Source organism: Morganella sp. B601 (assembly GCF_051172335.1).
Classification (GTDB): Bacteria; Pseudomonadota; Gammaproteobacteria; order Enterobacterales; family Enterobacteriaceae; genus Morganella; species Morganella morganii.
On the sequence record NZ_JBPIZE010000002.1, the window covers coordinates 56,308 to 171,650 of the forward strand.

Annotated in this window: 113 protein-coding genes, 1 tRNA gene, 2 pseudogenes and 1 riboswitch (2 of these 117 only partly in view); of the genes and pseudogenes, 62 read left to right on the top strand and 54 right to left on the bottom strand. The window is 50.7% G+C overall.

Annotated elements, in window-relative coordinates; all coding sequences use genetic code 11:
* The 4 genes and pseudogenes from guaB to ACSBQN_RS04945 form a co-directional block, all read left to right on the top strand.
* Positions 1-697, top strand: the 3' end of a protein-coding gene (guaB, locus tag ACSBQN_RS04930) for an IMP dehydrogenase (protein ID WP_004237403.1). The gene continues 770 nt to the left of window position 1, outside the view; the window shows 697 of its 1,467 coding nt (coding positions 771-1,467); its start codon lies off the left edge, out of view; its stop codon occupies positions 695-697.
* Positions 698-756: 59 nt separating this feature from the next.
* Positions 757-2,334: a glutamine-hydrolyzing GMP synthase gene (guaA, locus tag ACSBQN_RS04935; RefSeq protein ID WP_004237402.1), complete on the top strand. Its 1,578-nt coding sequence runs from the start codon at positions 757-759 to the stop codon at positions 2,332-2,334.
* 307 nt (positions 2,335-2,641) lie between these two features.
* Positions 2,642-2,941 (top strand): annotated as a pseudogene (locus ACSBQN_RS04940) (Arm DNA-binding domain-containing protein); the annotation flags it as partial.
* Positions 2,942-2,990: 49 nt separating this feature from the next.
* A pseudogene (locus ACSBQN_RS04945) lies at positions 2,991-4,135 on the top strand (IS3 family transposase); the annotation flags it as partial.
* Here ACSBQN_RS04945 and ACSBQN_RS04950 read toward each other — a convergent pair.
* Positions 4,117-4,986, bottom strand: a complete 870-nt coding sequence (locus ACSBQN_RS04950; RefSeq protein ID WP_227989173.1) for a SpvB/TcaC N-terminal domain-containing protein — start codon at positions 4,984-4,986, stop codon at positions 4,117-4,119. The pseudogene ACSBQN_RS04945 and the gene ACSBQN_RS04950 overlap by 19 nt on opposite strands.
* 835 nt (positions 4,987-5,821) lie before the next feature.
* On the opposite strand from ACSBQN_RS04950, the gene ACSBQN_RS04955 reads away from it, so the two are divergent.
* The 3 genes from ACSBQN_RS04955 to ACSBQN_RS04965 all read left to right on the top strand — a co-directional run bounded on the left by ACSBQN_RS04955 (position 5,822) and on the right by ACSBQN_RS04965 (position 10,111).
* A complete protein-coding gene (locus ACSBQN_RS04955) occupies positions 5,822-6,466 on the top strand; it encodes a hydrolase (protein WP_024472903.1) in 645 nt (214 codons plus the stop codon).
* 108 nt (positions 6,467-6,574) lie between these two features.
* The gene (locus ACSBQN_RS04960) at positions 6,575-8,443 is read left to right on the top strand and encodes an amidohydrolase (RefSeq protein WP_024472904.1); all 1,869 of its coding nucleotides are present in this window, start codon (positions 6,575-6,577) and stop codon (positions 8,441-8,443) included.
* A gap of 72 nt (positions 8,444-8,515) precedes the next feature.
* Positions 8,516-10,111: an MFS transporter gene (locus tag ACSBQN_RS04965; RefSeq protein WP_024472905.1), complete on the top strand. Its 1,596-nt coding sequence runs from the start codon at positions 8,516-8,518 to the stop codon at positions 10,109-10,111.
* A gap of 253 nt (positions 10,112-10,364) precedes the next feature.
* Here the strand turns inward: ACSBQN_RS04965 and ACSBQN_RS04970 are convergent, their stop codons facing one another.
* The 5 genes from ACSBQN_RS04970 to ACSBQN_RS04990 all read right to left on the bottom strand — a co-directional run bounded on the left by ACSBQN_RS04970 (position 10,365) and on the right by ACSBQN_RS04990 (position 13,779).
* Positions 10,365-10,907: a hypothetical protein gene (locus ACSBQN_RS04970; protein ID WP_024472906.1), complete on the bottom strand. Its 543-nt coding sequence runs from the start codon at positions 10,905-10,907 to the stop codon at positions 10,365-10,367.
* Positions 10,908-11,908: 1,001 nt separating this feature from the next.
* On the bottom strand, positions 11,909-11,992 hold the full coding sequence (locus ACSBQN_RS04975; protein WP_193376673.1) for a hypothetical protein: 84 nt from the start codon (positions 11,990-11,992) through the stop codon (positions 11,909-11,911).
* A gap of 405 nt (positions 11,993-12,397) precedes the next feature.
* Complete coding sequence (locus tag ACSBQN_RS04980; protein ID WP_024472908.1) at positions 12,398-12,661, bottom strand: hypothetical protein; 264 nt, start codon at positions 12,659-12,661, stop codon at positions 12,398-12,400.
* Between the two features lie 181 nt (positions 12,662-12,842).
* Complete coding sequence (locus ACSBQN_RS04985; RefSeq protein WP_024472909.1) at positions 12,843-13,565, bottom strand: vWA domain-containing protein; 723 nt, start codon at positions 13,563-13,565, stop codon at positions 12,843-12,845.
* Between the two features lie 73 nt (positions 13,566-13,638).
* Complete coding sequence (locus tag ACSBQN_RS04990; protein ID WP_158001765.1) at positions 13,639-13,779, bottom strand: hypothetical protein; 141 nt, start codon at positions 13,777-13,779, stop codon at positions 13,639-13,641.
* Positions 13,780-13,861: 82 nt separating this feature from the next.
* Here ACSBQN_RS04990 and rlmA point away from each other — a divergent pair, with 82 nt between their 5' ends.
* Positions 13,862-14,677: a 23S rRNA (guanine(745)-N(1))-methyltransferase gene (rlmA, locus tag ACSBQN_RS04995; protein ID WP_024472910.1), complete on the top strand. Its 816-nt coding sequence runs from the start codon at positions 13,862-13,864 to the stop codon at positions 14,675-14,677.
* A 51-nt stretch (positions 14,678-14,728) separates the two neighbouring features.
* On the opposite strand, the gene mntP is transcribed toward rlmA, so the two are convergent.
* From mntP to pabB, 8 genes are all read right to left on the bottom strand, one after another.
* A complete protein-coding gene (gene mntP, locus ACSBQN_RS05000) occupies positions 14,729-15,298 on the bottom strand; it encodes a manganese efflux pump MntP (protein WP_024472911.1) in 570 nt (189 codons plus the stop codon).
* Positions 15,299-15,304: 6 nt separating this feature from the next.
* Positions 15,305-15,502: riboswitch (yybP-ykoY riboswitch) on the bottom strand.
* 157 nt (positions 15,503-15,659) lie between these two features.
* Entirely contained in the window at positions 15,660-16,118 is a 459-nt protein-coding gene (locus ACSBQN_RS05005) for a DUF986 family protein (RefSeq protein ID WP_004237387.1), read from the bottom strand.
* 107 nt (positions 16,119-16,225) lie between these two features.
* On the bottom strand, positions 16,226-17,083 hold the full coding sequence (locus tag ACSBQN_RS05010; protein WP_004237386.1) for a PTS mannose transporter subunit IID: 858 nt from the start codon (positions 17,081-17,083) through the stop codon (positions 16,226-16,228).
* 13 nt (positions 17,084-17,096) lie between these two features.
* Positions 17,097-17,894 (bottom strand): PTS mannose/fructose/sorbose transporter subunit IIC, encoded by a 798-nt coding sequence (locus tag ACSBQN_RS05015; protein WP_004237385.1) that lies wholly within the window; start codon positions 17,892-17,894, stop codon positions 17,097-17,099.
* A 63-nt stretch (positions 17,895-17,957) separates the two neighbouring features.
* Positions 17,958-18,941 (bottom strand): PTS mannose transporter subunit IIAB, encoded by a 984-nt coding sequence (gene manX, locus ACSBQN_RS05020; RefSeq protein WP_024472912.1) that lies wholly within the window; start codon positions 18,939-18,941, stop codon positions 17,958-17,960.
* A 482-nt stretch (positions 18,942-19,423) separates the two neighbouring features.
* Complete coding sequence (locus tag ACSBQN_RS05025) at positions 19,424-20,788, bottom strand: L-serine ammonia-lyase (RefSeq protein WP_015422671.1); 1,365 nt, start codon at positions 20,786-20,788, stop codon at positions 19,424-19,426.
* Between the two features lie 190 nt (positions 20,789-20,978).
* The gene (locus tag ACSBQN_RS05030; RefSeq protein WP_024472914.1) at positions 20,979-21,545 is read right to left on the bottom strand and encodes a CoA pyrophosphatase; all 567 of its coding nucleotides are present in this window, start codon (positions 21,543-21,545) and stop codon (positions 20,979-20,981) included.
* Positions 21,542-22,921: an aminodeoxychorismate synthase component 1 gene (gene pabB / locus ACSBQN_RS05035; RefSeq protein WP_354632807.1), complete on the bottom strand. Its 1,380-nt coding sequence runs from the start codon at positions 22,919-22,921 to the stop codon at positions 21,542-21,544. Before pabB ends, ACSBQN_RS05030 begins: the two co-directional genes overlap by 4 nt.
* 124 nt (positions 22,922-23,045) lie before the next feature.
* Here pabB and ACSBQN_RS05040 point away from each other — a divergent pair, with 124 nt between their 5' ends.
* Together ACSBQN_RS05040 and yebF are read left to right on the top strand one after the other, a co-directional pair.
* Positions 23,046-23,240 (top strand): YoaH family protein, encoded by a 195-nt coding sequence (locus ACSBQN_RS05040; RefSeq protein WP_024472916.1) that lies wholly within the window; start codon positions 23,046-23,048, stop codon positions 23,238-23,240.
* A gap of 140 nt (positions 23,241-23,380) precedes the next feature.
* Positions 23,381-23,764, top strand: coding sequence for a protein YebF (gene yebF / locus ACSBQN_RS05045; RefSeq protein WP_024472917.1), 384 nt, complete (start codon positions 23,381-23,383; stop codon positions 23,762-23,764).
* Positions 23,765-23,818: 54 nt separating this feature from the next.
* Here the strand turns inward: yebF and ACSBQN_RS05050 are convergent, their stop codons facing one another.
* Positions 23,819-24,052, bottom strand: a complete 234-nt coding sequence (locus tag ACSBQN_RS05050; protein WP_004239531.1) for a DNA polymerase III subunit theta — start codon at positions 24,050-24,052, stop codon at positions 23,819-23,821.
* A 236-nt stretch (positions 24,053-24,288) separates the two neighbouring features.
* Between ACSBQN_RS05050 and ftnA the strand changes: the two genes are divergently transcribed.
* The 9 genes from ftnA to ACSBQN_RS05095 all read left to right on the top strand — a co-directional run bounded on the left by ftnA (position 24,289) and on the right by ACSBQN_RS05095 (position 31,680).
* Positions 24,289-24,795 (top strand): non-heme ferritin, encoded by a 507-nt coding sequence (ftnA, locus tag ACSBQN_RS05055; protein WP_024472918.1) that lies wholly within the window; start codon positions 24,289-24,291, stop codon positions 24,793-24,795.
* A 191-nt stretch (positions 24,796-24,986) separates the two neighbouring features.
* On the top strand, positions 24,987-25,370 hold the full coding sequence (copC, locus tag ACSBQN_RS05060; RefSeq protein WP_004237375.1) for a copper homeostasis periplasmic binding protein CopC: 384 nt from the start codon (positions 24,987-24,989) through the stop codon (positions 25,368-25,370).
* A 7-nt stretch (positions 25,371-25,377) separates the two neighbouring features.
* Positions 25,378-26,277: a copper homeostasis membrane protein CopD gene (gene copD / locus ACSBQN_RS05065; protein WP_205501305.1), complete on the top strand. Its 900-nt coding sequence runs from the start codon at positions 25,378-25,380 to the stop codon at positions 26,275-26,277.
* 30 nt (positions 26,278-26,307) lie between these two features.
* Complete coding sequence (locus ACSBQN_RS05070) at positions 26,308-26,646, top strand: YebY family protein (protein ID WP_004237373.1); 339 nt, start codon at positions 26,308-26,310, stop codon at positions 26,644-26,646.
* A 378-nt stretch (positions 26,647-27,024) separates the two neighbouring features.
* Positions 27,025-27,522 carry a GAF domain-containing protein gene (locus ACSBQN_RS05075; RefSeq protein ID WP_004239524.1) on the top strand — a complete coding sequence of 166 codons (498 nt, stop codon included), beginning with the start codon at positions 27,025-27,027 and terminating at the stop codon, positions 27,520-27,522.
* 95 nt (positions 27,523-27,617) lie between these two features.
* Positions 27,618-28,310, top strand: a complete 693-nt coding sequence (proQ, locus tag ACSBQN_RS05080) for an RNA chaperone ProQ (protein WP_024472921.1) — start codon at positions 27,618-27,620, stop codon at positions 28,308-28,310.
* 18 nt (positions 28,311-28,328) lie between these two features.
* Positions 28,329-30,374, top strand: a complete 2,046-nt coding sequence (gene prc, locus ACSBQN_RS05085) for a carboxy terminal-processing peptidase (RefSeq protein ID WP_036407800.1) — start codon at positions 28,329-28,331, stop codon at positions 30,372-30,374.
* Positions 30,375-30,817: 443 nt separating this feature from the next.
* Positions 30,818-31,333, top strand: a complete 516-nt coding sequence (locus ACSBQN_RS05090; RefSeq protein ID WP_214167913.1) for a methylated-DNA--[protein]-cysteine S-methyltransferase — start codon at positions 30,818-30,820, stop codon at positions 31,331-31,333.
* Positions 31,330-31,680, top strand: coding sequence for a DUF488 domain-containing protein (locus ACSBQN_RS05095; RefSeq protein WP_024472924.1), 351 nt, complete (start codon positions 31,330-31,332; stop codon positions 31,678-31,680). Before ACSBQN_RS05090 ends, ACSBQN_RS05095 begins: the two co-directional genes overlap by 4 nt.
* A gap of 200 nt (positions 31,681-31,880) precedes the next feature.
* Here the strand turns inward: ACSBQN_RS05095 and hemB are convergent, their stop codons facing one another.
* A complete protein-coding gene (gene hemB, locus ACSBQN_RS05100) occupies positions 31,881-32,855 on the bottom strand; it encodes a porphobilinogen synthase (RefSeq protein WP_036407803.1) in 975 nt (324 codons plus the stop codon).
* Between the two features lie 734 nt (positions 32,856-33,589).
* Between hemB and ACSBQN_RS05105 the strand changes: the two genes are divergently transcribed.
* Together ACSBQN_RS05105 and ACSBQN_RS05110 are read left to right on the top strand one after the other, a co-directional pair.
* Positions 33,590-36,280 carry a DUF2339 domain-containing protein gene (locus tag ACSBQN_RS05105; RefSeq protein ID WP_214167914.1) on the top strand — a complete coding sequence of 897 codons (2,691 nt, stop codon included), beginning with the start codon at positions 33,590-33,592 and terminating at the stop codon, positions 36,278-36,280.
* Complete coding sequence (locus tag ACSBQN_RS05110; protein ID WP_354632805.1) at positions 36,280-37,731, top strand: DUF3999 domain-containing protein; 1,452 nt, start codon at positions 36,280-36,282, stop codon at positions 37,729-37,731. The genes ACSBQN_RS05105 and ACSBQN_RS05110 overlap by 1 nt, the downstream gene beginning before the upstream one ends.
* A gap of 170 nt (positions 37,732-37,901) precedes the next feature.
* Here ACSBQN_RS05110 and ACSBQN_RS05115 read toward each other — a convergent pair whose 3' ends face one another.
* Positions 37,902-38,123 (bottom strand): DUF2594 family protein, encoded by a 222-nt coding sequence (locus ACSBQN_RS05115; RefSeq protein ID WP_004237362.1) that lies wholly within the window; start codon positions 38,121-38,123, stop codon positions 37,902-37,904.
* A gap of 154 nt (positions 38,124-38,277) precedes the next feature.
* On the opposite strand from ACSBQN_RS05115, the gene ACSBQN_RS05120 reads away from it, so the two are divergent.
* The 3 genes from ACSBQN_RS05120 to ACSBQN_RS05130 all read left to right on the top strand — a co-directional run bounded on the left by ACSBQN_RS05120 (position 38,278) and on the right by ACSBQN_RS05130 (position 40,244).
* Complete coding sequence (locus ACSBQN_RS05120; protein WP_024472929.1) at positions 38,278-39,141, top strand: NAD(P)H-hydrate dehydratase; 864 nt, start codon at positions 38,278-38,280, stop codon at positions 39,139-39,141.
* 78 nt (positions 39,142-39,219) lie between these two features.
* Positions 39,220-39,648, top strand: a complete 429-nt coding sequence (locus ACSBQN_RS05125) for a universal stress protein (protein WP_004239509.1) — start codon at positions 39,220-39,222, stop codon at positions 39,646-39,648.
* Positions 39,649-39,806: 158 nt separating this feature from the next.
* Positions 39,807-40,244: a universal stress protein gene (locus tag ACSBQN_RS05130; protein ID WP_024472930.1), complete on the top strand. Its 438-nt coding sequence runs from the start codon at positions 39,807-39,809 to the stop codon at positions 40,242-40,244.
* 64 nt (positions 40,245-40,308) lie between these two features.
* On the opposite strand, the gene ACSBQN_RS05135 is transcribed toward ACSBQN_RS05130, so the two are convergent.
* A complete protein-coding gene (locus tag ACSBQN_RS05135) occupies positions 40,309-40,602 on the bottom strand; it encodes a DUF5339 domain-containing protein (protein ID WP_004237358.1) in 294 nt (97 codons plus the stop codon).
* Between the two features lie 255 nt (positions 40,603-40,857).
* On the opposite strand from ACSBQN_RS05135, the gene ACSBQN_RS05140 reads away from it, so the two are divergent.
* Positions 40,858-41,268, top strand: coding sequence for a hypothetical protein (locus ACSBQN_RS05140; protein WP_024472931.1), 411 nt, complete (start codon positions 40,858-40,860; stop codon positions 41,266-41,268).
* A gap of 26 nt (positions 41,269-41,294) precedes the next feature.
* On the opposite strand, the gene ACSBQN_RS05145 is transcribed toward ACSBQN_RS05140, so the two are convergent.
* Positions 41,295-42,017, bottom strand: a complete 723-nt coding sequence (locus ACSBQN_RS05145) for a TetR/AcrR family transcriptional regulator (protein WP_250211515.1) — start codon at positions 42,015-42,017, stop codon at positions 41,295-41,297.
* A gap of 121 nt (positions 42,018-42,138) precedes the next feature.
* Between ACSBQN_RS05145 and ACSBQN_RS05150 the strand changes: the two genes are divergently transcribed.
* Both ACSBQN_RS05150 and ACSBQN_RS05155 read left to right on the top strand, forming a co-directional pair.
* The gene (locus tag ACSBQN_RS05150) at positions 42,139-42,927 is read left to right on the top strand and encodes a threonine/serine ThrE exporter family protein (protein WP_024472933.1); all 789 of its coding nucleotides are present in this window, start codon (positions 42,139-42,141) and stop codon (positions 42,925-42,927) included.
* Positions 42,927-43,400: a threonine/serine exporter gene (locus ACSBQN_RS05155; RefSeq protein ID WP_024472934.1), complete on the top strand. Its 474-nt coding sequence runs from the start codon at positions 42,927-42,929 to the stop codon at positions 43,398-43,400. Before ACSBQN_RS05150 ends, ACSBQN_RS05155 begins: the two co-directional genes overlap by 1 nt.
* Here the strand turns inward: ACSBQN_RS05155 and ACSBQN_RS05160 are convergent.
* Complete coding sequence (locus ACSBQN_RS05160; RefSeq protein WP_172973050.1) at positions 43,397-43,570, bottom strand: hypothetical protein; 174 nt, start codon at positions 43,568-43,570, stop codon at positions 43,397-43,399. The genes ACSBQN_RS05155 and ACSBQN_RS05160 overlap by 4 nt on opposite strands.
* 179 nt (positions 43,571-43,749) lie before the next feature.
* On the opposite strand from ACSBQN_RS05160, the gene ACSBQN_RS05165 reads away from it, so the two are divergent.
* Positions 43,750-44,748, top strand: coding sequence for an endonuclease (locus ACSBQN_RS05165; RefSeq protein WP_152696389.1), 999 nt, complete (start codon positions 43,750-43,752; stop codon positions 44,746-44,748).
* A gap of 310 nt (positions 44,749-45,058) precedes the next feature.
* Positions 45,059-45,844, top strand: a complete 786-nt coding sequence (gene phoH, locus ACSBQN_RS05170) for a phosphate starvation-inducible protein PhoH (RefSeq protein ID WP_024472936.1) — start codon at positions 45,059-45,061, stop codon at positions 45,842-45,844.
* A 44-nt stretch (positions 45,845-45,888) separates the two neighbouring features.
* Here phoH and ACSBQN_RS05175 read toward each other — a convergent pair whose 3' ends face one another.
* The 4 genes from ACSBQN_RS05175 to ACSBQN_RS05190 form a co-directional block, all read right to left on the bottom strand.
* Entirely contained in the window at positions 45,889-46,713 is an 825-nt protein-coding gene (locus tag ACSBQN_RS05175) for a siderophore-interacting protein (RefSeq protein ID WP_024472937.1), read from the bottom strand.
* Positions 46,714-46,912: 199 nt separating this feature from the next.
* Positions 46,913-47,068, bottom strand: a complete 156-nt coding sequence (locus ACSBQN_RS05180) for a DUF2474 domain-containing protein (RefSeq protein ID WP_072015089.1) — start codon at positions 47,066-47,068, stop codon at positions 46,913-46,915.
* Positions 47,049-48,056 carry a cytochrome d ubiquinol oxidase subunit II gene (gene cydB / locus ACSBQN_RS05185; protein WP_354632804.1) on the bottom strand — a complete coding sequence of 336 codons (1,008 nt, stop codon included), beginning with the start codon at positions 48,054-48,056 and terminating at the stop codon, positions 47,049-47,051. Before cydB ends, ACSBQN_RS05180 begins: the two co-directional genes overlap by 20 nt.
* Positions 48,046-49,386 (bottom strand): cytochrome ubiquinol oxidase subunit I, encoded by a 1,341-nt coding sequence (locus ACSBQN_RS05190; protein WP_004239494.1) that lies wholly within the window; start codon positions 49,384-49,386, stop codon positions 48,046-48,048. The genes cydB and ACSBQN_RS05190 overlap by 11 nt, the downstream gene beginning before the upstream one ends.
* 138 nt (positions 49,387-49,524) lie before the next feature.
* Here ACSBQN_RS05190 and ACSBQN_RS05195 point away from each other — a divergent pair, with 138 nt between their 5' ends.
* The gene (locus ACSBQN_RS05195) at positions 49,525-50,946 is read left to right on the top strand and encodes a PLP-dependent aminotransferase family protein (RefSeq protein WP_201893151.1); all 1,422 of its coding nucleotides are present in this window, start codon (positions 49,525-49,527) and stop codon (positions 50,944-50,946) included.
* Between the two features lie 79 nt (positions 50,947-51,025).
* Here the strand turns inward: ACSBQN_RS05195 and ACSBQN_RS05200 are convergent, their stop codons facing one another.
* Positions 51,026-51,634 carry a LysE family translocator gene (locus ACSBQN_RS05200; protein ID WP_004237344.1) on the bottom strand — a complete coding sequence of 203 codons (609 nt, stop codon included), beginning with the start codon at positions 51,632-51,634 and terminating at the stop codon, positions 51,026-51,028.
* Positions 51,635-51,828: 194 nt separating this feature from the next.
* Between ACSBQN_RS05200 and ACSBQN_RS05205 the strand changes: the two genes are divergently transcribed.
* Positions 51,829-52,293 (top strand): Lrp/AsnC family transcriptional regulator, encoded by a 465-nt coding sequence (locus tag ACSBQN_RS05205; RefSeq protein WP_004237343.1) that lies wholly within the window; start codon positions 51,829-51,831, stop codon positions 52,291-52,293.
* A 151-nt stretch (positions 52,294-52,444) separates the two neighbouring features.
* On the opposite strand, the gene ACSBQN_RS05210 is transcribed toward ACSBQN_RS05205, so the two are convergent.
* The 8 genes from ACSBQN_RS05210 to yedE all read right to left on the bottom strand — a co-directional run bounded on the left by ACSBQN_RS05210 (position 52,445) and on the right by yedE (position 62,073).
* Positions 52,445-54,079, bottom strand: coding sequence for an FGGY-family carbohydrate kinase (locus ACSBQN_RS05210; RefSeq protein ID WP_036407830.1), 1,635 nt, complete (start codon positions 54,077-54,079; stop codon positions 52,445-52,447).
* A gap of 11 nt (positions 54,080-54,090) precedes the next feature.
* Positions 54,091-55,038: an ABC transporter permease gene (locus ACSBQN_RS05215; protein ID WP_197708807.1), complete on the bottom strand. Its 948-nt coding sequence runs from the start codon at positions 55,036-55,038 to the stop codon at positions 54,091-54,093.
* Positions 55,038-56,033, bottom strand: coding sequence for an ABC transporter permease (locus ACSBQN_RS05220; protein ID WP_024472941.1), 996 nt, complete (start codon positions 56,031-56,033; stop codon positions 55,038-55,040). The genes ACSBQN_RS05215 and ACSBQN_RS05220 overlap by 1 nt, the downstream gene beginning before the upstream one ends.
* Positions 56,026-57,519: a sugar ABC transporter ATP-binding protein gene (locus ACSBQN_RS05225; RefSeq protein ID WP_036407931.1), complete on the bottom strand. Its 1,494-nt coding sequence runs from the start codon at positions 57,517-57,519 to the stop codon at positions 56,026-56,028. Before ACSBQN_RS05225 ends, ACSBQN_RS05220 begins: the two co-directional genes overlap by 8 nt.
* Positions 57,520-57,579: 60 nt before the next feature.
* Positions 57,580-58,554 (bottom strand): substrate-binding domain-containing protein, encoded by a 975-nt coding sequence (locus ACSBQN_RS05230; RefSeq protein ID WP_062771709.1) that lies wholly within the window; start codon positions 58,552-58,554, stop codon positions 57,580-57,582.
* 559 nt (positions 58,555-59,113) lie between these two features.
* Entirely contained in the window at positions 59,114-60,580 is a 1,467-nt protein-coding gene (locus ACSBQN_RS05235; protein ID WP_024472944.1) for a TrkH family potassium uptake protein, read from the bottom strand.
* Positions 60,581-60,749: 169 nt separating this feature from the next.
* Complete coding sequence (locus ACSBQN_RS05240; RefSeq protein ID WP_036407835.1) at positions 60,750-61,004, bottom strand: hypothetical protein; 255 nt, start codon at positions 61,002-61,004, stop codon at positions 60,750-60,752.
* Positions 60,994-62,073 (bottom strand): YedE family putative selenium transporter, encoded by a 1,080-nt coding sequence (yedE, locus tag ACSBQN_RS05245; RefSeq protein ID WP_024472946.1) that lies wholly within the window; start codon positions 62,071-62,073, stop codon positions 60,994-60,996. The genes ACSBQN_RS05240 and yedE overlap by 11 nt, the downstream gene beginning before the upstream one ends.
* A 226-nt stretch (positions 62,074-62,299) precedes the next feature.
* Here yedE and ACSBQN_RS05250 point away from each other — a divergent pair, with 226 nt between their 5' ends.
* A complete protein-coding gene (locus ACSBQN_RS05250; protein WP_354632802.1) occupies positions 62,300-63,163 on the top strand; it encodes a hypothetical protein in 864 nt (287 codons plus the stop codon).
* A 52-nt stretch (positions 63,164-63,215) separates the two neighbouring features.
* Positions 63,216-63,773 carry a hypothetical protein gene (locus ACSBQN_RS05255; protein ID WP_214177124.1) on the top strand — a complete coding sequence of 186 codons (558 nt, stop codon included), beginning with the start codon at positions 63,216-63,218 and terminating at the stop codon, positions 63,771-63,773.
* An 82-nt stretch (positions 63,774-63,855) separates the two neighbouring features.
* Here the strand turns inward: ACSBQN_RS05255 and ychF are convergent, their stop codons facing one another.
* Together ychF and pth are read right to left on the bottom strand one after the other, a co-directional pair.
* On the bottom strand, positions 63,856-64,947 hold the full coding sequence (ychF, locus tag ACSBQN_RS05260) for a redox-regulated ATPase YchF (RefSeq protein WP_024472949.1): 1,092 nt from the start codon (positions 64,945-64,947) through the stop codon (positions 63,856-63,858).
* Positions 64,948-65,053: 106 nt separating this feature from the next.
* Positions 65,054-65,644 carry an aminoacyl-tRNA hydrolase gene (gene pth, locus ACSBQN_RS05265; RefSeq protein ID WP_004239475.1) on the bottom strand — a complete coding sequence of 197 codons (591 nt, stop codon included), beginning with the start codon at positions 65,642-65,644 and terminating at the stop codon, positions 65,054-65,056.
* 303 nt (positions 65,645-65,947) lie between these two features.
* On the opposite strand from pth, the gene ACSBQN_RS05270 reads away from it, so the two are divergent.
* The gene (locus tag ACSBQN_RS05270; protein ID WP_004237330.1) at positions 65,948-66,217 is read left to right on the top strand and encodes a stress-induced protein YchH; all 270 of its coding nucleotides are present in this window, start codon (positions 65,948-65,950) and stop codon (positions 66,215-66,217) included.
* Positions 66,218-66,314: 97 nt separating this feature from the next.
* Here ACSBQN_RS05270 and prs read toward each other — a convergent pair whose 3' ends face one another.
* The 3 genes from prs to lolB form a co-directional block, all read right to left on the bottom strand.
* Positions 66,315-67,262, bottom strand: coding sequence for a ribose-phosphate diphosphokinase (gene prs / locus ACSBQN_RS05275; RefSeq protein ID WP_004239474.1), 948 nt, complete (start codon positions 67,260-67,262; stop codon positions 66,315-66,317).
* 76 nt (positions 67,263-67,338) lie between these two features.
* The gene (gene ispE, locus ACSBQN_RS05280) at positions 67,339-68,214 is read right to left on the bottom strand and encodes a 4-(cytidine 5'-diphospho)-2-C-methyl-D-erythritol kinase (RefSeq protein ID WP_036407841.1); all 876 of its coding nucleotides are present in this window, start codon (positions 68,212-68,214) and stop codon (positions 67,339-67,341) included.
* The gene (lolB, locus tag ACSBQN_RS05285; RefSeq protein ID WP_024472951.1) at positions 68,199-68,828 is read right to left on the bottom strand and encodes a lipoprotein insertase outer membrane protein LolB; all 630 of its coding nucleotides are present in this window, start codon (positions 68,826-68,828) and stop codon (positions 68,199-68,201) included. The genes ispE and lolB overlap by 16 nt, the downstream gene beginning before the upstream one ends.
* Positions 68,829-69,108: 280 nt before the next feature.
* Between lolB and hemA the strand changes: the two genes are divergently transcribed.
* The 6 genes from hemA (at position 69,109) to ACSBQN_RS05315 (ending at position 74,956) form a co-directional block, all read left to right on the top strand.
* Positions 69,109-70,371, top strand: coding sequence for a glutamyl-tRNA reductase (gene hemA / locus ACSBQN_RS05290; protein WP_036414691.1), 1,263 nt, complete (start codon positions 69,109-69,111; stop codon positions 70,369-70,371).
* A gap of 36 nt (positions 70,372-70,407) precedes the next feature.
* Entirely contained in the window at positions 70,408-71,490 is a 1,083-nt protein-coding gene (gene prfA, locus ACSBQN_RS05295) for a peptide chain release factor 1 (protein ID WP_004237324.1), read from the top strand.
* Positions 71,490-72,326 (top strand): peptide chain release factor N(5)-glutamine methyltransferase, encoded by an 837-nt coding sequence (gene prmC, locus ACSBQN_RS05300; RefSeq protein WP_214167919.1) that lies wholly within the window; start codon positions 71,490-71,492, stop codon positions 72,324-72,326. The genes prfA and prmC overlap by 1 nt, the downstream gene beginning before the upstream one ends.
* Positions 72,323-73,129: an invasion regulator SirB1 gene (gene sirB1, locus ACSBQN_RS05305; RefSeq protein WP_024472954.1), complete on the top strand. Its 807-nt coding sequence runs from the start codon at positions 72,323-72,325 to the stop codon at positions 73,127-73,129. Before prmC ends, sirB1 begins: the two co-directional genes overlap by 4 nt.
* A gap of 66 nt (positions 73,130-73,195) precedes the next feature.
* A complete protein-coding gene (gene kdsA, locus ACSBQN_RS05310; RefSeq protein WP_004237321.1) occupies positions 73,196-74,047 on the top strand; it encodes a 3-deoxy-8-phosphooctulonate synthase in 852 nt (283 codons plus the stop codon).
* A gap of 6 nt (positions 74,048-74,053) precedes the next feature.
* Complete coding sequence (locus ACSBQN_RS05315; RefSeq protein ID WP_015422677.1) at positions 74,054-74,956, top strand: TIGR01212 family radical SAM protein; 903 nt, start codon at positions 74,054-74,056, stop codon at positions 74,954-74,956.
* Between the two features lie 7 nt (positions 74,957-74,963).
* On the opposite strand, the gene ACSBQN_RS05320 is transcribed toward ACSBQN_RS05315, so the two are convergent.
* The 3 genes from ACSBQN_RS05320 to ACSBQN_RS05330 all read right to left on the bottom strand — a co-directional run bounded on the left by ACSBQN_RS05320 (position 74,964) and on the right by ACSBQN_RS05330 (position 77,574).
* The gene (locus tag ACSBQN_RS05320) at positions 74,964-75,413 is read right to left on the bottom strand and encodes a methyltransferase family protein (RefSeq protein WP_214167921.1); all 450 of its coding nucleotides are present in this window, start codon (positions 75,411-75,413) and stop codon (positions 74,964-74,966) included.
* Positions 75,414-75,494: 81 nt separating this feature from the next.
* A complete protein-coding gene (gene dauA, locus ACSBQN_RS05325; RefSeq protein WP_036407848.1) occupies positions 75,495-77,216 on the bottom strand; it encodes a C4-dicarboxylic acid transporter DauA in 1,722 nt (573 codons plus the stop codon).
* A 268-nt stretch (positions 77,217-77,484) separates the two neighbouring features.
* Positions 77,485-77,574 (bottom strand) — tRNA-Ser (locus ACSBQN_RS05330).
* A gap of 336 nt (positions 77,575-77,910) precedes the next feature.
* On the opposite strand from ACSBQN_RS05330, the gene ghrA reads away from it, so the two are divergent.
* Positions 77,911-78,852: a glyoxylate/hydroxypyruvate reductase GhrA gene (gene ghrA / locus ACSBQN_RS05335; protein WP_004239466.1), complete on the top strand. Its 942-nt coding sequence runs from the start codon at positions 77,911-77,913 to the stop codon at positions 78,850-78,852.
* A gap of 63 nt (positions 78,853-78,915) precedes the next feature.
* Positions 78,916-79,476 (top strand): TorD/DmsD family molecular chaperone, encoded by a 561-nt coding sequence (locus ACSBQN_RS05340; protein WP_036407851.1) that lies wholly within the window; start codon positions 78,916-78,918, stop codon positions 79,474-79,476.
* A 63-nt stretch (positions 79,477-79,539) separates the two neighbouring features.
* On the opposite strand, the gene ACSBQN_RS05345 is transcribed toward ACSBQN_RS05340, so the two are convergent.
* The 3 genes from ACSBQN_RS05345 to mdtH form a co-directional block, all read right to left on the bottom strand.
* The gene (locus ACSBQN_RS05345; RefSeq protein ID WP_036407855.1) at positions 79,540-80,853 is read right to left on the bottom strand and encodes a CitMHS family transporter; all 1,314 of its coding nucleotides are present in this window, start codon (positions 80,851-80,853) and stop codon (positions 79,540-79,542) included.
* 370 nt (positions 80,854-81,223) lie between these two features.
* Entirely contained in the window at positions 81,224-81,781 is a 558-nt protein-coding gene (locus ACSBQN_RS05350; protein WP_024472962.1) for a lipoprotein, read from the bottom strand.
* Positions 81,782-81,845: 64 nt separating this feature from the next.
* On the bottom strand, positions 81,846-83,045 hold the full coding sequence (gene mdtH, locus ACSBQN_RS05355) for a multidrug efflux MFS transporter MdtH (protein WP_024472963.1): 1,200 nt from the start codon (positions 83,043-83,045) through the stop codon (positions 81,846-81,848).
* A gap of 167 nt (positions 83,046-83,212) precedes the next feature.
* Between mdtH and rimJ the strand changes: the two genes are divergently transcribed.
* Together rimJ and murJ are read left to right on the top strand one after the other, a co-directional pair.
* On the top strand, positions 83,213-83,797 hold the full coding sequence (gene rimJ, locus ACSBQN_RS05360; RefSeq protein ID WP_004239462.1) for a ribosomal protein S5-alanine N-acetyltransferase: 585 nt from the start codon (positions 83,213-83,215) through the stop codon (positions 83,795-83,797).
* 74 nt (positions 83,798-83,871) lie between these two features.
* A complete protein-coding gene (gene murJ, locus ACSBQN_RS05365; RefSeq protein ID WP_024472964.1) occupies positions 83,872-85,407 on the top strand; it encodes a murein biosynthesis integral membrane protein MurJ in 1,536 nt (511 codons plus the stop codon).
* A 127-nt stretch (positions 85,408-85,534) separates the two neighbouring features.
* Here the strand turns inward: murJ and ACSBQN_RS05370 are convergent, their stop codons facing one another.
* Complete coding sequence (locus ACSBQN_RS05370; RefSeq protein ID WP_214167923.1) at positions 85,535-86,239, bottom strand: hypothetical protein; 705 nt, start codon at positions 86,237-86,239, stop codon at positions 85,535-85,537.
* Positions 86,240-86,404: 165 nt separating this feature from the next.
* Here ACSBQN_RS05370 and ACSBQN_RS05375 point away from each other — a divergent pair, with 165 nt between their 5' ends.
* A complete protein-coding gene (locus tag ACSBQN_RS05375) occupies positions 86,405-87,280 on the top strand; it encodes a leucine-rich repeat domain-containing protein (protein WP_214167924.1) in 876 nt (291 codons plus the stop codon).
* Between the two features lie 73 nt (positions 87,281-87,353).
* Here ACSBQN_RS05375 and argS read toward each other — a convergent pair whose 3' ends face one another.
* Positions 87,354-89,084 carry an arginine--tRNA ligase gene (argS, locus tag ACSBQN_RS05380; RefSeq protein ID WP_024472967.1) on the bottom strand — a complete coding sequence of 577 codons (1,731 nt, stop codon included), beginning with the start codon at positions 89,082-89,084 and terminating at the stop codon, positions 87,354-87,356.
* Positions 89,085-89,252: 168 nt separating this feature from the next.
* Here argS and ACSBQN_RS05385 point away from each other — a divergent pair, with 168 nt between their 5' ends.
* Together ACSBQN_RS05385 and cutC are read left to right on the top strand one after the other, a co-directional pair.
* The gene (locus ACSBQN_RS05385) at positions 89,253-89,807 is read left to right on the top strand and encodes a VOC family protein (protein WP_024472968.1); all 555 of its coding nucleotides are present in this window, start codon (positions 89,253-89,255) and stop codon (positions 89,805-89,807) included.
* Positions 89,808-89,968: 161 nt separating this feature from the next.
* A complete protein-coding gene (gene cutC / locus ACSBQN_RS05390) occupies positions 89,969-90,721 on the top strand; it encodes a copper homeostasis protein CutC (RefSeq protein ID WP_024472969.1) in 753 nt (250 codons plus the stop codon).
* A gap of 56 nt (positions 90,722-90,777) precedes the next feature.
* On the opposite strand, the gene ACSBQN_RS05395 is transcribed toward cutC, so the two are convergent.
* From ACSBQN_RS05395 to ACSBQN_RS05410, 4 genes are all read right to left on the bottom strand, one after another.
* Positions 90,778-92,964, bottom strand: coding sequence for a glycoside hydrolase (locus tag ACSBQN_RS05395; protein ID WP_434991630.1), 2,187 nt, complete (start codon positions 92,962-92,964; stop codon positions 90,778-90,780).
* 126 nt (positions 92,965-93,090) lie between these two features.
* Positions 93,091-94,065: a tRNA 5-methoxyuridine(34)/uridine 5-oxyacetic acid(34) synthase CmoB gene (cmoB, locus tag ACSBQN_RS05400; RefSeq protein WP_004239455.1), complete on the bottom strand. Its 975-nt coding sequence runs from the start codon at positions 94,063-94,065 to the stop codon at positions 93,091-93,093.
* Positions 94,058-94,822 (bottom strand): carboxy-S-adenosyl-L-methionine synthase CmoA, encoded by a 765-nt coding sequence (cmoA, locus tag ACSBQN_RS05405; RefSeq protein WP_214167926.1) that lies wholly within the window; start codon positions 94,820-94,822, stop codon positions 94,058-94,060. Before cmoA ends, cmoB begins: the two co-directional genes overlap by 8 nt.
* A gap of 84 nt (positions 94,823-94,906) precedes the next feature.
* On the bottom strand, positions 94,907-95,305 hold the full coding sequence (locus ACSBQN_RS05410) for an MAPEG family protein (RefSeq protein ID WP_004239452.1): 399 nt from the start codon (positions 95,303-95,305) through the stop codon (positions 94,907-94,909).
* A 257-nt stretch (positions 95,306-95,562) separates the two neighbouring features.
* Here ACSBQN_RS05410 and aspS point away from each other — a divergent pair, with 257 nt between their 5' ends.
* From aspS to ACSBQN_RS05445, 7 genes are all read left to right on the top strand, one after another.
* The gene (gene aspS, locus ACSBQN_RS05415) at positions 95,563-97,332 is read left to right on the top strand and encodes an aspartate--tRNA ligase (protein ID WP_015422679.1); all 1,770 of its coding nucleotides are present in this window, start codon (positions 95,563-95,565) and stop codon (positions 97,330-97,332) included.
* A gap of 5 nt (positions 97,333-97,337) precedes the next feature.
* The gene (gene nudB, locus ACSBQN_RS05420; RefSeq protein ID WP_004237296.1) at positions 97,338-97,790 is read left to right on the top strand and encodes a dihydroneopterin triphosphate diphosphatase; all 453 of its coding nucleotides are present in this window, start codon (positions 97,338-97,340) and stop codon (positions 97,788-97,790) included.
* Between the two features lie 51 nt (positions 97,791-97,841).
* The gene (locus ACSBQN_RS05425) at positions 97,842-98,585 is read left to right on the top strand and encodes a YebC/PmpR family DNA-binding transcriptional regulator (RefSeq protein ID WP_004237295.1); all 744 of its coding nucleotides are present in this window, start codon (positions 97,842-97,844) and stop codon (positions 98,583-98,585) included.
* 89 nt (positions 98,586-98,674) lie between these two features.
* Positions 98,675-99,199, top strand: a complete 525-nt coding sequence (gene ruvC, locus ACSBQN_RS05430; RefSeq protein WP_004237294.1) for a crossover junction endodeoxyribonuclease RuvC — start codon at positions 98,675-98,677, stop codon at positions 99,197-99,199.
* Between the two features lie 99 nt (positions 99,200-99,298).
* Positions 99,299-99,913, top strand: a complete 615-nt coding sequence (gene ruvA, locus ACSBQN_RS05435) for a Holliday junction branch migration protein RuvA (RefSeq protein ID WP_024472972.1) — start codon at positions 99,299-99,301, stop codon at positions 99,911-99,913.
* A gap of 37 nt (positions 99,914-99,950) precedes the next feature.
* On the top strand, positions 99,951-100,961 hold the full coding sequence (gene ruvB, locus ACSBQN_RS05440) for a Holliday junction branch migration DNA helicase RuvB (protein ID WP_004237292.1): 1,011 nt from the start codon (positions 99,951-99,953) through the stop codon (positions 100,959-100,961).
* A gap of 199 nt (positions 100,962-101,160) precedes the next feature.
* On the top strand, positions 101,161-101,913 hold the full coding sequence (locus tag ACSBQN_RS05445) for a glutamine amidotransferase-related protein (RefSeq protein WP_004239447.1): 753 nt from the start codon (positions 101,161-101,163) through the stop codon (positions 101,911-101,913).
* Positions 101,914-101,974: 61 nt separating this feature from the next.
* Here ACSBQN_RS05445 and znuB read toward each other — a convergent pair whose 3' ends face one another.
* On the bottom strand, positions 101,975-102,760 hold the full coding sequence (znuB, locus tag ACSBQN_RS05450; protein WP_004237290.1) for a zinc ABC transporter permease subunit ZnuB: 786 nt from the start codon (positions 102,758-102,760) through the stop codon (positions 101,975-101,977).
* Positions 102,753-103,562: a zinc ABC transporter ATP-binding protein ZnuC gene (gene znuC, locus ACSBQN_RS05455; protein WP_024472973.1), complete on the bottom strand. Its 810-nt coding sequence runs from the start codon at positions 103,560-103,562 to the stop codon at positions 102,753-102,755. Before znuC ends, znuB begins: the two co-directional genes overlap by 8 nt.
* Before the next feature lie 76 nt (positions 103,563-103,638).
* On the opposite strand from znuC, the gene znuA reads away from it, so the two are divergent.
* The 3 genes from znuA to lpxM all read left to right on the top strand — a co-directional run bounded on the left by znuA (position 103,639) and on the right by lpxM (position 107,090).
* Positions 103,639-104,553, top strand: coding sequence for a zinc ABC transporter substrate-binding protein ZnuA (gene znuA / locus ACSBQN_RS05460; protein ID WP_024472974.1), 915 nt, complete (start codon positions 103,639-103,641; stop codon positions 104,551-104,553).
* A 22-nt stretch (positions 104,554-104,575) separates the two neighbouring features.
* Complete coding sequence (gene mepM / locus ACSBQN_RS05465) at positions 104,576-105,952, top strand: murein DD-endopeptidase MepM (protein ID WP_214177240.1); 1,377 nt, start codon at positions 104,576-104,578, stop codon at positions 105,950-105,952.
* Between the two features lie 157 nt (positions 105,953-106,109).
* Positions 106,110-107,090, top strand: coding sequence for a lauroyl-Kdo(2)-lipid IV(A) myristoyltransferase (gene lpxM, locus ACSBQN_RS05470; protein WP_024472976.1), 981 nt, complete (start codon positions 106,110-106,112; stop codon positions 107,088-107,090).
* Positions 107,091-107,152: 62 nt separating this feature from the next.
* Here lpxM and pyk read toward each other — a convergent pair whose 3' ends face one another.
* Together pyk and ACSBQN_RS05480 are read right to left on the bottom strand one after the other, a co-directional pair.
* A complete protein-coding gene (gene pyk, locus ACSBQN_RS05475; protein ID WP_004239443.1) occupies positions 107,153-108,595 on the bottom strand; it encodes a pyruvate kinase in 1,443 nt (480 codons plus the stop codon).
* A gap of 252 nt (positions 108,596-108,847) precedes the next feature.
* Positions 108,848-109,696 (bottom strand): MurR/RpiR family transcriptional regulator, encoded by an 849-nt coding sequence (locus ACSBQN_RS05480; RefSeq protein WP_004237479.1) that lies wholly within the window; start codon positions 109,694-109,696, stop codon positions 108,848-108,850.
* A 330-nt stretch (positions 109,697-110,026) separates the two neighbouring features.
* On the opposite strand from ACSBQN_RS05480, the gene zwf reads away from it, so the two are divergent.
* The 5 genes from zwf to ACSBQN_RS05505 form a co-directional block, all read left to right on the top strand.
* Positions 110,027-111,502 carry a glucose-6-phosphate dehydrogenase gene (gene zwf / locus ACSBQN_RS05485; RefSeq protein WP_004237480.1) on the top strand — a complete coding sequence of 492 codons (1,476 nt, stop codon included), beginning with the start codon at positions 110,027-110,029 and terminating at the stop codon, positions 111,500-111,502.
* A 508-nt stretch (positions 111,503-112,010) separates the two neighbouring features.
* On the top strand, positions 112,011-112,400 hold the full coding sequence (gene mdtJ / locus ACSBQN_RS05490) for a multidrug/spermidine efflux SMR transporter subunit MdtJ (protein ID WP_004237482.1): 390 nt from the start codon (positions 112,011-112,013) through the stop codon (positions 112,398-112,400).
* 1 nt (position 112,401) lies between these two features.
* Positions 112,402-112,734 (top strand): multidrug/spermidine efflux SMR transporter subunit MdtI, encoded by a 333-nt coding sequence (gene mdtI, locus ACSBQN_RS05495; protein WP_004237484.1) that lies wholly within the window; start codon positions 112,402-112,404, stop codon positions 112,732-112,734.
* A 329-nt stretch (positions 112,735-113,063) separates the two neighbouring features.
* A complete protein-coding gene (locus ACSBQN_RS05500; protein ID WP_024472978.1) occupies positions 113,064-114,263 on the top strand; it encodes a PfkB family carbohydrate kinase in 1,200 nt (399 codons plus the stop codon).
* Positions 114,264-114,318: 55 nt separating this feature from the next.
* Positions 114,319-115,343, top strand: the 5' portion of a protein-coding gene (locus ACSBQN_RS05505; protein ID WP_024472979.1) for a NupC/NupG family nucleoside CNT transporter. 169 nt of this gene lie beyond the right edge of the window; only the first 1,025 of its 1,194 coding nucleotides appear in the window; the start codon lies at positions 114,319-114,321; its stop codon lies off the right edge, out of view.

Here is a 115,343-nt window from a genome sequence, read left to right on the forward strand (position 1 = left end):
GTTACAGCGCATCCGTGAAACCCGTGAAAAATACCCTGATCTCGAAATCATCGGCGGTAACGTCGCCACAGCCGAAGGTGCGAAAGCTCTGGCGGCAGCCGGTGTCAGCGCAGTAAAAGTGGGTATCGGCCCCGGTTCTATCTGTACCACCCGTATCGTAACCGGCGTGGGTGTACCACAGTTAACCGCTATTTCTGATGCTGTTGAGGCACTGGAAGGCACCGGCATTCCGGTGATCGCTGATGGCGGTATCCGTTTCTCCGGTGATATCGCGAAAGCGCTGGCAGCCGGTGCGGCATGTGTGATGGTCGGTTCGATGTTCGCCGGTACTGAGGAATCTCCGGGTGAAGTGGAACTCTATCAGGGTCGTGCTTACAAATCTTACCGTGGTATGGGTTCGCTCGGTGCGATGTCCAAAGGTTCTTCTGACCGTTACTTCCAGACCGATAACGCCGCTGACAAACTGGTGCCGGAAGGTATCGAAGGCCGTGTGGCTTACAAAGGTGTGCTGAAAACCATCGTTCATCAGCAAATGGGCGGCCTGCGCTCTTGCATGGGACTGACCGGTTGTGCAACTATTCATGAACTGAATACTAAAGCAGAGTTTGTCCGTATCAGTGGTGCCGGGATTCAGGAAAGTCACGTTCATGATGTGACTATCACCAAAGAAGCACCAAACTACCGTTCAGGTCTCTGATTCATGCGGCGGTCTGCGGACCGCCAGCCTATAATTGTTTGCTCTTGGAACATACATTAATGACAACGAATATTCATCAGCACCGCATTCTTATCCTCGACTTTGGATCGCAGTACACTCAGCTGATCGCGCGCCGTATCCGTGAAATCGGCGTTTATTGTGAACTGTGGGCATGGGATGTCACTGAAGAACAGATCCGTAATTTCAATCCGAACGGTATTATTCTCTCCGGCGGCCCGGAAAGCACCACTGAACACAACAGCCCGCGCGCACCTGAATATGTCTTCAGCGCCGGTGTGCCTGTCCTCGGCATCTGCTACGGCATGCAGACCATGTCTATGCAGCTCGGCGGCGCAGTGGAAACCTCTGACGAACGCGAGTTTGGTTATGCACAGGTTGAAATCCGCGAGACCTGCGAACTGTTCCGCGGTATTCAGGATATGCTGGATGACAACGGCAAGCCGCTGCTGGATGTGTGGATGAGTCACGGTGATAAAGTCACTGCTATCCCGTCTGATTTCGTGACTGTCGCCAGCACCGAAACCTGTCCGTTTGCGATCATGGCAAACGACGAAAAACGTTTCTACGGCGTGCAGTTCCACCCGGAAGTGACCCATACTCACCAGGGCCAGGAAATCCTCAAACGTTTCGTGCTGGATATCTGCCAGTGTGAAGCGCTGTGGACCCCGGAAGCCATTATCGAAGACACCGTTATCCGTCTGCGCGAGCAGATTGGTGATGACCATGTCATCCTGGCACTCTCCGGCGGCGTGGATTCATCCGTGACTGCCATGCTGTTAAACCGCGCTATCGGCAAGCGCCTGACCTGTGTATTCGTGGATAACGGCTTACTGCGCCTGAACGAAGCAGAGCAGGTTATGGAGATGTTTGCGGGCAAATTTGACCTCAATATCATCCACGCCAAAGCGGAAGACCGTTTCCTGAATGCCCTGAAAGGCATTGCGGATCCGGAAGCCAAACGTAAAGCTATCGGCCATACATTCATTGAAATTTTTGATGAAGAAGCATCAAAACAGAAGCAGGTCAAATGGCTGGCACAGGGCACCATCTATCCGGATGTGATTGAATCTGCTGCATCTGAAACCGGTAAAGCTCATGTGATCAAATCTCACCATAACGTCGGCGGCCTGCCGGAAGATATGGAACTGGGTCTGGTTGAGCCGCTGCGCGAACTGTTTAAAGACGAAGTCCGCCGTATCGGTCTGCAGCTGGGTCTGCCGTACGATATGCTGTACCGCCATCCGTTCCCGGGCCCTGGTCTGGGTGTCCGCGTACTGGGTGAAGTGAAAAAAGAGTACTGCGACATCCTGCGCCGTGCTGATGCTATCTTTATCGAAGAGCTGCACAAAGCGGATCTGTACCACAAAGTCAGCCAGGCATTCACTGTCTTCCTGCCGGTACGTTCTGTCGGTGTCATGGGCGACGGCCGTAAATACGACTGGGTTGTCTCACTGCGCGCAGTCGAAACCATCGACTTTATGACTGCTCACTGGGCACATCTGCCATACGACCTGTTAGGCCGCGTCTCCAACCGCATCATCAATGAAGTCGACGGCATTTCCCGTGTCGTGTACGACGTCAGCGGCAAGCCACCGGCGACGATTGAGTGGGAATGATTTCGCGTCTGGCAACAGCCTGCACGTAAAAGCAGTAAAGTACCTCTAAGCCCGCGTAACTGCGGGCTTTTTTGTTTTTGTGTCTGGCACTTTCCGGCAGCTGTTAGCAACGGGAAGCACGGTTTTTTCAATGGAATTTTTGATGGTACTCTCTGGTTTTGAATTCAGGTTTGAAAAAGTACCATGTAATAAATTTCGGTTGAGTTATGGTATTTGTTTTTTATAACTTAATTAAAAACAGAGAGTTAAACAACTTTTCTGGATTTTTTACAACATGGTATTTTTTGATAAAGGAAAACAATAAACCATGTTGACTGACACCAGGCTGCGTCACCTTAAGCCGAAGGAGGAACTCTATAAAGTTAATGACCGTGATGGTCTGTATGTTGCGGTCACTCCGGCTGGAACGATCTCATTTCGTTATAACTATTCAATAAACGGAAGACAGGAGACCGTTACTTTTGGCCGCTATGGTGTGGGAGGGATCACGCTTGCAGAAGCGCGTGAACGGCTCAATGAAGCCAAAAAAATGGTTGCCGGTGGAAGATCGCCAGCGAGGGAAAAAGCCAGAGATAAAGCGCGTATCAAAGATGTGAATCGCCACGGGTTTAACAGACACCTCAGAGTCATTTAAGATGACTTAAAGAGAGGTGCCCATGAGCGGTAAACGTTATCCCGAAGAGTTTAAAATTGAAGCAGTCAAGCAGGTTATTGATCGCGGTCATTCTGTTTCCAGCGTTGCAACACGTCTCGATATCACCACCCACAGCCTTTACGCCTGGATAAAGAAGTACGGTCCGGACTCATCCACTAATAAAGAGCAGTCAGATGCTCAGACCGAGATCCGCCGGCTCCAGAAGGAGCTGAAGCGGGTTACTGACGAACGTGACATATTAAAAAAAGCCGCGGCGTACTTCGCAAAGCTGTCCGACTGAGATACGCCTTTATTCGTGACAATTCCCGTTGCTGGCCTGTTCGTCTGCTCTGCAGGGGGCTGGATGTACATCCCAGTGGCTTTTACGCCTGGTTTAAGCAACCGTATTCTCAGCGCCACCAGGTAGATCTGAGACTGACGGGACAGATCAAACAGTTCTGGCTGGAGTCCGGTTGCGTTTATGGTTATCGCAAGATCCATCTGGACTTGCGGGATAGCGGGCAACAGTGCGGAGTGAACAGAGTCTGGCGACTGATGAATCGTGTCGGGATAAAGGCTCAGGTCGGGTACCGGAGCCCGCGGGCACACAAAGGCGAGGTCAGTATCGTATCGCCCAACAGGCTCCAGCGACAGTTCAATCCGGATGCTCCGGATGAGCGTTGGGTAACGGACATAACTTACATCAGGACCCACGAAGGCTGGCTGTATCTTGCCGTGGTTGTTGATCTGTTCTCACGCAAAATTATCGGCTGGTCAATGCAATCCCGGATGATAAAGGACATTGTCTTGAATGCGCTTCTGATGGCCATATGGTGACGTAATCCTCTAAAACAGGTGCTGGTTCATTCAGATCAGGGCAGTCAGTACACAAGCCATGAGTGGCAGTCGTTCCTGAAATCACACGGCCTGGAGGGCAGCATGAGCCGTCGCGGTAACTGTCACGATAATGCGGTTGCAGAAAGCTTTTTCCAGTTGCTGAAACGCGAACGGATAAAGAAAAAGATCTACGGAACGCGGGAAGAAGCCCGCAGCGATATTTTTGATTACATCGAAATGTTTTATAACAGTAAGCGTCGGCATGGTTCGAGCAATCAGATGTCACCGACAGAATATGAAAACCAGTATTATCAACGGCTCAGAAGTGTCTGGATTATCCGTGGCGATTCAATCAGAATTTGGCGGCATAGTCGCCGGGTACGAAGATCGGAACCATAACTATAGTCAGAGAAGCAGTCCCGGCGACAAGGCCATTGCGCAGAAGCGGTAAATCCGGGAACGTCAGTGACGGTGGTGCTGCGTGTTCCATAGTCAAAGATGAGAATAAACAGCCAACCAGCGTTAAGTGCATCTTGCCCGTTTAAACAGGGAAACGTGCGTCCGGCCTTCAGATTACCGTAATAGACTTCGCTTAAGTAACGCTGAGCAGTCGCGTTTGTGTGCGCACTTTTTTCTTCAAAACTGCAATTATCGTCGTTTTCCGATTGCCATAAATACCAAATTTGTTCGCCGGTTGCAGATACAGACGCATTAAGTAACCATTGTGCTGTATGAGTATTATCGGCAGAGGCTTCTGCCCGTGCTTGTGATTCATAGCCCAGCAAATGGGCCTGGCCATCAGGGCTGTAACATACCCAAAAATCATTTGCATTTTCACCCTCTTCAGGTTGCCAATATTCAAAACGGCTAAAATCATGTTCTACTCTGGAACGGTAAGTCGTTACATTGAAAGTAGTATTCAGAGTTGTTTCTAACAGAGTCTCCCTGGATTCAACAACAAGATTAGCTTTGTCATCTGATAAAGGTACTAACACCTCACCATCAGGCGCAACAAACTCATCCGCAGGTCCATAGGTTGGAACCCCAATATGAGTGCGGCGGCTAATCGAAGGTAGTCCAATAAACCAGCCGATACCAAAAGGCCCGTTGCCTGCCTGATTACTGTAATTGAGGCTAATAGAAGGAGAATAGCCTCTTCCTGCTGTAATCGGCAGAGGCAATGAGAGTGTCGCTGCGCCATCAGGCCCGACAGCGCCTATCTTCCCCCCAATGTTGGTGATAGCACCACCACCTTTTGGTAGTGAGGGGGGTCTAATCGTATATTTTTGGAATACTGCATAATTCTGACTCCTTAACGAGTCGGTTAAAAGCCGGCTCTTATCCGGCTGATACCCGCCGATTCATGCTACAGGCAGGGAGCCGCTTCTCTGTGAATCGCCACAGGTAAAATCTGCACGATCGAAACCTGATTATTATATTAGCCTTCGTAGCCGTCCGGTTGTTGAGGTGATTGTGCGCGGATTACCCATTTGGGCACAGATATTTCTGATGCCGGAATCAGCCGGTTTTAAAATACTGACAATCTGCGACCCGGTAAAACGTGCCTTCTTCATCATGATTTCTGCTGTTTTCAGAGCAGAAAATCTAATTATAGTTGTTCCATTTTAGGGGAAGCGGACAAAGCCAGCCCGCAGAGCTATTGATGTTTCATTTTCAATCGAAAACATAAATGGAAAAACGGAAGCGGTAAGTAGTGTAAAAAGAAGACAGTATTAATACCGAAGGAATAAGGCGGGCAGGGGTTATTTGCTGTTTTTGGTTAAATCAATATGAATATATTGTTTCGGTTTAACAAATATGTTGCTATCTGTTTTGCAAATATCAGCATAAAAAAATAACGTAATCAACAGATAACAAATGTCGTTCATTTTTTTTGACTTCTAAAGTCAAATTTGGCCTCTGGTCATTATCCGGTGCCGGCCTATTATGTTTCCTGTCAGTGAGCAAGATTAATATTTATTTTTATCAATTTAACCAATTGAACAGGAACACATTATGTCTAAATTAGAACTGTTAAATCCGCAAAATTCTGCCGTTATTCTTATTGATCATCAGCCGCAAATGGCCTTTGGTGTGGCAAATATTGACCGCCAGCAACTGAAAAATAATACTGTTGGCCTGGCAAAAGCAGCAAAAATTTTCAATGTGCCGACAATTTATACCTCCGTTGAAACAGAAAGTTTCAGCGGATATATCTGGCCTGAATTACTCGCCGTCCACCCTGAATCAAAACCTATCGAACGTACCTCCATGAACTCATGGGAAGACCCGAAATTTGTCGAAGCCGTTAAAGCCACCGGACGTAAAAAATTAGTGATGGCGGCATTATGGACAGAAGTCTGCCTGAATTTCCCGACCTTAATGGCGATTGAAGCAGGCTATGAAGTTTATATTGTGACTGATGCATCCGGCGGTACGTCAGTTGATGCACATGAACGTTCCATTGACCGTATGGTGCAGGCCGGGGCGATTCCTGTGACCTGGCAGCAGGTATTGCTGGAGTACCAGCGCGACTGGTCCCGCAAAGAAACCTATGATGCAGTGATGGGGCTGGTTCAGGAGCACAGCGGTGCTTACGGTATGGGTGTCGATTACGCCTATACTATGGTTCATAAAGCACCTCAGCGCGTTATTAAGTAACAGCGTAATAACCGGAGAGGTCACTCTCCGGTTATTTTTTCCTATACCGCTTGCCGCAACAGTATTTTGATAAGCAGTGAGTTCCTCATAAACAGGAAACACATCATCATGAATAAACGCTTCGCATCAAAAATATTTATCAACGGTGATATTCATACACTCGATCGTGAAAATCCCGTTGCTCAGGCCGTTGCTGTCCGTGACGGCAAATTTATTGCTGTCGGAACCAACGATGAAGTTATGCAGTTCCGGAATGAAGAAACAGAGATTATTGATCTTAAAGGGCAGGTAATTATTCCCGGCCTGAATGACTCGCACCTTCATCTTATCCGCGGCGGACTGAATTATAACCTCGAATTGCGCTGGGAAGGGGTGCCGTCATTATCGGATGCCCTGGCGATGTTAAAAGCACAGGCTGATGTGACGCCGGTGCCGCAGTGGGTCCGCGTTGTGGGTGGCTGGAGTGAATTTCAGTTTGCCGAAAGACGGATGCCGACATTAGACGAAATTAATGCGGTTTCACCTGATACCCCGGTTTTTGTGCTGCATCTTTATGACAGTGCGCTGCTGAATAAAGCGGCACTGCGTGTGATCGGTTATACCAGAGATACCCCGAACCCGCCGGGCGGTGAAATTCAGCGGGATGAGCACGGTAATCCGACCGGGATGCTGATTGCAAAACCCAATGCCATGCTGCTGTATTCCGCGCTGGCGAAAGGCCCGAAGCTGCCGCTGGATTATCAGGTTAACTCCACCCGTCAGTTTATGCGCGAACTTAACCGTCTCGGGGTAACCAGTGCGATTGATGCCGGGGGCGGATTCCAGAACTATCCGGAAGATTATGAGGTGATCGCGGAGCTGGCAAAACAGAATCAGCTGACTATCCGTATCGCCTATAACTTATTTACCCAGCGCCCGAAACAGGAGCTGGAGGACTTCCGCGAATGGACATCGATGGTGTCGCCGGGAGAGGGAACCGATTTTTTCCGTCACAATGGTGCGGGGGAGATGCTGGTATTCTCTGCGGCTGATTTTGAGGATTTCCTGCAACCGAGACCGGATCTGCCGGACAATATGGATGCAGAGCTGGAAGCGGTGATCCGCCACCTGGTTGAGCACCGCTGGCCGTTCCGTCTGCATGCCACTTATGATCAATCCATCAGCCGTATGCTGGATGTGTTTGAAAAAGTAAATAAAGAGATCCCGTTTAACGGCCTGCACTGGTTTTTCGATCATGCGGAAACCATCAGTGAACGAAATATTGAACGGGTAAAAGCGCTGGGCGGCGGATTGGCAATTCAGCATCGTATGGCATTCCAGGGTGAATACTTTGCGGACCGCTATGGTCATGAAGCGGTGAAACACACACCGCCGGTGGCAAAAATGCTGAACACAGAGGTGCCGGTCGGTCTGGGAACGGATGCGACGCGCGTGGCCAGTTATAACCCGTGGACAGCGCTTTACTGGCTGGTGTCGGGCCGGACAGTCGGCGGCATGAAGATGTATGACGACAATAACCGGTTAGACAGAGATACCGCATTGGCGTTATGGACTATCGGCAGCTCCTGGTTCTCTGATGAACAGGGTAAAAAAGGGCAGATTAAATCAGGACAGTTTGCGGATTTTATTGCCTTATCTGACGATTATTTCCGTGTACCGGAAGCGGAAATTAAAGCGATTGAATCCCTGCTGACGGTGGTAAACGGCGAGGTTGTTTACGGCAACGGTATTTTCGGGCCGCTGGCACCGCCGTCAATTCCGGTATTACCTGACTGGTCACCGGTTATTAAAGTGCCCGGACACTACTCTTATTTACAGCAGGAAAATAAAGCCGCGATCCTGAATCAGTTACATCAGTGCTGCGGTTCGTGTCATGTTCACGGACACCAGCATGATATCGCCCGTAAATCGTCTGTGCCGGTTGCGGATGATAATGCCTTCTGGGGCGCGCTGGGCTGTTCCTGTTTTGCATTTTAATTATCGCTGTACATGTTAATACTGTGGCTGGTGGTAAAACACCGGCCATATTAAACCGGAGATCATATTCACATGACTAATCCGCAATCATCAGCCTGGTCGCCGCTGCGTAACCGTATATTTTTTGTGTTATGGATGGCGACATTATTTTCTAACATCGGAACATGGATGAATGATGTCGGTGCGGGATGGCTGATGACAAATCTGAGTCCTGATCCTGTCATGATTGCCACCATTCAGGCGATGACCACACTGCCGGTCTTTTTATTGGCCTTACCGGCCGGGGCGATTGCCGATATTTTCGATAAGCGCAAGCTGCTTATTTTTGTCAATATCATGATGTTCTTTGCCGCTGCATTACTGGCTGTTCTGGTTTATTTCAATGTGGTCAGTATCGGCTGGTTATTGTTAATTACCTTTATTCTCGGATCCGGGGCGGCTTTTTTAGGCCCGGCATGGCAGGCGATTGTCCCGGGAATTGTGGCACCGCATGAATTAAAAGCGGGGATCGCACTGAACAGTATGGGGATTAATATCAGCCGCGCCATCGGCCCGGCACTGGCCGGTGTGCTGATTTCGCAGGTGGGGCTTTATCTTCCTTTTATGCTTAATACACTCAGCTTTATTGCCATTATTGTGGCGGTATGGTGGTGGAAAGGGGAGAAACACAAAGAAAATACCTTACCGGCGGAATCCGTTGTCGCCGCGATGATTTCCGGGCTGCGCTATGCCCGTTATAGTCCGGCATTGATTAAAACTATTATCAGAGCCGCCGCCTTCTTTGTGTTCGCCAGTGCGTACTGGGCGATGCTGCCGCTGGTTGCCAGAGTATCGCTTCGGGGGGATGCAACGTTATACGGGATTTTAACCACCAGTATCGGTATCGGGGCGGTTGCCGGGGCATTCAGTTTATCTGCGCTGCGGGCCCGGTTCAGTACCGGAATATTAGTGACCGCCGGGACCGCCGGAACGGTTATTGTGCTGGTGATTTTTGCCGTGAACACATCAAAATATCTGGCAATCGCCGGCAGTATTATCGCCGGGTTCAGCTGGCTGATCACGCTGTCCACACTGATGGTGTCAGCGCAGACAGCACTGCCGGACTGGGTCAGAGCAAGAGGGCTGGCGCTGTATCTGACAGTATTCTCAGGGTCAATGGCGCTGGGGTCATTAATCTGGGGACAGATTGCCTCACACACATCAATAACAATCGCGCTGCTTGCGGCGGCGGCCGGTATTCTTGTTGTCTGGTTATGTGTGCTGAAAGTGAAAATTGACCACGACAACATCAACTTATCACCATCTGAACATCTGACAATGCCGGAGGAATTACCGTTTTATTCTGAGGAAGATAAAAAACCGGTGATGGTGTGTATTCAGTATAAAGTGGATGCGGAACATCAGGCGCAGTTTTTTGCGCTGATGGAACAATTAAAACGGATCCGGTTACGGGATGGCGGTTATTCCAGAGGGCTGTTTTCAGTTCCCGGCACACAGGATGAATTTATGGAGACATTTATGGTGTCATCCCCGGCAGAACATCACCGTCAGCATAAACGGGCAACCGCGGATGATCGCAGGATTGACAGTCAGTTAAATGCCATTATCCGGAGCAAAACGGTTGTGCATTATCTCTCATATTCTGCGGATACGGAAAAACAGAAATAAAACAGGTTGTACAGATAATAAAAATCCGGCAATAAATGATTATTGCCGGATGATTTTAATTAATTGAAACAGTGGTTACCAGTGGTATGAATAGCTGAGACCAACCTGTAAACCATCATTACGGTAATCCGTAGTGTGATAACCAATATCGCCGCGGAGAGTGGAGTTCTCCGTGATAAAGTAATTCACACCGGCACGGGCATAGGGTTTTACACTCTGGCTATAGCACCGGATGTGCCCGCATTACCTTCTCTCAGTGTGCCCAGTGAAACCATGCCTTTATCACCGGAGCCTGACCGCTGCCGCTGATAAATCGGCCGACAATTACACTGCCGTCATAATTAACGCCGTTTGCGGTGGATGTTGCGGTTTCTGACGGATCTAATAATGTAATACTGTCCTGTCCGCTAAAGCGGAAAGCTTTTTCGTCAGCAATGCCGATAACGGTCTTGCCGTCACCGGAAATACCCAGGGAAGCGACACTGGCAAATGCCTGCTGCTCAGGGATATTACCGTCCGCTGAAAGGCCTGAGATATAAATACTGTTATTTCCGGCTGTATATTTGCTCAGATCAGCTGCATTACCATCAATAATAATAAAAGGGCGGTAATTATCATTTGAGATTTCATAAGTTCCGGCAATTACTTTACCATCAGCAGACATGGCGGATGACTGACCAATATCTTTTATCTTTGAGACTTCGTAATCCATTGCGGAAAATGATGGTGTGCTTTGTGAAGTCAGTAATAATGCCAATAATGTTTTATTAAAGTGCTTTTTATGTGCGTAAGCCATAGTGATATTTATTCTTTTCAGGTAATACGATGATGTGACTTATTGCGGTGTCAGCAATAAACCCGGTGCGTGTCAGGCACGCGTGTATCGTTACGGATGACAGTATGAGAATTTTGGGTTAAACCAATTTGAGGCGTGATTTATTGGGTTTCCGATCTTAAGGCAAATGAAAATTGCGCTCAGACACATTTTTTTAGTAAAAAAAACAGATAAACTGCTTTTTGGGAGGTTGAAAGGAGGTTTTTGGATTATAAATCTTATTATTTAAAATAAGATAGAATTATAATAAATAATCGTTGTGTTTATGTCAGATCTGCTTTGTGAAAAGTATCGTATTGCAAGGACAAAAATTGATTAATAACAGTATGATACTAAATTTATTGCGTTGCGTTATACTTTCAGTGATAAAGCATTATCAACTGATTGGCAGCATCCGATGAATTGTTTCAGTTCGGTTGCGGAAATGTGTTTTTTCCCCGGAGAAAAACAATACGGACAGAAAATGTGTCAGATCGGAATACAGGGCACTGTTTTGTTTACAGAGTGAGTGATACCGATGGTCATCAAAAAAAGAGTCCGGTAACAGTATATTTATTGACTAAATGAACAAGTAATATCATCATATCGTGATGGGTTTCACATAACTAAAAATAAAATGAGTAAAATGATGGATCTTGAACGAGATGGGTAACAAACACGGACTGGTATTTCTTGAGCAGACAGTGAAGGGGATATTCAGGGTATTACTCTCAGCGGTTGTAATTGTATTTTTATTTTCGGTTATTCTCTTTTCTGTGCTTTGAACAGCCCCGGTTCAGTGTTTGGTTTCAGACTGATTTTGAGAGTTTAACGCTGTTTATTTTATGTAATGCCGGTATTTTTAATGTTATATTTTTCTGCATTATCACTTTCCGGGAAATAAGTCTGCTGGTACAGGCTCTTCCGGTACGAAATAATGAAAAGGCCGCCTGTCAGGCGGCCTGCGTTATTTTATCTGTATATTACCATTCCAGATTCATACCGGCACCGTACATGACATCACCACCGTTTGATGTTGAGGTCGCCAGGCTTGCTTTAACAGCCACATTTTCATTGAAACGGTAGCCGCTGACATTGCAAAGCCGCGCTGCATCTTGTCATTCAGCTCATCATAACGCAGCTCCAGTTTATCAATACGGGCTGAGTTGTGTGTTGCCAGATTATACGTATTATTATTGGCTTTCTGCGCTGTGGTATTGACGGTATAAGCTGTATTACGGGCATCAATCGCATTGGTATTTGCTGTTACCGCTGTTTTTTGTGCTTCAGTGGCTTTACCGTCTGCGGCATCTGCCGCTTTTTTGGCATCCGTTGCTTTTGTATCAGCGGCTTTGGCGGTGTTTTCTGCCACAGTGGCGGTATTATTGACCACATTCAGCCGGGCAATATTCGCTGCATCGGTATCTTCTGAGCCACCGGCCACATTGGTGATCCGGCGGTAAGTATCTTTTTCACCTCATTCCGTCAGAAACCGCTTTGCTGCCGAGGGCAACAGAGCCTTCACCTTTGGCAACCGCAGAGTTACCGATGATAATTGTGTTATTAGCCTCGTTACTGATAAATCCCGAACCTAATTTAACACCGGCAGATTGTTCAATTTTACCGGTGGCAAAATCAGGCATTGAGGTTGTGACATAATCACTTTCATCAATACCCGGCGCAGCAACAGAAATAAACGGAATTAATGCTAATAAAAGACAAGATTTTTTAAACATAATTACGCCTCGTGATTGTTATTAGCATTAATATAGTCAAATTGGCGTATTTATCCGGCTGAACTTCAGTCATTTGATGTTCATGGTAAGCAGAGTTGCGGGGAAAAAATAACGGCGGGATGAGAAAATAAAACAGTACGGCGGACCGTACTGTTTTGGTAAATAAATAAGGGGTATTATGTTATTTTTTACTGCGTTCGTTGTTATCTTTTTCGACTTCAGATTTCCATTCGGAAGTAATTGGTTTTGATTGCTGTTTTACTTCAACTGCTTTATTTACGGCGTCATACGCTTTGCCGTAACCGGCTTTATCCTGCACATAACCGGTGGCATTATCGCTTTTAATTCCTATATTTCCGGCTTCTGCGATAGCATCAATATTGGCACCGAGGAAAATAAAGTCCCACTTATCTTCTTTTTCCGCAGAATTAATCATTGATTTAATCTTATCACGACTATATTCATGGCTGCTGTTTTCTGCACCGTCAGTAATAATGACAAATAACACATTATTGTTTTTGGTAATTTTGCGGTTTTCGCGGATTTTATCAATAGTAATACCAACAGCGTCCAGTAACGCGGTATTACCACCGGCAGAGTAATCATCCGGGGTCAGGTTTTTGACTTTGCTGATAGGCTCGCGGTTATGCAGCGTACTGTTTTCGTGGTTGAATAAAACGGTAGTGACGTAAATATTGCCTTCTTTTTTACGGTATTTGGCAAGAACGGAGTTATAACCGCCGATGGTGTCCTGTTCAAAACCGGACATGGAGCCGCTTTTGTCCAGAACAAAAACCAGATCCAAATCTGCCGGTGCCGCAGGTTTGGTTTCGGCTGCCGCAAACAGCGAGGCGGAAAATAACAGCAGGAGTGGTGCAATAAAGGTGCGGGAGAGTCTGAACATAGATATTCCTTATACTATTTCTGACAGGTTTACACGACGGATAATGATGTATTCTGAGGTGAACAAAAAATATTCACAGCAGATTTATCTGATTAGCGGTCACGCTGTCTCTTCCGTCCGCTGCAAAATAGCTGTGAGGTGCATTAACCCTGACAAGCAGGCTGTGCCATTGCTGATAATCATCAATTTTATCCTGCCACCAGTAGGTTTTCATGGTATGGTTTCGCCTCAGATTTTCCGTCACCGGCACAGGCCGTTGCCGGTTGCTCCCTTACATTATTTCACAGTGAATGATTATGTCTTACCAATGTCCGCTTTGCCAGCACCCGCTGACGCACCGCTCCGGCAGTTACAGCTGCGAAAACCACCATCAGTTTGATCTCGCGAAAGAGGGGTATATCAATCTCCTGCCTGTCCAGTTCAAACGCTCGAAAGAACCGGGTGACAGTAAAGAGATGATGCAGGCGCGCCGGGCATTTCTGGATAATCACCATTACCGCCCGATGCGGGATCAGGTAATCGCGGCATTTGAGCAGTATTTACCGGCACAGGCGGAGCAGGTACTGGATATCGGCTGCGGTGAGGGGTACTACACCGGCGCACTGGCGGAAAGCCTTGCGGTACGGCAGGTGACGGTGTACGGGCTGGATGTGGCGAAGGTTGCTGTCCGCTACGGCGCAAAACGCTATCCGCAGGTCAGCTTCAGTGTGGCATCCAGCCAGCGGCTGCCGTTTGAGGATAACAGTCTGGATGGAGTGCTGCGGATCTATGCGCCGTGTAATCCGGATGAGTTAACCCGTGTGGTGAAACCGGGCGGCATTGTGATTACCGTGACCCCGGGGCCGCGTCATCTGTATCAGCTGAAATCCCTTATTTATGATGAAGTTCATCTGCACCCGCTGAAGGAAGAGCATTTCCCGGGATTCGGTCCGGCACAAGAGCAGCAGGTGGCTTACCCGATGCTGCTGAATGGCGCGGATGCGCTCGCACTGCTTTCGATGACCCCGTTTGCCTGGAAAGCGACAGAGGCTGTGAAACATCAGCTGGCAGCAGAAACCGCCTTTTCCTGCGAAACGGATTTTCTGATCCGGATATACCGCCGGGAAGCCTGATTCAGAAACAAAAAGACCCGCCGGAGCGGGTCATCAGAAGTGATTAAGCGATTAACCAATATGTTCATACAGAATGGTAAATCCGATCAGGATCAGTACAATCCCGCCGACAATTTCTGCCCGCTTGCCCAGCATCGGGCCGATATAACGCCCGAGGATCATCCCGGTGGTAGCCATAATCATGGTCATCAGCCCGATAGTCATCGCGGTATGGACAATATTGACTTCCAGAAACGCAAGGCCGACACCAATTGCCATCGCATCCAGGCTCGTGGCAACGGCGGTGGTGGCAAGGTGTAATGCGCTGTGGCGCTGTGGCTTTTCATGACGGGCGCAGCAGTCATCACCGGCGGTGACGCTGTTGTAAATCATGCGGGCGCCGAGGATAAACAGCAGTGCGAAGGCAATCCAGTGATCCCATTCCATCACGTAGCGGCTGGCGTAAATACCGATAGCCCAGCCGATCAGCGGCGTCAGGGCTTCAATCACACCAAAGATAAATCCGGTGCGCAGTGCTTCACGCAAAGGTGGTTTGTGCAGGGTAGCGCCTTTGCAGACAGCAACGGCGAAGGCATCCATAGACAGGGCCAGGGCAAGGACGAGGGTGGCGTAAAAACTCATAAACTCAGTCTCGGTCGGGTAGCTTATCCATATACACACAATCCAACCCCGACCTCCGGTGAACTGCGTGTCTATGGTCTTGCCAACCGAAACGGCATCCGCACCATGCTGATATAATATCACGCAAGTATGTTGACACGGATTTTCTGTTATTTCCCTGAGAGGTTAATAACAGAACAGGCTACTCCCCAATGACGTGACCGGAAAGATATCACAGAAAATAAAAAAGGCAAGAATATATATTTTAGTTTTAAAAGATGCTAATGAGAATGATTTTCATTACGTCGTATTTTAATAAGATAATAAAGACTAATATCATCATTAGTCTTTATTTCCGTAGGGGGATAAAAAGAAGGGGTTATTATTTATTATTAATCATAAAATTATAAATTTTTTGTAAATCATCAAGATGCGTGACTTTTATGTAAATTTTACGATTTTCCAAACCCACAAGAAGAATGCCGTCTTCTGATAAATTCATTGTTTTTATTCTGTCATATTTAATATATGCATTGGCGTAAAAAAATCCGTCCTGCTTAAAATATAACTTCGGTGAACGAATAAAAGCCAGATAAATAGCAATGATAATACAGCCGGAAAGTAAATAAGTTGTTAACGGACTGCCGTGTCCGGTTATATTATTATAAATAACAATACCGATAAGAAGGATAAAGATCACAGCGTCAGCGCGGTGATTACGGCGCAGTTTTATCCGCAGCTGTGTTTTGCCTTTCAGTGTGTTAACAATAAATTCGTCGTAGACGGCAAACAGCAGCATCAGCACAATCACAGCCAGCAGAACAATATCATTTACACTCATTGTGGTTCTTTTCCCCTGAAGTGAAACAGAAAACGGGAGGCGAGCCTCCCGTTTAAACTACCATACTCTTTCTGAAAATACGCGTTCGTCAGAACGTGTTTTACCGGTTACAGTCCCAGGAAACCAAAGACATAACCCAGAATACCCAGCACAAAGAAGCCGATAATAATCAGCAGGGCATTCACTTTATGACGCAGCAGCCACATACAGCCGAATGTCAGCAGCAGCGGCATCAGGCCCGGCATCAGCTGGTTGAGGATGGTCTGGACAGTGGTAATTTCCATCTCGCCGGTGGTCGGGTTTTTAATTTCCGACACCACCAGCGGGATATTCACTTTTGTCCATTTGTTCACCAGCGCACCCATGACAAACAGACCGAGGATTGACGCCCCCTCTGTCAGTTTCTGCAGGAAGCCGCCGCCCATATCCTGAACAATATCCAGGCCTTTTTTGTAGCCGTAAGCCACGCCGTAGTAACGGGTTGCCAGGCGGACCAGGTTAAACAGGAAGAAGAACAGTAATGGCCCGAGCAGGCTGCCGGTCATGGCAATCCCCGCACCGAGGGCGGCGAAGACCGGACGCACGGTACCCCAGAAAATCGGGTCACCGACACCGGCCAGCGGCCCCATCAAGCCGACTTTGATACCGTTGATGGCACCATCGTCGATAGCCGCACCATTAGCACGCTGCTCTTCCATCGCACAGGTTACACCGAGGATTGGTGCAGCCATATACGGGTGGGTGTTAAAGAACTCCATATGGCGTTTGATAGCCTGTCTGCGTTCTTCATTATTTTCCGGATAAAGACGGCGGATCACCGGTACCATGGAGAAGGCGTAGCCCATTGCCTGCATACGTTCAAAGTTCCATGAACCCTGAAACAGGTTTGAGCGGATGAAGACACCCCGGATGTCGCTCTTTCTTAACTGTTTTCTGCCGGTTACGTTGCTTGTAGTATCAACCATGTTGCTCACCTTCTTAGTCTAACTCGTTATCCAGGTCGTTTTTGCTGCCGGCAGCGACAACGACTTCCGATTTGTTGTATTTCGGACTGAGCTGAATATACAGCACAGCCATAACCGCACCGATGACACCCAGCGCAACCAGGTTGAAATCAGTAAATGCCGCGGTAACGAAACCCAGATAGAAGAATGGCATCAGGTAGCCGGCACGCATCATGTTGATAACCATCGCGTAACCGACCACAACAATCATGCCCCCGGCGATATTCAGACCGTTGGTGACCCAGTCAGGAATCGAGTCAAGCATTTCACGGACAACATCAGTACCGACAGACACGGCCACAATGACAGCCGGGATAGCGATACGCATTGCCTGTAACAGCAGGGCACCGACGTGGATCATCCCCAGCGCGGTGAGATTCCCCTTATCAGCCGCACGGTCACCCATGTGCTGGAAGGCCACGGTGATGGTACGGACGATAATGGTCAGCACCTGACCGGCAGCCGCCAGCGGAATGGCCAGCGCGATACCGGCACCGATGTTCTGGCCCCCGGCGATAACCAGGATGGTGGAAATGATGGATGCCAGCGCCGCATCCGGTGCCACAGCCGCACCGATGTTCATCCAGCCGAGTGCGATCATTTCCAGCGTACCGCCGATCATGATCCCGGTTTTCATATCACCCAGTACGATCCCCATCAGCGTACAGGCGACCAGCGGGCGGTGGAACTGGAATTCATCGAGGATTGACCCCATACCTGCAACACAGGCAACGATGAAGACCAGGACGATTTGTACAACGGAAAGTTCCATTGTGTTTCTCCTTTAACCAGTCATTTTGCAGACAACAAATTTTGTATTGAGTAATGGGTCAAATTAACTTTCAGCTTTGCTGATTAAATCCATCATTTTTATTTTTGAATCGGTGGAGACTTTGCGGACTTCCAGCTCGATGTTGCGGTCATTCAGCGCTTTGAATGCCACGATATCGTTTTCATCGATAGAAACCGCATTGTTAACCTGTTTTTTACCTTCGTGGAAAGCCATCCCGCCGATGTTGACCGATTTAATCTCCACGCCGTCTTCCACCAGGCGCAGAACATCTGCCGGGTTGGTAAACAGGAGCATGCAGCGGTCATTGGCGTATTTCGGGTTATTCCAGACACGCACCATTTTCGCCACATCCACCACGTGCGCGGTTACACCCGGAGGAGCGACCTGCTTGAGCAGTGTTGAGCGGACGGTGTCTTTGGCAACCTCGTCACTGACGACAATAATGCGTTTGACGTTGGTTTCTTTGGTCCAGCGGGTGGCGACCTGGCCGTGGATCAGACGGTCATCGATACGGGCGAGGGCGATAGTCATGTGTCCGCCCGGGCCTGCCGGTGCCGCCGGCTGTGTGGCCGGTTTTGGTGCAGGTGCCGCTTTCGGTGCCGGTTCGTCCTGTGCTTTCAGGGCGCGGATCCCTTCACGGCCGGTTTCCAGCGCCACCGCAACCAGTTCCTGCAATGACGGATTATCATCACGGCACATAAAGGTTTCGACCAGCATCGGCACGTTAACGCCTGTGACTATCTCATAATTGCTGTTGCCGCCTGCGGCCTGATCCTGCTCAGTCACAATACGGTTTGCTGCGTTGAACGGGCTGCCGCCCCAGGTATCAACGAGGAATAACACCCCGTCAGCGGTTGATAAACCGGGCAGCTTCTCATTGTACTTCGCATATAGTGTGTCGGCATTTTCCCCCGGTACGAAATCGATGAAGGAGACGTTCTCCTGTTCACCGATCAGCATTTCCGTCGTGCGCAGTAACTGCTCAGCGGCTTTGCCGTGGGTGCCAATCATAATGGCTATACTCACCTCTGTTCCCCCTTAACATCAGTCAGGATGGTTCTTGTGTATTACACAGAATCTTTTATGGGTCAGGAAAAAACCGTAAGACTCCGGTGTAAAGATAGTCTCAGGCCCGTGATACCGCTAATTATTTACGTTTAAACAGCGATAATTAATTTCGGGGCACTAATTAAATAGAAGGTTAACATTCTATGAAGGTAAAAAAACTTGCTTTCCGTCAGAAAACAACAAAACAGAAACATTAAACACTTAATTATAGTTAATTATTGTGTTGAATGAGCTATTTGTCAGAGTGATGAGGTGATGTTTGATTATTTTGCAGAGTTATACACTATGATATTTTACATATTATAAACATTTGCATCTGAAAACATTACAAATTGGTCGAAAAATGACCGGTGCTGATGCGCTTCAGGTAAAAAATATCCCTGCAATGTTGCAGGGATATTAATGTCAGCGAATTATGTTTTGTGAGTTAAATCACGAAATCAGTCGCACTGAACCTTGATTGCAAGACCGCCGCGTGATGTTTCACGGTATTTGGCGTTCATGTCTTTCCCGGTTTCATACATGGTTTCGATAACTTTATCGAGAGAAACACGCGGTGCGCTGGTACGGCGCATAGCCATACGGGCAGCGTTGATCGCTTTCACAGAGGCAATGGCGTTACGTTCGATGCACGGTACCTGAACCTGACCGGCAACCGGGTCACAGGTTAAGCCCAGGTTATGTTCCATACCGATTTCAGCGGCCACACAGACCTGTTCCGGGCTGCCGCCGAGGATTTCAGTCAGACCGGCAGCCGCCATTGAGCAGGCCACACCGACTTCGCCCTGGCAACCGACTTCCGCACCGGAGATAGAGGCGTTCATTTTGTACAGAATACCGACCGCGCCGCAGGCGAGGAAGTAGCGGAGATAGGTTTCCGGAGTGACTTTCTCGATGCAGTGATCATAATACGCCAGTACCGCAGGGACGATCCCGCAGGCACCGTTTGTCGGTGCGGTAACCACACGGCCGCCCGCTGCGTTTTCTTCGTTGACAGCCAGAGCAAACATATTGACCAGGTCAACCACGTTCATCGGGTCTTTGGAGAGTTTACCGGCGGAGTTGATCAGGCGGTTCAGTGCAGCGGCACGGCGCGGCACACGCAGCGGCCCCGGCAGAATGCCTTCGGTTTCCAGACCGTGAGCGATACAGTCAGTCATGGTTTTGTAGACATCGGCGAAATACGCGTCGATCTCTTCACGGCTGTGCATATCCAGCTCATTTTTCAGCATCAGGGAGGAGACGGAAAGCCCGGTCTGATGGCAGTGATTCAGCAGCTCTTCCGCTGAGGCATACGGGTAGGACACCGGTGTTTCGTTGGCGTTATCCTGACCGAAATGCTCGGCATCGACGATAAACCCGCCGCCGATGGAGTAATAGGTTTTGGTGTACAGCTCTTCATCACCGGCAAATGCGGTGATGCTCATGCCGTTTTCGTGCAGCGGCAGGTTACCGGTGTGGAAATTCATGCCGCCTTCACGCGGGAAATCCACTGTCTGCTGACCATTGGCCAGTGACAGACGCTCAGTCTCTTCGACATCGCGGATAAAACCGGCGATACCATCGATATCGACAGTTGCCGGTAAGTTACCGGCCAGACCCATAATAATAGCGATATCGGTATGGTGACCTTTCCCGGTTAAGGAGAGTGATCCGTAGACATCAACAGAAACGCGGGTCACGCGGGAAATCAGACCTTTTTCAACCAACTCATCAGCAAACTGCTTCCCGGCTTTCATCGGCCCTACGGTGTGGGAGCTGGAAGGACCAATCCCCACTTTAAACATGTCAAAAACGCTAATCACGTCAGACTCCTTAAAAAACAATGTAATAGTGATTTATCGTAAAGCGCGTTACTTTACTGTTATTTGCTCACACGGATAAAGTAGTTTATCGCATTTTTCACTGCGGAACAGCGCTTTCGGATAAAATTCGGGCATACCTGATGAAAAAAAGCAGGGGGAAATAGGGCAGAAGTGTGAATTCGGTTACAAATCAATCATTTTTCACTTGCGTTGCGAGACGATATAAAATACCCGCTGTTAACCCCCAAATCATCCGTCCCTCATATAGGTAAAAATAGAGGCGGCGCTCCACAGTATTGCGGGTCATATCAATGTAGCGGTAGCGGCTCAGGTCGAGGGCGGCATCCAGCGGAAGCTCAAAAATATCCGACACTTCCTGCGGGTTGCCGGCCAGCGGCAGATATGGCGGAATAATCCCGACCACCGGGGTGACCCGGAAGCCGGTCACACTGTCCACCGGTGCCATTTGTCCCAGCACCTGCACGGCCTGCGGCGGAATACCGACTTCCTCACGCGCTTCGCGCAGTGCGGTGGCGATGGGGGAAATTTCGCCCGGATCCGCCGCGCCGCCGGGCAGGGCAATCTGTCCCGGATGGGAGCGCAGTGATGCCGCCCGTTGTGTCAGCAGGATCCCGGGCCGGGCTTTATTGGTAATAGGCAGCAAAACGGCGGCCCGGCGATCCCGCTCACCGGCAATTTCCGCTTCGGAAGGGCGGGTTAACTGAAACCGGGGAATAAAGCGCTCAAGCGGACTCATGATGTTTTCTCCGGCAGTACCGTCAGTATGCGGCCCAGTTTATCGAACGTTTCCTGGTATTCATCTGCGGCACGGCTGTCTGCGACAATCCCGCCGCCAGCCCGGCAACAGAGGTGATTATTTTCCGCGATCAGGGTTCTGATCGCGATATTGGTGTCCATGGTGCCGCAGGCACTGATATAACCGACGGAGCCGCAATAGGCGTGGCGGCGGACAGGTTCGAGCTCTTCAATAATTTCCATCGCGCGGATTTTCGGCGCACCGGTAATCGAACCGCCCGGGAAGCAGGCACGCAGCAACTGTGCTGCCCGGCATGCCGCCGGTAACTGCGCGGTGATGGTGCTGACCAGATGCCAGACCGCCGGGAACGGCTCAACCGCAAACAGCGACGGCACACTGACCGAGCCGGGAAGTGCCACCCGGCCGATATCATTGCGCATCAGATCCACAATCATCAGGTTTTCCGAGCGATCTTTCTCTGACGCGGCCAGCGCCTGTTTTTCTGCTTCGTCTGCCTGCGGATCATCCAAATGACGCGGACGGGTACCTTTAATCGGGCGGGTTTCTGCGGTGCCGTCTTTCAGCCACAGAAAGCGCTCCGGTGAAACCGACAGAATGGCGGCTTCCGGCAGACGGAGAAACGCGGAAAACGGTGCCCGGTTTTCGTCATTCAGCCGCAGAAATGCCTGCCATTCATCCCCTTCATACGGGGCGGAAAAACCCTGTGACAGATTGACCTGATAACAATCACCGGCCTGCAGATAGTCATGAATACGGGCAATTTTTTCGTGATATTCCGCTTCGGTCATATCGGACTGCCAGTGGCCGGTCAGGGCGAAAGGCAGACTCTCCGGTGCCTTCTGATTCTCCAGCCAGTGCAGACGCGAGGCTGGATCGCTATACGTGATTAATGTGGCGCAGCGGCGCTGGTGGTCAACAATCACCGCCCAGTCGTAAATACCAACGGCCATATCCGGCACGGACAGCTCATTTCGTGCCAGTGACGGCAGAGACTCGGTTCGCCGCCCGAGATCATAGCTCCATAATCCCATCGCGCCGCCCGCAAACGGATAGTCATCGTGCGGCAGCGGATTCAGCCCGCACTGTGTCAGCGCCGCATCCAGTAACTGAAACGGGTCATTATTTTGACGGACGCGCTGCTCCCGACTATCTTCAGTTAAGGTCTCATCGCCTCTGGTAGTCAGTGTCATCAGGGGATCGGCGGTCAGAATATCAAAGCGGTTATGCTGATGCTGAGCACTGCCGGAGTGCAGCAGCATGGCCCACGGCTGATGTGACAGCGGGGCAAACAGGGTCAGGGCGAGACCGGGATGATAGTCAAGTGGTGTCAGTACAGGTACGGAATGTGATGTCATAATTCAGTCTGTCAGTAATCTGTGTCCGGAAACTGCCGGTTATCTTATCGGAAAACAGGCGGATGCGTCCCGCCATCTTTATGAGTATAATGTGTTTTTTACTGAAATGTTATAGAAGGTGATTATGTTTACCGGAATGCCCGCGTTAAGTCATGAAGAACAGCAGGCCGCAGTTGAGCGGATCCACACCCTGATGCAGGAAGGTATGAGCAGTGGTGAGGCCATCGCACAGGTCGCGGCGGAGTTACGCGAACGGCATCACGGCGGTGAGCAGATCCGCGCGCTGTTTGATGAGGAAGATGACGACAGCGAAGAATAGAAACAAATATTTAACAAGTGTCACAATTTCCTGATAATAAATATGTTACTTTGCAGCAATAAGCATTAAGTGAAATTTAATTAATCGCTATTGTATAAAAATGACATTTAGTCTCTTTCGGGATTAAAACAGGAGGTTTTATGAAGGCAATGAATCTGTTCACCCGTACCGGATTGGCAGGTGCAGGTATTCTGCTGGCATTCACCGTCAGCGCACAGGCTCCGGCCACGGCGGAAGTCAAAAATGAGCGTATGGTGACTTTCCCGGCGTGTGAATCGCTGAACAAAGATCAGATAGCGGCACAGGTAAAATATGACTTTGTGCAGAGCCGTTACCCGCGCTGGCAGGATGACAAAGCGCTGCTGGGCAGCAAGCCGGTTGCCTGGGTGAATGTGGCGGAAGTGACTGAGAAAGACGGTAATTACAGCGTGCCGCTGGTTGTGCGCGGCTCGAAAAAGCAGGCCAGTTACACCGTTGATATAAATTGTGCGGCGAAGACCATGACATACAGTCTGCCGCAGTAATGACACTGGCTGTTAAACCGTAAAAAGGCGTGCAACTGCACGCCTTTGTTATATTCAGCGTTTGGCGTTCGGCTCATACGGCAGGCGGGAAAGCCCGGCACTGCGCTGGCGGTAAAACACCAGACGTTCGGCAAAATAGGCGCGCAGGGATTCAGGCAGTGTCTGCTGCACCTGCTCGGCGATCACCGGCATGTTATAGCGCTCTTTAAAGGCGACACCGGATGCGGCTAAGTCCGCATTGATTTTATCCATCTCTTCCTGGCTGAGTTCGGCAAGATTATAACTCACGATATGCTCCTGTAACGGCTGACGGCCTTAACTTAACTGAGCTGCCGCCGGACTGCAAGCCCGGATTGACGTGTATTCGGCCCCTCTGTAAAGAGAATGCGATTAATTCTGATTATCCTTACAAAATCATTTTGTTTTCAATATGTTGTGAATTTATTAAATAGCACTTTTCTTCCCGGCAGGAGTGTGCATAATGACCGCAGATGATGAAATAAACGACTGACAGGAGCCTGTAAATGTTAAAGCCGGATATGGTCAAACAACTGAATGCCCAGCTGAATCTTGAATTTTATTCCTCAAATTTATATCTGCAGATGAGCGCATGGTGTGCTGATAAAGGCTACGAAGGTGCTGCCGCATTTCTGAAAGCGCACGCAGCGGAAGAAATGGAGCATATGCAGCGCCTGTTTAATTACCTCAGCGATACCGGCGCGATGCCGTTGCTCGGGGCCATTGATGCACCGCCGTCAGAATTCAGTTCAGTGAGTGATATTTTCACCCTGACGCTGGAACATGAAAAATTAATTACTGATGAAATTAATAAGCTGGTTCATGCTGCGCTGACCTCACAGGATTATTCCACCTTTAACTTCCTGCAGTGGTATGTGGCTGAGCAGCACGAAGAAGAAAAACTGTTTAAATCTGTGCTGGATAAATTCGCAATGGTGGGTGACAGCGGCAAATCGTTGTTCCTGCTGGATAAAGATCTGGGCCGTATGGCAAGCGAACCATCCGCAAGCTGATCATTTTTAACAGCATTATTATTTATAATATAACCACACAATTATCATAATATACTGATATTTGTGTGGTTTTTATTTGTGTTGCCGATCACAAAAAACACTCTCCGGCCTGTGAAGGTTTCCGCAATGCCCCCGGTTGCGCTAGTATGTCCCGCATAATTACATCACCTGCAAAAATGAGGCATACCATTATGTTAACCAACCTGACCGCGCACTGGCGCAAATTATCTGCTGTTGTTGTTTTATTTGTCGGTTTATCCGGCCAGCAGGCGTTCGCTCACGCTCATGTCAAAACGCTGGTTCCGGCGGCAGATGCGGCAGTGACCGGTTCACCGGAAAATATCTCTCTGGATTTTTCGGAAGGGATTGAACTGAAATTCAGTAAAATCAGCGTGAAAGATGCACAGAATAAACCTGTTGCAGCCGGAAAACCGGAACTGGCGGAAGGAAATGATACCCGTCTGATCCTGCCGCTGACAGAAACGCTGCCAGCCGGTATCTATCACGTTGAATGGAAAGTGGTTTCTGTCGACGGGCACAAAACCAATGGTGACTATCAGTTTACGGTAAAATAAACCGGTTATGGAACTGACACCGGAAGCGCTGCTGATTATCTGCCGCTTCATTCATTTTACGGCCGTGATGCTCCTTGCGGGTTGCGGCCTGTTCTCTGTTCTGCTGCCCGGCGACCGGGTGGCACTGCTGCTGCGGGCCCGCCTGCGTTCTACCGCCTGCAGTGCAGCTGTGTTTACGGTCCTGACAACGTTCCTCTGGCTGCTGTTACAGGCGGCACTGATGGGGGACGGCTGGGCGGATATGCAGGATCCGGATATTATCCTCGCGGTGCTTTCCACTTCTTTCGGGGAGATCTGGCGCTGGCAGCTGGTGCTTGCCGTTATTCTCTGCGGCGGACTGCTGCTGCCGTCCGGACGGGTGCAAAGCAGTCTGTTTCTGATCTGTGCCGCGGCGATGCTGGCGCTGCACGCCTTTACCGGCCACGGCATGCTGCACAGCGGCTGGACAGGGCGGCTCTATCAGTTTAATCAGGTTGTTCACCTGCTCAGTGCCGCTTACTGGTTCGGTGGATTGTGGCCGTTCCTGGTTTGTCTGCTGATCCTGCTGCGGCGTGACACACTCGCGCAGGGGCTGCCGAAAGAAGTGGTGGCCACCCTGATCCGTTTTTCAAACCTGGGGCATTTTGCTGTCTTTCTGGTACTGGCAACCGGCCTTATCAGCACTATGCTGCTGTTGCCGGACTGGCCGCAGTGGAGCGGCAGTGATTATCAGGCACTGTTATGGCTGAAAACAGGGCTGGTGCTGACGATGGTGCTGCTGGCGGTGATAAACCGTTATGCGGTGGTACCGAAAATCGCACAATCAGGCCGCTTCCGCCTGTTGATGATTAACAGCTGGGTTGAGATAATTTTCGGCACACTGGCCATTTTAATGGTGGCGATTTTTGCAACTTATCAGCCTGTATAACTCCGGACAGGCTGACAACCGGGACACACTATGAAGAAAGCTCTGGCATTAATTCCTCTTTTACTGGCAGGTGCGGCACAGGCTGCGCCGCTGAAAACCATCAGCAAGTTTGAGTTTGGTGAAAAGTGGCCGTTTACCCGTGAGGAAGTGATGATCAACTGCCGGGACGGAAATGCACTGTGGGTGATTAATCCGTCCACACTGATGTCGTATCCGCTGAATGATGTGGCGGCACAACAGGCAAAAGAGCAGAAAATAAAGGTGACTGACCTCTCAGTTATCACATTAAAACAAACCGGAGACGCGGAAAAAGGCATGGATCTTACCCCGATCATTGAGGCTGCCGGTGCGCTGTGTGGTGATAAATAACACATATTAATTATGAAATTTAACGATTAATATTCGGTTATTAATTAACCAGCTGAAATATAAGCCATTTAAATCAGATATATGTTAACGATTTGATAAATAAATATTTTGCATATGTAACCAAACCGACTAATCTTAATCATGTAGGTTGTACGATATTTTCAATGGCAATTTTAGCGCACGGCTCGCTATGAGCCTTTTTCCCTGGACCGGATAGAGGACTTTATCCGGTCTCTTTTTTATTCCCGCCGTTCTTCTCCCTCATTTTCACGAAAAATGCGAAAGGATTTGTAATAATCCTATAGGGCAGCCCCGTTATTTGATATAAATTAAACATTACTTTAACCGGATAATTAACCCGTAACTGTAGTGTGACACATGAATAAACTCGCGTTTTATCAGGATTTAACCCGCCGTTTAACATCGCTTATCAGTGATGAGAAAGATGTCATCGCGACACTGTCCAATGTCAGTGCCGTCCTTTTTGATGAGCTGGAACAGATAAACTGGGCCGGATTCTATCTCCTTCAGGGGGATACCCTCGTGCTGGGGCCGTTTCAGGGGAAAGTGGCCTGTGTCCGCATTCCGGTTGGTCGTGGTGTCTGCGGAACTGCGGTTGCTCAGGGGCAGGTTATCCGTGTGGATGATGTGCATGATTTCGCCGGACATATTGCCTGTGATTCGGCCAGTAACTCAGAAATAGTGTTGCCGCTCGTGGTAAATGGTCAGATTATCGGCGTACTGGATATCGACAGCCCGGTTTTTAATCGTTTTGATAATAATGATGAAATTGGTCTCAAAGCCTTGAATGACGCGCTCTGCGCACATCTGGCAACGTGCTTTATGCCGAAATATCGTGAAATGATCGCAAGTTAGGCCTCCGGGAGCATAGCATTTGTCTGTAACACTATTATAATGACGCCTGTTCATGCCTGCTGGTTGGCAAAGCACCGTTGTAATCAGGAAAATTCATGGAAAATCAACCCAAGTTGAATAGCAGTAAAGAAATTATTTCATTTTTGGCTCAGCGCTTCCCGCAATGCTTTGTGGCAGAAGGCGAAGCCCGTCCGCTGAAAATCGGCATCTTCCGCGATATCGTCAGTCGTATCACTGAAGAAGATGGTATCAGTAAAACACAGTTACGTACCGCACTGCGGATGTACACCTCCAGCTGGCGCTATCTGTACGGCGTCAAAGAAGGGGCCAAACGTGTTGACCTGGATGGTAACGATTGCGGCGATCTGGAAGCGGAACATGTTGAACATGCCCGTACCCAGTTAGCGGAAGCGAAAGCCAGAGTCCAGGCGCAGCGCGCGCAGAAACGTGAGCAGGACGGTGAGAAAAAACCGCGTCCGGCAGATAAAGCCGCCGCTGACTCCCGCCGCAGCCGTACGGATAAGCATAAAGCGCCGCGTACCGGTAAAGCTCCGTCGCCGAAATCCGCTGATGCACCACGTAAACCACGTGCACCACGTCCCGAATCTCAGTCTGAACTGACACCAATCACTGATATTCAGGCACTGAAGGTGGGGCAGCAACTGAAGGTGACAGTCGGTTCCGGCGTTATGGATGCGCAGGTTCTCGAGATCACCAAAGACGGTGTACGTGTTCAGCTGCCTTCAGGGTTGGCAATGATCGTGCGTGCGGAACACTTAAAATTCTGATACGGAGTCAACCGAGGCATGAACAAATTTTTACCCCTGGCGTTGCTCATCGGATTTAGTTTAACCGGCAATACGATGGCAAAAACCGGCACCTCTGCGCTGCCGGATGTCAAAATCAGCCAACTGCCGGATACTCAGCAGGCACCGGAGCACTCCACGGTCAGTGAGCGTGTGACGTCCCGGTTTCTGCATTCCCATTACCGTCAGTTTCAGCTGGACGGCGAATTTTCAGCGAAAATTCTGGAGCGTTATCTGAATCTGCTGGATTACAGCCATAACGTCTTTTTGGCGTCTGATGTGGCGAAATTCAGTAAGAACAAGGCAGATGTCGGCAATTATCTCCGCAAAGGGGAATTACAGCCGTTATACGATCTGTTTAACCTGTCACAAAAACGCCGTTTTGAGCGCTTTCAGTATGCACTGAACCGCCTGAAACAGCCGATGAATTTTGACGGCGACGATGTCATTGATGTGGACCGGAGCAAAGCACCGTGGCCGCAGACAGAAGCCGAGCTGGATAAACTGTGGGACGCCAAAGTCAAGTATGACTGGCTGACTCTGAAACTGTCCGGCAAAGATGATAATGAAATCAAAGAAACCCTCACCAAGCGCTATACCTACGCCCTTAAACGTCTGACACAGACGAAAAGTGAGGATGTTTTCCAGCTGATCATGACCGCGTTTGCCCGCGAGATCGATCCGCATACCAGTTATCTCTCCCCGCGCAATACCGAGCAGTTTAACTCAGAAATGAGCCTGTCTCTGGAAGGCATCGGTGCCGTGCTGCGGATGGATGATGATTACACTGTGATTAATTCACTGGTCGCCGGTGGTCCTGCGCTGAAGAGCAAGGAACTGGCGGTCGGAGATAAAATTCTGGCCGTCGGCCAGGCCGGTAAGCCGATGGTGGATGTGGTCGGCTGGCGCCTGGATGATGTAGTATCACAAATCAAAGGTGCCAAAGGCAGTAAAGTCCGCCTGGAAGTGCTGGGTGATACCAAAGGGGCCAAACCACGTATTGTGACCCTGACCCGTGAGCAGATCCGCCTGGAAGACAGAGCGGTGAAAATGACCATCAAACAGGTCGGCGACCAGAAAGTTGCGGTGCTCAATATTCCGGGTTTCTATGTGGGTCTGACCAATGACACCAAAACCCAACTGCAGAAACTGGCCAAAGAGAAAGTGGATGCGGTGATTATCGACCTGCGCGGTAACGGCGGCGGTGCACTGACAGAAGCGGTTGATTTGTCCGGTCTGTTTATCACCAGTGGTCCGGTGGTGCAGGTACGGGATAACAACGGCCGTGTCCGTGAAGATGCGGACAGCGATGATGTCATCTACTACAAAGGTCCGCTGGTGGTGATGGTTGACCGCCTGAGCGCATCCGCGTCTGAGATTTTCGCGGCAGCCATGCAGGATTACGGCCGTGCGCTGATTGTCGGTGAACCGACCTTCGGTAAAGGTACCGTGCAGCAGCACCGTCCTGTCAGCCGTATTTATGACCAGATGCTGCGCCCTGAATGGCCGGATTTAGGCTCTGTGCAATATACTATCCAGAAATTCTACCGTATTAACGGCGGCAGCACCCAGCGCAAAGGGGTAACGCCGGATATCATTATGCCGACCGGCTTTGATAACGACGATATCGGTGAAAGTTTTGAGGATAATGCATTACCGTGGGACAGCATTGCCCCGGCGCAGTATTCACAGACGGATATTATCCGTAAAGCAGTACCTGAACTGGCACAGAAATACCAGGAACGTTCAAAAACCGATCCGGAATTCGCTTATATTTACGAAGACCTGGCACGGTTTAAAGCTAATAAGCCGACTCAGTATATTATTTCCCTGAATTACGCGAAGCGTGATAAAGAAGATAAAGAGCTGGAAGGGATTAAGCTGAAACGGATTAATGAACGTTATGCCCGTGAAGGCAAGAAACCGCTGGCAAATCTCGAGGCTCTGCCGAAAGATTATGAAGGGCCGGATGCGTATCTTGATGAAACCGTTAAGATTGCAGCAGATCTGGCAAAAGTGCCGGATATTAGTAAGAGTGCGCAATAACCGGTTGTTTTACGGAGTAATACCAATAAAAAAATCGACAGCATTCAGGCTGTCGATTTTTTTTGTGCCGCATAAACACAGCGGCACAGGCAATTTGTCGCGTATTAATTAAAAGAAGCGCGGTACAGAAATTGTCATAACTGCAGTGGTAATACGATCAAAAGTTGTTTTTGTGGATTTAATTAATTTAGCCATAACAATTCCTCCATTATTTCTGAAAATAATGTTCAATACTCGGGTGAACGTGTTTATCTGTTAATCTAAACTGGTACAGTTAATGTGCTGTATCGTTGGGATGTACTTTACTCATTAGTGTGAGTTCAATCAAGTTTTCACTCAAAAGAAGTTGAGCATAATAAAATCAATTTTAACTCATAAAATATACGATTTCGTAAAGAAAACGGTACACTTGCCAGTGATATACGGAAAATAAAGGAATTCTGATGATATTTCGTACACAATTCAGCACGGTACTGGGTGAGATGTCGGCAGCGGCAACGGAGCAGGGGGTTTGTTTTCTGGAATTTACTGAAGACAACCGCCGCGAAGATACCTTACAGCTGGTTTCTGCCCGGCTGAAAATGGCGGTAACAGACAGAAATCATCCTCACCTGGCGCTGCTGGAATCACAACTGCAGGACTATTTCGCCGGTAAACGCATGATATTTACCGTTCCGCTGGTGCTGCCGGGAACGCCTTTTCAGCAAAAAGTCTGGGATGCATTATTGTCTGTGCCGTTTGGCAGTACCATTACTTACAGTATGCTGGCGGAATCATTATCCTCACCGCGCGCTGTCCGGGCTGTCGGGCGGGCCAACGGGATGAATCCGGTTTCCGTGCTGGTGCCGTGTCACCGCGTTACCGGCAAAAACGGTGAACTGACCGGCTATGCCGGAGGAACGGACCGCAAAGCCTGGTTACTGGCTCATGAAAAACAGGTTAAAGGAGCAGCAGTATGATTTTCTGCAAACGGGTTTATGATGAGGTCGCGGAAAGTGACGGTTACCGGGTACTGGTTGACCGGTTGTGGCCGCGCGGAATTAAAAAAACCGATCTGAATTACGATGAATGGAATAAGGATGTTGCGCCGGATACGGAATTACGCAAGTGGTTCCACGCTAACAGTGATCAGTTTCCGGAGTTTGAACGGCGCTACCGTGAAGAGCTGGAGAGCAGCCCGCAAAGCTGGCAACCGCTGGTGGCCAGAGCGGTGCAGGGCAATCTGACACTGTTGTTTGCGGCAAAAGATAAAGAGCATAACCAGGCAAAAGTGCTGAAGGCATTTCTGGAAGAAAAATTATCCTGATGACATATCGGCGGCCTGACTGACGCGCAGGTACAGGCAGACAGGCGAACGGAAAACGTAAGCGCCACGGATGGCGCGATCCGAGCGTACAGGGATGTATTTACAGCGTTTTTTCGTTCTGTCTGCCTGTACCGGAAGCGTCACAGCACAAAAAATCCCGGCGAACCGGGACTTTTCAGCAAAGAGGATAATTCAGCTTATCAGCTCAGGATCTTATTCTCTGCCAGGCTCAGGGCGAAATAACTGAAAATTAAATCTGCCCCGGCACGTTTGATGGCGCCGAGAGTCTCCAGTGCAACGCGGGTTTCATCAATGGCACCGGCCTGTGCGGCCAGTTTGATCATCGCGTATTCACCGCTCACCTGATAGGCCGCCAGCGGCAGATTTGAACGCTCGCGCACATCGCGCAGAATATCCAGATAAGCACCGGCCGGTTTCACCATCAGCATATCTGCACCTTCCTGCTCATCGATCAGGGATTCACGGATGGCTTCACGGCGGTTCATCGGATCCATCTGATAGGTTTTGCGGTCGCCTTTCAGGCAGGAACCGGCTGCATCACGGAACGGGCCGTAAAGGGCAGAGGCGAATTTGGTGGAGTAGGACACAATCCCGGTCTGATGGAACCCGGCGGCATCCAGTGCCAGACGGATAGCCCGCACCTGGCCGTCCTGGGCAGCGGAAGGCGCGATAAAATCAGCACCCGCCTGTGCGGCAACCACCGCCTGTAACCCGAGGTTATGCAGGGTTTCGTCGTTATCCACCACGCCGTCATGCACCACACCACAGTGTCCGTGGCTGGTGTATTCACAGAAACAGGTATCGGACATCACCACCATCTCAGGCACGGTCTCTTTGCAGATACGGGACATCCGCGCAACCAGACCATCTTCCGCCCAGGCATCACTGCCGGTTGCATCCAGATGATGCGAAACACCGAATGTCATGACGGATTTGATACCGGCTTTGGCGATCCGCTCGATTTCGTAAGCCAGACGCTTTTCCGGTATACGCATAACGCCGGGCATGCTGTCGATGGCTTTATAGTCATCGGCGCCTTCTTCGACAAAAATCGGTAACGCGAGATCATTGAGGCTTAATGAGGTTTCCCGGAACAGATCACGCATCTGCGGGGTCTGACGAATTCTTCTGAGACGCTGGATGTCATGTTGCATAACGACAGTTGCTCCTTATTTCACAAAAAATAATGCGGTCAGTATAAACCTTTCAGAGGAGGATGGGGTACAGGCAGAAAAAAATAAGGCTCCGCAGAGGGAGCCTGAAAACGATGTGCGTTTATCTTCAGAATATAATACGGGCGATTTTATTGAGCTCTGAGATAAAACGTCTGATATTTTTTATTGCAGGTAACATAATTGCGTTCTTGTTTATTGCGTTCTCACAATTCGATGACATAACTTTAGCACTTTGTTGATGAGTGTCAATCTTTCTCACAAATTAAATTTAACATTTAAACTAAATTTGATTTGAATCGATATAACTCAAAAATGCTCAGTCTGTCCGTCAGAGACGGTTACGGTAAAATGCGACCACACAGAAGGACGCAGTGACGTTGTCTAACTCTTTTAAGAAGCGGGCTAAAAATCGCATAGTGAGTGTCCTTTTATTGTTGTGATCTGTATCTCAAAATTGCCCCTTTTTGTGATAACAGTCAATATTTAAAAACCGGAAAAATGATTTTTAGTCAAAACAGGTGCGAAATCCGTGCGTCTGCAGATGTTTCCGGTGTTTTAACAACGGATTAACGGGATAAAACAGCATTTTATGGCATTTGTTAAATAGCCGGATTTATTCACCTGATTTTTAGCAGCATAACAGGCAGTATGTGAGATAACGGAAATTAAAAATTGTCTACACTCTAAGTTAAAGACTGAAAAACAGGATAAACATGGATTCATTACTCTTCTGGGGTTTTGTGTTAGTGGCGCTCATTGTTGTGACGCCGTTTATTGCTGTTGCGGCGCTGCGGCGCACAACGCTGCTGAAGCTGCAGGTCAGTGTTCTGACGGAGGAAACGGAATCACTGCGCCGGGAACTGGATGCCCTGACCGGCGGTCAGCCGGTGGCGGAGACTACAGTTCAGGCTGCTGCGCTGTCTGAAGCGATCCCGCTGCAACCGGAGCCGGAAGTGCAGTATGAACCGGTGCCGGAGCCTGATCCTGTTCCTGAACCGGAACCTGTTATCGCGGCGGCAATACAGTTCCCGGCGGATATTGCAGCGGCGGAGCGCAAAAGCCCGGCGGTCAATATTCTCGAATGGCTGCTTAACGGCAACCTCCCGGCTAAAATCGGTATTCTGCTGCTGTTTATCGGCCTTTCCTATCTGCTGAAATTCAGTATCGAAAATAATATCCTGACACCGGAAGTCCGTCTGATCGGTGCGGCAATCCTGTCAGTGACACTCTTTATTGTCGGCTGGTGTGTCCGCCATAAAAACCGGTTGTACAGCCTGATTGTTCAGGGCGGCAGCCTCGGTGCGTTTTATATCACGATATTTGCCGCCTATAAGCTTTATGAGTTCCTGCCGCTGGCCTTTGCACTGGTGCTGATGGTGGTTATCTGCCTGGCATCGGTTTTCTTTGCGGTGATACAAAACGCGGTCAGCCTGGCGGTTCTGGCTGTGATCGGTGGTTATGCGGCGCCGGTGCTGCTCTCCACCGGCAGCGGTAATTATGTTGCGCTGTTCTCCTATTATCTGATGCTTTCCGTCTCCATTTTGATCATAAACTACTGGCAGGGCTGGCGGGTGCTGAATATCGCCGGTTTCACCTTTACCTTTGTGGTCGGTGTGATCTGGGGCGTGGATAACTACCAGCCGGAGTATTACCTGAACTGTCAGATCTTCATTATTCTGAATCTGGTGGTCTACGGGCTGCTGACGCAGCAATATGCACGGCATCATGTCCGGACAGATGACGGGCGAAAACAGCTGATGGTGGACTCGGTACTGCTGTTTGCACCGCCGGTGCTGGCGTTTTCCCTGCAATATGCCATTACGGAGCCGTTCTATCTCGGTACCGCAATATCATCGCTGGTCTTCGGGCTGATTTATCTGCTGCTTGCGGTGGTCAGTCTGCGCCGCTTCCGTGCTGACGGGCAACGGCTGTCACTCGGCTTCCTGCTGCTCAGTATCGGCTTTATCTCGCTGGCAGTACCGCTGGCACTGTCGCCGCAGTGGACATCCGTGGCCTGGACGATTGAAGGGCTGGCGATACTGTGGTTCGCCTGTCTGCAAAAACAGCGGATTGTCGGCTGGAGCGCCACCGGACTGGTGCTGCTCGGGTTTGCGTCTCTGCTCTACAGTATGGACTTTATTTTCTGGTCAGAACAAAGCATCTGGATGTATATCTTCCAGTGGGGCGGGTTGCTGGTTGCCGGGGCACTTCATCACCATTTCCGCCTGATGAACCGCAGCAAACTGATTTCCGGACTGCTGATTATCCCGGCCATGGTCACCTGGCTCTCCTGGCTGTGGATGCTGCCGTGGTTATCACCGGCGGGGGAATTACTGTCCGGTGAGGAGTATGTGCTGACCGGGCTTGTGATCTCGGTCTGGAGCTGGTTCTTCCTGGCGCGCAAAGTACGGTGGACTCAGCTGTATTACTGCATCAGTGCGCTGTGGATAGTGAGCCTGCTGATACTGTGTGACTATATTCTTACCGGAACACATGCGGCCGGTTCGCTGTACGGCGGCTTTATCTGGCTGCTGGTTATCGGCAGTATGATTACCTTTATCCGGCTGCTGCCGGAACAGGCACCGCGCATTGTCAGCAACCTGATGCACGGTGCGTCACTCTGGACCGTCATCGGCCTGGTCGCCGCCGAAGTGATGTGGGCGGAAATGCAGCTGCCGTGGGGCACGGAAGAGTGGGGTTACTTTATTGCCATGCTGTCGGCGTGCGGTGTGATTTTCGTGCTTTACGCCATGCAGCGCCTGCGCCGGCCGCCGATGGACAATCATGCCGCGCTGTACTGGCAGAGTGCCTATCCGCTGGCTGTGTTGCTGGGACTGGCACTGTTTACCGGAAATATGCAGGATGGTCAGCTGTCGCTCTGGCAGTACGTGCCGCTGCTGAACCCACTGGATGAAGCGGGGCTGTTCGGACTTGCTGCACTGTGGTGTCTGCGTGATGCGCTGATACGGACCACACCTGCAGTGCATTTCCGGGCAGATGTGGTGCGCGGCCTGGGTATTACCATTGCCGTGCTTGGGATCTGGTGGGCGAACGGTATTCTGATCCGCGCACTGGCCTTTGCGGACGGCACTGCATGGACAACCACCGGGCTGCTGCAGTCCCGTCTTATTCAGACCACGCTGGCGATTGTCTGGGCACTGACCGCCGTGATCCTGATGACCTCCGCAACCCGCCGGCATAAACGCCATCTGTGGCTGGCCGGGGCGGCTGTCTTTGCCGTGGTGATTATTAAACTCTTTGTAGTTGATATGAACCAGAGCAGCGGGCTTGCCAGAGCCGGTGCATTTATCGGGGTGGCTCTGCTGATACTGGTTGTGGGATATTTCTCGCCGTTACCGCCGAAGACAGGCACTGACATACAGAATAATAAGGAAGATAACTGATGATCACAGGTAAAAAGGCGGCACTGCGCCGCAAATGGCATACGGGGGCTGTGCTCCTGGCGGCGGTGCTGACATCGGTGACGACCCTTTCGCGGGCGGACACCCCGGCGAAGACACTGAATGATTTTAATCAGGGGGCGGAATTACAGCTCCGGGCGGAGAATGCACCATTTTACCGGCTGACAGTACCGGATAATGTCTGGCTCAACAGTGCCTGGCCGGATCTGCGGGATATCCGTATCTTTGACAGCTCCGGTACGCCGGTGCCGATGTCACTGACGGCGGCGAAGCAGGTAAAAGATGAAAGCGCGCGTGTCCGCTTCGTTATCTATCCGCTGTCACAAAGCCGGACGGAAGAGCAGGACGGCAACCGCAAAATCCGCCTGAAAGCGGATAACGGTACAGAACTGACGATTTATAATGATAAGGCGGACAGCCTGGCGCGTCCGTCCACCGCGACTTACCTGCTGGTGCCGGATAACAAGCAGCAGCTCCCGCTGCCGCTGCGGGAAGTCACACTGAACTGGCCGCAGCAGACCGGTAATATGCAGGCCAAAGCCTCACTGTTCAGCAGCGATGACAAACAGAGCTGGTCGCCGGTGATCCTCGATGTGCCGCTGATGGATCTGAAATCCGGTGAGGATACGCTGCTGGCACAGCAGATAAAAATTCCGGGCTATATCAGCGGTGATGAAAGCAGGGCGAAATACTGGCTGCTTTCCGTTACCGGAGATAACAATCAGGCACCACCGCAGATCACCACCGCAGAAGGGATGAGTTCCCGGACTGTGGAGCGCCGTGAGGTGAACCGTTTTGATTTTGTGCCTGCGGAGGACACTGACGGCAGTATGATTTACAGCCTGCCGAATACCCAGAGTCTCAGCCGTCTGGATTTTCATATTGACCGGGAAAATACGGTGCTGCCGGTACGGATAGAATACCGGAGTGGTACAGAAGGGAACTGGCTGCCGCTGGATAATAAAGTGCTTTATTCACTGGTGTCGGATGATGCGGAAAACCGCAACAGTAACATCCGGTTGAATGATCTGCCGGTCCGCCAGGTCAGACTGACCGCGATTAACAGCAGCTGGCGTGAAACACCACCGAAGGTTACCGGGGTTAAATATGCACAATATCTGACCTTCAACGCCCAGGGCTCCGCGCCGTATCTGCTGGTGTGGGGGGCGCATGATGCTGATGGGGCATTTTTACCGCTGTCTCAGCTTCTGCCGGGCAATAATCTGAATAATCAGGATGCAATTCCGCGGGCTGATGTGTCAGAAAAAGAGGTCACACTGGGCGGGGAAGCGAAGTTACTGCCTGAACCGGAAGCTCCGCCGCCGTTTGCCTGGAAAACCTGGCTGTTATGGGGTGTGCTGGTGGCTGGTGTGGTAATACTCGGATTATTTGCTGTCCGCCTGCTGAAAGAAATGAAAACGGAACAGAAATAACCGTACAGCATAAAAAAAGTCCGCACGTTGTATAACAGCGTGCGGACAGAAACGAAAATAAAAAAGAAAGGGTATTTAGTACAGGAACATCATCCTTACACAAACAGCGGCCTCTCTCTTTAGCGATTCGTTGCATTATCCCCGGACAGCATTAATTGCCAGGCCGGAAATTATTTCCGGTACTCAGTTTTAATCTGGGCAATGGTATTTTTAAAGGTACCGGACAGATGCTCATCATCAATTTCGCTGATCTGGCGTTCCATATTGACGATAATACGGCCGGCATCCGCCTGACCCACCGCCTTCAGTAAATATGTTACCAGTGCTTTTAAGCAGGTCACTTCTGCAGCCAGTGTTTCAGTATCGTTTTCTGTTTTAAATGCGTTATTCATGGTTAACCTCAACCGTTATATTTATCAGTCCCGGATATATCAGCCGCAAAGAATACCAGATCTGCCCGTCACTGCTCTACCTTCTTTTTTATTTTCCCGTTATGCTGATAAACAGGGTGCGTTCATTATCCGCTGAAAAAGGCAAAATAATCAGATGAATATTATTGATATCAATGCCATAACCCGCGATTACCCGGCATTAAAAACACCGGGCCCGGAAGACAGTCATAAAGGCACATTCGGTACCCTCGGGATCACCGGCGGGGCTGCCGGAATGACCGGTGCGGTTATTCTGGCCGGATGTGCTGCCCTGAAAACCGGGTGCGGCAAAGTAATCCTGGGGTTTAATCAGCCGCAGTTGCCGGTGCCGTTTGTTGAGAATGCACCGGAGCTGATGCTGCGTACTGCCCGCGCCCTTGCGGATGATCCGGCGCTGACCGCACAGGTTACCGGTCCCGGACTGGGGCAGAGTACAGAGAGCCGCGTACTGGCGGAAGCGGCGTTTATGCAGACCGGCAAACCACAGGTGCTGGATGCGGATGCACTGAATATTCTGGCCGCCACGCCGGGTATCGCGCTGGATGATAACTGTGTGATAACCCCGCATCCGCAGGAAGCCGCCCGTCTGCTGCATACCACCGTGGCGGATATTCAGGCGGATCGCCCGGCGGCGGCGCTGGCGCTGGCAGCTCAGTATCACTGCTGGGCGGTGCTGAAAGGGCACCGCAGCCTGATTGCCTCACCGGACGGTGAGTTATGGTGTAATCACAGCGGTAACCGCGGGCTGGCCACTGCCGGCAGCGGGGATGTGCTATCCGGTATTATCGGTAGTCTGCTGGCACAACGGCTGCCGGTGCAGGAAGCGGTTTGTGGCGGAGTCTGGCTGCACGGCGCGGCGGCAGATGAATGTGTGGCCGCCGGTATCGGCCCTGCCGGATTAACTGCTCATGAAATTATTGATTATGTGCGGTTAATCCGTAACCGCCTGATAACAGAAATGCCGGGTAATAAGAGTTAACGGTATCAATCTCACAGATATTTTCCGCTCTGTTTAATATAGTGACAATATATCGCATGATTTATTCAAGGAGGCAGTATGTATAATACAATTTTGGTTCCTATCGATATTTCAGAAGAAGAACTGACCAGTAAAGCTGTCCGCCATGCACTCTATCTGGCGAAAGAAACAGGGGCTAAGCTGCATATTGTCCATGTCCTGCCGATCTCATCCGCGATTATTAATGCGTATGCGCTGGGTTATATGGAGATAAAAGATAAAGCGACCATTAAAGCGGAAGAAGATCTTCATATGCTGATGGATTCTATTGATCTGCCGCCGGAGCGACTCGCTTACACGATTACGTTCGGTTCGCCGCGTGATGAAATTATCCAGGCAGCGGAAGAGGTAAAAGCCGATATTATTGTTATCGGTTCCCGCCGTCCGAATATCTCCACCCATCTGCTGGGCTCGACCGCCGGTGGTGTTGTCCGTTATGCGCCGGTCTCGGTGATGGTTGTCCGCTGAGTTCTGCATATCGTTGATATTTTTCCGGTGACATACTGTGTCACCGGCTGTTTTACCTGCCTGTTTCTTCTGAAAAAACATGATGCCCGGCACAGCGGTTTCCGGTTTATTGCCTATACTTAACTCAAATACACATTGAACTGACAATGAGGGATGGTATGTATAAAACGATATTAGTTCCTATTGATGTGACAGAAGATGTACTGACGAGTAATGCCCTGAAACACGCGATTTATCTGGCGAAGATGTCACAGGCGAAACTGATGTTGTTTCACTCTGTACCGGATATTTCGAAATTCTCAATAAGCTATAACTACCACTATGAATTACTGAACTCATTTGCGGAAAAAGCCGTTGCCCGTTCAAAAGATGAGTTAAAAGCGATTGCCGAAAAAGTGGATTTACCGGCAGAGCAGGTCAGTTATTTTGTGGATTACGGCACGCCGAGAGATAAAGTGCTGGCAAAAGCAAAAGAGATCCATGCTGATTTGATTGTTGTCGGTTCGCGCCTGCCGGGTATTTCAACCCATCTGCTGGGGTCAACCGCCTCCGGGATTGTGGCACATGCGCAGGTTTCCGTACTGGTTGTCCGCTGAATATTAAGTATAACAATAAAAACCAAAAGGTCCGCAAACGCGGACCTTTTTCGTGAAAACAGAATTACTGTTTTGCCATCGATGCTTTGAATTCCTTCAGTGCATCAAGACCCTGCTGACACGCCATGTCCTGAGTCTCTTCCGGTACAGATTTAATCTGTGTTTTTGCGGTTTCCAGCTGCTGTTTCATGGCAGTGATCTGTGCAGTTGCATCAGCATCACCTTTGGCTTCCTGCTCTGCCAGTTTGACCATTTCGTCGATTTCAGTGAAATATTCATCACAGACTTTGCTGGCATTGGCAGCAAAAGCAGTAACAGAGAACAGGCATCCCAGGGTAATTAGTGTCAGCTTTTTCATTATAGACCTTATGTTGTAGGCAGGAACGGATATGAATAATTAATCAATATTCCCCGAAATATCATGGGATATATATAAGAATAAGATGAATCTCAGAATAATTACTTACTTTATGCATAAGAATAACACGGCCCGGCACCTGCGGGCAGATAATGCGCAATTTGTGCTGATGCAATTGAAACGCATTCTTATTTGTTGACAGGTTTCTGCCGGAATAATAATGTACCGACAAATACAAAAAATTACGGAGTTATTATGTCAGCAGTTAATTTTGTTCATATGGATACAGGCGCCTTCCCGGTAGTGATAATGCAGTCATTCCCGGAAAATATGGCACAAACAGAACAGTGGGTGAAAGAACTGGATGCGCTGCTGGATAAGCAGACCCCGTTCGCATTAATTTACCCGCCGAAAGACGGGCCGGAAAAGCCGGATACACAGGAAGATATGGATGCGCGTAAGTATGTCCGCCGCTGGCTGAAAACCGGAAAAGAGAAAATGGCTGCATATTGCAGTGTGATGATCCTGACCGCCAATCAGGAAACCGGTGATAAAGCGGAGCTGGCGAAATTCGCGCCTATGGCTGGTGCGGTCTACGGTGTGCCGGTGTTTGTTGCTGATGATATGGCAGCGGCACGGGCAAAGGCGGCAGAAGTGACCGCCTGAAGGCCGATGTTAATGGTAACCGCTGTTCATTGGGATGTTAATGTGTGGCGGAGGTAACAGGCCGTTATCTCCACAGATAACGGCAGCTGTTTTTCAATAAATTCCGCCGTTGGCTTCTTATGACGATGACCGAAAACCGGCAGATACAGGTCGGCTTTCAGCATTTCCAGAAAACGGGCGGCAACGGCCAGTAATGTTTCCTCTGATGCGGCGATACCGGGCAGTGCTTTCAGCCCGGCCGCCAGTTTTTGTGCGGTGCGCAGCGGGCCGGCGCGGTAAAATTGTTCACTGATTTGCGGGAAGCGCTGTGATTCCGCCAGAATCAGCTGATATAAACCGAGTGACTGCGGGTGAACAATGCTGTGCAGGTAACGTCTGCCGCTGGTATATAACAGTGTTTCCGCATCGGGTGCCGTTTCCGGTTCTTCCTCTTCATTATCCTCAAAAATCCCGCTGATAAGATGGTCTATGACGGCCAGAAACAATGCTTCTTTCCCGCCAAAAGAGGTATACAGCGTGGAACGTGACCCGCCGGATTGTTCAATTATCATATCCAGAGTCGTGCCTTCGTAACCATGAAGGATAAAAACATCCGCAGCGGCGGTGAGAATGGCATGACGGCGGCGCTGCCCTTTCGGGGTTAATGGTGACGGGGTGGATGACATAACAGATTCAGGCTCCTGTGGCAGTGATATGTCCTGATTTAACCACGCCGCGCCGGATTGCTCAATAGCCCGTTTCCCTGCCATACTGCAATTACGGCATAGTAAGACTATTTATTATCAAACTATTGATCAAACCCAGTGAGTTGTTAATACAAAGAATTAGAATAGCGGGAAAGTCGGACCATCAACGGTTAACGGTAAAATTATGGGACAGGGGAAAGAGATTACACAGGATATGCAGCGGACTATCACCCGCCTGTGTATCGAGTGCGGGCTGCTGCTGTTACAGCACGGTGCGGAAAGTATGCTGGTGGAGGAGCTGGCGGGACGGACAGGGAAGGCGCTCGGAGCTGACCAGGTGGATTGCGCCATCTCGGCGAATGCCATTGTGCTCACCACGATCATTAACGGGCATTGCCTGACATCCACCCGCAAGGTGGTCGATCGCGGTATTAATATGCATATCGTCACAGAAGTGCAGCATGTGGTGATCCTTGCGGAGCACGGTCATCTTGACTGCAAAGGGGTGCAGAAAAAATTCGCCCATATGAAACCGCTGCGCTATCCGCGCTGGGTGATGGTGCTGATGGTGGCGCTGTCCTGCGCCTGTTTCTGTAAGCTGAATAACGGCGGCTGGGACGGGGCGGTGATTACCTTTGCCGCCAGCGGTTGTGCGATGTATGTCCGTCAGGTTTTGACCGCACGGCATATGAACCCGCTGATTAACTTCTGTTTTACGGCGTTTGTTGCCACGATGGTGGCCGGAATGATGCTGAAAATTCCGCTGTTTTCGGCAACGTCCGGCATTGCTATGGCGGCGAGTGTGCTGCTGCTGGTGCCGGGTTTTCCGCTGATCAACGCGGTTGCGGACATGTTCAAAGGGCATGTTAACACCGGCCTTGCCCGCTGGGCGATGGCAAGCCTGCTCACCCTGGCAACCTGTATCGGTATTTTTACCGCGATCACACTCGGCAGCCTGAGGGACTGGATATGATGACGGTACTCTCTTTTCTGGCTGCACTGGCGCAGGATATGCTGCTGGCAGCTATTCCGGCGGCCGGGTTTGCTATGGTATTTAACGTGCCGAAACGGGCACTGAAATATTGCGCACTTTTGGGGGCGATAGGTCACGGCAGCCGGTTTATGCTGATTGCCGCCGGTTTTGACATCGTTGCCGCCACATTCTGGGCATCGGTGCTGGTGGGGATCATCGGTATTCAGTGGTCCCGCTGGTGGCTGGCGCACCCGAAAGTCTTTACCGTAGCGGCCATAATCCCGATGTTTCCGGGTATTAATGCCTATATGGCAATGCTGGCGGTGATCAAACTGTCACAGTCCGGTTTTACCCCGGAACTGCTGGAGATGCTGGTGAGCAATTTCCTGCGGGCGGGCTTTGTGGTCGGCGCGTTGTCTATCGGGCTGTCTGTTCCCGGTTTGTGGCTGTACCGCAAGCGTCCGCGCGTTTAGCTGATGCGGGTCAGATTCAGGATAATGTCCATGACCGGTTTATCGGTCACACTAATCTGAATCTGCACCCGGTTGCGGCTTTCCTGCACACGGACATCAACCTCATCGTCATCATAGGCACAGGCGGTGCCGACTATTTCTTCTATCATCTCATCGACCAGCGGATGCATGATTATTCTCCGGATTTATGATTAATGTCAGCAGAGTATAAAGTTTCAGATTTAAATCATTCTGTAAAAAAACGCCCGGAAATTGCCTTATCCGGCGGATTGACTGATTAATAAAAAATCTGAGGCGATAATTCCCGCGCGGCGTGGCATAATTGCCACCCCTGGTATTCTGTTGGTTTATGATTTATATGCGTATTTTTCAATCATTTCGTGTTTCATTATTTTTGTTGTGTGTTATTACGCCTGCGGTATTTGCGGCTGCGCCGGAACGGTTTGATGAGGCCAAAATAGTGGCCCGTGAAAAAATTTATTACGATCAGAACCGTAACCCACAGGGGGAAGGGACACTGTATTGCGGCTGTCAGTGGGAGTGGGCCGGAAAATCCGGCGGCCGGGTTGATCTGAACAGCTGCGGTTACCGGGTACGGTCACAGCTGACCCGCGCAGAGCGGATTGAGTGGGAGCATATTGTTCCTGCCTGGGTGTTCGGGCATCAGCGCCAGTGCTGGCAGAACGGCGGGCGCAAAAACTGTGTCAGTGAGGACCCGGTCTTCCGTGCAATGGAAGCTGATCTCCACAACCTGGCGCCGTCTGTCGGCGAAGTCAACGGGGATCGCAGTAATTTTCGTTACGGGATCGCACGCGGCGCCGGTTCACAGAGCTACGGGCAGTGCACCAGCCGGGTGGATTTTAAGCAGCGGGTTTTCGAGCCGCGCGATGAAGTCAAAGGCGAGGTGGCACGGGTCTGGTTCTATATGCATGACCGCTACGATCTGGCAATGTCAGAACAGCAGCAAAAATTACTGATGGTGTGGGACAGCGAATTTCCGCCATCCGCCGCCGAGCGGGAGCGGGATCGCCGTATCCGTGCGGTTACCGGGCAGTCAAACCCGTTTGTGACCGGTGAACGCCGCTGGGAGCCGGGGCATATCAACAGTGCCGATGGTATTTTTACCCGCCTGCCATCCGCGCCGGTGACACCGGTAAACGTACCGCCGAAAGCAGAAAAGAAAGCAACGGATCAGCGTATCCGCGGTAACCGCAACAGTAAGATTTACCATTTTCCGGATTGCCCGGGCTATAACCGGATCAGCAGTAAAAATGTTGAAATGTTCTCTGATGCCGCCTCTGCACAGGCCGCAGGGTACAGCATGGCGAAGAACTGCAAAGCACGCTGATGTGCGGCGGATAACAGAAATGTGGCAAAAATGTTAAATATCCGCCGATTTTAATTGCTGAAAAGAAAGTATTGTCATTATACTGTCACAAAGTCAGTTTAGTGTTCGCTTTAGTTTGTCATCTGAGGATAACGAATGCGACATACAGACGAACGACAGTACCGGCCGGTGATAAATACCCTGAACAACAGGGCGGATTTATCACCGGCTTTTTTTTATCTGAATGTTCACTCATGGCTTGAAGGGAGCCGCCGGTTGCCAACTCACTGTTTCAGTTATTCCGTCATCAGAAATCAACAGGATTAAGATTATGGGCAGACAAAAAGCGGTAGTCAGAGCACGCAAAGAGGCAAAACGAATGAGCCGGAAAGAGTCGCGCAGGGCACGTTTTAATGATGATAATGTGGCGGTTTTTATCCCGGCGGGCGGGGTGGAAGCTATCGGCATGGCGCGGGAAAAACGCGACAACAGTGCTGTTTTACCGCGAAATGATGCACAGGATAAATACATCAGGGCGATAGCCCATAAACAACTGATTATTGCCAACGGCGAGGCCGGGTGCGGCAAAACCTTTATCAGTACCGCACTGGCAGCAGATGCACTGATCAATAAGGAAATCGAGCGGATTATTGTCACCCGTCCGGTATTACAGGCGGAAGAGGATCTGGGGTTTCTGCCCGGGGATATCAGTGAAAAATTCGCGCCGTATTTCCGGCCGGTGTATGACGTTCTGGTGAAACGGATGGGGGCTTCATTTTTACAGTATTGTCTGCGTCCGGAGATCGGTAAGGTGGAAATTGCGCCGTTTGCCTATATGCGCGGGCGAACCTTTGAGAATGCGGTGGTGATCCTCGATGAGGCGCAAAACGTGACTGTCACACAAATGAAAATGTTTCTGACCAGGATGGGGGAAAATGTGACAGTGATTGTCAACGGTGATGTCAGCCAGTGTGATTTACCGGGCAATGTCCCGTCCGGGCTGGATGATGTACTGCGTCGTTTCCGGGATGACGATATGGTGTCAGTGGTGTCCTTCACACAGGATGACTGTGTGCGTTCATCACTCTGTCTGCGGGCACTACAGGCCTATAACTGATCACAGCAGCGGCTGCGGCAGACACTGCCGCAGCCTGTTTATTCTCAGTCGTCAGCATCCATCACATCATGGCGCAGGCGGTGATAACCTTCCTCATCGTAACCGAAACGCCAGTACGGGATCGCATACATCTGACTGTGTTCCCCGTTCAGCTCACGGCGCACATAGCGGCGCAGATCCCTGACCATCGCATCCTCTCCGGCAATCCAGAACGTACACTCTGTCACATCGGCGACCGGCCAGCTTTTAAACAGTGCGGTGACCTCAGTGGTTTTCTCTGTGCCGCCGGTCACCCAGTGCAGGGTGATACCCGCGGGTTTGTTCAGCACCTGCTGATCATCCGCGTGATCGATGCGGATAACCACATTGCCCTGAGCTTCTGCAGGCATTTTTTCCAGCAGCGCGGCAACAGCGGGAAGTGCTGTTAAATCGGCGGCCATATAGTAGTGTTTTGCCACCGGCAGCAGCGGATCCGGCCCGCCGGGATTAGTAATACCGATATAATCTCCCGGTTTGGCATTTCTGGCGAAATCCACCGCCGGACCGGCATCATTATGCATAGCGAATTCTATATCGATTTCTTTCAGCTCAGGGCGGATCGCACGCACGGTATAGGTACGGGCGATCGGACGCGGCTTGTCTTCCGGCCAGACAGGTCCTTTATCGGACAGCACCGGCAGAGCAGGCGGGTTCGGCGCATCTTTGGCAATAAACAGCTTCAGGTGACCACCTTCGCAATCTGCCGGATAGGTATCCAGCGAATCTGCCGTAAAGGTGATGCGGCGCAGATTGGGGGTAACGTCGGTAAAGGATTTCACCTGAATCAGACGCGGGGGTGCAGGGCGGTAGATATTTTTTTCCCGGCTCATGCGCAATTCTCCGTTCTATTGTTATTAGTTTCGTTATATCTATTTCGCGGAGTGTATCAGGAATTCAGAAGAATGGTAATCATTATCAATAAAATTATTTAAAAAAGCACACCGTATGGGGGTACGGTGTGCCGGGCAATGCAGCTGCTTACACAGTGCATGATGTACTGATGAGGTACTTACTGATGAGACATGACGACTATCTTACTTTCATTCCCGCCGCCGTCATTAATAAGCGGAAAAGTGATGAGACAGCAAACAGTGCCAGAACACTGCCTGCCCAGATAGCGACCATCCAGGCGGCTTTTTTCCACCAGGGGGCCGCTGCGGCAGGCTCAGTGGTAGCCCTGGTCATGGGTGATTTTTCCTCTGAAGACATAATAACTCCACCAGGTATATACCAGGATGACCGGTATGATGAATAAAGCGCCAACCAGCATAAAGCTCAGACTTTCGCCGGGGGCGGCGGCCATTTTGTAGTTAATCACCGGCGGAATAATCATCGGCCAGATACTGATACCGAGTCCGGTGAAGCCCAGAAAAACCAGACCGAGCGCTGCAAAAAACGGCGTATAGTGCAGATGACGGCTGACACTGTGGAACAGCGCAACGGCACAAACAAGCACCAGCAGCGGTACCGGCAGGAAGAACAGAATATTCGGGAAGCTGAACCAGCGTGCCGCAATGGCGTCATGCGCCAGCGGGGTCCACAGGCTGATCACGGCCAGCACCGCCAGCATCACCAGGGTCAGAGGTTTCAGTACCTTATACATTTGCTGTTGTAAATGACCTTCCGTTTTCATCACCAGCCAGCCGCAGCCGAGCAGGGCATAGGCGATCACCAGACCGAAACCGCAGAACAGCGGGAACGGCGCCAGCCAGTCAAAGGCACCGCCGGTAAAGGCGCGGTTTGCAACCGGAAAACCTTCAATTACGCTGCCAACGACCACGCCCTGCACAAAAGTGGCGATAACTGAGCTGATCAGAAACGCGCGATCCCAGAAATAACGGTGATGTTCATCCGCTTTAAAGCGGAACTCAAAAGCCACGCCACGGAAGATTAACGCGACCAGCATCAGTGTCAGCGGAATGGCGAGCGCATCCAGAATCACGGCATAGGCGAGCGGGAAAGCGCCGAACAACGCGGCTCCGCCCAGCACCAGCCAGGTTTCGTTACCGTCCCAGACCGGGGCAACACTGTTCATCATCAAATCGCGGTCAGCATTGCTTTTCACGAAGGGATAGAGGATGCCGATACCGAGGTCAAATCCGTCCATTACGATATACATCAACGTACTGAATATAATAATGACGAACCAAATCAGGGGTAAATCAATGCCCATGAGACACCTCCGGCGCGATACCTTTGCGGATCAGTTTCATCATATAGATGTAGCCGATACCAAACACAGAACCATAAACAATAAAGAAGATCAGCAGGCTGATGCTCATATGCATCTCACCGTGTGCTGAAACGGCATCTGTCGTGCGCTGTAATCCGTAAACCACCCACGGCTGGCGGCCGATTTCAGTCACAAACCAGCCCGCGAGAATCGCGATAAGCCCGGACGGTGCCATCCATAACATAAAGCGCTGGAAAGGCCGGGAATCATATAAACGCCCCCGGTAACGCAGCCACAGGCTCAGTGCGGCAGCCAGCAGCATCAGCATGCCGAGGCCGACCATCACGCGGAATGACCAGAACACGGCGAACACGTTGTCCGGTCTGTCTTCCGGCGGGAACTCGGTCAGTGCGGGCACCTGTTTATCAAGGCTGTGTGTCAGGATCAGGCTGGCCAGCCCGGGAATTTCCACGGCATAGCGGGTTTTTTCCTGTGCATTATCCGGAATACCAAACAGGATCAGCGGTGTGGCCTCCCCGGGTTTGTTCTCCCAGTGACCTTCCATTGCCGCTACCTTAACCGGCTGATGTTTCAGTGTGTTCAGCCCGTGCGCATCACCAATCAGTGCCTGGAGCGGTGCGAGAACCACAATCAGCCACAATGACATGGAAAACATCTTTTTCATGGCACCGGATTTGTTGCCGCGCAACAGGTGCCAGGCGGCAGAAGCAGCGATAAAGAAGGCGGATGCCAGAAATGCGGCGGTTGTCATGTGCAGCAGGCGGTACGGGAAGGACGGATTGAAAATCACCGCGAACCAGTCCACCGGTACCACAACACCGTTGATCACCTCATGCCCCTGAGGGGTCTGCATCCAGCTGTTGGAAGCCAGGATCCAGAAGGTGGACATCAGTGTGCCGAGCGCAACCATGCAGGTGGCGAAATAGTGCAGTTTTTCACCGACACGGTTCCAGCCGAACAGCATCACGCCGAGGAAACCGGCTTCCAGGAAGAAAGCAGTCAGTACTTCATAAGTGAGCAGCGGACCGGTGATTGATCCCGCAAACTCAGAAAAGAAACTCCAGTTGGTACCGAACTGATAGGCCATCACCAGACCGGAAACCACACCCATGCCGAAGTTCACGGCAAAGATGGCTGACCAGAAATGAAAGAGCTTTTTGTAATCCTCATTGCGGGTTTTCAGCCACATCCCTTCAAGCACCGCCAGGAATGACGCCAGGCCGATGGTGATTGCAGGGAAAATGATATGAAACGACACAGTGAAGGCGAACTGAATTCGCGCAAGCTCAAGGGCACTTAACCCAAACATTGTGACCTCTCGTTGTTATAGCTATGTAAATGATAATTACGCAGATGAAATGTGTGGCACAGTACACCATGAGTTGCTAAAGTATAATAGTGACAATTAGTCATGAAATGTCCATAACAGTTTTACGGAGAGCGCTCCATGACACGCTACGAACAGTTAGCAGAGCAGATAAAACAGCAGATCGAAGATGATATCTGGCAGGTTGGTGACCGGCTGCCGTCATTGCGGGAAAGTGCCAGACAGTCGGGACTGAGCCTGATGACTGTCGTACAGTCGTATCAGTTACTGGAGAGCCAGGGATGGGTGGTGGCCCGTCCGCAGTCCGGGTATTTTGTCGCCAAACGCGCCCCGGCGTTTGCCCAGGCCAAGGGCGGTCTGGGTATGCACCTGAGTGAAAATGTGGAGATCAACGCTTCGCTGTTTGATGTGCTCCAGGCCTGCAAAGATCCGGCCATTATTCCGTTCGGGTCGGCATTTCCCGATCCTTCGCTGCTGGTACAACCGAAGCTCTCCAAAGCGCTGGGTGCCGTGGCCCGCCGCATCGCACCGCAGAGCGCGGTGGTCAATATGCCGCCCGGCAATGAAAAACTGCGGCGTAATATCTCCCGCCGCTATGCCGCACAGGGGATCCATGTCTCACCGGATGATATTGTCATCACCGCCGGAGCAATGGAATCCCTGTCACTGAGCCTGCAGGCGGTCACGGAACCGGGGGACTGGGTGGTGATTGAATCCCCGGCATTTTACGGCGCATTGCAGGCAATTGAACGTCTGCGCCTGAAAGCGGTGGCGATCAAAACCGATCCGCAGACCGGGATTGACCTTGATGCGCTGGAAGAAGTCGCCGGGCGCTATGATATCAAAGCCTGCTGGCTGATGACGCACTTCCAGAACCCGCTCGGCGGCACCATGCCGCCGGAAAATAAGCGGCGGCTGGTGGAGATCCTGACGCGGCATGAAATCGCGCTGATAGAGGATGATGTCTACAGTGAGCTCTGGTTTGGCAGCAATGCGCCGCAACCGGCGAAAAGCCTGGATAAAGATAACAATTTCTTCCACTGCTCCTCGTTTTCCAAATGTCTGGCGCCGGGCTTCCGCGTCGGCTGGGTGGCGGCCGGAAAGCATGCCCGTAAAGTGCAGCAGTTACAGATGATGAGTACCGTATCCGCCAGTATGCCGACACAGCAGGCGATTGCGGAATATCTCGGTCAGGGCGGTTATGATGCGCATCTGAAAAAACTGCGTCAGCAGCTGGAGCAGCGCCAGCACCGGATGCTGTATGCCATCAGCGAATATTTCCCGTCAGATGTGAAGGTCAACTGTCCGCAGGGCGGCTATTTCCTCTGGCTGGAATTTGAACCACCGTTTGATGCCGTCAAACTGTACCGTATGGCACTCAATGAGCAGATCAGCATCGCGCCCGGCTCGATGTTTTCCACCAGTGACCAGTTTAATCACGCTTTCCGCCTGAACTGCTCATTTGAATGGAATGAGCGGCTGGATAACGCGATGAAAGTGCTGGGTCAGCTGTGTCATGTGCTGAAGAAAACACAAGGGTGATACAAATTTGTCATGGCGCAGATATAAAAAAGGGCACTTTTCAGTGCCCTTTTTGCTGATTGCGCTGACTTTCCGCAGATTAACTGAATGCCAGGCTCATTGCAGCGGTGGCCAGTAATCCCCCGGCAACGCCTTCACCGATACGGCGGCGTTTGTCGTTATATTCCCCTTTGCTCATCTGGCCGAAAATCAGTGCCACACCGCTGTAAACAATGGCACAGCTGGCGATATACACACCGGATAACAGCAGGGACTGCATTGCGACACTCTCACTGCCGGAAATGAAGTTCGGCAGGATAGCAAAGTAGACCAGCAGGCCTTTCGGGTTCAGGAAGCTGGTAAAAAAGCCTTTGGTGATAACTGATTTGGCTGCCGGCTGCATCGGCGGCATTTCGCTCTTGTGCATGGCGGACATCACCATACGGAAAGCCAGATACGCAATATAGGCCACGCCGAACCAGCGCATGCCGTTAAACAGAACCGGGGATGCCACCACAACGGCTGCCAGCCCGAATGCCGCCAGAATGGAGTGCATACCGTAACCCAGCAGCACACCCATGTTGGCTTTCAGCGCTGCGCGGGAACCGCTGGCGAGACCTTGTGATGAAACGAATAAAATATCGGGTCCGGGAGCAAATACAATGGGTAACACGGTTGCGCCAAACACCATCAATGTATTTATGACCATACGACACCCCAAGTTCAAAAAATATATGGATAATTCACAATTTATTGAATATTAAGAATTTAATTCAATACTGTGACGTCCTGATTTGTTATGTAAATTATACGGGGCTTCGCGGGAAATTAGGTTGTTAAATTGACCCGAAAAAACTATTCTTAGCAATATTATTGCGCGGAAACTGTCAGGTGGTGATTTAAATGTCAATTGAACTGGATAAGATGGATCGGCGGATCCTGGACCAGCTGCAACGTAACGGCAGAATGCAGAATGTGGAGCTGGCACGTGAAGTGGGGCTCTCTCCGTCACCCTGCCTGAGACGGGTACGGCGGCTGGAGGAAACGGGCGTTATCAGGCGCTATGCGGCGATTCTGGACGGCAGCAAGATAGGCGCGGGGCTGATGCTCTATGCCCGTATCTGGTTTAAAGGGCAGGACGCACAGACTATCAATGATTTTGTCGCGGCCATTAATGAAATGCCGGAGATAGTGGAGTGTCATCTGATGGCCGGTGAATGCGATGCGATGATCCGTATTGTGACCAAAGACCTGACCTCATACCGTCGGTTTCATGCCGATCATCTGACACAAATTCCAAGTATTCAAAGTGTTAAGACGGAAGTTCCGATGGAAACCCTGAAGGTGACACACGCGTTACCCTTGTAAAATGTGAGGGTTATCACGAAACGCAACAGAATTGTGCACTCATGCAGGTTATAAGCAACAGGATTGCGCGGTGATTTTGTGATGATGGTCAAATCAGAGGCAAAGAAAAAGGCGCGTTAAAAAACGCGCCTCTGCAGATAAAACCAGAATATTATACTTCCGACATCAGTTGCCGGTAACGCTGATCATCATGATACATCTGATGGAATACGCGGTATTTGGCATCATAAAACTGTTTGATGCTCTCAGTCTGCGGTGTCACGGTTTTGCTGATCCGACTCATGGCCTGCATCGCTTCCGGAATCGAGGCATAGAAGCCCGCAGCTACCGAGCCGAGCATGGCCGAACCCAGCAGAACCGCTTCGCTCTCTTCCGGCAGCAGCATGGCGCATCCGGTGGCATTAGCGTGTTCCTGAATAAAGATCGGGTTCTTGGTGCCGCCGCCGCAACCCATGATGGTATCAATGGCATATCCGGCTTTATTCATCTCTTCAATGATATGACGGGTACCCAGCGCAATCGCCTGGATGGTCGCCAGATAAATCAGCGCGAGATCATCAAGAGTTTGGGTCATACGCAGACCGGTCAATACACCGCGCAGATTCGGGTTTGCACGCGGCGAGCGGTTGCCGTGGAAATAAGGCAGCACATGGATATGCCGTGTCAGCAGGGCGATATCCTCTTTTGAACCCGCCAGTGCCAGCAGACGGTCGTTGAGGAGCTGATACACCGTCTGCTGGTTTTGTTCAGCCAGTTTTTTCGCATCACTGTACTGCGGGTGCGATGTGATCATATGGTCGATCAGCGCGCCGGTTGCGGATTGTCCGCCTTCATTGAGCCAGTAACCCGGAATCATGGCGCTGTAATAGGCACCCCAGATCCCGTCGATAAAGCGGGCATTTTTGGATACCGCCATATGACAGGACGAGGTACCACCGATCAGCGCCAGCCGGGTGTTGAAATCCGGTTGTGCGCCGGTGGCATCCGCAGCACCCAGCACGCCGATCCCGCCGGCGTGTGCATCAATAATCGAGGTGGCAACCGGGGTGCCCGGAATCAGCCCTAAATCTGCCGCTGCATTCGGGGTCAGGCCGTTACCGACCGGTTCACCCATCGGGCGGATTTCGCGGCCGATAATCTGCGCATCGTTTTCCAGCAGATCTTCCAGGCCAATCTGGCGGAAGAAATGGGTATCCCAGCGATCTTCATGGCCGAGATAGGTCCATTTACACACGGTGGAGCAGAGTGACCGGCTGTTGGTATAAGTCGCTTTCCAGGTCAGAAAATCCGGCAGATCAAAGAAATAGCCCGCTTTCGCCCAGGTGGTCGGCATGTTTTGCTTCAGCCATAACAGTTTCGGCGTTTCCATCTCCGGCGAGATGCGGTTGCCGACATACGCCAGCACCGGATGTTTGGTGTCATTGATCCGCTGCGCCTGGCTGATAGCCCGGTGATCCATCCACATAATAATGTTCTGCTCGCTGCGGCCGGTCGGGCTGACCGTCAGCGGCTGACCCTGTTTATCCAGTACCACCAGGGAGCAGGTGGCATCAAAACCGAGGCCTTTGACCTGAATCGGGTCGATACGTGCCTGTGCCACCGCATCTTTTACCGCGAGGCACACACTGCGCCAGATATCATCGGAGGATTGTTCAACATAATCCGCCTGTGGTTTGAACTGACGGATATCCCGCTTCGCTTCGCCTTTTTTGCGTCCGGCAGCATCAAAAACCCCGGCCCGGGCGCTGCCGCTCCCGACATCCACACCAATAAAATAGACACTCATAATCCGCTCCCTTATGACCGGGCTTTCTGCAATGCAATAAATAAGATAAGAATACCGCCCCACAGCGCCATGATGAGGTAACTGCTGACACCCAGCAGGTTCAGGCCGCTTTCCAGCATCTGTAAGACAAACAGAGCCAGCACAATGCCGATAATGCGTCCGAAACCGCCGTCCGGGTTCACACCGCCGAGCACAGAGGCGAGAATAGCGATCAGCAGGTAAGATTCTCCGTATCCTGCTTTGGCGGAGTTAAACTTAGCCATCATAATAATCGCGGCCACCCAGCACAGAACAGATGAAATCACATACACCGCCATAATGGTTTTCTGTGTATTCAGGCCGGAAAAGCGCGTTGCTTTTTCATTAGAACCCATCAGATAAACGGTACGGCCGAGCGGCGTGTATTCCAGCAATCCCCACAGCAGGAACGCAAACAGCAGGAACAGGATCAGCGGCATCGGAATACCGAGAAGGGTACCGTTGCCCAGCCACAGCAGTGACGGCGGGAAGCCGGAGATCACGGTACCGCCGGAAATCAGCACATTCAGGCCGTTGATTAAGGTCATCATCCCGAGGGTAGCGAGGATCGGAGACACTCCGACAAACGCAATCAGAAAACCGTTGATCAGCCCGATAATCACGGCGGTGACCAGTCCGGCCAGCAGGGCAGGCAGTAACATGGCGCCATCACCCGGGCTCATGGCCATCACACTCGCCATCACCAGCCCGCAGGCATTGGTGGTGGCGATAATGGACAGGTTGATCCCGCCGGTCAGCATACAGACAGACATTGCCAGCGCCAGCATACCGAGCAGCGGCATCTGGGACGTCATTGACTGGAAGTTGGAAACAGAGAAAAACGCGCCTGCATTAAACATCCCCTGCAACAGCAGGATTGCGGCCATGATCACCAGCAGGTAAATAATGTTGCGGTCACTCCGCAGATTCAGCATTGACATCATGACAGATGACCTCCCGCAGCGGCACGGCGTTTTTCGTTATACGCGGTGAAACTGATACTGATAACAATGATAAGCCCGGTCAGTACGGTGTGCCAGTAAGACGGTACACCGGCCAGGGTCAGGCCGTTTTTGACAATTGCCAGCAGGGCAACCCCGAGGATCACCCCGGTAAGGGAGCCTTTGCCGCCGGTCATACTGACACCACCTAATACCACGGCTGCCAGCACCGTCAGTTCAAAGCCCATCAGGGCATTCGGTGCAACAGACTGGGTGATCTGCGTCTGCACCACAGAAGCAATCCCCGCCAGCGCGCCCATATAGCCGTAAACAAACAGCATCACGCCGAGAATACTGATACCGACACGCTTCGCGGCATCCGCATTACCGCCGACCGCATAAATCTGACGGCCGATACGGGTTTTGCTCATCAGAAAACCGGTGAAAATAATCACGGTAATCAGGGTCAGGATCGGCAGGGACAGGCCGTAGTCATAACCGTCGCTGCCGGTAAATGACATCACCTCAACCCCATCCATAAACCACTCCGGGAAACCGTACAGCCATTCGCCGTTGGTGAAATAGATCAGCAGGCCGAAAAAGATGTTCAGGGTGGAAATGGTGATAATAATAGACGGCACTTTCAGGCGGTAAATCAGCAGGGCGTTGATCAGCCCCAGCAGTAAACCAACAACCGCCGCGATAGCAAAGGCGATAAAGAAGTTACCACCCTGTGACAGCACATAAGTAGCCATCACATACTGCGCGGTGGCCGCCGTGGCCGGGAAGGAGATATCAATCCCGCCGGAGACCAGCACCACAAACAGACCACAGGCCATAATCGCCAGAATGGCGGTGCTGGTGGTCATATCAAACACATTGCCCAATGTCATAAAATCTTCATTGGTGATGCTGAGAAACACACTGAGCAGCACAATTAATACTGCCAGCCAGAACTCATGATGTGCAAACAGATGACGACATGACTTAAGCATTAACCGCCTCCGTGATTGCCTGCTCCGTTGTGGTTAACGGATTGAACTCATGGGTAAAACGACCTTCTTTCATCACAATGACCCGATGACTGTTATAGAATACTTCAGGAATTTCATCACTGATCATTAAAATCGCCATGCCTTCGGCGGCCAGCATTCTGATGATCTGATAAATACTCTCTTTATTGGCGACATCCACGCCGACTGTCGGGGAATCGAGGATCAGAATATCCGGTTTCGCCGCAATCCATTTGGCGATAGCAATACGCTGGGCATTCCCGCCGGATAGGCTGGTAACCGGCAGTGCCGGGTCGGACACTTTTATCTGCAGTGCCTCAATCAGCTTACTGACCAGGTCATGCGCCCGGGTATGGTCGAGCAGCCCGCCTTTGCGGGTCAGACGCGGCAGCACCACCGAGGTGGTGTTGTCGTGAATGGATTGCGCCATCACCAGCCCGGTGCTCATGCGGTCTTCCGACACATAGCCGATGCCGTGGTTAATCGCATCCCGGTTGGAGTTCAGCTTAACCGGTGAACCGTTGATCAGCAGGGTGCCGCTGTCCGGTTTCGTCATGCCGAACAGTGACAGACACAACTCTGTGCGCCCGGAACCGAGCAGCCCGGTAATGCTGACCACTTCACCGGCATGCAGCTTCAGGTCAATATCATAAAATTGATGTTGTTTTGTCAGTTTCTCTGCGCTGAGACGTAAGAGTCCCCCGGTGTTGTACGCAGAAAGCGGTGTGAACTCGAAACGCTGACCGGTCATAAGATACGCCAGCTCATCACTGTTCATCTTATCCGCATCATACGTTCCGATCAGTTTCCCGTCGCGGATCACGGAGATCCGGTCGGAAATTTCCATCACTTCATCCAGCTTATGGCTGACAAACACCACGGTGACGCCGTTGGCTTTCAGATCAGCGACCACGCGGATCAGCTGATTGACTTCACTGCGCGTCAGTGAGGCTGTCGGTTCATCCATAATCACCAGCCGGGCATCATTTGCCATCGCGCGGCAGATAGCGACCAGCTGACATTCAGCAATGGAAAGTTGTTCAACACGTTTATGCAGGGGCAGGGACAAGCCAATACGGCTGATAATTTCCTGCGCCTGTTTCATCTGGCGGCGGCGGTTGGCCAGCCCTTTGTACCACTTAACATGTTCCTGAATCACAATGTTTTCAGCAACAGTCAGGTTAGGAAAGAGCGAGAGATCCTGGTAAATCACCTGGATACCCTGCTCAATAGATTGCTGCGGGGTTAACCTGTTGTAGCTCTGCCCGTTAATAATAATTTCTGCGCCCTTTTCCGGCGGATGGACCCCGGAGATCACCTTGAATAAGGTACTTTTGCCGCAGCCATTCTTGCCGGCGAGACAATGAACCTCACCCCGGTTAAACGTCAGATTTATATTATCGAGTGCAATGACGGAGCCGAAGTGTTTGGAAACCTGTTTTAAGGTAATCAGTGCGTCTTTTGACATATACCAGCCCATGACAGGGCAGCACGGATGCTGCCCTTTTTAACAAAAAATAAAGAAGGATCAGAAACCGAGCGAGGTGGCGTTATTGCTGTCAACTTCCAGGATTTTATTGAATTTAATCACCTGTTTCTGAGTATCGATTTCAGCTTTACCCAGATCTTTGACTTCCACACCGTCGGTCACTTTTTTGCCGTCCAGCATATCTTTGGAGACAGACACCAGCGCGTAACCCGCATCAGCCGGGTTCCACAGGAAACCTTTCTTGATTTCGCCGCCTTTCAGATACGGTGCAGCCTGTGCAGGCATCAGGATACCCGCGGTGCTGATTTTGTTTTTCGCACGTTTTTTCTTGATGGCCTCACCGGCACCAATCAGGCCCAGTGAACCGTAAGAAACAATCCCTTTCATTTCAGGATGGGCTTTCATCAGGTCATTGGTCGCCGCGAAAGAGGCATCAATGCTTTCCGCAACCGGCATACGGCTGGTCACTTCAAACATTTCCGGATAGGTTTTCTTCTGATACTCAACCGCCAGGTTTGCCCAGTTGTTGTGCAGAGGAACTGTCAGGGAGCCGACATAAATCACATAGCCGCCTTTGCCGCCCATGTTTTTCGCCAGTTCATCCATGGTTGCTTTGGCATAAGCATCGTTATCGATAGTTTCGATATCCCAGTCAGCGTTATGGCCGTCCGGTGCTTCGTGAGTCAGCACAATAATTCCCTGTTCGCGGGCTTTCTTAAAGACCGGCTCAAGAACAGTTACGTCATTCGGCACCACGGTGATAGCATCGACTTTCTTGGCAATCAGGTCTTCAATGATTTTTACCTGCTGAGCCGGATCCGGCGTGGAAGGACCGACCTGATACGCATTTACGCCCAGATCTTTTGCCGCCTGCTGAACCCCTTTATCCATCTGGTTAAACCACGGAATCCCGGAGACTTTGACGACGTTGACGATTTCGTATTCTTTTGCCATGACGCTGGCGGAAAAGAGTGCAACAGATAATGCCGCAACTTTAAAAAATGATTTCTTCATCGGTAATAACCCTTTTTATATGGATACAGAGAGTGTTGCAGGGAGACCAAATAGAAGCCTGACTATAGGAGCAGGGATGATAAAAGGGGGAGGAAGAACTAAAAAATGTGATCTATGCCCATTATTGATATAGATGTGTTGTTAATTTGATGCAAAACTGTTTCAATTGATATTCGGTGTAATTAAATTACATGAAACTATATCAATGAAACAAAAAATTAACAAAATAACCTATAAATAAAAACAATTAGTGCATTTTATTATTGCCATGCGGAAAGTATTTTTATTGACATTTGTAAAAATACTTATGACTTACGATAAAATCGCGCTGAACCGATTGTTTTCAATGTAACGACTGATATCGTTTCATTTTAATGTGATTTTAATCACAAAATAAAATCAGCAGGTGATGTTAACTCTGAAATAAAACAACGCAAACAACAGATATGATTTACTTATTATTTGATTTTACTGTAATTTTAGCTGGCGGTTATTGAAACGTATCACAGAATAAAACTGAACTCCTGTGGTTTCACAATCGTCCGGAATGTGATGTGAACTACGGCCAGTTACGCCAGAAACTGACCGATAACAGCACCAGCAGGGTATATATCTCCAGGCGGCCTAATAACATGGCAAAACAGAGCAGGTATTTTGCCGCCGGAGAGATCTCCCCGAACCCGGGTGCTGTTAACCCGAATCCCAGCCCCATATTATTAATACAGGCGGCGACACTGGCAAATGAGGTCATTAAATCGTACCCCATCAGATTAAGACACCAGATAAAAAAGCAGGTACAAATAACATAAAGGAAGAAAAAGCTCAGGACGGAATTAATCAGCCGGTGCTGCACAACGGTATCACCGACTTTGATTAGGGTTTGGGCTTTCGGGTGGATCAGGGAATAGACCTCCCGCCAGCTCTGTTTGGAAAGAATTAAAAACCGGACCGCTTTTATTCCGCCGCAGGTGGAACCGACACAACCCCCGAAAAAACTGGCAAATAATAAGAGAACAATAATATGAGACGGCCACTGTGCATAATCACCGGTGGCAAGACCGTTATCCGTCAGCATGGAGCTGGTGAGGAAAAAAGCATGGACAAAGGATTCTTCGGCAGACGAATACATATTTGCCCGCCACACTTCAAAAAAGACCAGCCCGATAATCAATGCCGCCACGGCAAAATAGAAACGCAATTCCGTATTACTGAATAAGGGCTTCAGGCTGCGTTTTGCCAGCGCCACAAAATAAAGGGTAAAGTTGACGGCGGATAATAATGAAAAAGCCCCCGCCACTAATTCAATCGCGGAGCTGTTAAAATAGCCGATACTTTCGCTGTAAGTGGAAAACCCGCCTAGAGAGACGGTCGACAGCCCGTGGCATAAGGCATCAAACCATGTCATTCCGGCCAGTTTAAAAGCAACCGTGCAGCAAAATCCCAGTAATAAATAGGTGAACCACAAATTGCGGGCGGAGCTGGCTAAGCGGGGTGTTAATTTCTCATCTTTAAACGGCCCCGGCATTTCGGACTGATATAAACGCATTCCCCCGATACCCAGCAGCGGAAATATCGCCACTGCCAGGACAATAACCCCCAGACCGCCGATAAAGTTAAGCTGGGCGCGGTAATATAAAACGGAGCGGGGCAAATCGGTGACATTGTGAAATACCGAGGCGCCGGTGGTGGTAATACCGGAAACACCTTCAAATAAGGCATCTTCAAAAGCCATATTCAGATGATCATCCAGCCAGAACGGCATGGCGCTGATAACAGAAAATAACAGCCAGAATACCGCAATAACCAGAAAGCCATCCCGTGTCTGCAATTGCAGGCCGGTGGTTTTACTGCGGTACCAGCACACTAACCCGGCCGGAAAGAAAATCAGGAAACTACCGGCAAACGCGAAAAAACTCTGCTCCTGCGCAATAAGCGCAACCAGCATCGGTAATAATAATGTCAGGCTGTAAATCACTATCAGAAAACTGCTCAGATGGATAATGACTCGGGAACGGGTTGATATCACAGGATGACCACCGGATTTTCTAAAATAAACAGCAGATAATACGAAATAGCTGATAGTGAACTGATTGCCGCTGATTGTAAATTGTTTTCAGCTGAACAGCGCAGCAGGATCAAAAAAGGCTGCAACCGGCAGCAGCCTTCTGTCAGTATAACGGCACAAAAAAGCCATATTACATCGTTTCGTCAGCCCACACCCGCTGATAATCCGGACCGTCCGTCCGCCAGATTTCACGGACATTTTCACCGGCATACTTCAGATAATCATTTTCAGCGGAAAATTGCGCAGTCAGCGCTGTTTCACATTCCGTGGTGATCCTGCGCGGAGCATCAATAACGGATGATGCCACGGAATCTTCCTGCAAACGGACTTTCAGTTTTTTTAATCCGTGCTGCACATGGAACAGAAACAGATAGTTATGCGGCATTCTCAGCTCCGGATTTTTTATTGGCAAGCCGGGTATAAATAATACCGACGGCGATGGTCAGTACCAGGCCAATAATAACAACCAGTTTGCCGTTTTCAGTCACACCGGCAGGGCTTGATGCATAGGAAAAATTATGCGCAAAGGCCGCGCCGGTCAGCATTCCCAGTACACTGACAGCCGCATCGGTATTACCCTGTCCGGCATTGGCTAATTGCCGCAGCGGGCAGCCGGTAATAAAGACACCACATAATCCGACCAGTGACATGGAGAGGAAATTCCACAGCCCGTCATTATGGGCAATCGGCTGATTATCAAACCCGATATTGATTTTTCCGGTGAGCATATTACCGGCAATAACAACCAGCAGCAGGGCGAGAACGCCGATTGCCATCGTGTAATTGCGGGACAGGAAGATATTTTTAGCCATACCGATAAAACAGAAACGGGTACGCTGAATAATCACCCCGATAATAAGCCCGGCTGTTATTGCCATCCAGACCGGAGCATGAGCGGCCCCCGGTCCTTTGACACTGGATTTGAAAATGGAACTGTCAATAATAAACAGCACAAATAAGACCAGACACACCGCCGGTAATATTAAGCCTTCAGCGGCAGACTGCTGATAATTACGTGGTAATGAAAATCCTTTCTTAATAAACAGACTACCGATACCAATACCGGCGACCAGGCCGAATAACCCGACAACCGCATTTAAATCACCGGCACCAATCCGCAGGATCATCCGCAGCGGACATCCTAAAAAAACCAGACAACCGGCCATCATCAGAAAACCGAGTGTAAAGCGGATCACCGGTGCAGAACCGGCCTTGGACTGAAACTCTTTAAAAATAACCGCAGCCCCGAATGAACCGAGAATAAAACCAAAAATTTCAGGACGAAGATACTGAACGGTTTCGGTATTATGCAATCCCATACTGCCTGCACTATCCCGGATAAAACAAGCGACACAAACACCCATATTTGGCGGGTTTCCGTATATACCAAGGATTACAGCACTGATCCCTATAATAATACCGGAAATGATGATAATTATTTTTGTTGCGGACATTATATGACTCCGTTATGGAGATGTTATCTCCTGACTAATAGAACCTATTAAGTACAGGGTCAATGTACCGCAGTGAAAAATAATATCTTTTACCCGGGTCAAAGATTTTGAAAGCAATGACCGGGGAAAGAGCAGGTGAAGAACAGAAATACATTTTGCAGGCAGCCACCATCACTCTATAATCCGTACATATTAACCATTTATTCCGTTTCCGGGAGTCTGTAGATTGAGAAAATTATTGCTGTTAAGCCTGATGTGCGCCTTTTCTTATAATGTGTATGCCGGTGAAAATACCTGTTCAGAAGAAACGGCTGCCATTAACGCATTTAATAACTTTATTTTCACTCAGGAACAGCCTTTTAACGATTCCGTGAAAGAAATGAAGATGCATATAAAAAGCAATGATGACTATATTGAGAGTAATGCGTATGTAAAATTTGATGATTGCGGCAGGTTGCTGATACTGGAAAACAGCAAGGTCGTTAAATCCCGCATAAAAGAGAATGTTATCGTCAATGTCTTTGACATCAGGATAAATAAAAAGGATGAAGGCTGGCGCTATAATATGACATTTAAACTGTCTGGTATTGATCAGCATGGTGTCGATAACACATTTATGCTGCAGAGAATGCACGGAAAATTTCTGACCGGCAGCAACGGAAAAATAACAAAATCTGAAGATACGTCTTATGCCACGCTAGGTGATGAACGTATGAAATTCAAAGCGGAGACCCGCTTTTTAAGTGACGATAAGGGACGACTGTCAGAATCCGGCAGAGTCAGTACACAACCCAATGACAGTTCAGATACACGGTATTTTTATGATGACAAAGACCGATTAATACGGGCTCAGTCAGACACTACAACGGAAGAATATACCTATACGGCGGATGGTAAGGTATCAGGCAGTACAATGATTCAGAAATTTTCCACAACAGAAACAACCGTGACGACATGCAAAGAGTGGAATAAATTCGGCAGATGCACGCGTGCAGAACGGGATATAACGGTGTTAATTGAAAGTGAGAATGGCGAAAAGGACAGTATCTATAAGCATCATGCGGAAATTGATTATGAGTATGTTTATTAATTTAGGTCATTAAATTGTTTATTTTAATGGGAATCTGAGTGATGGCCGGTATATGAATGACGATAAAAAAGTTAATGTTGTCACAGGGATACTCCTGTTTATTATTTTTTCTTCAGGGAGTGCATCATCCGGAAACCGGGAACTATCCGGTGACTGGGGGATATATGACAGTAAGCCTGAATCCGTATTTAAGCCGCTTGATGATAAACGCTATAAGGCGCATTTTGAGGATGCAGCCAAGTATTTTATTGCTATCTATAATATGAATAATGAGGTTAACGATTTTTGTTTGATTGGCTATAAATGGCGTAATAAAGATCGTGAAAATAATGTCAATGTTATCTGGAAAAATCATTACTTAATCAACTGGGAAATGCCGTACCGGCCGGTTGATAACGCTGACTATGTCCGCTCACTGATATTATCAAAACCTGCAATAAATCTGAAAGACAATGTGGTTCCGTACAGTGAAATTGGTTTCCGCACAGCACTCTGGCCGGAAGAAGGAATTAAGCAGATAACGGATGATTGTATGAAAAATGGTAATCAGGTACAGATTCAGCCATTTCAGCCGGATCCGAAATGGAATATTGAAAATAAACCAGAATGAAGGTACAGAGAAACATTATTTAAAAAAATAGCCCATATATTAATATGGGCTATTGCAGATATGCAGATGCAACTATCAGTAGTTACACATTAAACAGGAAATTCAGCACGTCGCCGTCTTTCACTATGTAATCTTTACCTTCTGCGCGCATTTTACCGGCTTCTTTTGCACCTTGTTCGCCTTTGTACCGGATGAAATCCTCAAATGCGATGGTCTGGGCGCGGATAAAGCCTTTTTCAAAGTCGGTGTGGATTTTACCGGCTGCCTGCGGGGCGGTTGCGCCGACAGGGATGGTCCATGCACGGACTTCTTTCACACCGGCGGTGAAGTAGGTCTGCAGGTTGAGCAGGGCGTAACCGGCGCGGATCACACGATTCAGGCCCGGTTCTTCGATACCGAGGTCAGCCATAAACTCTTCGCGGTCACCATCTTCCAGCTCAGCGATGTCGGATTCAATTGCCGCACATACCGGTACCACTACTGAACCTTCTTTCTCTGCGATTTCACGCACCTGATCCAGATACGGGTTGTTCTCAAAGCCATCTTCATTGACGTTGGCAATGTACATGGTTGGTTTCAGAGTCAGGAAGCTCAGGTAGCGGATCGCCCCCATTTCTTCTTTATTCAGGTTCAGTGTGCGCAGCATCTGTGCGTTTTCCAGCAGCGGCAGGCATTTTTCCAGCACTTCCAGCTCCAGTTTCGCGTCTTTATCACCGCCTTTGGCGCGCTTCTGCACACGATGAATAGCACGTTCACAGGTGTCGAGATCAGCCAGCGCCAGTTCGGTATTGATAGTATCAATATCTTCTGCCGGGTTAACACGGCCGGAAACGTGAACAATGTTATCATCGTCAAAGCAGCGGACAACGTGGCCGATAGCTTCTGTTTCGCGGATGTTGGTCAGGAACTGGTTACCCAGTCCTTCACCTTTGGAGGCGCCTTTCACCAGACCGGCGATATCGACGAATTCCATGGTGGTCGGCAGAATACGCTGTGGTTTTACGATTTCCGCCAGTGCATCCAGACGGGCATCCGGCATCGGCACCACGCCGGTGTTCGGCTCAATTGTACAGAACGGAAAGTTCGCCGCTTCAATACCTGCTTTGGTCAGCGCGTTAAACAGCGTTGATTTCCCGACGTTCGGCAGACCGACGATACCACATTTGAAACCCATAAATTCTTCACCTTAAAAATGACAGCAGACCAAAACGGCCTGCAAGCACGTTAAATAATTGCCGCCGATTATACACGGTTACGGATAAACAGACGATACCTGCGGCTCACTGACCGGCTTTAAATGTATGCAGACGTGAAATGGCTTTTGCCATGCCGTCTTTCATCAGCACATCGGTGCAGCGCACAGCTTCATCGATGGTTTCATCAATCAGTTGTTGTTCGGAGGCAGGGGGCTTGCCCAGCACAAAGCCGACAACTTTGCTTTTATCACCCGGATGGCCGATACCGATACGCAGACGATGAAAGTTCGGGTTGTTACCCAATTTGCTCTGGATATCTTTCAGGCCGTTATGACCGCCGTTGCCGCCGCCGAGCTTCATTTTTGCCACGCCGGGCGGGAGATCCAGCTCATCATGTGCCACCAGAATTTCATCCGGGGCAATCTGGTAAAAACCGGCGAGGGCACCGACTGCTTTGCCGCTCAGGTTCATAAAGGTGGTCGGTACCAGCAGGCGGACATCATTCCCCTGAATATTCAGACGCGCGGTATAACCGTAAAACTTACTTTCTGATTTTAATGACTGATTATAACGGCGGGCCAGTTCATCCACATACCAGGCACCGGCATTGTGGCGGGTTTGGGCGTATTCCGCACCGGGGTTGGCCAGCCCCACAATTAATTTTATCTGACTCACACTTGTATCACTTGTTGTTCAGGCAGGTTTTGACTGCAAAGAGGGCTATTCTACCCGTCACCCGCGCGGAGTACAAAAGAAACGTCCTTCCCGGACGGATGTGGATATTTGTGCAATAATTTAGCGATGAATTATTAAGTTTCGCTTTTTGGCACAATAAGCCAAATAAAAAGTTTTATTTTTGGTCTATGTGATCTCATACGCAACATATACGTATCAATTCGGGCTATAATCTATGTCAAGAAGGAATTCCTACTTTCGTACTTTGAGTTGTTAGCAGACAAAAGAGTGGCGGAGGTCCCTATGAAACGTAAATTATCCTTATTGCTCGGTAACCTGCTGATGGTTGTCGGTATGCTGTTGATGGTCGGCAGTATGGCCTTTACTGTCGGTGTCCTTATTTTTGCACTTCCTTTACCGGATATCTATTCCGAAGCCTCCCTGATGGGGATCTTTATCGGTGCCCTGGTGTGGCTGGGCGGAGCCGGTCTGAGCGGGCGCCGTGAATCCATTGCGGATAAATATTACTGGCTGCGTCATTTCCACAGCCGCTACCGCCGCCGGATGCCGTAAACGAAATATTATCGCTAACGGTTAAAATGCCTGCCAACAAAAAACCCGTTGTCTTCACAACGGGTTTAAGCACGCAATGTGTATACTGATTATGAAATCAGTGTTCGAACATCGCGGAGATAGACTCTTCATTACTGATACGGCGGATGGCTTCTGCCAGCATTCCGGATAAGGTCAGAGAACGGACTTTATTCAGTGCTTTGATTTCCGCTGATAACGGAATGGTGTCACAGACAATCACTTCATCAATCACAGAATCACGGATATTGTTGACCGCGTTGCCGGAGAAGATAGGGTGAGTTGCGTATGCAAACACACGTTTCGCACCACGTTCTTTCAGTGCTTCCGCAGCTTTGCACAGCGTGCCCCCGGTATCGATCATATCGTCAACCAGTACACAGTCACGACCGGCAACATCACCGATGATATGCATCACCTGAGAAACGTTCGCACGCGGGCGGCGTTTGTCGATGATAGCCATATCAGTGTCGTTCAGCAGTTTGGCGATCGCACGGGCGCGGACCACACCACCGATATCCGGAGAAACCACAATCGGGTTGTCCAGATCTTTCTGCAGCATATCTTCCAGCAGGATTGGGCTGCCGAAGACGTTATCAACCGGAACATCGAAGAAGCCCTGAATCTGCTCAGCGTGAAGATCCACTGTCAGCACACGGTCAACACCCACACTTGAGAGGAAGTCAGCGACCACTTTCGCGGTGATTGGCACACGCGTTGAGCGGACGCGGCGATCCTGACGGGCATAGCCGAAATACGGGATAACAGCAGTGATACGACCCGCAGAAGCACGGCGCAGTGCATCAACCATGACAACCAGTTCCATCAGGTTATCGTTAGTTGGCGCACAGGTGGACTGGATGATGAAAACATCACCACCACGCACGTTTTCATTGATTTGAACACTGACTTCACCGTCGCTGAAACGACCGATCGCAGCGTCTCCGAGGTTAGTGTACAGGCGGTTGGCAACACGTTGTGCTAGTTCCGGGATGGCGTTACCAGCAAAAAGCTTCATATCAGGCACGAGAAAAACCTCAGGCATGCGTCCAGAGAGATTGAATTGTGAACCTGAAAGCGTCCGGAGACGGAATCAGGGGCAATTACAGTAGACCAGCGCGGAACTGATGAAGCGGCGAAATGTTGACACCACGTGCCACAAAGCCCTTCACCCACGCCGGCGCGTTAATTAACACCTGTCGGGCGGCTGCCTGGTTTTCGAACTCTCCGAACACACATGCACCCGTACCGGTCAGGCGTGACGGAGTATATTGTAGCAGCCAGGAAAGAAGGCAATCAACCTCACGAAAACGTTTTCTTGCAATCGGTTCACAGTCATTTGCGTACGGAGCCTGTAATAATGCGGCCAGAGAGCGGATCGGCGTGTCGCGAATTAATTGCGGATCTGTGAAGATAAGCGGTGTCGGAACCGAAATTCCGGGGTGTGCAACCAGATACCAGCGTTCCGGCGGAGACGCAGGGTGCAGAATTTCGCCTATTCCTTCAGCAATTGCCGCGTGGCCCCGGACAAATACCGGGACATCCGCACCGAGCATCACACCCAGCTCTGCAAGCGTTTCGTCGGGTAACTGTAACTTCCAGTGATAGTTGAGAGCGATAAGCACTGTGGCAGCATTGGAGGAACCGCCACCGATACCACCGCCCATCGGCAGAATTTTTTCAACGGCAATATCCGCACCGGGTAAATCCGCTGTCAGGTGATGCTCCCGTGCATAATTCTGTAACAGCCGGGCGGCGCGGATCACCAGGTTTTGCTCATCCGGTACGCCGGCAAGCGGGGTCAGCAGACGAATTTCACCGTCAGTACGTGGTGTAATTGTGACACTGTCACCATAATCCAGAAACTGAAACAGGGTTTGCAGCGTGTGATAGCCGTCCGCGCGGCGGCCTGTGATATATAAAAACAGGTTCAGCTTGGCGGGGGACGGCCAGATCAGTGATGTCAGTTGAGTGTCCATGAATCCATTTTCAGCTTGATGCGGTTATCACCCTGTTCGATATCCAGGCGGTTCGGCAGTTGCGGGGAGACTTTTTCATCATAGGACTGATAAGTGACTTTCCACTTTTCCATGCCCTGAGTCCAGCTCAGCGCTTTCAGGTGATACTGATTGCTGATGGCATAGGACTGCGCGTCACCCGGCAGGCCGACAATCCACTGACGCAGATTTTCCATCGGGATAGTCATACCGGTCAGCTGGTAAATCATGCTGTCCGGATCATCACTGTAATATTTCTGGCCTTTGTTGTCGGTCAGCTGGGTCTGGCCGTCTTTGACAATCAGTTCCAGCTCGGTGCTGCCGACCGGGTTGGTGAGCAGCAGTTTGTAGTTGTCCGGGGAATACTGCTGCCAGAAGAAACGGGCATAGGTTTTCTGGGTGGCACCGATGTAGGCAAACGAGCCGCGCGTCTGATAACGCTGTAACTGATTTATCTGTTCTGTCTGTGCTTTCCAGCCGGCAGAGGTGGCGGAAACATCGCCTTTCTCTGTATTGTCGGGCAGGGTACAGGCGGCAAGTATCAGGCTGCACAGGGGCAGAAGCCTGATAAAGCGCGGTAATTGAATAGAGGCCACGTTGTAATTTCCTTTAACAACTTATAAAAGCAATAACAGTATTGTGCCTGTTTCAGTGGCTGTTTCCTACCTCTCTTACGCTGATTTACGCAATTATCCGCCCGGCTGACACAGCCTGTTGCGCACCGCATTACGTGCTTATTATCACTGTTTCCCGTTTAACGCTTTAACTGCGCGGGATCGGCTGCTAAAATGCATGCAGTTATCCTTAGTAAGGGTGTTGATTTCCGGTATACTTAACCGGTATTTTACACACTTACCCCGGTCTGTATTGCAGGATATGACTCTATTAGCTCTCGGCATTAACCATAAAACCGCACCTGTTGCCTTACGTGAGAAAGTGACTTTCTCACCGGACAGCATGGAAGCGGCATTAACCAATCTGCTCGAACAACCGTCCGTGAGCGGCGGCGTTGTGCTGTCTACCTGCAACCGGACAGAAATCTATCTCAGTGTGGATGAACAGAATAATCAGCGCGATCAGCTGATCGACTGGCTGTGCCGCTATCACAACATCAACCCGCAGGAACTGATGTCCAGCCTTTACTGGCATCAGGATAATGAGGCTGTCAGTCATCTGATGCGGGTGGCCAGCGGGCTGGATTCCCTGGTGCTCGGCGAGCCGCAGATCCTGGGGCAGGTCAAAAAAGCCTTTGCACAGTCACAGACATACCGTTCACTCTCCCGTGAACTGGAACGCCTGTTCCAGAAATCTTTCTCTGTCGCCAAACGGGTGCGCACTGAAACCGATATCGGTGCCAATGCGGTATCGGTGGCGTTTGCTGCCTGTACTCTGGCGCGTCAGATTTTCGAATCCTTATCCAGACTGAATATTCTGCTGGTCGGGGCTGGGGAAACCATCGAACTGGTGGCCCGTCACCTGAACGAGCACGGCGTAAAACACATGATGATCGCCAACCGTACCCGCGAGCGGGCCCGCGTGCTGGCGCAGGAAGTCAATGCAGAGGTGATCACACTGCCGGAAATCGACAGCCGGCTGGCGGAGGCGGATATTGTTATCAGCTCCACGGCCAGCCCGTTGCCGATTATCGGTAAAGGTATGGTGGAACGCGCCCTGAAAGCGCGCCGTAACCGCCCGATGCTGCTGGTGGATATTGCGGTTCCCCGTGATATCGAAGCCGATGTGGAAAAACTCAGTAACGTCTATCTCTACACTGTGGACGATCTTGAGGCGATTATTGAGCACAACCTGGCACAGCGCCAGGTGGCGGCACAACAGGCGGAATCCATTGTGGTGCAGGAAAGCGGGCACTTTATGGAATGGCTGCGCGCCCAGAGCGCGGTCAATACGATCCGCGAATACCGTGAACAGGCCGAAGAGATCCGCGCCGCCATGGCCGCAAAAGCCGTGGCACTGATTCAGCAGGGGCATGACCCGGAAGAGGTTATCAACCAGATGTCTCAGCAGTTGACTAACCGCCTGATCCACGCACCAACCAAATCACTTCAGCAGGCCGCCGGTGACGGTGATACCGGTCGTCTGACTCTGTTACGCGACAGCCTCGGGCTGGAGCATCATTAACTTCCTCTATATATTTTTTAAGGTAGCAGACTACGAATGAAGCCTTCTATTGTCGCAAAACTGGAAGCATTGAAAGAACGTTATGAAGAAATTCAGGCGCACCTTGCGGACGCCGATGTTATCGCTGATCAGAATAAATTCCGTGCCTTGTCGAAAGAATATGCGCAGCTGACTGACGTTGCGAAATGTTTTGAAGCCTGGCAGACCATTCAGGATGATATCGACACCGCTCAAATGCTTCTTGATGATCCTGAAATGAAGGAAATGGCACAGGAAGAGCTGAAAGACGCAAAACTGCGGAATGAAACCTTAGAACAGGAATTACAGGTCTTATTACTGCCGAAAGATCCGGATGATGAACGCAACTGCTTCCTGGAAGTCCGTGCGGGCACCGGCGGTGATGAAGCGGCGCTGTTTGCCGGTGATCTGTTCCGTATGTACAGTCGTTATGCGGAATCACGCCGCTGGCGGATTGAGATCATGAACAGTAACGACGGCGAGCACGGCGGATATAAAGAAATCATTTTCAGAGTCACCGGTGAAAATGCCTACGGTAACCTGAAATTTGAATCCGGCGGCCACCGCGTGCAGCGGGTGCCGGAAACCGAATCCCAGGGCCGTATTCACACCTCCGCCTGTACTGTCGCGGTGCTGGCGGAAGTCCCGGAAGCGGAACTGCCGGATATCAACCCGGCGGATCTTCGCATTGATACTTTCCGCTCATCCGGGGCCGGTGGTCAGCACGTTAACACCACGGATTCCGCTATCCGTATCACCCATATTCCGACCGGGATTGTGGTGGAGTGCCAGGACGAGCGTTCACAGCACAAAAACAAAGCCAAAGCACTCTCGGTGCTGGCCGCGCGTATCAAAGCGGCGGAAGAGTCCCGCCGTCATGAGGCGGAAGCCTCTGAGCGCCGTAACCTGCTGGGTTCCGGTGACCGTTCGGATCGGATCCGTACCTATAACTTCCCGCAGGGACGGGTGACAGATCACCGTATCAACCTGACACTGTACCGCCTGGATGAGGTAATGGAAGGTAAGCTGGATGCGCTGATCCAGCCGCTGGTGAACGAATATCAGGCAGATCAGCTCGCCGCGCTGTCTGAGCAGGACTGATGACGTTCCGGACCTGGCTGGCGGAGGCTGTCAGCCGTTTAAGTTACAGCGACAGCCCGAAACGGGATGCGGAAATCCTGCTGACGTTTGTCACCGGCCGCACCCGCAGCTACATTATTGCTTTTGATGAAACCCCGCTCAGCGGGGATGAACAGCAGCGTCTTGAGGCGCTGCTTGTCCGCCGGGAGCAGGGCGAGCCGGTGGCGTATATCACCGGTGTGCGTGAGTTCTGGTCACTGCCGCTGGAAGTGTCTCCCGCCACACTTATTCCGCGTCCGGATACCGAATGTCTGGTGGAAGCAGCGCTGGAATTGTTACCGGCAGCATCCTGCGATATTCTGGATCTCGGTACCGGCACCGGTGCGATTGCGCTGGCACTGGCCTCTGAGCGGCCGGACTGTCATGTGACCGGGGCGGATATTCAGCCGGATGCGGTGGCGCTGGCACAGCGCAATGCCACCCGTCTGGGGCTGACGAATACAACCTTTAAAGAAAGTCGCTGGTTTGCTTCACTGCCGATTCATCAATTTGCTATGATAGTGAGTAACCCGCCATATATCGATGAGAATGATGAGCATCTGGTGCAGGGGGATGTCCGTTTCGAGCCGCGCAGTGCGCTGGTCGCCCCGCAGAACGGCCTGGCCGATCTGGCGGAAATCGCTGCGCAGTCCGCTCATTATCTGACACCCGGCGGGTGGCTGATTGTGGAACATGGCTGGCGGCAGGGAGGCGCTGTCCGCGAACTGTTCCGGGAAAACGGATTTTACCGGGTGGAAACCCGCCGCGATTATGGCGGAAATGATCGGGTTACTTTAGGTCAACGGGAAGAGAAATGAAAAGCATTGCCGATTTTGAATTCAATGGTGCGCCGTTACTGAGCGGCATTATGTTAGTGTTAAAAACTGTCCGTCCGGATTTTGACCGGGAAAAGGCAGAAGCACACATCAATGAACTTATCCGTCAGACCCGTAAACGCCTCCCGCCGTATTCCGACGAACATACCTGTTTACAGACCCTGATCACGCTCTTTTACCACAAATGGCAGTTCAGCGGTGCCAGCGGCGTTTATTCGCTGTCTGATACCCTGTGGCTGGATAATGTACTGCGCACGCAGCGCGGCTCGCCGGTATCACTCGGCATCCTGTTCCTGCATATTGCACAGGCTATCGGTTTGCCGGTTGTGCCGGTGGTTTTCCCGACCCAGCTGATTCTGCGGGCGGATCTCGATGACGAAACCCTGTTTATCAACCCGATTAACGGCGATCTGCTGGATCAGCACACGCTGGATGTCTGGATTAAAGGCACGGTCAGCCCGGCGCATCATCTGACCGGGGATGACCTCGAAGAAGCCGAAAACAGCCATGTGGTGCGCAAATACCTCGACACTATTAAAGTCGCGCTGATGGAAGAGAAAAAAATGGAGCAGGCTCTGAAAGTCAGCGAAACCATTTTATTATTTGATCCGGATGACCCGTATGAAATCCGTGATCGCGGGCTGATTTATGCCCAGCTGGACTGCAGCCATATTGCAGTTTCCGATCTGAATTATTTTATTGAGCAATGTCCGCAGGATCCGGTATCGGAAATGATAAAAATGCAGATCCACACTTACGAACAGCAGCATATCGTTCTGCACTGATAAACGGATATCGTTTTACATATTTTCATAAACGCAATTTAATTGCCTCTGCCAAAAGGTTATACCATGCAACAGAAAGTCGTATCTATCGGGGATATTCGTGTCGGCAACGCGCTGCCGTTTGTTCTGTTCGGCGGCATGAACGTCCTTGAATCCCGCGATCTGGCGATGAAAATCTGCGAACATTACGTGACTGTCACGCAGAAGCTGAATATTCCTTACGTCTTCAAAGCCTCTTTTGACAAGGCAAACCGCTCTTCCATCAATTCTTACCGTGGTCCGGGCCTTGAGGAAGGGATGAAGATTTTTGAAGAGCTGAAAAAAACCTTCGGTGTGAAAATTATTACCGACGTTCACGAATCCTGGCAGGCACAGCCGGTGGCGGACGTGGTGGACGTGATCCAGTTACCGGCCTTCCTGGCGCGTCAGACTGACCTGGTGGAAGCCATGGCGAAAACTGGCGCGGTCATTAACATCAAAAAACCGCAGTTTATCAGCCCGGGGCAGGTTGGTAATATCGCGGAAAAATTCCGTGAAGGCGGCAATGACCAGATCATTTTATGTGATCGCGGTGCAAACTTCGGTTATGACAACCTGGTTGTGGATATGCTGGGCTTTAAAGTGATGGAAAAAGCCTCCGGCGGTTGCCCGGTGATTTTCGATGTCACACACTCCCTGCAATGCCGCGACCCGTTTGGTGCCGCATCCGGCGGTCGCCGTGGTCAGGTGGCTGAACTGGCCCGCGCCGGGATGGCAGTCGGCCTGGCCGGTCTGTTCCTGGAAGCACATCCGGACCCGGATAATGCCCGTTGTGATGGTCCTTCCGCGCTGCCGCTGGCAAAACTGGAGCCGTTCCTGCAGCAGGTTAAAGCTATCGACGATCTGGTGAAAAGCTTCCCTGAGCTGGATACCGAATAATTTCCGATGCAGCTTCACACAGTCGTTAACATGTTCGGCGCTGATCTTCAGCGCCGTTATGGCGAAAAAATCCATAAAATCACCCTCCACGGCGGCTTCAGCTGCCCTAACCGTGACGGCACCCTCGGGCGCGGCGGTTGTACTTTCTGTAATGTGGCATCTTTTGCGGATGAAAATGCACAGTATGATTCCATTGAGGAGCAACTGAGTCAGCAGTCCGGCAAAATCACCCGTGCCAAACGTTATCTTGCCTATTTCCAGGCCTATACCAGCACCTACGCGGAAGTTGAACTGCTGCGTGAGATGTATGAATCCGCACTGACTCAGGCCGATGTGGTGGGATTGTGTGTCGGTACGCGGCCGGACTGTGTGCCGGAGGCGGTGCTGGAGCTGCTGCAAAGCTATCAGCAGCAGGGCTATGAGGTATGGCTGGAACTGGGATTACAGACCGCCCATGATAAAACCCTGAAACGTATCAACCGCGGTCATGATTTTGCCTGTTATCAGGCCACCACCCGGGCCGCCCGTGAGCGCGGGCTGAAAGTGTGTTGTCACCTGATCACCGGCCTGCCGGGAGAAACTGCAGCCGATAATCTCATCACACTTGAGCGTGTGCTGGAGACCGGCGTTGAAGGTATCAAACTGCATCCGCTGCATATTGTGGAAGGCAGCACCATGGCAAAAGCCTGGCGGGCGGGGCGCTTACCCACCATTTCCCTCGAAGAGTATGTCGCCACCGCCGGGGAGATGATCCGCCACACACCGCCGGACGTTATTTATCACCGCATCTGCGCCAGCGCGCGGCGTCCGACCTTACTGGCACCGGACTGGTGCAGCAACCGCTGGCTCGGCATGAACGGACTGTGGCAGTATCTGCTGGCAAACGGCGGCCAGGGCAGCGCAATCTGAGTGTGAATCACAGCCAGCGCCGTGTCTGCTGACAATAGGCCGTCCATTCCTGTTTAAATTTTCCGGCAAGGAATTTTTCTTCCTGCGGGATGCTGAACAGATCGGTGATCAGCCAGAAAATAAGGCCGCCGATGAGAAAATAGTAAGAGTGGGTCAGCAGGGCAAAACCGATACAGGCGGAGGTCAGTGCGAGATAAACCGGATTACGTGACAGACGGAACGGTCCGCCGGTGATGAGATGAGTGGCCTCGCCGAGCGGGTTCGGTGTGGTGTTATGGCGGCGGAAATACACCAGTGACGCGCCAACCCAGCCGAGACTTTCCAGCCCGATCAATATGGCTAAAATACCGCTCCAGCCGCTGAACTGAATCACCAGTGCATCTTTGGCATACAGCCAGGCAGCTGCAATGACGTTGATAATCAGCCAGTTAAGGAAGGGAAGACGAAACACAGCCATGATTTTTCTCCGGTACCAGATAAAGAAACGGCGGACATTACGCCCGCCGCAGTATTCAGTATAGCCTGATTACAGAGGTTATCATGCCTCCGATGTCACACCATCCATTAGTCCCAGTTCAATCAGAGCTTTACTGACTGACGGGTAAAAGCTGATTTTATTCTCAATCGGTACAATCCGTGCCCGCGCCAGGGTTTTCAGCGGCTGGAACGGAATATCGGTGACCACGATGTGTGTATCCACACCGGCTTCGTCGATAAAACGGCGGAAGGCTTTTAATCCGCCCGCATCCAGTACCGGTACCGCATCCCACTGCATCACAATGGTGTGATATCCCGCGCTTTTGACTTTCAGATCATCAAAAATCCGTTCAGCAGCGGCAAAGAACAGCGGGCCGTTAACCCGGACAACCAGAAGCCCTTTGTCATGATCGGTATAGGAAGACTCACTCAGGCGCGTCATATTGGCGATACGGCGCATAAACAGCAGTGAGGCCAGCACAATCCCGACACTGATAGCAATGACCATATCAAACAGCACAGTGAGGCTCAGGCACAGCAGCAGCACGATAATATCGTCTTTCGGCGCGCGGCGGATAAGTTCAATGACTTTAGCTGCTTCACTCATATTCCATGCCACCATCAGCAGCAGGGCGGACATCGCGGCCAGCGGCAGATAAGAAAGCAGCGGTGCCAGGATCAGCAGAGTCAGCAGTACCAGCAGGGAGTGAATAATCGCAGAGACCGGCGATGTGGCACCGGCACGTACGTTGGCCGCCGAACGGGCGATAGCAGCAGTGGCGGTAATGCCACCGAAGAACGGTGCGGTGATATTACCCAACCCCTGACCCAGTAATTCGCCGTTGGAGTTATGTTTTTTGCCGGTCATTCCGTCGAGCACCACTGCACAGAGCAGCGATTCAATCGCGCCGAGCATTGCCATCGAAAACGCTGCCGGCATCAGGGCGGTAATGGTGGCCCAGCTGAACACAAATTCTTTGCCGTCCGGGGTCGGTAAATTCCACGGCAGGATAAACTGCGGCAGAATCGGCGGGATCCCCGCACCCTGTGTACCGTCCGCCAGAGTATAACTGAAGCGGGAGCCGATGGTGGCAGCTTCCATGCCGAACAGCGACAGCACCAGCATCACCAGCATCCCGGCAATCACAGCGGGAAGGTGTCCCGGCAGGCGCAATTTCAGTTTCGGCCAGTAGATCAGCACCAGCAGTGTGGTCACGCCAATCAGGGTATCCGACAGATTGATGGTCGGCATGGCTCTGACAAGGGCAATCACCTTATCAACATAGTTTTCCGGTATATGCGCCATGGTCAGACCGAAAAAGTCTTTCACCTGCATGGTGGCGATGGTGATCGCAATCCCTGAGGTGAAGCCGAGCACCACGGAAATCGGAATATATTCAATGAGTTTACCGAAACGCGCCAGACCCATTGCCAGCAGGATAATCCCGGACATCAGGGTGGCTATCAGTAACCCGCCCAGCCCGAACTGCTGGGATACGGGGTAGAGAATTACCACAAATGCGGCGGTTGGCCCGGAGACACTGAAACGGGAGCCGCCGGTCACCGCAATCACAATACCGGCAATAGCCGCCGTATACAGACCATATTGCGGAGCCACACCACTGCCGATAGCCAGTGCCATGGCCAGCGGGATAGCAATAATCCCGACGGTGATACCTGCAATGGTATCTTTTATCAGACGGGAAACGGAGTAAGGCTGTTTCCAGCACGAGTCAATTAATGCAGAAAAAAGAGATAATCCTTTAAATGTTGAAATTTTCATTTCCGGACAACTGTCACCTCTGAGTCATATGAAAAAAATAGGGAGACGCTAAAGCGCATTAGTCTACGCAAAACAGGGAGAGATTTAGCTGAGATACATCAAATGACGCTGTATACAATAGCGGATATTAAAATAAAATCAAAAATATGAAGAAGTTAAGGTGTAATAAAACAGGATATTCTGCCACCGGACCGGATAGCAGCATAAAAAAAGAAAAGGCAGAAACGAAAAAAGCCTGCTGATTGCTCAGCAGGCTCTTCTCTTAAGATGGCGGTGAGAGAGGGATTCGAACCCTCGATGCACTTTCGCGCATACACACTTTCCAGGCGTGCTCCTTCAGCCACTCGGACATCTCACCGGGGTACTGTTCGTTGCGTTGATATCTCGCTGCAACGGGGCGCTACTATAGGGGAAGCGACGTAACCCGTCAATACACGCCATGAAAAAAAATATGTTTTTTCGTTTGTTTAACCAAAAAAACAGCATATTGGTGATTAACATAGCAAATCCGCTGAAAACAGCGTACCGCCTGCCTGAAAAATGAGCGCTGATTTTTTTCCGGCGGAAAATCATCTGCCGGAAAAATATGCAGGTCAGTTAACAATAACAACATTTTAACGATACGAAAATCTGTCCGGGGCTTGAATTCTTTGCGTAATCCTATCAGGCTGGTAAAAAAACAGAGGAGCGCCGCATGAATATTATTTTCTACCATCCTTTTTTTGATTCTGAGCTGTGGATCAACGGCATGAAAAAACACCTGCCGCAGGCAAATATCCGCAAATGGGTTCCGGGTGATAACCAGCCGGCGGATTATGCCCTGGTGTGGTTACCGCCGCGTGAGTGTCTGGCCGGGCGGACCACCATGAAAGGGGTCTTTGCGCTGGGTGCCGGGGTGGATGCCATTCTGAAACAGGAACAGGCAAACCCCGGCACACTGCCTGCCGGGGTGCCGGTGATCCGCCTTGAAGATACCGGGATGGGGGCGCAGATGCAGGAGTACGCGGTTGCCAAGGCGCTGTGGTACTTCCGCAAGATGGATATTTATAAACGCCAGCAGGAGCAGCGTATCTGGAAGGCTCAGCCTGCTTTCACATTTGATGAATTCGAAATCGGCGTGCTGGGAACCGGGGTTCTCGGCCGTTCCGTGGCAGAAAAGCTGGCAGAGTTCGGATTTAAAGTCCATGGCTGGAGCCGGACACCAAAACAGATCCCCGGCGTGACAAGTTTCCACGGTAACGACCAGCTGGATGAATTCTTAAGCCACAGCCGCCTGCTGATCAACCTGCTGCCGGACACACCGCAGACCAGGGGGATCCTCAACCAGTCACTGTTCAGTAAGCTGCCGCAGAGTTCTTACCTGATTAACCTGGCGCGCGGTTCGCATCTGGTTGATAACGATTTACTGGAAGCCATCGATGACGGGCAGATTGCCGGTGCCAGCCTGGATGTTTTTGCTACTGAACCGCTGCCGGAAATGCACCCGTTCTGGACCCACCCGCGGGTGGATGTCACGCCGCACATTGCTGCATTTACCATTCCGTCAGAGGCAATGAAAGCCATTGTTGCCAATATTGAGCGGATTGAGCGGGGTGAAGCACCGCAGGGCGTGGTGAATATGGAACTGGGGTATTAATTCTTTACAGCGATAAGGACAATCCGGACAATAGCGGCAACTCAGTTAATAAGGATTTGAAGTATGAATGAATTTTCACTGGTCTGCCGCCTGCTCGGAACGCTGTTTAACCGCGCTCCGGCTGATCCTGTACTGGCACCGGTTCTGACGATGATTAAGCAGGGGCAACTGAAAGCCCACTGGCCGCTGGAGCAGGATGCACTGCTGACACGGCTGGCTGAGCATTGCGACAGTGCGGAACTGGCAGCGGATTATCAGCAGCTGTTTGCTGACGGGGCGGTGGCTCAGCACCGGTCGGACTATACCGGTGAGCCGGAAAGTGAAGTTCGTCAGTTTCTCAGTGAGCGCGGGATGCCGCTGACTGATGCGGTAACCGACAGTTTCGGGTCTCTGCTGCTGGCGGCATCCTGGCTGGAAGATCAGGCACAGGAAGATGAAGTCAGTGCACAGACGGCGCTGTTTGCGGACTATCTGCTGCCGTGGAGTGATACATTTCTCGGGAAAGTCGAATCTCATGCACAGCACGGCTTTTACCGTACGCTGGCTATCCTGACCCGTGAAGCACTGTCCGCTTTGTATGAAGAGCTGACAGAAAACACAGAAGAAGACGAAAACGATGATTAGTATGTGACGTTGTCACATATTGTTTTTCAGGCCCGGTCATCTGACCGGGCTTTTTGTATCCGGTCAGAACAATCCCAGGAACCAGCCTGCCGCCAGCGTGATAAAGCTGAACAGCCAGATCCAGAAGAAGGAGTAGCGCAGGTGCCGGCCCATATCAACCCCGGCAATCCCCACTGCCAGCCAGACAGCCGGTGAGAACGGGCTGACAAAGGTTCCGGCATTATTACCGATAGCCATAGCATACACCACATCCGCAGGCGGAATACCGGCGGATGCCACCACGTCACGGACAATCGGCAGCAGGGCAAAGTAATAGGCATCGGTACTGGTGAATATATCCAGCGGCACACCAATCATCCCGATAATAATGTGGAACTGTTCCGCCATATGTCCCGGAATAATCAGCAGCAGATCCTTAGCCACGGACTCCAGCATTCCGCCTTTATCCATAATCCCCAGGAATACCCCGGCGGAAAGAATAATTGCTGCCATGGATAATGCCTGCGGGGCATGATGGTTAATCACCGCAACCTGATCTTTCGGTTTCGGGTAATTGACAATGAGCGCGGCGGAGAGCGCCAGCATAAAGATATAGGGTGCCGCGAGCCACCCCAGTGCCAGACTCAGAATCGCCAGCAGGATCAGCGAGATATTAATCAGAAAGCGCTGTGGTTTTTCCGTACCGTGTTCGTTATCCGCCTCATCATACAATTCAAGAAGCGAATCCTGCTCATACGGTGTGGTGCCGTATTGTGCCGCCCGGGCGATACGGCGTTTTTCCCGCAGACCAAACAGTGCGGCAACCAGCACGGATGCGGTAATACCGATGATTTGTACCGGGATCAGCGGCTGCCACAGGACTGAAGCGGAAATACCGGTCACAGCAGAAGCGCGGCCGAGCGGTCCGCCCCACGGCACCATATTCATCACCCCCATACTCATACACATCAGCAGCAGCATCAGATACGGGCTCATACCCAGACGCCGGTAGATAGGCAGAAATGCCGGGATAATAATCAGAAAGGTTGCCGCACCGGAACCGTCGAGATGCACAACAGCTGCCACCAGCGCAGTGACCATCGCCACAATTACCACATTTCCCCGTGTCAGCCCGATCATCAGGCGGATAAACGGATTGAAGATATGCAGATCTTTCATAATGCTGAAAAACAGAATGGCAAACAGGAACATCACTGCGACACTGGCAACTTTCTTGATGCCGTAATCAAAAAATGCCGTGATTTCAGGCAGGGAATAGCCGGCCAGCAGGGCGCCGAGCAGGGGAATAACAGACATGGCAATTACAGGGCTGGTTTTTCCTGTCATCAGCAGAACGACAATAGAAATGATGATCAGCAGTCCAATCAGTGTCAGCATCAGATGATCCTTATCCGGAATTGTTATTTTCTGATGTTACTGAAAGAGATGAAGGTAGTGTTAAAAATGTTTATGAATTGTGAAATGTATCATCAAAAAAGAATCCGGCAGATTCAGAAAAAAGCGGTCAATCACAAATTAATTTTATCTGTAACAGCAGAAAAATCAGTGTTTCGCTCTGTTTTTCGGGAAGTGTATTGCGGATGTGTCAGAATGTGATATCCCGGTATTTTTTCGTATGCATTGAATTTTCGTCATATTCTTCTGCAAAATAGGAAGGTAATACCGTTCCCGGCGGGATAGTTAAGGAACGGTATAATAATTTAGTGAATTAATAATTTACTATCACAATTAAAAATTTTAATCGAAATTATTCGGTTAGCGGGATAACGATCCGGCCCGGACGGATTTCAATGCCCTTGGCAAACTTCTTCGCAGCCGCTTCGGCGGTATTATCGCCATTCAGCACATACACCGGGGTGATATTGAAAAAGGTGCTCAGTGTATGGTTGAGATAAGGGATCAGCGCGGAAATCAGGGTATCCCATTTGTCCGGATCCAGCGTGTAATTGGTAATTTCAACATCCCGCATATAGATTGACCCGCTGGAGGCATCAAAATACGGTGCGGCGCTGAGGGACATCGAGATGGTGAAATCCCGTGAACCGAACAGCGAAACCAGCTTCAGCGAGCCGATTGCTGTCAGTTTTACTTTGCCCGGCTCTTCACGGCCAATTTCAGTGAGCAGTTTTTCCAGGGTAAAATCCGCATCTGCCACACCATCCATACCAATCTGTTTATTCAGATGGATATTCTCTGCCACCGCACTGTTAATGGTCTCTTCACTGACACTGATTTCGGTTAATTTATCGCAGCCGGTTAAAACCGTTGCTGCGACCAGTGCCGCGGTAAAAAGGAATAATCTCATCGGTATCTCCTGTTGTATACCACCCGATACTAACCTGTGCTGCGGCAAATCCCAAATATCCGGATCAATTTAATACGGCAGGGCTTATCTTCTTCGGGTTAAACTGGCGGTAAAGTGCTATCAGCGTAATCAGCCCGATTGTACCGAGTAAAAACCAGGGAAGTTCAGGTAATTGCATTTCTTTACCCAGATCATACAGCCAGCCGCCGCCGGTATAACCGATGGCACCGCCGAATGCCAGCCCCAGGCGGCTGAAGCCCATGTAACTGCCGCGTGCGCGCGGATCCGCCAGTGACGCGCTGAGAGTTTCCCGCGCCGGTTCGGCAATCACCGAACCTAAATAGAACAAACAGATAATCGCGAACAATACATGCAGTGAATGAGTCAGTGCGACCGGGAACATACTCAGGCTCATCAGGAACAATCCGGCCATCAGGCGGGTTTCCAGCCGGAAGTGTTTTTCACTCCAGCGGGCCAGCGGATAGAGCAGAGTCAGTGATAACGCGGCCTCAATGGCATACATCCATTTCACCGCCGCCGGTGTGCCCGCCAGTTCGTTGACGATGATCGGGAACATCAGCATCACCTGCACGGAGAGAATGAAATAACCGGTCAGTGTCAGCACATAGCGGGAGAAGCGTTTATCACTCAGTACGCGGGTCAGCCCCTCTTTGACCGGGGTGCGGGTGGTGGAAATGCGGTAAGCGGGCAGCAGCCAGGCATTACACAAGGCGGTGATAATAAAGATTGCCGCGCCCACCCAGCAGACCAGATGAAAGTCATAGATAAGCAGCCAGCTGCCGAGCAGTGCCCCGAGTACCGCCCCTGCGCTGTCCTGCATCAGCAGCAGGGAATAGAAACGGCCACGTTCATACGGGCGGGTCAGTTTGATCACCAGTGCAGTGCGCGGCGGGTCAAACAGCGTGCCGCCGACAGCCGAGAGAATACAGGAGAGCCAGAGGATCCACGGCTCATCCGCCATGGCCATCAGGGCAAAACCGCCGGCACGGAGAAACATACCGATGACGATCATCGGCTTGGCGCCGAAGCGGTCAGCAATCGCACCGCCGAATATTCCCAGCCCCTGCTGGACAAGCTGGCGCAGCCCCAGAGCAAACCCGACCACAATCCCCGCCCAGCCGAGTTGTTCAACAAAACGGATGGAGATCAGCGGGAAGACCACAAAGAAGCCGAGAACAACCAGCAGGTTATCCACCAGCAACCAGTACTTACCCAGCGTCCGGGCTTGTCTGACAAGTGACATTCAGCACCACATTAAATATTGAAAGGAATAGAAAAAAGGGAGATGATTACACCTTCTATTCTCTGCTTATTCAGCGTCTGATAACAGAGAATTCAGGATGATATTTTTTTATCGACGGAACGTGGTTAAGCACACCCTGACTACGGCCTTCTGAGAGAGGAATTATGTTGTTCGGCTACCGCGCGAATACGCCGCAGCTGCGTTTTAACACGGACAGAATGGTGGTCCGGCTGGCGCACGAGCGGGACGCGTACCGCATCAGTGAATATTACTGTGAAAACGAAGCATTTCTGAAACCCTGGGAGCCTCTCCGCGATCGCAGCCACTATCATCCTTCCGGCTGGTCATCCCGCTTACAGCTGATGACGGATATGCACCGTCAGGGCACCGCTTTCCATTTTCTGCTGCTGGATCAGGCTGAAAATGAGGTGATGGGGGTGGCGAACTACAGTAATGTCATCCGCGGCGTGTTTTACGCCTGTTTTCTCGGCTATTCACTGGGAGAAAAATGGCAGGGGCAGCATTATATGCAGGAAGCCCTGGAGCCGACACTGCGCTATATGCAGCGTCAGCAGGGCATGCACCGCATTATGGCAAACTATATGCCGCATAATCAGCGCAGCGGACAACTCCTTGCCCGGCTCGGGTTTGAAAAAGAGGGCTACGCAAAAGATTATCTGATGATTAACGGCCGGTGGCGTGACCATGTTCTGACCGCACTGACCACCCCGGACTGGGTTAAGCCACGATAACGGCGGGTTTTTCTGTTCCGCCCGCGTTATCGTGATACTATTTCCGCCTTTGTTATCTGACCAGCACACTCAGCATGAATTTATTGAAATCTCTCGCCGCCGTCAGCTCGATGACGATGTTCTCGCGTGTACTCGGCTTTATCCGTGATGCCATTATCGCCCGGATTTTCGGGGCATCGATGGCTGCCGATGCCTTCTTTGTCGCCTTTAAACTGCCGAATCTGCTGCGGCGTATTTTTGCCGAAGGGGCATTTTCCCAGGCCTTTGTGCCGATTTTATCGGAATATAAAACTCAGCAGGGTGAGGAAGCGACCCGCACCTTTATCGCTTATGTTTCCGGGATGCTGACACTGATTCTGGCGGTGGTCACCGTGCTCGGGATGCTGGCTGCGCCGTGGATTATCTATGTCACTGCACCGGGGTTTACCGGTGACCCGGATAAATTCACGCTGACCGCCAATCTGCTGAAAGTCACCTTTCCGTATATCTTTCTGATCTCCATCGCTTCACTGGCGGGGGGGATCCTCAATACCTGGAACCGTTTTTCCGTCCCGGCGTTTGCACCGACCCTGCTGAATGTCAGTATGATCGGTTTTGCACTGTTTGCCGCCCCGTATTTTGATCCGCCGATTATGGCGCTGGCGTGGGCTGTGCTGGCAGGGGGGGTATTACAGATTGCCTATCAGCTGCCGCACCTGAAAAAAATCGGCATGCTGGTGCTGCCGAGAGTTTCTTTCCGTAACAGCGGGGTCTGGCGGGTAATGAAACTGATGGGGCCGGCGATCCTCGGGGTATCGGTCAGCCAGATTTCACTGATTATCAACACCATTTTTGCCTCATTCCTGGTGTCCGGCTCGGTCTCCTGGATGTATTACGCTGACCGTCTGATGGAACTGCCGTCCGGTGTGCTCGGGGTGGCACTGGGGACGATTCTGCTGCCGTCGCTGGCAAAAAGCTTCTCCAAAGGGGATACCACAGAATACCGCAAACTGATGGACTGGGGATTGCGTCTCTGTTTCCTGCTGGCTCTGCCGTGTGCGGTGGCGCTCGCGATTCTGGCGGAAGCACTGACGGTCAGCCTGTTCCAGTACAAAAATTTCACCGCCTTTGATGCCCTGATGACACAACAGGCACTGATTGCCTACTGCGTCGGTCTGATGGGGATGATTGTGATTAAAGTACTGGCACCGGGATTCTATTCCCGCCAGAACATCAAAACACCGGTGAAAATCGCGATTGCCACGCTGATCCTGACACAGCTGATGAACCTGGCCTTTATCGGGCCGTTTAAACATGCCGGTCTGGCGCTGTCGATTGGTATTGCGGCCTGTTTCAACGCCTCGCTGCTTTACTGGCAACTGCGTAAACAGAATATCTTCACACCGCTGCCGGGCTGGGGAAAATTCTTCCTCAAACTGGTGATCGCAATGCTGTTTATGGCCGCGGTACTGGTGGGTATGATGTATCTGATGCCGGAATGGTCACAGGGCAATATGCTGATGCGCATGCTGCGCCTGATGGGTGTGGTGATTGCCGGTGCCGGTGCCTATTTTGCTGCACTGTATGCGCTTGGTTTCCGCCTGCGGGACTTTGCACAGCGCAGCTTATAAACTGTTTTCACATAACACGGACGGGGCTGATAACAGCCCCGTAAGAATCCGGTCGTCGCCAACCCCTGCGTGTTTGTTAACGGCCTGAGCCTGATGATAATCCATCAGGCTTTTTTATTTCCGGAAATCAGCGGTATTTCTGTGTGCGGATAATATCATCCTTGTCCCGGAATAAACGGTATACCTCACCGTCATTCAGTTGTGACAATATTACCGGAGACTGCGTTGCAAGATAAAAAACTGTTTGCGGAAAGGCAGCTTTCAGCAGTGAAACACAATGTTCATGCCACAATACATTCAGATGATCTTCCGGCATAGTGATATACACGATACCATTAATCTCTTCCGGTTTTTCCGTGGTGGTAAATTCACCGTATCCGGTTATAATACGCTGAATTAATACCATCATGGATGAAAATGCCTGGCCGGATATATTCCCGGTCCGCACTAATAACGGCAGAGTGACATCCGTCCGGATATCCGCAGTGGTTACCGGCGGGTCAAGAAACACCACCGGATGGTTATGAACAAACGACCGGAAACGATCAGCAATATCACCGGCAGGAACAATATAATTATCAGTGAGCAATGTCCGGACAGCTGGTGTGTATTCTGTGCAATGCCGGAATATCAGGTGAATATCATTTTCACGTTGCTGATGATAAATAATACTGTTGGAAAAATAACGCAGCTGAAATAGTGCGGTTAATAATTCACTGTTATCAGCATCATTATCACCGGTAAAACCATATACGGATTTATCCGCAGCAGTGATTATTTCCATATTACCGGCCATTTTCACATCAGAAAAACAGATTTTGTTCTCTGTCATAACCCCTCCTGTTATTTATCAGGCGAGCATAGCACCCGTTATTTCATATCAGGGATATCAAAACAGAATAACGGTACCACCGGAAAGAATATCAGGCGGGGCGGCGGATAACAGTGTTACTATGATAACAATACTGACTGTTACTGCGGATGCCGGAGCGTTTTTATGCTGCACCAACACACTGTTTCTGATACTGAACTGAACCTGGATAATAGCGGGTATGCGTCAATTGACGCGTTTATCACACCGCCGTATACCCGGCAGGTTATCAGTGCCTATAACAATCAGCTCACGGAATATCCGGCTGCACTGCGTCACTGTACGTCATTGCGCGTACTGAACCTTTCCTGTAATCAGATGGCTTATATTCCGCCGGATATTGCACAGCTGACTGCCTGTGAAATGCTGGATTTGGGGCATAACCGTATCGCGGATGTTGCGCCGGAAATCGGTGAACTGCATCAGCTGCACTATCTTTATCTCAGTGAGAACGGATACAGCAGATTGCCGTCGTCATTTTCCGGGCTGAAAAACCTGCGTTATTTTAATGCAACGGATAATCACCTGACGGTGATACCGGCATGGTTTTCTGAAATGGAAAAGATGGAAGAAATCCGCCTTTATAATAACCGGATAACGGAACTGTCTTCTGCTGTCAGCGGGCTGAAAAATACCCGCGAAATGCATCTGATGAATAATAAAATAACCGCTGTTCCGGATGAGATTGCGGCGGTGACAGCGCTGGAGATTCTTGATCTGAATAATAACCGGGTGGCGTTTATTTCACCGGAAATAAGCCGGTTAAAGCAGCTCAATACACTGAGTCTGCGTTTCAATTCCCTGAAAACCCTGCCGGAAAATACCGGTGAATTATCATCCCTGTTATATCTGGATTTACGTGCGAATCAGCTGAGTACACTGCCGGACAGTCTGGCAGCATTAACACAGCTGCGCAAACTGGATCTGCGCTGGAATAATTTTTCCGTCATTCCGCCGGTGGCAGAAAAATTACAGGCAGCAGGGTGCCGGGTATTGCTGTAACAAATTCAGAAGATAATAAAAAAGGAACCATGAGGTTCCTTTTTTGCAGAAATAATCGCCGGTAACGCCGGGATTACATTTTCTCGACAGTACCGATACCCAGGGTATCCAGACCGGCTTTCAGGGTTTTCTGTGTCAGAAGTGCCAGTTTCAGACGGCTCTGGCGCAGTTCTTCGCTTTCCGCTGCCAGAATCGGGCAATGCTCGTAGAAACCGGAGAACAGACCCGCCAGGTCGTACAGGTAGCTGCACATCATATGCGGCAGACCTTCACGGGCAACAGCAGTAATGGTTTCTTCAAACTGTAACAGACGTGCTGCCAGCTGGCGTTCGCGGTCGTCAGTCAGGATAATAGGTTGTGTCAGGCTGTCCGCATCAATATCCGCACGTTTGAAGACGGATGCCACACGGGTATAGGCATACTGCATATACGGTGCGGTGTTACCTTCAAAGGCCAGCATGTTGTCCCAGTCGAAGATATAGTCGGTGGTACGGCTTTTTGACAGATCCGCGTATTTCACTGCGCCGATACCGACGACTTCCGCCAGCTGTTTCAGCTCATCTTCCGGCATATCGCTGTTTTTCTCGCGGATCAGTTTCTCCGCGCGTTCAACGGCTTCATCCAGCAGATCGGACAGGCGGATAGTGCCGCCTGCGCGGGTTTTGAACGGTTTTCCGTCTTTGCCGAGCATCATACCGAACATGTGGTGTTCCAGTGTCATGCTCTCCGGGATATAACCGGCTTTGCGGACAATCGTCCATGCCTGCATCAGATGCTGGTGCTGACGGGAATCAATGTAATAGAGAACACGGTCGGCATGCAGTACGTCATGACGGTATTTCGCACAGGCGATATCGGTGGTGGTGTAGAGATATCCGCCATCTTTCTTGCGGATAATAACCCCCATCGGCTCACCTTCTTTGTTTTTGAATTCATCAAGATAGACGACAATCGCGCCTTCGCTCTCTTCGGCGATACCGCGGTTCAGCAGATCACTGACAATGCCCGGCAGCATGTCGTTGTACAGGCTTTCACCCATGACATCATCTTCGGTCAGGGTGACATTCAGACGGTTATAGGTTTCCTGGTTCTGCTGCATGGTGATATCCACCAGCTTACGCCACATGGTACGGCAGTATTCATCACCACCCTGTAATTTGACCACATAGCCGCGTGCGCGCTCAGCAAATACTTCGTCTTCATCGTAATGCTTTTTCGCTTCGCGGTAGAAGGCTTCCAGGTCGGCCAGTGCCATATCCCCGGCATCTTCATTCTGCATTTTTTCAAGATATGCGATAAGCATGCCGAACTGTGTTCCCCAGTCACCGACGTGGTTACAGCGGATCACTTTATGGCCCAGATACTCCTGGGTACGTGCTGCCGCATCACCGATGATGGTGGAGCGCAGATGGCCGACGTGCATCTGTTTGGCCACGTTCGGGGCGGAATAGTCGATGGCGATGGTCATCGGCTCAACCGGGGTCAGGCCCAGTTTGTCGTCAGCCAGCGCGGTTTCCAGCTGAGCGGTCAGCCAGTCAGGGGAGAGGAAAATATTGATAAAACCGGGACCGGCGATTTCCGTTTTTTCCGCAATTCCGTCAAGATCCAGCAGTTCAATCACTTTCTCAGCGAGCTGTCGGGGCGGCATACCCATTTTTTTCGCGGCAGCCATCACACCATTGGCCTGGTAATCACCAAACTGCGCTTTGGCGGACTGCTTAACGATAGCATCACAATCAAGTGGTGCCCCTGCGCTGATAAGAGCCTGTTGGATCTTATCTGAAAGAATTGCCTGAATATTCACCGGTTTACCTTAATTTAAAGAACAAAATGACACCCCGGAAACAGCGGCGGAGGAGCGGGCTCGTCCGGGCGGGATGTTGTCGTGAAATTTGGCTGGTTTTATACCACAAAAACGGGGTCTCATGCTACTATCTGCGCCTTTGCAGATGAATTCTCACAGGGGATCATAATGGAAAACAGAGTACAGACAGCATCCCTTGCCGGTCTGATGGCAGAGCTGCCGGTGTTTGCCGGAAAAATACAGCAGTTTGCGGCGGATTTGCAGCTTGATCTCACGCACTATCAGGCAGATCACATCTCACTGCGGGCTCACGATACGGCACTGGCGGAACAGTGGCTGGCCGGATTCCGCGAATGCGGCACCGTGTTATCGGATAATCAGATTAACGGCCGCCCGATTTATCTGTTTTTACTGCATGAGCCGCTGACACTGCTGCACTGGCAGATTCCGGTGGTGGAACTGCCGTTCCCGAAAGGTAAACAGTATGCACACCAGGGCTGGGAACATATCGAACTGGTGTTACCGGGTGACCCGCAGACCCTGACAGAGCGGGCTGCCGCATTGCTGCCGTCGCCGTTACCGGCCGGGGTAGTGACAAAAGCCAGCCATCCGCGCGGCGAACAGGAGCGGTTGCTGAACCCGACACTGGCTGTCAGCCGGGAAAATATCACCATCAAGTTTCATCCGTTTACATTGCAGGAGATTGTCGAAAGTGAGCGGTAACCTGCAATTCTGACATTTCCCTGTGCGAATCGGCCGGATATTTCGCATCTTGTGATATTTAACAATTCATTAATCTAAATTATATGTAATAGTGTATATCAGGATGACTGAATCGTTTACGAGAGATATTTACCTGCGAAATTAAGTGATGAGGCTAATCAATGGCGAAACTGGAAATTTGTTGTTACAGCGTGGAATGTGCCCTCACTGCGGAAAAAGCCGGCGCTGACCGGATTGAACTGTGTGCCGCGCCGTCAGAGGGCGGGCTGACCCCGAGCTGGGGCATGCTGAAACAGACTATCGACCGGCTGCGGATCCCGGTTCACCCGATCCTCCGTCCGCGCAGCGGTGACTTTTGCTATACAGCCTCGGAATTTGCGGTCATGAAGAATGATATCGCCAAAATCCGCGACCTGGGTTTTCCCGGGGTGGTCACCGGTATTCTGGATGAGGACGGGCATGTTGATCTGCCGCGGATGAAGATGCTGTGTAAACTGTCGGGCGACATGGCGGTCACTTTCCACAGAGCCTTTGATATGTGTGCGAATCCGATGCTGGCATTACAGCAGCTGACCGACCTGGATGTGAGCCGTATTCTGACATCCGGCCAGCAGCTGAGTGCGGAGCTGGGGCTGCCGCTGCTCAAAGAGTTACAGGAAGCCAGCAGAGGGCCGGTGATTATGGCCGGTGCCGGTGTGCGGCTGGCGAATATTCAGAAGTTCCTCGATATCGGTCTTCAGGAAGTGCACAGCTCAGCATCCAAAACCAAGCCGTCCACCATGCGCTACCGCAAAGTCGGAGTGGCGATGGGCAGTGACAGTGAAGCCGATGAGTTTTCCCATACCTGTGTGGACGGGGACACCGTCGAGGCGATGAAAGGGGTTCTGGATCTGCACAGTATGGTCGTGCACTGATCCGGTTCACATCCGGTTAAACCGAAAACGCCCTCGGTTATGAGGGCGTTTTGCTGTCAGAAAGCAGCGTTAACGGGCTTTCCCTCTGCTGGTATCGCACTGAGTGAACGCGGCGGATAACCGGCAATGGCATGGTCAGCAAAATTTACGGCGATGACAGAGCCGTCACTGAACTGTGTCTGTTGTACCAGGCCGTCACTGTCCAGCCAGCGGAAGCCGGTCAGGGCTTTATTCCATAACTGCTGATGCAGCGGGCGGAAAATACTGTCCGACTTTATCATCACCGGAAGACGCTTCTGTACCGTATTACGGCTGAGGTTATAGAGCGGCGGTGTGTTATACAACTGGCTCAGCAGTTCCCGTGTGGTGGCAGCTTCCGGGAATTTCAGATTATCCAGCGTCCAGTGATGAGTGGTGATCACCGCATCATGAAATACAGCCTGATACAGCGGCAGCCGCCAGCGCGGATCAAATTCCGTGGTCAGGTAGATATCTTTCAGTTTCCCCGGTTTAAAAAAGATCGCCGGTTCATTTTCCGGCCACCAGGCTCCCAGATAGTAAGGGGACTGTTTGTTGCGGTGAATATCCGCATCACTCCAGCCGAAGCCGCGGGTTTCGGTACCGTGGGCAAACATCAGATATTGCGCGGTCACGGCATTACCGTCTTCCGAACCCAGCGGGATACGGATGTTTTCCGCTACCGAACGTAAGCGGTTGTTTCTCGCTGCCGCCATAGCATCCGCACTTGTTGGTGATGCCGGATTATAATCATCAGACACCATGCCGGTGCCGTCCACGTCAAGAAACAGACTGTTGATGCCGGTCAGCTGTACCAGTTCAGTCATGCGTTTTTCTGAAAAATCCTGCATGCAGCCCGGATTCAGGTAATAACCATCCCCGCCAAATCCCGGCAGTTTTCTGCCTGTTTCGGTCACAATCGCGCATTTTTCGCGTAATTCTGACGGGATCTGTGCCGTCAGCCATTCCGTATTTTTGCCTGCCGGAATGGCGGTGTCGTAGGAATCATAGCTGGCGATAAGATAACCGTGCTCTTTGGCGTAGCTGACCGCCTGCGGCTGGTACCAGGTGGCTGTCCAGTTATCGGTGCCCAGCCAGAGTTTATCCAGTTTTGCCCCGGTCAGTGCGGTTAAAAGAGGAAGCGATAACCCCTGACCCCAATTGGCTTCCGGTGCCAGGAACGGGCTCAGCTGCTGTTTTACGGCAGAACGGATCGCCTGTGCCTGTGTTTGCTGTGCAGCCATAAAGTCACTGTCATCCGGGGTGCGGCTCAGTGGTGTGACTTTCTTCAGCGCCTGGTTGAGAGCATCGGCCAGAAACGGCTGTTGCCATTTTTCCGGCGTTTTGCCGTTCAGAGCAGCAAAAGCATCACGGCTCTGAGGCTCCATTGCCTGCCATAACCCGTTACCGGCAGGGGATTGCAGATAACGCACCAGCCCCGGCCAGTCGGTGATATCCTGCTGATCGATGATACTTTTTCCCCATAAATAGACATGGGTGGCACCGATCAGCTTTTTGCCGTCCGGGATCTGTGCAAATTTTTCTTCCAGTGATGTGAACTGTTTATTATCCTGCAGCCAGCGGCGGTAGCGCAGTGCACCGTCCAGCGGGGTATCACCGGTGTGCAGAAGAACGGTAAACGGCTGCTGCTGATTAAAGCGGTTAAACTGATGTACCGCGCTCATCTGCAGGCGCTGCTGTTTCTCCTCAAAGTGCAGACGGTTATGGAACGGACTGAGTAATACCCAGCTGTAGACCCGATCCTGCTGCTGACTCCAGAGCGGTAACTGCAAATCCTGATTGGTATCGATATTGTCCTGTTCAGTGACCATATAGTGACGCCACTGTTCATTATTCAGCGGAATATGACGACCTTCGCCCAGCGGCATATAGAGGGCGGAAACGGTGTTATCCGGCAGGGTGAACCACTGAAAATTCTGCGGCTGATTGGTGGTGAATGTCAGGATCAGGTCGGTACCATTCAGGACAGCGGTGACATTCATATCCCTGTCCGGCCAGAACCAGCTGACACGGCGGGGATATTCTGTTAAATCACTGACCGGCTGTTTTTCTGTTCCCCGGCTGACAGTGGTATCCGCCACTGCTATGCGCAGTGTTTCCGGGTCGATAAAAACCTGATGATTATTATCCGTTAACACAGCGGCAGAAGCCGCAGAGGTAGACAACAGAAGCGGAAGATACAGTGCGGACAGGCGATATTTCATGATCCGGAGTGGCCTTTATTCGTCATAATATGACTGGCAGGGTAGCCGAATCCCCGGAGAGAGAACAGTCAGTTTTTCGGAGGTATATACCCTGCAAATGACAGGGTATATACGTATTACTGATGACTATGGTTTTTCGGCGATCAGCACCGCACGGCGCGGTGCCGGATAGCCTTCAACTGTCAGTGACGGGTCGTCAGGATTGAGGAAATCCGCGAGAGATTCATTGATCATCCACTCCGTACGGCGCTGCTCATCTGTGGTGGTAACAGATTCATCTGCGATCCGGATATTGGTGAATCCGCATTTTTCCAGCCAGACTGCCAGCATTTTGGCTGACGGAATAAAGTAAACGTTACTCATCTGCGCGTAGCGTTCACCCGGGATCAGACACTGATGTTCATCACCCTCAACAACAATACTTTCCAGTACCAGTTCGCCGCCGGAGACCAGCTGATCTTTCAGCTGCCAGAGGTGGTCGAGCGGGGAGCGGCGGTGATAAAGCACACCCATGGAGAACACGGTATCAAAAGCCTGAAGTGCAGGCAGTTCCTGAATACCCAGCGGCAGCAGGTGCACGCGCTGGTCATTGCCGAGCAGCTTGCGTACGGCTTCAAACTGGCAGAGGAAAAGCTGGGTCGGATCGACACCGACTACCAGTTCTGCGCCTTCACCTGCCATGCGCCACATGTGATAACCGCTGCCGCAGCCGACATCCAGAATGGTGCGCCCGGCAAGCGGGGACAGATGCGGCAGAACGCGATCCCACTTCAGATCGGAGCGCCATTCGGTATCAATCTCCACGCCATAGAGAGAGAACGGGCCTTTACGCCACGGCATCAGGTTGCGCAGAATGTTATTGATACGGCGGGTTTCCCCGTCCGTCAGCGGTTGTGTGCGCTGTGCGGTAACCCCGGTTTTCAGATCGAGAATGTCCGGGGTCATGTCCGGCAGATTTTCAATGGTTTTTACCCAGCCCGGATAGTAGCCGTGCAGGGACTCTTTATTCCATTTCGCAATCTGCGCGGGCAGTGTTTCCAGCCAGTGACTCAGACGCTCATTTTTTGCAATTAACTGATAAAAATTGCCGAAATCAATCATGGTTATTCTCTTTCACTGCCAGTAATGACCCGAAGTTAAAGCACTGGAACCAAACTTCGCAATGTTCAAAACCGACCGCTTTCAGCCGTGATTTGTGGGTTTCCACACTGTCGGTCAGCATGACATCTTCCAGCATGGTGCGTTTCTGGCTGATTTCCAGCTCGCTGTAGCCGTTGGCGCGTTTGAAATCGTGGTGCATGCTGAACAGCAAATCGCCGATCTGCTCATCCTCAAAACTGAATTTTTCCGATAACACCAGCACGCCGCCCGGCAGCAGGCCCTGATAGATTTTTTTCAGCAGTGCGGTGCGGTCATCCGGTGCCAGAAATTGCAGGGTAAAATTGAGAACCACCATCGAGGCATTCTCAATCGCAATATGGCGGATATCGCCTTCGGTGACCTCAACCGGTACCGGGGATTTATAACTTTCCACATGGCGGCGGGCGTGTTCCACCATCGGAGCGGAATTATCCACCGCGATGATCCGGCAGCCGGGTTTATCCGCGATATTCGGGCGGATGGACAGGGTGGCGGCAGCACGGGAACAGCCGAGATCATAAACCTGACTGCCGGGCGTGACAAAACGGCCGGCCAGCATGCCAATCATGGCAATAATATTGGAGTAGCCCGGAATTGAGCGTTTGATCATATCGGGAAACACATCCGCGACTTTCTCATCAAACGTCCAGTCACCAAGACGGGCAATCGGTGCCGCGAACAGAGTATCCTGCGGCAGATTCGGAATTTCTTTGGACATAACACAGATCTGCAATACAAAAAGATGCGCGCATTCTAACAGAGGTGACCCGGCGCAGAAAGTGTTATGTCCCGGCGTGAGCGGTTACATGTACGGTGAAAAAATCTGCTGCCACGGCAGATACCAGATATTCGCCAGCACCATCAGGATCATGGCGGTGAAGGTGGCCGCCATCCCGGTACGCCGCCAGCGGTTCTCGCGGTGTTTTAATCCGTAAGAGTGAAACAGCCGGCCGGCAATCAGAATAACCCCGCAGACATGGACCATCCACACCTGGGCGCCGTTCTGCTCCATCACCAGTAACAGCAGGAGTGCAACGGGGATATACTCAACCGCATTACCCTGCACACGAATCGCCGTCTGTAACTCGTAAAATCCGCCGTCACCATAAGCGACGCGGTAAAGTGTCCGCAGTTTAATCACATCGAGTGACAGTTTAATGATTAACAGCGCACCCAGTACAATATAAAGGGAACTAACCATTTTTTACTCCATGGCCAATTGAAACAGCAAAAGAATGATAAACCTCAAAGCAGCGGGTAACACAATCCTTAATATTAATGCATACTGAATTATTTGAAAATTATCAATTAGTGGCTAAATTCTCTGCGGCAGATGTGCTGTTTGCACTTATCTCATCAGGAATTTTCCACTATAATGATCGCCTTTTTGACATTTCTTCATAAAGAACCATGCCAAAATTTTGCAGAAACGCACAATAGCGGACAAAAGGATATCGTATGCGTACTAATTATTGTGGGCAGCTCAACAGTGCTCACATCGATCAAAAAGTAACCCTTAGTGGTTGGGTAAACCGTCGTCGTGATCTCGGGGGTTTGATTTTTATCGATATGCGTGACCGTGAAGGCATCGTTCAGGTTTTCTTCGATCCCGACCAAAAAGAAGCATTTGCCAAAGCCTCTGAATTACGGAATGAATTCTGTATTCAGATTACCGGAACTGTCCGCGCGCGACCTGAAAATCAAATTAATAAAGAGATGGCGACCGGCAGTGTGGAAGTGCATGCAGATGGCCTGACCATTTTTAACCGCTCCGAGCCGTTACCGCTTGACAGCAACCACGAAAACACCGAAGAGATGCGTCTGAAATACCGCTATCTTGACCTGCGCCGCAGCGAAATGGCGAACCGCCTGAAAACCCGCGCACGCATCACCGGGTTTGTCCGCCGCTTTATGGATACCGAAGGGTTCCTCGATATCGAAACCCCGATGCTGACCAAAGCCACACCGGAAGGTGCCCGTGACTACCTGGTGCCGAGCCGTGTCCACAAAGGCAAATTCTACGCACTGCCGCAGTCTCCGCAGCTGTTCAAACAGCTTCTGATGATGTCCGGTTTTGACCGTTACTATCAGATTGTCAAATGTTTCCGTGATGAAGATTTACGTGCTGACCGTCAGCCGGAATTCACTCAGATCGATGTGGAAACCTCTTTCATGACTGCGGACCAGGTCCGTGCGACCATGGAGCGTATGATCCGCTCACTGTGGAATGAAATCATCAATGTTGAACTGGGTGATTTCCCGGTGATGACATTTGCGGAAGCAATGCGCCGCTTCGGTTCTGATAAACCGGATTTACGTAACCCGCTGGAACTGACAGATATCGCCGACCTGGTGAAAGATTCTGAGTTCTCTGTATTTGCTGATGCGGCAAATGATCCGAAAGGCCGTGTTGTGGCACTGTGTGTCACCGGCGGCGCGGAAATGACCCGTAAACAGATTGATGAATACGGCAAATTTGTCGGCATCTACGGCGCGAAAGGCCTGGCATGGATGAAAGTGAACGACCGCTCTGCCGGTATTGAGGGTGTTCAGTCTCCTGTCGCCAAATTCCTGACCGCAGAAACCGTTGAAGCCATTCTGGAGCGCACTGACGCACAGACCGGCGACATTATTTTCTTCGGCGCGGGCGCGAAAGGCACCGTAACCGATGCAATGGGCGCGCTGCGTCTGAAAACCGGCCGTGACCTGAACCTGACCGACCTGAACAGCTGGCGTCCGCTGTGGGTGATCGACTTCCCGATGTTTGAAGACGACGGTGAAGGTGGTCTGACCGCGATGCACCATCCGTTCACCTCTCCGCGTGATATGTCACCGGAAGAGCTGAAAAACGCGCCGGAAGACGCGATCGCAAATGCCTACGATATGGTTATCAACGGCTACGAAGTGGGCGGCGGCTCTGTCCGTATCCACCGTAATGAAATGCAGCAGACAGTATTCGGCATCCTCGGGATCACCCCGGAAGAACAGCGCCGCAAATTCGGCTTCCTGCTCGATGCGTTACAATACGGCACACCACCTCATGCGGGTCTGGCCTTTGGTCTTGACCGTCTGGTGATGCTGCTGACCGGTACCGAAAACATCCGTGACGTTATCGCGTTCCCGAAAACCACGGCTGCCGCCTGTCTGATGACAGATGCACCGAGCTTCGCGAATGACGATGCTCTGAAAGAGCTGGCGATTGCAGTAACTCAGAAAGAGAGTGACTGAATCTGATGGCTTTTAAACGCCCTGAATCTGTGCTGGTGGTTATCTGTGAGCAGGAAACGGGGCGTGTTCTCATGTTACAGCGCCGTGACGATCCTGCTTTCTGGCAGTCCGTCACCGGCAGTCTGGAACCGGGAGAAACTCCCCGCGATGCCGCATTGCGGGAAGTAAAAGAAGAAACCGGTATTGATATCCTTGCGGAGGGACTGCGGCTGACGGATTGTCAGCGCACCGTCCGCTATACCATTTTTCCGCATTTCCGTCACCGGTATGCACCGGACGTGACGCACAATACGGAACACTGGTTTGTGTTATGCTTACCCGCGCTGAAAGCGGTTCCCTTAACGGAGCATCTGGCGTATGAGTGGTTACCGGCAGCGGATGCCGCCGCGAAAACTATCTCACCCAGTAACGGGGAAGCAATTGAAGAATTCGTTCGTCAGTGTGTTCTTCCGCAGTGACAGCGGATTTAAATGAATGAACGTCGTAAGACTTAATCTGGAGATTAGAGAATGGCAGGTCATAGTAAATGGGCCAACACCAAACACCGCAAGGCCGCGCAAGATGCGAAGCGCGGTAAAATTTTCACGAAAATCATTCGTGAATTAGTCACGGCGTCGCGCATTGGTGGTCCTGATCCTGCATCTAACCCACGTCTGCGTGCGGCAGTGGATAAAGCGTTAGCAAACAACATGACCCGCGATACCCTGAACCGTGCGATTGCACGCGGAGCGGGTAATGATGAAAACGATAACATGGAATCCATCGTATACGAAGGTTACGGCCCGGGCGGTACTGCTGTGATGGTGGAATGTCTGACGGATAACCGTAAACGTACGGTTTCTGATGTGCGCCACGCGTTCACCAAAACCGGCGGCAATCTGGGAACCGATGGCTCCGTCGCTTATCTGTTTACCCGCAAAGGTATCATTTCCTATGCACCGGGTCTGGATGAGGATGCGGTGATGGATGCGGCGCTCGAAGCCGGTGCTGAAGACGTTGAAACCTTTGACGACGGCGCTATCGACGTTTACACCGCCTGGGAAATTCTGGGTGATGTCAAAGACGCGATGGATGCAGCCGGTTTCAAAGCTGAATCTGCCGAAGTATCGATGATCCCGTCCACCAAAGCGGATCTGGATGCGGAAACCGCACCAAAACTGATGCGCCTTATCGATATGCTGGAAGACTCTGACGATGTGCAGGAAGTCTACCACAACGGCGATATCTCAGACGAAGTTGCAGCGCTGCTGTAATTTCCGTCACTCACTCCGCAGAGGATGCGCCGCTGTGCGCATCCCTCTGTTTTCGTCCTTTTTTCCTGTTGTGACAATACGGTCCTCCTATGGCAATTATTCTCGGTATTGACCCCGGCTCGCGGGTGACCGGATATGGTGTTATCCGCCAGCAGGGACGGCGTTTGCTGTATATCGGCAGCGGCTGTATCCGTACACAGGTGGATGATCTCCCGTCCCGTCTGGGCAAAATTTACGCCGGTGTCAGTGAAATCATCACCCAGTATCAGCCGGATTGTTTTGCTATCGAACAGGTCTTTATGGCCAAAAATGCTGATTCTGCCTTGAAGCTGGGACAGGCCCGTGGGGTGGCGATTCTGGCAGCGGTGAATAATAATCTGCCGGTATTTGAATACGCGGCGCGCCAGGTGAAACAAACGGTCACCGGTACCGGGGCGGCGGAAAAAGCCCAGGTACAGCATATGGTGCGCTCGATACTGAAACTCTCGGCGGCACCGCAGGCAGATGCGGCGGATGCGCTGGCGATTGCTATCACTCACTGTCACTTTAACCAGAATCTGGTGCAGATGGGGCAACCACGCTTGGTGATGGCACGCGGACGGCTGAAAGAGTAACCGGTGTCGCAGATACCCGGGATTTTCTGATGGCTGGATATACGTCCAGCTTTTTTTATGCTATAAACAGGCTCTGCCGCAATCATAAAGGAGACGCGCGTGATCGGTCGCTTAAGAGGTATTGTGCTGGAAAAACAGCCGCCTGTCGTATTACTGGAAACCAATGGTGTGGGCTATGAAGTTCATATGCCGATGACCTGTTTCTATGAATTGCCGGATGCCGGTCAGGAAGCCATTCTGTTCACCCAGTTTATTGTGCGGGAAGATGCACAGTTACTGTACGGCTTTAATGATAAGCAGGAACGCGCACTGTTCCGTGAATTAATCAAAGTGAACGGTGTCGGGCCGAAACTGGCACTGGCGATCCTTTCAGGTATGTCTGCGCAGCAGTTTGTGGCGGCGATTGAGCAGGGTGCAGTGGCACAGCTAATCAAACTGCCGGGCGTGGGCAAGAAAACTGCCGAGCGTCTGGTCGTGGAAATGAAAGACCGCTTCAAAGGGCTTAACGGCGACCTGTTCCGTGATGCGGAAATGTCGCTCCCGGCCAGTCAGCAGTCGGGTAACAGCCAGGCTGATGCGGAATCTGAAGCCATTGAGGCACTGATTTCCCTGGGCTATAAACCGCAGGAAGCCAGCCGCATGATAGCGAAAGTCTCCAAAGCCGGTTCAGACAGCGAAACACTGATCCGCGAAGCACTGCGCGCCGCGCTGTAATAATAAAAACGATGATGACACAACGGGGTGACAGGTCATGATTGAAGCTGACAGACTGATTACGGCGGAAACGCTGCCGGATGATGAGGTGGTGGATCGCGCTATCCGGCCGAAATTACTGGCGGAATATGTGGGTCAGCCGCAGGTCTGTTCACAGATGGAAATCTTTATCGAGGCTGCCCGTCAGCGCGGGGATGCACTTGACCATCTGCTGATTTTCGGCCCGCCGGGGCTCGGGAAAACCACACTGGCGAATATTGTCGCCAATGAAATGGGTGTTAATCTGCGCACTACCTCCGGGCCGGTGCTGGAAAAAGCCGGTGATCTGGCGGCCATGCTGACCAACCTCGAACCCCACGATGTGCTGTTTATCGATGAAATCCACCGCCTTTCTCCGGTAGTGGAAGAAATTCTCTATCCGGCGATGGAAGATTACCAACTGGATATCATGATCGGGGAAGGGCCGGCTGCCCGTTCCATTAAAATCGACCTGCCGCCGTTTACCCTGATCGGTGCCACCACCCGTGCAGGCTCTCTGACATCACCGCTGCGGGACCGTTTCGGGATCGTACAGCGGCTGGAATTTTATAATACGGACGACTTGCAGCATATTGTCAGCCGCAGTGCCCGCTATATGGGGCTGGATATCTCGGATGACGGTGCCCGGCAGATTGCCATGCGCTCACGCGGCACACCACGTATCACCAACCGTTTGCTGCGCCGTGTGCGGGATTTTGCCCAGGTGAAAGGTGACGGCGGTATTGACGGGCTGATTGCCGGTCAGGCTCTGGATATGCTGAATGTGGATTCCGCCGGGTTTGATTACCTGGATCGTAAGTTGCTGGTCACCATTATTGATAAATTTATGGGCGGCCCGGTCGGGCTGGATAACCTGGCTGCCGCCATCGGCGAAGAGCGGGAAACCATTGAGGATGTTATCGAGCCTTTCTTAATCCAGCAGGGCTTTATTCAGCGGACACCGCGCGGACGCCTTGCTACCGCACATGCCTATCGTCACTTTGGTATTGATCACAGCGGAAACGATTAAGAACCCGGACATCAAACCTTATGGTAAACATAATATGTTTACCATTTTGCCCATGTAATAATTAAATGGCTTTTTTGGGGATTAATCCGGGAGGATATCTCTGTAATTGGTTGTTTTTCGACATTTAAAAATTGGCATGCATCGTCTGAACCCTGTAATGTAAAAAGGAGGATTTCGTTAAAGGGAAAAGGAACTGACTATGCGTGTTCATTTTATCATTCATGACTATTTTGAAGCACCGGGCGCTTACGAATATTGGGCAAGGAAGAACAATTACGATGTCACGTTCACCCGTCTGTATGAAGGTGACAAGTTACCTGACAGCATCAGCGGAATTGATTTCCTGATTGTGATGGGCGGGCCGCAAAACCCGGAAACCACCACGGCGCAATGCCCTTATTTTGATTCCAAAAAAGAGCAGGCGTTTATCGCCGATGCCATCAATTCAAATAAAGTTGTCATCGGGGTCTGCCTCGGGGCACAGCTTATCGGTGAAGCATTAGGCGCGCCGTATACACAAAGTCCGGAGAAAGAGTTCGGCAAATTCACCATTCATATGACCAACGCCGGAAAACGCAGCCGGCTGTTTTCTCATTTCGGCGATTCGCTGGGTGTGGGCCACTGGCATTACGATATGCCGGGATTAACCGAAGGTGCGCAGATTATCGCTTTCAGCGCCGGTTGTCCGCGTCAGATTATTGAATACACCAAACGCGTTTACGGCTTCCAGTGCCATATGGAACTGACCCGCGATGTGGTGGAATACCTGATCCTCAACGGCGAAAATGATCTGAAATCTGCCGCCGGATTCCGTTTTGTTGATACACCAGGTGCTATCCGCAGACACAGCTACAGTGAAATGAATGAAAAACTGATCACATTTCTCGACAAGCTGGTGCTGAGTGTGAATCCGGTGAAACCGAAAGTGCGGACAAAATCAGAAACAGCGTAATAACGCGGTATGACCGGAAGTAAAAAGCCCTGAAAATCAGGGCTTTTTACTGTATATACAATTAATTGCGTGGTTTTACCAGCAGGCTGAGAATAAAGCAGCAGGCGGCGCACAGCACAACAGACGGACCCGCCGGAGTGTCATAAAAAGCGGAGAAGGTTAATCCGCCGGTGATGGAAATCATCCCGGTGACAACAGCACCCGCAGCCATCTGTTCCGGTGTCCGCGCAAAACGGCGGGCAGCGGCGGCAGGAATAATCAGCAGAGAGGTGATAATCAGCGCTCCGACAAATTTCATGGCAAGGCCGATGGTCAGTGCGGTGACCAGCATCAGCATCATCCGCAGTCTGCCCGGATTGATACCGTCAACAAACGCCAGTTCCGGGCTGATGGTCAGAGAGAGCAGATTACGCCACTGCCACATCAGCAAGCCGGTCACGATAGTCACACCCACGGCAATCGGCAGCAAATCTTCATAGGTCACTGAGAGCAGGTCACCGAACAGATACGCCATCAGATCCACCCGCACATTCGACATCAGACTGACCACCACCAGACCGAGAGACAGCGCACTGTGCGCCATAATACCCAGCAGAGTATCTACCGCCAGTTGCGGACGGCGTTCAAGCCAGACCAGCAGCATAGCCAGAATCAGTGTCACGGCAATCACGGCATAAAACGGACTGACATTCAGCAGCAGGCCAAAGGCGACCCCGAGCAGTGAAGCATGCGCCAGCGTATCTCCGAAATAGGACATCCGCCGCCAGACCACAAAGGAGCCGAGCGGACCGGCCGCGATCGCCAGTAAAATTCCGGCGAGCCAGCCCGGTAACAATAATTCAATCATGGCGGCACTCCGGGGCGGATTTTACAGAGGCATCTGCCGGGGCGTGATTCCCGCAGCAGGGGGCAGAAGGGGATAACACTGCACTGCCGTTTTCATGGCTGTGATTATGATGATGACGGTACACGCCGATCTGTGTGGCGGCCCGGGTACCGAACATGGCGGTAAACTCAGGATGGGCGGCCACCACATCCGGCTCGCCGGAGCAGCAGATATGCCGGTTGATACACAGCACAGTATCGGTTTTTGCCATTACCAGATGCAGGTCGTGAGAAACCATCAGTACCGCGCAGTTCAGTTCATCGCGCAGCCGGGTAATCAGGTCATACAGCGCAACCTGGCCGTTGACATCCACACCCTGAGTCGGCTCATCCAGCACCAGCAGCTGCGGCCGGGCGAGCAGGGCACGGGCCAGCAGCACCCGCTGCATCTCCCCGCCGGAAAGCCGTTGCATCGGTTTTCCGGTCAGATGTGCGGCATTGACGCGCTCCAGTGCCGCGAGACACTCGCCCTTGCTGACACCGCGCTTCAGACGCAGAAAACGGGCCACCGTCAGCGGCATTGTCGGGTCGAGATAGAGTTTTTGCGGAACATAGCCGACAGTCAGACCCGGTGTGCGGGTGACGGTGCCGGACGTCGGTTCGGTAAGGCCGAGTACCACGCGGACAATGGTCGATTTCCCCGCGCCGTTCGGCCCGAGAAGGGTGATGATTTTCCCGGGGGATAATGTAAATGAAATGTCCTCGAGTACCGTATTGGCACCAAAAGCGACAGAAACATCATTTACCGCGATAAGTGTTGACATGACAAATTATTATCTTGCAGAATGAATGAAACGTTATAATATAACATTATCGCAATCATGTCACGGAGTTTCCATTATGCAGCACCAGTCACGGCACGGAATAAAAACAGCGTTTATTGCCACATTTTTGAGTCTGACCGCACAAACCGCCAGCGCAGATGTGTTAACATCAGTACGTCCTGTCGGGTTAATCGCCGCTGCGGTTGCAGATGGCGTCACGGACACACAGATTTTACTGCCGGATGGTGCTTCGCCGCATGATTATGCACTCAAACCGTCTGATCTGAAAAAAATCCGTTCAGCGGATTTGGTCGTCTGGGTCGGGCCGGAGCTGGAAACCTTCCTGCAAAAGCCGCTTTCAGCTGTTCCGGAGCAAAAACAGATCGTTATCAGCGAACTTGAGTCTGTTAAACCTTTTCTGCTGAAAAATGATGAAGATGATGACCATGATGAGGACGGGCATCACCACCACGGTGAGTACAATATGCACCTGTGGATGTCGCCGGATATTGCCCGGCAGACCGCTCAGGCAGTGTATAATAAACTTCTGGTGAGTTATCCGGATAAAAAATCTGTGCTGGACGTAAACCTGCGTAAATTCAATGGACAACTTACTGAAACTGAGAAGAATATTGCTCAGCAGCTGGCACCGGTAAAAACACGCGGGTATTTTGTTTTTCATGACGCCTATGGTTATTTTGAAAAACGTTTTGACCTTTCGCCTTCCGGGCATTTTACGGTCAACCCTGAAATTCAGCCGGGTGCGCAGACACTCAATAACATCAAATTAAAGCTGGCTGAGCAAAACGCCTTGTGTGTGTTTGCTGAGCCGCAGTTCAGGCCGGCAGTCATTAAAGCGGTGGCCAAAGGGACGAACGCGAAGATGGGCGTCCTTGACCCGCTGGGCAGCGGAATTGCAGTGGATCGGGACGGTTATACCAACTTCCTGTCACGGTTATCAGCACAGTACGCATCCTGCCTGGAGCAATAAATAAGGAACAGAACGCGTGCAATTGCAGCAACTGGCAAAATCCGCCGTTCTGGTATACAACCAGTTACCCAAAGCGCATCGCATGATGCTGGGGATGTTAACTGCCGCAACACTGGGTGTCGCTGTCTGGCACCCGTTTGCTGTATATCATGAGCGGAATGCTGATAACGAACAATATATTGAAACTGATTTTGCGCCACCTGCTGACACCTCCGGCACGCAGGCAGGAACCGGCACGGATACTGATACCAACACTGACGATATTATCACCGACAGCAGTGACCAACTGCCGGATGAAGGCCTTGCCAAAGAGTCTGATGATATCGACGAAGCCTCCCCGACTGACACCGTTATCCCGACATCACTTGAATACACTGTTGCCAGTGGCGACAGCCTATCTGCTATCCTGACACAGTACGGGATAGATTCCTCTGATGTGGCTTTATTATCCAATCAGTACAAAGGGTTGCGTAACCTGCAAATCGGCCAGACCCTCGCCTGGGAACTGAATGACGACGGCGAACTGAAATCCCTGAGCTGGGTGGTGAACCGCCGTGAAACCCGTACCTATGTCCGCAGCGGCAACGGATTCAAAGAAACCAAAGAGATGCGCGAAGGTGAATGGCAGACTAAACGCCTGACCGGCAAAGTCAGCGGCAGCCTGAATGCCAGTGCATCAAAAGCGGGATTGACCCGCAGCGAAGTGCGTGATATTTCCAAAGCGTTACAGTGGCAGGTGGATGTCCGTAAAGTGAAAAACGGCGATCGCTTCACGGTACTGACCTCCCGTGAAATGCTGGACGGCAAACAGGAACAGAGCCAGATGCTGGCGGTGCGTCTGCATACTAACGGACGTGATTATTATGCATTCCGCGCCGAAGACGGCCGTTTTTATGATGCCAAAGGCGACGGACTGGAGCGCGGTTTCCTGCGTTTCCCGACCACCAGACAATTCCGTGTTTCCTCACACTTTAACCCGCGCCGTGTAAACCCGGTCACCGGGCGTGTTGCCCCGCATAAAGGGGTGGATTTCGCGATGCCGGTCGGCACACCGGTGCTGGCAGTCGGCGACGGGGAAGTGGTTGTGGCGAAATTCAGTGGTGCGGCGGGCAACTTTGTGGCAATCCGTCACGGTCGTCAGTTCACCACCCGTTATATGCACATGCGTAAACTGCTGGTTAAACCGGGCCAGAAAGTCAAACGCGGTGATAAAGTCGGGTTATCCGGTAATACCGGGCGCTCTACCGGTCCGCATCTGCACTTTGAAGTCTGGAACGGACAACAGGCGGTGAACCCGCTGACAGCAAAACTGCCGCGTTCCGGCGGGCTGACCGGCAAAGACCGTACCGGCTATCTGGCACTGGTCAAACAGTACCGGCCACAGCTGACACTTGATTAATCCTCTCATTCCGGCGGCGGGTGCACAGACACCCGCCTGCCGCATTCTCAGTGTACAGAATTTTAATGTACTTCTGATTTCAGATAATCAATAATAATAGATCACGGTATTTATAATATCATGATAAATAAGCTTAATTTAATACGGGTATCCCTCTGTGTATAAAGAAAACGATACAGACAGCAAAGCGGGCTATATCCCGACATTTCACCGCCATTACCTGCACCCGAAATACTGGGGCATGTGGGTTGCGGCAGGCGCACTGGCCGGTCTGAGCTACCTGCCGGTTAAATTACGTGACCCGATGCTGGCCGGTGCGGGCCGGATTGCCGGGCGTTTTGCCAAAGGCGGACGCCGCCGGGCGCTAATCAATCTGTATTACTGTTTCCCGGATATGCCGAAAGCGGAGCGGGAAAGGATCACAGATGAAATGTTTGCCAGTGCACCGCACGCCTTTGTGATGCTGGCGGAATTGTGCCTTCGCAATCCGCAGCGGGTGATTTCCCGCACGCAGGTTCACGGGCAGGACATTATTGACGCGTTACAGGCAGAAGGGCGCAATATCATCTTTATGGTGCCGCACGGCTGGGCGATTGATTTACCGGCGATGTTGTTTGCCGCGCAGGGAAATAAAGTGGCGGGCATGTTCCATCACCAGAAAAACCCGGTGGCGGATTACCTGTGGAATAAAGCCCGGGTTCACTTCGGCGGACGTCTGCACTCCCGCGAGGCCGGTATCAAACCGTTCATTGCCAGTGTGCGTAATGGTTTCAGTGGATATTATCTGCCGGACCAGGATCACGGCGAAGAGCACAGTGAGTTTGTGCCGTTTTTCAGCACCTATAAAGCCACACTCCCTGCTATCGGGCGGCTGATGAAAGTGTGCAAAGCGGCGATTGTCCCGCTGTTTCCGGTGTACGATCATAAAAATCACCAGTTCCATATTCACGTCCGCCCGCCGATGGATGACATTGACGGTCAGGATGACCCGTATATCGCCCGCCGCATGAACGAAGAAGTGGAAGCCCTGGTGCGGCCGAATATCGAACAATACACCTGGATTCTGAAACTGCTGAAAACCCGCAAAGACGGCGAAGAAGAGCCGTATAAAATCTATAAACACAAAGAATTGCCCTGAGACGGGGCATAAAAAAAACCGCCCGTCATCCGACAGGCGGTTTCATTTTTATCTGAAGAAAATCACTTCACTTCAAGAATACGGCTGGTATTGGTGCTGCCGACCAGGCCCATCTGGTCGCCCTGGGTGACCATGACCAGGTCGCCGGTGCACAGATAGCCTTTTTCTTTCAGGCGGCTGATAGCTTCGGTGACTGCGGCCAGGCCATCGGTGTGGGTGCTGCAGAATACCGGGGTGACACCACGGTACAGTGAGCACTGATTCAGGGTTTTTTCATGGCGGGACATGGCGAAGATCGGCAGGCCGGAGCTGATGCGGGACATCATACGCGCGGTACGACCGGATTCGGTCATGGCAATAATCGCTTTCACGCCGTTGAGGTGGTTTGCCGCGTACATGGTGGACATCGCGATTGCTTCTTCAGGATTGTCGAAGGTCATATCCAGACGGTGTTTGGAGATATTCACATTCGGCATTTTCTCCGCACCCAGGCAAACCCGCGCCATTGCTTCCACGGTTTCCGCCGGATACTGGCCAGCAGCGGTTTCTGCAGAGAGCATTACTGCATCGGTACCATCAAGCACGGCGTTTGCCACGTCCATCACTTCCGCACGGGTCGGCATCGGGTTAGTGATCATGGATTCCATCATCTGGGTTGCTGTGATCACGACACGATTCAGTTGACGGCTGCGACGAATCAGCTTTTTCTGGACGCCGACCAGCTCCGGATCGCCGATTTCAACACCGAGGTCACCACGTGCGACCATTACCACATCGGATGCGAGAATGATTTCATCCATCACCTGATCAGTGGCGACCGCTTCGGCGCGTTCGACTTTGGAGACAATCATTGCCTCACAACCGGCGTCACGGGCGAGACGGCGGGCATAGTGCAGATCTTCCGCGCTGCGCGGGAAGGAGACAGCAAGGTAATCAACATTAATACGGGCTGCGGTTTTGATATCTTCTTTATCTTTTTCTGTCAGCGCATCAGCAGATAACCCGCCGCCGAGTTTGTTGATACCTTTATTATTAGAAAGCAAACCACCGACAGTCACTTCGGTCATGATTTTAGTGCCTTTGACATCCAGCACTTTCAACTGCACACGGCCATCATCGAGTAACAGAATGTCATCCGTCACCACATCTTCCGGCAGTTTTTTATAGTCGATCCCGACGTGCTCACTGGTGCCTTCGCCTTTGCCCAGTTCCGCATCCAGAATAAATTTATCGCCGACATTCAGCAGAACTTTATTGTCTTTAAAGGTGGACACACGGATTTTCGGCCCCTGGAGATCACCCAGGATAGCCACCTGCACGCCGAGGCGGGCAGCGATTTCACGAACTTTATTCGCACGTTCAACGTGGTCGTCCGGGCTGCCGTGAGAAAAGTTCATACGAACCACATTGGCACCGGCACGGATGATTTTTTCAAGGTTGTTATCGCGATCGGTGGCGGGGCCCAGGGTCGTTACGATTTTCGTTCTTCTGAGGCGTATTGACATAAATTACTCCGTTGACCTGAATAAGGTGAAATGGTGTTGATAAAAACTCCCCGCCGGGAAAATCGCTCCCGGCAGGAAAGTGTAAAATCGATTCACTCCTGTCTGATTATCGCGTATTTAAAATAAAAATCGAGTCAGCAAACGCAAAACAGTGAGTCAGACGTTATCCTACCATCGGTTATATTACTAATTCGTGATGGTCATTACACCCGGCAGCAGGAAATGTGTCAAATTGACACAAATGGTTAAAAATCAACGGAGTTTATCGATTCGGGAGTCTTTCAGGGCTTCTTTTACCCGGCGCAGGTTATCGCGGAATTTGGGGCCGCGGCGCAGGGTAAAACCGGTGGCGAGGACATCAATAATCGTCAGCTGTGCCAGACGGGAGATCATCGGCATATAAATATCGGTGTCTTCCGGCACATTAAGAATGATGGTGAGAGAGGCTTCCGCCGCGAGCGGCGAGTTCTCGGAGGTGATGGCGAGCACTGTGGCATCATTTTCACGGGCGATACGGGCGATTTCAACCAGGTTTTTTGTCCGGCCGGTGTGGGAAATTAAAACCACCACATCACCTTCGGTGCTGTTGATACAACTCATGCGCTGCATCACCACATCGTCGGAATAAATCACCGGGATATTGAAACGGAAGAATTTATTCATCGCGTCATGGGCGACCGCCGCAGAAGCACCCAGGCCGAAAAAGGCGATTTTCCGGGCTTGTGTCAGGCAATCCACGGCGCGGTTGATGGTCAGCATATCGAGGGTGCTTCTGACTGCGTCCAGTCCAGCCATGGCAGACTCAAAGATTTTGCCGGTGTATGCCTCAACGGAATCATTTTCATCCACATTGCGGCTGACATACGGGGTGCCGTTTGCCAGGCTTTGCGCCAGCAGCAGTTTGAAATCCGGAAAACCTTTGGTGTCCAGACGGCGGCAGAACCGGTTAACGGTTGGTTCGCTGACATCCGCCATTTTGGCGAGTGTGGCGATACTGGAATGAATGGCTATCTGCGGTGCACCGAGGATCGTCTCTGCAACTTTTTTTTCCGATTTACTCAGGTAATCCAGACTGTTACGGAGACGGTCTAAAATATTCATGCCACTGTGCCTTTTATATTGATCTGTGTGACACACCGGCCACTCTCATTTTTTGAAAATATACTACGTAAGCCCGGGCAAAGGAGAGGGGAAATCCCCCCGGATCCGGCTTTTTTTTGAAAGTTTGAGCTGTGTCTGATTTTCATTTTAGTAAGTTTGCATCAAAAAAGTAATTAAATTACAAAACAGCACACAGAAAGACCGGCGACAGAGACCTGTCAGAATGTGCGGTAACCCGCATTTATGTTTACTGGCCGGGCGCAAACGAGTACATTATTCGTTATCTCTGTAACAAAATTACAATTCCACAGCCACGAGGAGAGGTTTTCTATGGCGCTGACAGCAACGGTTCCCGCCTGTGATTTAGTCATTTTCGGTACCAAAGGCGACCTCGCACGCCGCAAGTTACTCCCGTCTTTATATCAGCTGGAAAAAGCCGGTAATATTCATCCGGAAACGCGGATTATCGGGGCAGGCCGTGCGGACTGGTCCCGTGAGGAGTATCAGAAATTTGTTGAGGATGCGTTCAATACGTTCCTCAACGAGCAACTGGATCCGGTGCTCTGGGAACGATTCAGTGCCCGTCTGCTGTTTTGTAACCTCGATGTGAATGAGACCTCTCATTTCAAAAGTCTCGCCAATATTATTGCGGAAAACAAAAATACCGCTGTTTACTATTTCGCGATGCCGCCGGGTACATTCAGCGCCATGTGCAAAGGGTTGGGCGAAGCGCATCTGAATAAAGAGCCGAGCCGTGTGGTGATGGAAAAACCACTGGGTAATGATCTGGCCTCATCACAGGCGATCAATACCGAAGTGGCGAAATATTTTAAAGAGAGCCAGATTTACCGCATCGACCATTATCTCGGCAAAGAAACGGTACTGAACCTGCTGGCGCTGCGTTTTGCCAATTCCCTGTTTGTGAATAACTGGGATAACCGTACCATCGACCACGTCCAGATCACGGTGGCGGAAGAAGTGGGGATTGAAGGGCGCTGGGGTTACTTTGATAAAGCCGGGCAGATGCGTGACATGGTGCAAAGTCATCTGCTGCAAATCCTGACCATGATTGCGATGTCACCACCGGATGACCTGACCAGTGACCGTATCCGTGATGAGAAAGTAAAAGTACTGCGCTCACTGCGGACCATTGATATCACGAATGTCCGTGAAAAAACCGTACGCGGGCAATATACCGCCGGGTTTGTTCACGGCGAAAAAGTGCCGGGTTATCTGGATGAAGAGGGTGCGAATACCGTCAGTCAGACCGAAACCTTTGTCGCTATCCGTGCGGATATCGACGACTGGCGCTGGTCTGGTGTGCCGTTCTATCTGCGTACCGGGAAACGGATGCCGTCGAAATGTTCGGAAGTGGTGGTCTATTTCAAACAGCCGTCCCTGAATATCTTCAATGAAACCTATCAGCATCTGCCGCCGAATAAACTGACTATCCGTCTGCAGCCGGACGAAGGTATTGATATTGAAGTGCTGAACAAAGCGCCGGGGCTGGATCATAAACACCGTCTGCAAACCACCAAGCTGGATCTGAGTTTCTCGGAAACGTTCAACCAGACACATATTGCGGATGCGTATGAACGTCTGCTGCTGGAAGCCATGCGCGGTATTCAGGCACTGTTTGTCCGCCGTGATGAAGTGGAGGAAGCCTGGAAATGGGTGGATTCAATTATGCACGCCTGGGCAATGGATAATGAACCGCCAAAACCGTATCAGGCAGGCAGCTGGGGGCCGATAGCTTCTATCGCCATGATGGCCCGTGACGGCCATGCCTGGAACGAAGTGGAATAATTATCCATCTGCGGTATCAGTAAAGGTAGTTAACCGGTTCAATATTTGCGTAATTATGACCATCTTCTGAATAAGAAGGTGGTCATTTTTTATAACTGTCTAAAAAATAAAATTATTTACTGAAAAATAATTCATCGCAGCATTGCTGAACTGCGTTACTTGTGCTAAAAATAATATGAATATTAATAACCGGAGGATTCTTTCATTGTTGTCACCCTGTCCGGGGACAGACAAAAGAATAAGACATCATGCAAAGCGACAGTAGTAGCAGGATTAAAATCCGACGTTCTACCCATGTACTTTTCCTTTCCGCTATCGTATCAAGCGAACACTACTGGTACGGCGAGTTATAGCTATTTCTCTTTTCGTCTGACGAACCAAACGCGCCTGCGTTTTTGGTCACATCGTTACATTTAACGTTTTCGTTTCGCGATAAACGCACCCGTTCACGCAAACAGTCTGTTTTGCGCCGTGAACCTGTATGCGTTGTCCATCAGGAGAAATAACTATGATTTACTGGATGTTTTTAGGCTTAGCCATTATTACCGAGGTGATCGGTACATTGTCGATGAAATACGCGAGTGTCTCCGGTGACAGTGCGGGGATGATTGTGATGTATATCATGATTGCCTCTTCTTATATTTTATTATCCATGGCAGTGAAAAAAGTGGCCCTCGGGGTGGCTTATGCGCTGTGGGAAGGGATCGGGATCCTGATCATCACCACGTTTAGTGTGATGTGGTTCCATGAATCGCTGTCACCGCTGAAACTGGGCGGTCTGGCACTATTAATCGCGGGTATCACCCTGATTAAATACGGCACCAAAAAAGTGCAGAAAAAGCAGCCTGCTGCCAAACCGGTTCGTGCGCCACTGAATGAGATGCTGAAAGGGGCGTAATATGTTATCGACATTTGAATGGTGGCACGGTGCATTTTTACTGCTGGCCGTGGTACTGGAGATTCTGGCGAATATCCTGCTGAAAATGTCAAACGGCTTTAAACGTCTGTGGCTGGGTATTTTATCGCTGCTGGCGGTATTGGGGGCGTTCAGTTGTCTGGCACTGGCAGTCCGCGGTATCGAGCTTTCCGTTGCGTATGCATTGTGGGGAGCATTCGGTATTGTGGCAACAGTTGCCGCAGGCTGGATCCTGTTTAACCAGCGCCTCAATTATAAAGGCTGGAGCGGGATTATTCTGCTTCTGCTGGGTATGGTGATGATTAAGTTTGCCTGATTGTCACCGGCAGTGAAGGATCAGCGTGCTGATCCTGTGTAATATCAGAATCCGGAAATACTGTGTTATTTCCGGATTTTTTTATGCCACTCACAAATAACCTTCCTTTCCGGTCATCTTCGTTCATACTGATAAATACGTATAAACACGTATCACACATCATCTGACCAATCATACAGATTAATTTCCGTTTTATTATTTATTTTCCGGTTAAATAATTTGCTGATGATAAAACCGGACAGCAAATTGTCCGAATCCGGACAGGAAACGTGACGATTCAGGCAGAATAAACGGGAAAAAACACTAATCTTAGAAAAATGAGGAACTGTATGAAGAAAAAAAACAGTCTTGCATTTATCAGGGAGCGATTAATTAAAAATAACGTTATTTATGTAAAAGAACTCAGTGCACTGCTGCATGTATCCGAAAGAACAATAAGACGCTATATCGATGAATTACAATTATCAGGTGTGGCAGTTAAATTTCACGGCGGTGTTAAATTACAGAAAATTGAGGCAGGAGATGTAATAAAACGGACAATTAACGAAACCAGGGCTTTTAATATTGAAGATGTAAAAAAAACCAGAGAAAAAAGACACGAAGATAAATGTTTATTATACATCCTCGGATCATTTAATCTGGATGTGGTGACTGAAGTTGAACGGTTTCCGTCTGTCGGAGAGACAATCAGAGCAATATCAACGGGTTTTTATCCTGGAGGAAAGGGGGCAAATCAGGCTGCTGCTGCATCAGAAATAAACAGCCGTGTGCATCTTTTTGTTAAGGTCGGTGATGATTCATTCGGTGCCGATGCGGAAAAATATTTCAGTACCACCAAAACAGGCTCATATACCCTGATTAAGGATATTAGTGTAAAAACCGGCAGTGCACTGGTGATGGTTGAAAGTCTTACAGGAAATAATAGTATTATTATCGATCAGGGTGCCAATGCCACGATAACGAAAGCAGAAATACTATCAGATATTAATAATATCAAGTCTGCGAAGGTGTTTCTTACTCAGCTGGAGAATAATATTGATATTACCCGTTTTACTATTGATATAGCAAAGATGTGCGGATGCTATGTGATTCTTAATCCGGCACCTTACTCAGAAAATATTATGTCTCATTTGTCTTCAGTAGATTTATTAACACCCAACGGAACAGAAGCGGAGCTTATTTCAGATATTAAAATCAGTGATCTTCATTCTGCAGAACAGGCTATCAGAGTAATACACCGCCTGGGTGTGAAAGAAATCGTCATGACACTCGGTGACAACGGAGCGCTTTATTTTAACGGCACAACGATGAAGCATTACAGCGCCATTAATGCATCAGTGGTAGATACCAGCGGGGCCGGTGATGCTTTTACGGGCTCACTGGCGGCCGGGCTGGTGGAAGGCAGAAGTATGGATGAAGCCATTAAATTTGCGGTTGCCTATGCATCACTGGCGGTTGAGAAAAAAGGGGCATCATCCATGCCATCCGCAAACAGCGTCGGGATCAGACTGAAAAAGGATTGTATGTAAGAGAATATAACCTGAATAACCAAAACAATTAATATGATACAGGACAGAGGTTTTTATGAAGTATTTTATTTTCATCATCAGCCTTTTCGTGATTTTTATTGCAGCGGCCTCAATCAGTTTTAAGGCTGGTGATATCAAACGAAAGTGTGTTCCGATAATCGTATTATTATTGCTGGAAGGAGTAGTGGCTTATGCACTTCTGCATACCTCTGCCGGGCTGGCAATACTTCATACTGCCTCCGGGGGGATTGAATATCTTATCTATCATGCTAACAAGGGGATCGATTTTGTATTCGGGGATATCACTGCTAAAAAACCCGTAATATTTGTTATTGCCGCACTGATGCCGCTGGTATTTATTTGTGCTGTTATCGGGATCTTAAAATATTTTGGTATTCTCAGGCTGATTATCATCACAATCGGCTATCTGATTAATAAAATAGCGAAAGTCGGCAAACTTGAATCTTTTTCTGCTGTCAGCTCTGTTGCAGTAGGTATGATGGCAGTTTATGTATCGATAAAAGAATATATACCCAATCTGACAAAACCGCAGATGTATACGATTGCGGCATGTTCTTTATCAACAGTCGATATCGCTATATTGGGTGCGTATACACAAATGATATCACCACAGTTTGTTATTATCGGTGTATGCCTGAATTTTTTCAGTACGTTTGTTATCGTTTCTATTATTAATCCCGGTGATCCGGTTGAGATTCCGGAGAACTTTTCCGGTGTTAACAGTGAACGACACAGTTTCTTCGAGGTTATCACCGAACATATGCAGGATGGTTTTAAACTTATCCTGGCGATAGTTCCTATTATTCTTGGCTTTATTGCATTAATCAGTTTACTGAATGATGTGTTTTTACACATTGCAGGGATAACGTTTCAGGGTATTCTCGGGTATATTTTTTCACCGCTTGCTTTTATATTGGGTGTGCCGTGGGAAGACAGTGTCCGGTTCGGACAAATTATTGCCACAAAAGTACTGGCTAATGAGTTCGTGGCAATGATTGATTATATAAAAATACAGGATATCAGTCCGAGAACAGAAACGATTATATCGGTATTTCTGAT

Bases quoted from the DNA above. Each gene is read 5' to 3' on its own strand.
- guaA (WP_004237402.1), top strand. From the start codon at position 757: ATGACAACGAATATTCATCAGCACCGCATTCTTATCCTCGACTTTGGA.
- ACSBQN_RS04955 (WP_024472903.1), top strand. From the start codon at position 5,822: ATGTCTAAATTAGAACTGTTAAATCCGCAAAATTCTGCCGTTATTCTT.
- ACSBQN_RS04960 (WP_024472904.1), top strand. From the start codon at position 6,575: ATGAATAAACGCTTCGCATCAAAAATATTTATCAACGGTGATATTCAT.
- ACSBQN_RS04965 (WP_024472905.1), top strand. From the start codon at position 8,516: ATGACTAATCCGCAATCATCAGCCTGGTCGCCGCTGCGTAACCGTATA.
- ACSBQN_RS04970 (WP_024472906.1), bottom strand. From the start codon at position 10,907: ATGGCTTACGCACATAAAAAGCACTTTAATAAAACATTATTGGCATTA.
- ACSBQN_RS04980 (WP_024472908.1), bottom strand. From the start codon at position 12,661: ATGTTTAAAAAATCTTGTCTTTTATTAGCATTAATTCCGTTTATTTCT.
- ACSBQN_RS04985 (WP_024472909.1), bottom strand. From the start codon at position 13,565: ATGTTCAGACTCTCCCGCACCTTTATTGCACCACTCCTGCTGTTATTT.
- ACSBQN_RS04990 (WP_158001765.1), bottom strand. From the start codon at position 13,779: ATGAAAACCTACTGGTGGCAGGATAAAATTGATGATTATCAGCAATGG.
- rlmA (WP_024472910.1), top strand. From the start codon at position 13,862: ATGTCTTACCAATGTCCGCTTTGCCAGCACCCGCTGACGCACCGCTCC.
- mntP (WP_024472911.1), bottom strand. From the start codon at position 15,298: ATGAGTTTTTACGCCACCCTCGTCCTTGCCCTGGCCCTGTCTATGGAT.
- ACSBQN_RS05005 (WP_004237387.1), bottom strand. From the start codon at position 16,118: ATGAGTGTAAATGATATTGTTCTGCTGGCTGTGATTGTGCTGATGCTG.
- ACSBQN_RS05010 (WP_004237386.1), bottom strand. From the start codon at position 17,083: ATGGTTGATACTACAAGCAACGTAACCGGCAGAAAACAGTTAAGAAAG.
- ACSBQN_RS05015 (WP_004237385.1), bottom strand. From the start codon at position 17,894: ATGGAACTTTCCGTTGTACAAATCGTCCTGGTCTTCATCGTTGCCTGT.
- ACSBQN_RS05030 (WP_024472914.1), bottom strand. From the start codon at position 21,545: ATGAGTCCGCTTGAGCGCTTTATTCCCCGGTTTCAGTTAACCCGCCCT.
- pabB (WP_354632807.1), bottom strand. From the start codon at position 22,921: ATGACATCACATTCCGTACCTGTACTGACACCACTTGACTATCATCCC.
- ACSBQN_RS05040 (WP_024472916.1), top strand. From the start codon at position 23,046: ATGTTTACCGGAATGCCCGCGTTAAGTCATGAAGAACAGCAGGCCGCA.
- yebF (WP_024472917.1), top strand. From the start codon at position 23,381: ATGAAGGCAATGAATCTGTTCACCCGTACCGGATTGGCAGGTGCAGGT.
- ftnA (WP_024472918.1), top strand. From the start codon at position 24,289: ATGTTAAAGCCGGATATGGTCAAACAACTGAATGCCCAGCTGAATCTT.
- copC (WP_004237375.1), top strand. From the start codon at position 24,987: ATGTTAACCAACCTGACCGCGCACTGGCGCAAATTATCTGCTGTTGTT.
- copD (WP_205501305.1), top strand. From the start codon at position 25,378: ATGGAACTGACACCGGAAGCGCTGCTGATTATCTGCCGCTTCATTCAT.
- ACSBQN_RS05070 (WP_004237373.1), top strand. From the start codon at position 26,308: ATGAAGAAAGCTCTGGCATTAATTCCTCTTTTACTGGCAGGTGCGGCA.
- ACSBQN_RS05075 (WP_004239524.1), top strand. From the start codon at position 27,025: ATGAATAAACTCGCGTTTTATCAGGATTTAACCCGCCGTTTAACATCG.
- proQ (WP_024472921.1), top strand. From the start codon at position 27,618: ATGGAAAATCAACCCAAGTTGAATAGCAGTAAAGAAATTATTTCATTT.
- prc (WP_036407800.1), top strand. From the start codon at position 28,329: ATGAACAAATTTTTACCCCTGGCGTTGCTCATCGGATTTAGTTTAACC.
- ACSBQN_RS05090 (WP_214167913.1), top strand. From the start codon at position 30,818: ATGATATTTCGTACACAATTCAGCACGGTACTGGGTGAGATGTCGGCA.
- ACSBQN_RS05095 (WP_024472924.1), top strand. From the start codon at position 31,330: ATGATTTTCTGCAAACGGGTTTATGATGAGGTCGCGGAAAGTGACGGT.
- hemB (WP_036407803.1), bottom strand. From the start codon at position 32,855: ATGCAACATGACATCCAGCGTCTCAGAAGAATTCGTCAGACCCCGCAG.
- ACSBQN_RS05105 (WP_214167914.1), top strand. From the start codon at position 33,590: ATGGATTCATTACTCTTCTGGGGTTTTGTGTTAGTGGCGCTCATTGTT.
- ACSBQN_RS05110 (WP_354632805.1), top strand. From the start codon at position 36,280: ATGATCACAGGTAAAAAGGCGGCACTGCGCCGCAAATGGCATACGGGG.
- ACSBQN_RS05115 (WP_004237362.1), bottom strand. From the start codon at position 38,123: ATGAATAACGCATTTAAAACAGAAAACGATACTGAAACACTGGCTGCA.
- ACSBQN_RS05120 (WP_024472929.1), top strand. From the start codon at position 38,278: ATGAATATTATTGATATCAATGCCATAACCCGCGATTACCCGGCATTA.
- ACSBQN_RS05125 (WP_004239509.1), top strand. From the start codon at position 39,220: ATGTATAATACAATTTTGGTTCCTATCGATATTTCAGAAGAAGAACTG.
- ACSBQN_RS05130 (WP_024472930.1), top strand. From the start codon at position 39,807: ATGTATAAAACGATATTAGTTCCTATTGATGTGACAGAAGATGTACTG.
- ACSBQN_RS05135 (WP_004237358.1), bottom strand. From the start codon at position 40,602: ATGAAAAAGCTGACACTAATTACCCTGGGATGCCTGTTCTCTGTTACT.
- ACSBQN_RS05140 (WP_024472931.1), top strand. From the start codon at position 40,858: ATGTCAGCAGTTAATTTTGTTCATATGGATACAGGCGCCTTCCCGGTA.
- ACSBQN_RS05145 (WP_250211515.1), bottom strand. From the start codon at position 42,017: ATGGCAGGGAAACGGGCTATTGAGCAATCCGGCGCGGCGTGGTTAAAT.
- ACSBQN_RS05150 (WP_024472933.1), top strand. From the start codon at position 42,139: ATGGGACAGGGGAAAGAGATTACACAGGATATGCAGCGGACTATCACC.
- ACSBQN_RS05155 (WP_024472934.1), top strand. From the start codon at position 42,927: ATGACGGTACTCTCTTTTCTGGCTGCACTGGCGCAGGATATGCTGCTG.
- ACSBQN_RS05160 (WP_172973050.1), bottom strand. From the start codon at position 43,570: ATGCATCCGCTGGTCGATGAGATGATAGAAGAAATAGTCGGCACCGCC.
- ACSBQN_RS05165 (WP_152696389.1), top strand. From the start codon at position 43,750: ATGATTTATATGCGTATTTTTCAATCATTTCGTGTTTCATTATTTTTG.
- phoH (WP_024472936.1), top strand. From the start codon at position 45,059: ATGGGCAGACAAAAAGCGGTAGTCAGAGCACGCAAAGAGGCAAAACGA.
- ACSBQN_RS05175 (WP_024472937.1), bottom strand. From the start codon at position 46,713: ATGAGCCGGGAAAAAAATATCTACCGCCCTGCACCCCCGCGTCTGATT.
- ACSBQN_RS05180 (WP_072015089.1), bottom strand. From the start codon at position 47,068: ATGACCAGGGCTACCACTGAGCCTGCCGCAGCGGCCCCCTGGTGGAAA.
- cydB (WP_354632804.1), bottom strand. From the start codon at position 48,056: ATGGGCATTGATTTACCCCTGATTTGGTTCGTCATTATTATATTCAGT.
- ACSBQN_RS05190 (WP_004239494.1), bottom strand. From the start codon at position 49,386: ATGTTTGGGTTAAGTGCCCTTGAGCTTGCGCGAATTCAGTTCGCCTTC.
- ACSBQN_RS05195 (WP_201893151.1), top strand. From the start codon at position 49,525: ATGACACGCTACGAACAGTTAGCAGAGCAGATAAAACAGCAGATCGAA.
- ACSBQN_RS05200 (WP_004237344.1), bottom strand. From the start codon at position 51,634: ATGGTCATAAATACATTGATGGTGTTTGGCGCAACCGTGTTACCCATT.
- ACSBQN_RS05205 (WP_004237343.1), top strand. From the start codon at position 51,829: ATGTCAATTGAACTGGATAAGATGGATCGGCGGATCCTGGACCAGCTG.
- ACSBQN_RS05210 (WP_036407830.1), bottom strand. From the start codon at position 54,079: ATGAGTGTCTATTTTATTGGTGTGGATGTCGGGAGCGGCAGCGCCCGG.
- ACSBQN_RS05215 (WP_197708807.1), bottom strand. From the start codon at position 55,038: ATGTCAATGCTGAATCTGCGGAGTGACCGCAACATTATTTACCTGCTG.
- ACSBQN_RS05220 (WP_024472941.1), bottom strand. From the start codon at position 56,033: ATGCTTAAGTCATGTCGTCATCTGTTTGCACATCATGAGTTCTGGCTG.
- ACSBQN_RS05225 (WP_036407931.1), bottom strand. From the start codon at position 57,519: ATGTCAAAAGACGCACTGATTACCTTAAAACAGGTTTCCAAACACTTC.
- ACSBQN_RS05230 (WP_062771709.1), bottom strand. From the start codon at position 58,554: ATGAAGAAATCATTTTTTAAAGTTGCGGCATTATCTGTTGCACTCTTT.
- ACSBQN_RS05240 (WP_036407835.1), bottom strand. From the start codon at position 61,004: ATGCCGCATAACTATCTGTTTCTGTTCCATGTGCAGCACGGATTAAAA.
- yedE (WP_024472946.1), bottom strand. From the start codon at position 62,073: ATGTCCGCAACAAAAATAATTATCATCATTTCCGGTATTATTATAGGG.
- ACSBQN_RS05255 (WP_214177124.1), top strand. From the start codon at position 63,216: ATGAATGACGATAAAAAAGTTAATGTTGTCACAGGGATACTCCTGTTT.
- ychF (WP_024472949.1), bottom strand. From the start codon at position 64,947: ATGGGTTTCAAATGTGGTATCGTCGGTCTGCCGAACGTCGGGAAATCA.
- ACSBQN_RS05270 (WP_004237330.1), top strand. From the start codon at position 65,948: ATGAAACGTAAATTATCCTTATTGCTCGGTAACCTGCTGATGGTTGTC.
- ispE (WP_036407841.1), bottom strand. From the start codon at position 68,214: ATGGACACTCAACTGACATCACTGATCTGGCCGTCCCCCGCCAAGCTG.
- hemA (WP_036414691.1), top strand. From the start codon at position 69,109: ATGACTCTATTAGCTCTCGGCATTAACCATAAAACCGCACCTGTTGCC.
- prfA (WP_004237324.1), top strand. From the start codon at position 70,408: ATGAAGCCTTCTATTGTCGCAAAACTGGAAGCATTGAAAGAACGTTAT.
- prmC (WP_214167919.1), top strand. From the start codon at position 71,490: ATGACGTTCCGGACCTGGCTGGCGGAGGCTGTCAGCCGTTTAAGTTAC.
- sirB1 (WP_024472954.1), top strand. From the start codon at position 72,323: ATGAAAAGCATTGCCGATTTTGAATTCAATGGTGCGCCGTTACTGAGC.
- kdsA (WP_004237321.1), top strand. From the start codon at position 73,196: ATGCAACAGAAAGTCGTATCTATCGGGGATATTCGTGTCGGCAACGCG.
- ACSBQN_RS05315 (WP_015422677.1), top strand. From the start codon at position 74,054: ATGCAGCTTCACACAGTCGTTAACATGTTCGGCGCTGATCTTCAGCGC.
- ACSBQN_RS05320 (WP_214167921.1), bottom strand. From the start codon at position 75,413: ATGGCTGTGTTTCGTCTTCCCTTCCTTAACTGGCTGATTATCAACGTC.
- dauA (WP_036407848.1), bottom strand. From the start codon at position 77,216: ATGAAAATTTCAACATTTAAAGGATTATCTCTTTTTTCTGCATTAATT.
- ghrA (WP_004239466.1), top strand. From the start codon at position 77,911: ATGAATATTATTTTCTACCATCCTTTTTTTGATTCTGAGCTGTGGATC.
- ACSBQN_RS05340 (WP_036407851.1), top strand. From the start codon at position 78,916: ATGAATGAATTTTCACTGGTCTGCCGCCTGCTCGGAACGCTGTTTAAC.
- ACSBQN_RS05345 (WP_036407855.1), bottom strand. From the start codon at position 80,853: ATGCTGACACTGATTGGACTGCTGATCATCATTTCTATTGTCGTTCTG.
- ACSBQN_RS05350 (WP_024472962.1), bottom strand. From the start codon at position 81,781: ATGAGATTATTCCTTTTTACCGCGGCACTGGTCGCAGCAACGGTTTTA.
- mdtH (WP_024472963.1), bottom strand. From the start codon at position 83,045: ATGTCACTTGTCAGACAAGCCCGGACGCTGGGTAAGTACTGGTTGCTG.
- murJ (WP_024472964.1), top strand. From the start codon at position 83,872: ATGAATTTATTGAAATCTCTCGCCGCCGTCAGCTCGATGACGATGTTC.
- ACSBQN_RS05370 (WP_214167923.1), bottom strand. From the start codon at position 86,239: ATGACAGAGAACAAAATCTGTTTTTCTGATGTGAAAATGGCCGGTAAT.
- ACSBQN_RS05375 (WP_214167924.1), top strand. From the start codon at position 86,405: ATGCTGCACCAACACACTGTTTCTGATACTGAACTGAACCTGGATAAT.
- ACSBQN_RS05385 (WP_024472968.1), top strand. From the start codon at position 89,253: ATGGAAAACAGAGTACAGACAGCATCCCTTGCCGGTCTGATGGCAGAG.
- cutC (WP_024472969.1), top strand. From the start codon at position 89,969: ATGGCGAAACTGGAAATTTGTTGTTACAGCGTGGAATGTGCCCTCACT.
- ACSBQN_RS05395 (WP_434991630.1), bottom strand. From the start codon at position 92,964: ATGAAATATCGCCTGTCCGCACTGTATCTTCCGCTTCTGTTGTCTACC.
- cmoB (WP_004239455.1), bottom strand. From the start codon at position 94,065: ATGATTGATTTCGGCAATTTTTATCAGTTAATTGCAAAAAATGAGCGT.
- cmoA (WP_214167926.1), bottom strand. From the start codon at position 94,822: ATGTCCAAAGAAATTCCGAATCTGCCGCAGGATACTCTGTTCGCGGCA.
- ACSBQN_RS05410 (WP_004239452.1), bottom strand. From the start codon at position 95,305: ATGGTTAGTTCCCTTTATATTGTACTGGGTGCGCTGTTAATCATTAAA.
- aspS (WP_015422679.1), top strand. From the start codon at position 95,563: ATGCGTACTAATTATTGTGGGCAGCTCAACAGTGCTCACATCGATCAA.
- nudB (WP_004237296.1), top strand. From the start codon at position 97,338: ATGGCTTTTAAACGCCCTGAATCTGTGCTGGTGGTTATCTGTGAGCAG.
- ACSBQN_RS05425 (WP_004237295.1), top strand. From the start codon at position 97,842: ATGGCAGGTCATAGTAAATGGGCCAACACCAAACACCGCAAGGCCGCG.
- ruvC (WP_004237294.1), top strand. From the start codon at position 98,675: ATGGCAATTATTCTCGGTATTGACCCCGGCTCGCGGGTGACCGGATAT.
- ruvB (WP_004237292.1), top strand. From the start codon at position 99,951: ATGATTGAAGCTGACAGACTGATTACGGCGGAAACGCTGCCGGATGAT.
- ACSBQN_RS05445 (WP_004239447.1), top strand. From the start codon at position 101,161: ATGCGTGTTCATTTTATCATTCATGACTATTTTGAAGCACCGGGCGCT.
- znuB (WP_004237290.1), bottom strand. From the start codon at position 102,760: ATGATTGAATTATTGTTACCGGGCTGGCTCGCCGGAATTTTACTGGCG.
- znuC (WP_024472973.1), bottom strand. From the start codon at position 103,562: ATGTCAACACTTATCGCGGTAAATGATGTTTCTGTCGCTTTTGGTGCC.
- znuA (WP_024472974.1), top strand. From the start codon at position 103,639: ATGCAGCACCAGTCACGGCACGGAATAAAAACAGCGTTTATTGCCACA.
- pyk (WP_004239443.1), bottom strand. From the start codon at position 108,595: ATGTCAATACGCCTCAGAAGAACGAAAATCGTAACGACCCTGGGCCCC.
- ACSBQN_RS05480 (WP_004237479.1), bottom strand. From the start codon at position 109,696: ATGAATATTTTAGACCGTCTCCGTAACAGTCTGGATTACCTGAGTAAA.
- zwf (WP_004237480.1), top strand. From the start codon at position 110,027: ATGGCGCTGACAGCAACGGTTCCCGCCTGTGATTTAGTCATTTTCGGT.
- mdtJ (WP_004237482.1), top strand. From the start codon at position 112,011: ATGATTTACTGGATGTTTTTAGGCTTAGCCATTATTACCGAGGTGATC.
- mdtI (WP_004237484.1), top strand. From the start codon at position 112,402: ATGTTATCGACATTTGAATGGTGGCACGGTGCATTTTTACTGCTGGCC.
- ACSBQN_RS05500 (WP_024472978.1), top strand. From the start codon at position 113,064: ATGAAGAAAAAAAACAGTCTTGCATTTATCAGGGAGCGATTAATTAAA.